We start from the raw sequence: 109,774 nt of genomic DNA, 5'->3' as shown, positions 1-109,774 counted from the left end.
GGTCCGCGCAGGACCACACCGTCCGCCTCGACGAGACGTGGGTTCACCACATGGCCGACGTGGCGGATGTCCTCGTCGTCCGGGCAGTCGTATACGAAGACGCTGAGGGACTCGCCGACTTGGTTGGCGGCGAGGCCGACGCCCTGGGCGGCGTACATCGTCGCGAACATGTCCTCGACGAGACGGGCGAGTTGGGGACCGAAGTCGGTGACTTCCGCGCACTTCGCGTGCAGGACGGGGTCGCCGAGCAGGGTGATGGGCCGGACGCGCCCTCGGGAGCCCGGGATGGAGCCGTGTCGCATGGCCGCAAGGGTACGGTCCTGGGAGGCGCGCGAATGTCGCGCGGGCACCGTAGAGGTGCCGCGATTCGGGCACGTGAGTGGATCTCGATAGGCTGAGGCCCACACGATGCCGGGGGCAGAGGCGCGGCGCGTACGCAAGGAGGATCGGACACGATGTCAGGCAACTCGGACCCGCTGACGCCGCGGGCCAAGCTGGCCGTGACGGCGGGCAAGGCGGCCGCGGCCGTCTCGCGGGCCGCCGGACGCGGAAGCGGATCGGTGATCGGCGGCCGGGTGGCACTCAAGCTCGACCCCGACCTGCTCGCACGGCTCGCCACACACCTGGACGTCATCCTGGTGTCGGCCACCAACGGCAAGACCACCACGACCCGGCTGATCGCGGAGGCGCTGCGCGCCGCGGGACCGGTCGTGTCCAACGCGCTGGGCGCCAACATGCCCGCCGGTATCACCTCTGCGCTCGCCGGGGGTTCGGACGCCAAGTACGCGGTCATCGAGGTCGACGAGAAGTACCTCTCCGGTGTCGCGCGCGACACCGACCCCAAGTGCATCGCGCTGCTCAACCTCTCCCGCGACCAGCTCGACCGTGCCGCCGAGACGCGGATGATGGCCGAGCACTGGCGCGAGGGCCTGGCCGGTTCCAAGGCCGTCGTGATCGCCAACGCCGACGACCCGCTGGTCGTGTGGGCCGCCTCCTCCTCGCCCAACGTGGTGTGGGTCGCCGCCGGTCAGATGTGGAAGGACGACGCCTGGTCCTGCCCGTCCTGCGGCGGTGTGATGCAGCGCCCCGGTGACGACTGGTTCTGCGGCGAGTGCGGCTTCCGCCGTCCGACGCCGAGCTGGGCGCTCTCCGGCGACCACGTCCTCGACCCGCACGGCTCCGCCTGGCCGATCCACCTCCAGCTGCCTGGCCGCGCCAACAAGGCGAACGCCGCCTCCTCGGCCGCCGTCGCCGCCGTCTTCGGCGTGCCACCGCAGGTCGCCCTGGAACGCATGTACCAGGTGCAGGCGGTGGCCGGGCGCTACGACGTGGTGCAGTTCATGCAGCGCGACCTGCGTCTGCTGCTCGCCAAGAACCCCGCAGGCTGGCTGGAGACGTTCTCGCTGATCGACCCGCCGCCGACCCCGGTCATCCTGTCGGTGAACGCGCGCGGCGCCGACGGCACCGACACCTCCTGGCTGTGGGACGTCGACTACACCCAGCTCACCGGGCACCCGATCTTCGTTCTCGGCGACCGCAAACTGGACCTCGCGGTGCGCCTGGAGGTGGCGAACCAGCAGTTCCAGGTCTGCGAGACCCTCGACCAGGCCGTGCAGCTGGCGCCGCCCGGACGCATCGAGGTCGTCGCGAACTACACCGCTTTCCAGGACCTGAGGCGTCGTGTCGGCAACTGAGCCACGAAGGACGAAGAAGATGAGTGACAACAGCCTGCGTCTCGTGTGGATCTACCCGGACCTGCTGAGCACCTACGGCGACCAGGGCAACGCCCTCGTCGTGGAGCGCCGGGCCCGCCAGCGGGGCCTCGACGTGGCCCGTCTCGACGTACGCAGCGACCAGCCGATCCCCACCTCCGGCGACATCTACCTGATCGGCGGCGGTGAGGACCGGCCGCAGCGGCTCGCGGCGGAGCGGCTGCGCCGTGACGGCGGTCTGCACCGCGCGGTCGGCAACGGCGCGATCGTCTTCTCGGTGTGTGCCGGCTACCAGATCCTCGGCCACGAGTTCATCAACGACCTCGGGCAGCGCGAGCCGGGCCTCGGTCTGCTCGACGTGACCTCCGTGCGCGGCGAGGGCGAGCGGTGCGTCGGTGACGTGCTGGGCGACATCGACCCGCGCCTGGGCCTGCCCCCGCTGACGGGCTTCGAGAATCACCAGGGCATCACCCATCTCGGCCCCACCGCGCGCCCGTTCGCGAACGTGCGGCTCGGCAAGGGCAACGGCACGGGCGACGGCACCGAGGGCGCGTACAACGACACCGTCTTCGGTACGTACATGCACGGGCCCGTGCTCGCCCGCAACCCGCAGATCGCGGACCTGCTGCTGAAGCTGGCGCTGGACGTGAACGCACTGCCGCCGATCGACGACCGCTGGTACGAGGCGCTGCGCAGCGAGCGCATCGCGTCGGCCCAGCAGCCCGCCTGACCGTCGTACACCTCCTGTCCGACCTGCCGTAACCAGCCCGTCTGACGGCCCTTCCGCACAGGTGAGCGGGGTCGTCCAGCAGGCGGACGCACAGTGCTGCCCCGCCCCCTCCTGCCGTTAGGGTGGCGGGGTCCAGCCGGACAGCGTGGTCCGGTTCCCGGCCCACGTTGAGAAGGTATTTCGGGCTATGCGCATTGGTGTCCTCACGTCCGGCGGCGACTGCCCCGGTCTGAACGCCGTCATCCGGTCCGTCGTGCACCGTGCCGTCGTCGACCACGGCGACGAGGTCATCGGCTTCCGGGACGGCTGGAAAGGCCTCCTGGAGTGCGACTACCTCAAGCTCGACCTCGACGCGGTCAGTGGAATCCTGGCTCGCGGCGGCACCATGCTCGGCTCCTCCCGGGTCCAGCCCGCGCATCTGCGTGACGGCGTGGAGCGGGCCAGGGGCCATGTCGAGGAGCTCGGCCTCGACGCGATCATCCCGATCGGCGGCGAGGGCACCCTCAAGGCGGCCCGCCTCCTCTCGGACAGCGGCCTGCCGATCGTCGGCGTGCCGAAGACCATCGACAACGACATCGCCGTCACGGACGTGACCTTCGGCTTCGACACGGCCGTCGGCGTCGCGACCGAGGCCCTTGACCGGCTGAAGACCACGGCCGAGTCCCACCAGCGGGTGCTGATCGTGGAGGTCATGGGCCGCCACACCGGCTGGATCGCGCTGCACTCCGGCATGGCGGCGGGCGCCCACGCCATCGTCGTACCGGAACGCCCCTTCGACATCGAGGAGTTGGCCGCCAAGGTCGGCGAACGCTTCGAGGCGGGCAAGCGGTTCGCCATCGTCGTGGCCGCGGAGGGGGCGAAGCCCCGCGAGGGCACGATGGAGTACGACGAGGGCGGCAAGGACGTCTACGGGCACGAGCGGTTCGCGGGCATCGCCCGCCAGCTCTCCCTGGAGCTGGAGGAGCGCCTCGGCAAGGAGGCCCGGCCGGTGATCCTCGGCCACGTCCAGCGGGGCGGTACGCCGACGGCGTACGACCGTGTCCTCGCCACGCGGTTCGGCTGGCATGCCGTGGAGGCCGCGCACCGGGGTGACTTCGGCAAGATGACGGCGCTGCGGGGGACCGACATCGTGATGGTGTCGCTCGCGGAGGCCGTGGAGACGCTGAAGACGGTTCCGGACGAGCGGTACGCCGAAGCGGAGTGCGTGCTCTAAGGATTCTGGCGGCCGCGGGTTCGTCGTGGCTTGTCGCGCAGTTCCCCGCGCCCCTAAAGGGGCGCCCCGGTCACTGTCGGCTGCGGAGGCAGTTCTACTCTGGTCCGGACAGACTGCGCACAACCAGTACGAAACAGGAGCCGGCGGATGGATCACAGCGGGCACGGCACGACCATGGATCTGCCGCCGTTCACGCTGGGGCGGGGGCTCGAGTGGTCCGCGGACCCGTTCTTCCTCGTCGCCTGCCTGGTGGGGCTCGCGCTGTACGGCTGGGGGGTCGTGCGGCTGACGCGGCGCGGCGACAAGTGGTCGGTGGGCCGCACCATCTCCTTCGTCATCGGTGTGCTGACCGTGATGCTCGTGATGTGTACCAGGCTGAACGACTACGGCATGGTCATGTTCAGCGTGCACATGGTGCAGCACATGGTGATCAGCATGCTGTCGCCCATCCTGATCCTGCTCGGGGCGCCGATCACGCTGGCGCTGCGCGCGCTGCCGGTCGCGTCGAAGCGTGGCGCCAAGGGGCCCCGTGAGCTGCTGCTGATGTTCCTGCACAGCCGGTACATGCGGATCATCACGCACCCCGCGTTCACGATCCCGCTGTTCATCGCGAGCCTCTACGGGCTGTACTTCTCACCGATCTTCGACTTCCTGATGGGCTCCAAGGTGGGGCACATCACGATGATGTGCCACTTCCTCGCCGTCGGCCTAGTCTTCTTCTGGCCGATCATGGGCGTGGACCCGGGGCCGCAGCGGCCCGGCTATCTGATCCGGATGCTGGAGCTGTTCGCGGGCATGCCGTTCCACGCCTTCTTCGGCATCGCGCTGATGATGGCGTCCGGGCCGATGGTCGAGACGTACAAGAACCCGCCCGCCTCGCTCGGCATCGACGCGCTCGCCGACCAGAACGCGGCGGGCGGCATCGCCTGGGCGTTCAGCGAGATCCCCTCCGTCCTCGTACTGCTCGCGCTGCTCTTCCAGTGGTACGCCTCCGAGAGCAGGCAGGCCCGCCGCACGGACCGGGCCGCGGACCGCGACGGCGACAAGGAACTCGAGGCGTACAACGCCTATCTGGCCTCACTCAACGCACGTAGTCGCTGAATTCCCTACCGATCCTTTCAGTTCTTCCCGTCGCTGAATTCCCTTCTTTTTTCAGCTTGCGTGAAACGCATTTCTATTCAGTAGCATGGGGGCGAAGCCTCGCGTCCGGTCTCTTGTCCGGCCCGCGAGGTCCACGGGGGAAACCGCAGGGGGAGCGGGCATGACATTTCGCGTGTCCATGCAAAGGGCCGGATTAACGGCGGCCCACAGGATCGCTTTACTGCTGGTCGGCGTGCTGATGGTCAGCGGATGCAGCAAATCCGAACAGTTGTCCGTGGTGCGGGCCATTGCCGCCGGGATATCGCAGGCCAATCCCTTCTTCTCGGAGGACGGCAGCCTCGGCAAGGACATGAGCCTCCCCGAGGCCCGCCCGAGCGGCGGCATACAGGCGAGCAACAGCCCTGGGCTGTACGGCGGCGCGACCGGCGGAGACGACGGCGGGGACGACGGCGCGACGGGCGGGGACGACGGTTCGTCGGGGCAGGGTGATGACGATGGGGCCACCGGTGAATTCGGCGGCTCGACGAAACCCGGCACCTGCGATGCGGAGAAGCTCAAGAACTTCCTCACCGACAGCAAGAACTCCGCGAAGGCGCAGGAATGGGCGCGGGTGCGGAATATCAGCACGGACGAGATCCCGGGGCATATCGATCAGCTCACACCCGTCGTGCTGCGCCACGACACTCTCGTGACGAATCATGAGTACAAGGACGGCAAGGCCGTCCCCTTCGACGCCTTGCTGCAGACAGGAATCGCGATCCTGGTCGACCCGCAGGGACTGCCCGCGGTGAAGTGCTCCTGCGGTAATCCGCTCCTTCCCTACGAGGGAAACGTCGAGAAGACGTCGGTGCAGTTCAAGGACGGAAACAAGAAGTGGGCCGGCTATCAGCAGGACCGCATCGTGGTCGTCAAGCCGCCGCCCGGAGACCAGCAGATCGAGCGGCTCCAGCTCGTCGACGTCGATGACCCCGACCACGGGATCAACCGCCCGATCGGCACCGAGGGCGAGGCGGACAAGTCCTTCGACACCCACGCGGAACTCAGGGTTCCGGCCGTCACGGGGATGACGTTCGCCGCGGCGGCCCAGCACCTGGTCGACGCGGGCTTGGTGATGACGTACGGCGGCGACTCCCTGCCCGCCGACGACGCCCTCGTCACCGCGTCCCAGCCCACCGAGGGCAGCACCCTCGAGTGGGGCGCGGCCGTGACGCTGTCCGTGCAGGGCGGACCCGACGACAGTGGTGGCGGCACGACCACTCCCCCGGACTCCGGAGGAGCCACCACGGGCCCGGGCGGATCGAGCACCGGGCCCGGGGAGTCCAGCACCGGCCCCGGGGAGTCCAGCAGCGGGTCGGGCGGATCCGACCCCAGTCCCGGTACGACGTCACCGGCGCCTTCCAACGGGTCGTCCGGCCCCTCGTCGCCGGGCGGCGGATCACCGTCCGGCGGCGGCTCCGACTCGCCGGGGACGTCGACGCCGCCGGGGTCGGGATCGGGCGGTGGGACGAGCTCGTTACCCCCGCCGAGCAGTCAGACGCCGCCGAGTACGCCTCCGCCCAGCACGCCGACCAGCGCGTCGGCCGTCCCCACGAAGACGGAGTCCGCCTCGGCCGGCCCGACAGCTACCGGGCCGACGGCGACCGCACCGTCATCGGCCGAGCCGACGTCCGGCAGCGCACCGGCGTCGAGCGCACTGTCCTGACCCGCGTACGAACCAGCGCAGAACCCGGGGAGCGACCGGATGGCACAAGGATCACCACAGTCGGGAGTGGGCCGGATCATCGCCGGCCGGTACGAGCTCACGGACCAGGTGGGCTCCGGCGGGATGGGCCATGTCTGGCTCGCCCACGACCGGCGGCTCGACTGCGACGTCGCGCTCAAGGAGATCAGGTTCCGCTCGGCGCCGGGGGCCGGTGAGGAGCACGAGTCCCGGATCGCACGGGCCCGCGCCGAGGCCCGGCACGCGGCGGTGCTGCGGGGGCACCCGCATGTGGTGACCGTGCACGACGTCCTGGAGCACGAGGGTCTGCCGTGGATCGTGATGGAGTACGTGGCGGGAGCGGAGGACCTGCGCGACCGGCTGGCGCGGCGCGGCCCGCTGGCCCCCGACGAGTGCGCCCGGATCGGCCTCGCGGTCCTGGACGCGCTGACCGCCGGTCATGAACGCGGCATCATGCACCGGGACGTCAAACCCGCCAACATCCTGCTCGCGCCGGACCGCACGGGCGCGCCCGGCTCCAGGGTCCTGCTCACCGACTACGGCATCTCCGTCCAGCCGGACTCCGCCGAGACGCGCTGGACCCTGACGTCCATCCTGGTGGGCACGGCCGGATATCTGGCGCCGGAGCGTGCCACGGGCGGGCCGCCGACCGCGGCGGCCGATCTCTTCTCGCTGGGCTGCACCCTGTACTTCGGTGTGGAGGGCTTCGGTCCGTTCGACCGCGACACCGATCTCGCCGCGGTCACCGCCGTGGTCCTGGAGGAGCCGCCGCCGCCACAGCGGGCCGGGGCCCTGGGGCCCGTCATCGAGGCGCTGCTGACCAAGGATCCCGCGCTGCGGATCTCGGCGGAGGACACGGCGGCGGCGCTCGCCCGGATCATCACGCCCCAGCCGCACCCGAGTACCCAGGTGGACGGAGGGTCGCAACCGCCCTGGGCGGGGCTCGTCACCTCAGACGGGACTCCGGCGAGCCTGCTTCCGCCGGGTGCGACACCACCGGGCCGCAGCTCCGGCGGCCCGGCCCAGGACCAGGGCCTCGCCGCACCCGGCCCCTACACCCCGCCCGCCCACGCCACTCCGTCCCCTGCTCCCTCCCCCACCGCCCACCCCGCATACGCCCCCACGTCCCAGGCACCCGCCGCCCCGGCCGCGTACGGCTCACGGCCGGGCCAGGTCTTCGGCCCACCGCCGCCCAGCAACCCGAGCACCCCGCAGCCCGGTCACGGCTACGGCCCGCCCTGGTCCGGAGGCCCGCCCACTCCGGTATCCGGCCCCTCGGGCAGGCGTCGCCGCAAACGCCCCCTCCTGCTGCAAGGCCTTGCGGCGCTGCTCCTCGCGCTGGGACTCGCCGCGGGCGGGGTCTGGTACGCCATGGCGAACAAGCCCGTGAAACCGTACGGCGGCACGGTCGGACTCTCCGAACCGCTCCGGAAGGGCGACTGCGTCCGGGGCGATCCGCCGCCCTCCTCCGTGGCCGGGGTGCCTCCGCTCACGCTCGATCCGAGCTGCAAGGACATGGTCCCGGACGGGCAGGTGATGGCGCTGTACAAGACCGCCTCGTACGAGGAGGCGAGCAAGCGGGGAGCGGCCCGGTGCGAGGAGCTGACGGAGGAGACCGCGGGGAAACTCGCGTGGAACGTACGGAGCATGGCGGTGGTGCCCACGCGCGAGGGCTTCGACGCCACCGGCGGCAATGTCGCCTGCCTGCTGGTCGGGAAGCACGGGCCGGTGTACGGCCCGCTGGGCGAGCTGCGCCCGTACGGGATGACCTTCGAGGACGCGACCCAGATACAGCGGGAGGACTGCCTCGGCCATGTGGACGGGGACGCGCGTGCGAACACGCACTACGACCTGGTCGCCTGCGACAAGGAGCACATGGGGCGGGTCGTGCAGATCACGCACCTCAAGAGCGTCTCGCCCGGCCAGGACCCCGACAAAGAGGCGGACAAGCAGTGCGCGAAGGACGCCCCGCCGGAGGAGTTCGACTACAGCTCCGACCAGTACTGGAGTCATGGTCTGCGCAGCACAGGGCTGTGGGCCAAGAAGTACTACCTCGTGGTCTGCGCCGTCGAGCACCTCGACAAGACCCTGATGCGCGGAGGCGAGTAGGCGGCCCGGCCCTGGCGAATCACGCCCTGCCGGGTGAAAATGGGCCCAAGGCCACGGCCCACGTCGCGGACCCGCCCCGAGGAGGGTGCTGAGATGCCCGGTTCGATGCCCGGTTCTACGCCTGGTTCGACGAAGACGATGGGAGTGCTCACCGTGGGCGGGCTCGTCGTCGTGACGGCCTACACGGTGGCGCTCGGCAGCAACGGCTGGCTGTGGTTCGGCTGGGTCGTGCTCGGCCTGATCACGCTGGGGATGGTGGCCTCGCGCAGCACCTGAGGCTCACTGGCGCGGGAGCGGCGCGGCCGAATGTACGCCCGGCTGGTATTTCGGCAGCCGGGCGGTGATCTTCATGCCCGCTCCCACCGCGGTCTCGATGACAAGGCCGTAGTCGTCCCCGTACACCTGGCGCAGCCGGTCGTCGACGTTGGACAGTCCGATGCCGTCCGAGGGGCTGACCTCTCCGGCCAGGATGCGGCGCAGCCGGTCGGGGTCCATGCCTGTGCCGTTGTCCTCGATGACGACGAGTGCCTCGGCGCCCGCGTCCTGCGCGGTGATGCTGATGTGGCTCTTGTCGGTCTTGCCCTCGAGTCCGTGCTTGACGGCGTTCTCCACGAGCGGCTGGAGGCAGAGGAAGGGCAGCGCCACCGGCAGCACCTCGGGCGCGATCTGCAGCGTGACCGAGAGGCGGTCCCCGAAGCGGGCCCTGACCAGCGCCAAGTAGTGGTCGATGGCGTGCAGTTCGTCGGCGAGGGTGGTGAAGTCGCCGTGCCTGCGGAACGAGTAGCGGGTGAAGTCGGCGAATTCCAGGAGCAGTTCGCGGGCGCGCTCGGGGTCAGTGCGGACGAACGAGGCGATCACCGCGAGCGAGTTGAAGATGAAGTGCGGGGATATCTGGGCGCGAAGCGCCTTGATCTCGGCCTCGATCAGGCGGGTACGGGACTGGTCGAGGTCGGCGAGTTCCAGTTGCACCGAGACCCAGCGGGCGACCTCGCCCGCGGCCCGGACCAGGACGGCGGACTCGCGGGGCGCGCAGGCGACGAGCGCTCCGTGTACCCGCTCGTCGACGGTGAGCGGGGCGACGACGGCCCAGCGCAGCGGGCAGTCGGGTTCCTCGCAGGTGAGACGGAAGGCCTCGCCTCGGCCGGTTTCCAGCGGTCCTGCGAGCCGCGCCATGATCTCGGTGCGGTGGTGCTCCCCCACTCCGTCCCAGGCGAGGACGGTCTCCTGGTCGGTCAGGCACAGCGCGTCGGTGCCGAGGAGAGTGCGCAGGCGGCGGGCGGACCGGCCCGCCGTCTCCTCGGTGAGGCCCGCGCGCAGTGGGGGTGCGGCGAGCGAAGCGGTGTGCAGGGTCTGGAAGGTGGCGTGCTCGACGGGGGTGCCGAGCCCCCCGAGGCTCCCGGGCCGCGCGGTGCGCCTGCCGAGCCAGAAACCGGCGGCGAGGAGCGGGAGTACGGCGACGCAGAGCCCCGCGATGAAGCCGCTCATGACGTGACCTCCGTGCGCACGTGTCGCCTCATGACGTGACCTCCGCGAGCGCCTGTCGCCTCATGGCTCGGTCACCGCGCGCGCATGCCACCCCATGACGCGGCCTCCACGCGCCGTGCCACCTCAATACGTGGCCTCCTCGGGCACGTATCACCCCATCACGCGGCCTCCCCCCGCCGTGCCGCCTCATGCCTTGGCCTCCGCCCGCACCTGGCCCCGGGCCAGCTCCTCCGGCAGATGGAAGCGCGCCAGGATCGCCGCGGTGCCCACCGGCACCCGCCCCGGCGTGGCGAGGGACACCACGATCATCGTCACGAACCCGAGCGGCACCGACCAGAGTGCGGGCCAGGCGAGCAGGGCGTGCAGCGGACCGGTGCCCGGAAAGCCCGCCATGGTCGCGCCGACGGCGACGAGGGCGGAGCCGCCGCCGATCAGCATTCCGGCGGCCGCGCCCGGCGGGGTCAGCCGCCGCCACCAGATGCCGAGGACGAGCAGCGGGCAGAACGAGGACGCGGACACGGCGAAGGCGAGCCCGACGGCGTCGGCGACCGGCAGCCCGCCCACGAGCATGCTCGCCGCGGCCGGCACCGCCATGGCGAGCACGGTGCCCAGCCTGAAGTGCCGTACTCCGCGCGAGGGCAGCACATCCTGGGTGAGCACGCCGGCCACGGCCATGGTCAGTCCGGACGCGGTCGACAGGAACGCCGCGAAGGCCCCGCCCGCGACCAGCGCGCCCAGGAGGTCGCCGCCGACTCCGCCGATCATCCGGTCGGGCAGCAGCAGTACGGCGGCGTCCGCCTGCCCGGTGAGGGTGAGCTCGGGGGCGTAGAGCCTGCCCAGCGCGCCGTAGACGGGCGGGAGGAGGTAGAAGGCGCCGATCAGGCCGAGTACGGCGACCGTGGTGCGGCGGGCGGCGACGCCGTGCGGGCTGGTGTAGAAGCGGACGACCACGTGGGGCAGTCCCATCGTGCCGAGGAAGGTGGCGAGGATCAGTCCGTACGTGGCATACAGGGGGCGTTCCTCGCGGCCCGAGGCCAGCGAGGTGGACATGCCGCCATTGCTGCCGCGGTCGGCCGCCGGGACCGGGTCACCCTTGGTGAAGGTCAGCCGGGTGCCGCGCTGGATGTGGTGGACGCCTGCCGGGAGTTCGACCCGCTCGTCCTCGTACCGTCGACCGTCGACGGTACCCGTCGCGGTGACGCCCAGCGGCTGGGAGAGCTTCAGGTCGAGGCTGTCGTCGACGCGGACGACGCTCTGCTCGCGGAAGGCGGCGGGTTCGTCGAAGGCGTCGCGCGGGGCGCCGTCGCTCTGCCAGGCGAGGACCAGGAAGAGCGCGGGGACCAGCAGGGCGGTGAGTTTGAGCCAGTACTGGAAGGCCTGCACGAAGGTGATGCTGCGCATGCCGCCCGCGGCGACGGTGGCGACCACGACGACCGCTACGAGCACCCCGCCGAACCAGTCGGGCGCGTCTGTCAGCACGGCCAACGTCAGTCCCGCGCCCTGCAGTTGGGGCAGCAGATACAGCCAGCCGACACCGACGACGAAGGCACCGGCGAGGCGCCGCACGGCCTGTGAGCCGAGCCGGGCTTCCGCGAAGTCGGGCAGGGTGTACGCGCCGGAGCGGCGTAGCGGGGCGGCGACGAACAGAAGCAGGACGAGATAGCCGGCCGTGTAGCCGACGGGGTACCAGAGCATGTCGGGGCCCTGGACGAGCACCAGGCCCGCGATGCCCAGGAAGGAAGCGGCGGAGAGGTATTCGCCGCTGATCGCGGCGGCGTTGAGCCGTGGCCCCACGGTGCGCGAGGCGACGTAGAAGTCGGAGGTGGTCCGGGAGATGCGCAGGCCGAACGCGCCGACCAGGACGGTCGCCACGACCACCAGGGCGACCGCGGGGACGGCGTAGTTCTGGTCCACGTTCAGCGGTCCTCGACCAGGCGCACGAAGTCCCTCTCGTTGCGTTCGGCGCGGCGCACGTACCAGCGGGCGAGCAGCACCAGCGGCGGGTACACGCAGAATCCGAGCACGGCCCACTCCAGGGTCGCGCCGTCCGGCATCGCGGCGAACACCAGGGGCAGCGGTCCGACGAGCAGCACCAGGACCGCCAACACCACGAGTGCCACCCGGAGTTGGCTGCGCATGAGCGAGCGGACATAGGTGTGGCCGAGGGTGGTCTGCTCGTCGATCTCGGTCCTGGGCCGGTAGTAGCCGGACGTCCTGCGGGTGCGCCGGGGCACACCGGTGACCGTGACGCGGCGTTCGGTCGGATCCTGCGGCACGCCGCCCCCTCAGCTCGTGGTCCGGCGCAGCAGCAGGTCGCGCAGTTCGCGGGCGTGACGGCGGCTGACCTGGAGTTCGACGGAGTCCACGAGGACGCTCACCGTGCCCGCGTCAAGCCGGAGTTCGCCTATGTGGCGCAGGGCGACGAGATGGCGGCGGTGGATGCGGACGAAGCCCCGGGAGCGCCAGCGCTCTTCGAGGGTGGACAGCGGGATGCGTACGAGGTGGGTGCCCTGGGCGGTGTGCAGACGCGCGTAGTCGCCGTGTGCCTCGACGTGGGTGATGTCCTCGACGGCCACGAAGCGGGTCACCCCGCCGAGCTCGACGGATATGTGGTCCGGGTCGGGTTCGTGCACGGGTATCAGCGGGGCGGCGTCCATGAGCTGGGCGGCCCGGCGTACGGCCTCGGCGAGGCGCTCTCTGCGTACCGGCTTCAGGACGTAGTCGACGGCCTTGAGGTCGAAGGCCTGGACGGCGAAGCCCTCGTGGGCGGTGACGAACACGACGAGCGGCGGCTTGGCGAATCCGGTGAGCAGCCGGGCCAGGTCGAGGCCGTCGAGTCCGGGCATGTTGATGTCGAGGAAGACGACGTCGATCGCCTCCGGGCCGTCCGGGCCGGACTCCAGCGCCCGGTTGATCCGGCGCAGCGCCTCGGTCGCGTCGCTCGCGCCCTCGGCGCCGGCGACCCGGGGATCGGCGTTCAGCAGATACAGGAGTTCCTCGAGGGACGGTTGTTCGTCGTCGACGGCGAGGGCGCGCAGCATGAAGGTGGAGTGTAGGAGGAATTCCCACGTCTGGACATGTGCGGGACGTGGAGGTTGCCGCTGGACGGGCGTGGATGCCGCCGGGGAGCGGCGTGGACGTCGCCGCCGCACGGGCCTGGCGGGTGTCGCTGGATACAGTGCCGCCATGAGCAGCAAGCCCGCGATGTTCGACGACATCGACCGCAAGATCATCACAGCCTTGATGGCGAACGCGCGGACCAGTTTCGCGGAGATCGGCGCGGCGGTCGGGCTCTCGGCCACGGCGGTCAAGCGCCGTGTGGACCGGCTGCGCGAGACCGGCGTGATCACCGGGTTCACGGCCACGGTGAAGCCGGCGGCGCTCGGCTGGCGTACGGAGGCGTACGTGGAGGTGTACTGCGAGGGCGCGGCCCCGCCCCGGCGGATTGCCGAGGTCGTGCGCAACTACCCCGAGATCGCCGCGGCCATGACCGTGACCGGCGGTGCGGACGCGCTGCTGCACGTACGGGCCACCGATGTGGAGCACTTCGAGGAGGTGCTTGAGCGGATCAGGGACGAGCCGTTCATCCGGAAGACGATCAGCTACATGGTGCTGTCCCATCTGCTGCCGGAGGCTCCGGAGGCGGGGGCGACCCACCCCGCCCCGGGTGACGCATCAAACATGCGCTGAGACGTCTGAAGACGCAGCAATCCTGCGCAGACACGCAGCCCTCGTCGCTTGTCGCACGTATCCCCCGTTTCTTACCGTGGAGGCACCGTCAGCCAACACCGCAGGAAGCGGAGGAACCTCTCTGTGCCCGACAGCCGTGTGCAACGCCCCCGGCGTTTTCTCGTCTGCGAACCCAGACACTTCGCCGTGCAGTACGCGATCAATCCCTGGATGCACCCGGACACACCCGTGGACGTGGACCTCGCCCGCGACCAGTGGCAGGCGCTGATCCGCGCCTACCGCACCCACGGCCACACCGTCGACTCCGTCGAGCCGGTCGCCGACCTCCCGGACATGGTGTTCGCGGCGAACTCCGCGCTCGTCCTGGCGGGCCGCGTCTTCGGCTCGTACTTCCATGCCCCCCAGCGCCGCCCCGAGTCCTCGGCGTACGAGACCTGGTTCAAGTCGGCCGGCTTCGACGTCTACCGCCCGGAGTCGGTGTGCGAGGGCGAGGGCGATCTGATCCCCGTGGGCAGGTACGTCCTGGCCGGCACCGGATTCCGTACGACCCGCGAGGCCCATCGCGAGGTGCAGGAGTTCTTCGGCGTCCCTGTGATCAGCCTCCAGCTGGTGGACCCGCTCTTCTACCACCTGGACACCGCGCTGTTCGTGCTCGACGACGAGAACATCTGCTACTACCCGGAGGCGTTCTCGCCCGGCAGCCGCGAGGTGCTCGCGCGGCTCTTCCCGGACGCGGTGCTCGCCACCCGCGAGGACGCCATGGCCTTCGGCCTCAACTCCGTCTCCGACGGCCGGCACGTCTTCGTCTCGCCGGGCGCCGAGGCGCTCGCCGGCCGGCTCGCGGACCACGGTTACGTCCCTGTCCCCGTCGACCTCTCGGAGTTCCACAAGGCCGGCGGCGGAATCAAGTGCTGCACTCAGGAGATCCGCTCATGACCGCTCCCGCGCTCACGCGTACGTCCGAGGAACTGATCCGCGCCGAGGCGCCCGTCCTCGCGCACAACTACCACCCGCTGCCCGTGGTCGTCGCCCGCGCCGAGGGCACCTGGGTCGAGGACGTCGAGGGCCGTCGCTACCTCGACATGCTGGCGGGCTACTCGGCCCTCAACTTCGGTCACCGCAACCCGGTGCTGATCGAGGCCGCGCACCGCCAGCTCGACCGGCTGACGCTCACCTCGCGCGCCTTCCACAACGACCGGCTCGCCCAGTTCGCCCAGTCGCTGGCCGAGTTGACGGGCCTGGACATGGTGCTGCCGATGAACACGGGCGCGGAGGCGGTGGAGAGCGCCGTCAAGGTGGCCCGCAAGTGGGCGTACGAGGTGAAGGGCGTCGCACCCGACCAGGCGACGATCGTCGTGGCCGCCGACAACTTCCACGGCCGTACGACCACCATCGTCAGCTTCTCCACGGACGAGACGGCCCGCGCGGGCTTCGGGCCCTTCACGCCGGGTTTCCGGATCGTCCCGTACAACGACCTCGCCGCGCTCGAAGCGGCCGTCGACGAGACGACTGCGGCCGTGCTGATCGAGCCCATCCAGGGCGAGGCGGGGGTCGTCATCCCGGCCGACGGCTACCTCGCCGGCGTCCGCGAGCTGACCCGCCGCAAGGGCTGCCTGTTCATCGCGGACGAGATCCAGTCGGGTCTGGGCCGCACGGGCACCACCCTCGCCGTCGAGCACGAGGCGGTCGTCCCGGACCTTCTCCTCCTCGGCAAGGCGCTCGGCGGCGGCATCGTGCCGGTCTCCGCGGTGGTCGGGCGCCGTGACGTGCTCGAAGTACTGCGTCCCGGCGAGCACGGCTCGACCTTCGGCGGCAACCCGCTCGCCGCGGCGGTCGGTTCGGCCGTCGTCGAACTCCTTGAGACCGGTGAATTCCAGCGCAGGGCGGCCGAGTTGGGCGTGGTCCTGCGGGACGGTCTGGCCGCGCTCGTGGGCCGGGGTGTCGAGGGCTTCCGCGCGCGCGGACTGTGGGCGGGCGTGGACATCGATCCCGCCATCGGCACGGGCCGCGAGATCAGCGAGGGCCTGATGCGCGAGGGCGTCCTGGTCAAGGACACGCACGGTTCGACGATCCGGCTGGCCCCTCCGCTGACCATCACCGGCGACGAACTGCGGTCGGCTCTCGGGGCGTTGGAGAAAGTTCTGACGCGAGGCGCCTGAAAGCGGCGCCCCGGCCCGGTCGTCGCCCTGACGCAGCACCGGGGTGGGGAACCAGCCGCAGCACGTGCGGCGAGACGCCGTTGGGGCGACACACCGGCCGGTGTGTCGCCCCAGCGGCGTCCCCACCTCGGCCAGCCGAGGCGCCAAGGACATGGCCGGTCCGGCATGATCGGCAGAGGTTCAGCAGGAGGCCGGTAAGGCACCGTTCCAACGGACCACACCTGCCCATACACTGACACCCCACCGCGCGCCGCTGACCTGCTAGAACGCGGCGGTTGAGCCGATCCGCCGGGGCGAGGAGCAACCACATGTTCTACTACGTGCTCAAATACGTGCTTCTGGGTCCGCTGTTGAGACTGGTCTTCCGGCCTCGGATCGAGGGTCTTGAGCACATCCCGTCGTCGGGGGCGGCCATCGTCGCCGGCAACCATCTGTCCTTCTCGGACCACTTCCTGATGCCCGCGATCCTCAAGCGCCGCATCACCTTCCTCGCGAAGGCCGAGTACTTCACGGGCCCCGGCATCAGGGGCCGGCTGATCGCCGCCTTCTTCCGCAGCGCCGGGCAGATCCCGGTGGACCGCTCGGGCAAGGACGCGGGCCAGGCCGCGATCCGCGAGGGGCTCGGCGTCCTGGCCAAGGACGAACTGCTGGGCATCTACCCGGAGGGCACCCGCTCCCACGACGGCCGCCTCTACAAGGGCAAGGTCGGCGTCGCGGTGATGGCGCTGAAGGCCCAGGCACCCGTCATCCCCTGCGCGATGATCGGCACCTTCGAGGCCCAGCCGCCGGGCCGGAAGATCCCGAAGATCCACCCCGTCGCCATCCGCTTCGGCAAGCCCCTCGACTTCTCCCGCTACGCCGGGATGGAGAACGAGAAGGCCATCCTGCGCGCCATCACCGACGAGATCATGTACGCCATCCTCACCCTCTCCGAGCAGGAGTACGTCGACCAGTACGCGGCCGTCGTCAAGGCCGAGGAGGCAGCGGAGCGCGCGGAGAACGCCCGCAAGTTCCCACGGCTGCCGCTGAGTTGAAAGCCCGGCAGCACTAGCCGTACGTCCTGTACATTTTATACGTATGAGACGTGCTGTAGTGATCGGAGCGACAGGGCAGATCGGACGCGCGGCCGTGGGCGCGCTCGCGCGGGACGGCTGGGAGGTGACGGCCGCCTCGCTCGGCGGCGGCCGGGACGGAACCTGGCCGGAGGAAGTGCGCTCCGCGCGGCTCGACCGGGCGGACGACGCGGCGCTGGCCGAGGTGATCGGCGACGGCTGCGACGTGCTCGTCGACATGGTCGCCTACGGGGCGGAACACGCACGGCAGTTGGCAGGGCTCGCCGATCGCGTCGGCTCGGCAGTGGTGATCTCCAGCGTGTCGGTGTACGAGGACGACAAGGGCCGCGGTTTCGACACCCAGTCCGAGCCGGACGGGTTCCCCGAGTACCCGGTGCCGATCCCCGAGAGCCTGCGCACCGTGCGGCCCGGTGACGACACGTACAGCAGCCGAAAGGCCGCGCTGGAGCACGAACTCCTCGCGGCCGCCGACCAGTTGCCGACGACCCTGCTGCGCGCGGGCGCCATCCACGGCCCGTACTGCCGCACACCCCGCGAGCTGTATGTCGTCAAGCGCAACCTCGACAGCCGGCGCAGACGGATCCTCGCGTTCGGCGGCACGAGCCGCTTCCATCCGGCGAGCGTCCACAACATCGCCGAGCTGATCCGCCTGGCTGCCGCGCGGCCGGGGCCGCGTGTCCTCAACGCCTGCGATCCCGAGGCGCCCACGGTGGCCGAGATCTGCGCGGCGATCGACGCCGTGATGGGCGTCGAGACGGAGAGCGTTCTGGTGGACGGCCCGCCGCCCGCTCCGACCGTGGGTGACACCCCGTGGACCGTTCCGGCTCCCATGGTCTGCGACATGTCGGCGGCCGAACGGGAGTTGGGCTACCGCCCGGTGGTGGAGTACGCCGAGTCGCTGCCGGAGACGGTCGCGTCGATCGATCGCCAACTGGCCGGACGGGACTGGCGGGAGGCGTATCCCAAGATGTTCCAGGCGTACGGGGATCTCTTCGACTACGCCGCCGAGGACGCCTGGTCGGCGACATGAGCGAGGGGCGGCCGGAGATCCGGCCGCCCCTGCCTTCATGCGTGGTTACGGCTTGGGCGTGGCGTGCGGCGCGCACGTCACATCGGCCGCGTCCGTCTTCCCGGTGAGCAGGTAGGTGTCCACCCGCGTGTTGATGCACGGGTTGACCAGGCCGGTCACGCCGTGCGAGCCCGCGTCCTTCTCGGTGATCAGGCGGGAGCCCTTGAAACGCTGGTGCAGTTCGACGGCGCCCTCGTACGGGGTGGCGGCGTCATTGGTGGACTGCACGATCAGGACAGCAGGCAGGCCCTTGCCGGTCTTCACGTTGACCGGGGTCTGCTGCTTCGCCGGCCAGGTCGCGCAGGGCAGGTTCAGCCACGCGTTGGCCCAGGTCATGAACGGGTAGTCCTTGTTGAGCCGCGTGTTGTCCCGGTCCCACTTCTTCCAGCTGGTGGGCCACTTGGCGTCGGTGCACTCGACGGCCGTGTAGACGGCGTTGCCGTTCTCCGCGGAGGCGTTGCCCGCGGTGTCCGACAGGTCGGGGGCGGCGGCGTCGACGATCGCCTGCGTGTCACCGGCGACGTACTGGCTGAACACCGTGGCGACCGGCACCCACGAGGAGTCGTAGTACGGGGCGCTCTGGAAGAAGCCGATGAGCTCGGCGGGACCGACGACCCCGCCGATCGGGTTCGCCTTCGCGGTGGCCCGCAGCTTCAGCCACTGGTCCTGCACCTCGGCCCGGGTGTCGCCGAGGTGGAAGGTCGCGTCGTTCTTGGCGACCCAGTCCTCCCAGTCCTTCCAGCGGCCCTCGAACGCGACATCCTGATCGAGGTTGGCCTCGTACCAGATCTTCTCGCGCGACGGGTTGACGACACTGTCGACGACCATGCGCCGGACGTGCGTCGGGTACATCGTGCCGTAGACGGCGCCGATGTACGTGCCGTAGGAGACGCCCAGGAAGTTGAGCTTCCTCTCGCCGAGTGCGGCCCGGATGACGTCCAGGTCGCGCACGGTGTTCGGCGTGGTCATCTGCGGCAGCATGTCGCCGCTGCGCTCGGCGCAGCCGTCCGCGTACTCGGCGGCAAGCTTGCGCTGGGCACGCTTGTCCGCCTCGGAGTCCGGCACGGGGTCGGCCTTGGGCGCCTTCACGAACTCCTGCGGGTCGATGCAGGAGATGGGCGCCGAGTGGCCGACACCGCGCGGGTCGAAGCCCACGAAGTCGTACGCCTTCGCCGTGTTCGCCCAGATCGGGTTCTTGTTGGTCACCCGGGTCGGGAAACGCATGCCGGAGCCGCCGGGGCCGCCCGGGTTGTAGACGAGGGCGCCCTGGCGCTCCGCCTGCGTGCCCGTGTTCCCGATGCGGTCGACGGCGAGCTTGATCTTCTTGCCGTTCGGGTGGGCGTAGTCGAGCGGGACGGTCACCCAGCCGCACTGGATCGGCTTCACGAAGCCCCAGTCGGCCGGACAGTCCTGCCAGTCGATCCCGGCCTTGGCGGCCCGGTCCGCAGCGATCGCCGCTCCGCGGGCCTCGCGGTCCTGCCCGTGGCCTGCGTCGGCGGTGGCCGACGGAGCCGCCACGGCTCCGGCTATCAGGGTCGCCGTGACGAGCGCTCCGGCCGAACCGAGCGCTGTCACCCGTTTCGTCGGTCTGATGCCCCTCAAGTGGGACCTCCCCGTACATCGTTGCGATTGGTACGGGGATCCTTTCGGCTGTGAGGTACCTGAGAACAGATGCCGCGTGGGTTCTTTACTAATCCGATAACCGGTGAGAGCTGCCCCGTTGAGCGGAGACAGCCGCATCACGGGCCTCAGCCGAGCGAACTCAGCGCCTCGTCCAGCACCCGCCGCAGCCGCAGCGCGTCCGACGCCAGCGCGGTCACGAGCACGGCGGGACCGGCGAGCGGCATGAGCGAGGCGTACTCGCCAAGGAGCCGCGCCTGCACCGGTACGTCTGCGAACTCCGGGCGTACGACGAGCAGTTGCCCCAGCGCACGATGCCCTGCCAGGACCGCGGGACCGTCCCAGCCGCCGGGGGCGCCCGGTCCGCAGGACAGCTCCTGATCCAGCAACGGCCGTCCGTCGAGCCGCACAGTGAGACGGCTGCTGAGCCGACCGGGTTCCTCACCCGCTCGACCGAGTACCTGCTCCTCCCGGAAGACCAGCCGGGCTCCCGCCGCCAGCTCGATCCGCGAGGAGACGTACAGATCACTCCCGTTGGCGGAGATCAACTGCTCGGGCAGCCAACGCAGCTCACCCCCGTCGGCCACCTTCAGGCGCACGTCGTAGCGCGACTCGCCCTTGGCCTGCCCCGGCAGGGCGATGGTGGCGGCCGCCGACCCGATGTGCAGCCGGGCCCCGGCCGCGGCCTCCGCCTCCACGGTGAAGTGGTCACCGCCGAGCGGGCCGCTCATCGCGCCGACGAGCATGACCCGCGCCTCGGATCCCACGCCCCGGGTGCGCCGCAGGGCGAGCGGCCCGTCCCCCTCGAGCACCGGCAGGGAGGTACCGCCCCGGCCGTCGTCCCGCGCCCCGATCCGCGCGGTGGCCCGTACCCCCGTCGTCATGCCGTCCACGCGGCGAGCCGCTCCCGCACCCACGCGGCGACGTCCGCGACCCCGCCCTCGGCCCGCAACGACTGGAACACCACAGGCAGTTCGGCCCGCTGCGTCTTCGCGTCGGCCGCCATCCGCCCCAGATCGGACCCGACGTACGGCGCCAGGTCGGTCTTGTTGACCACCAACAGGTCGGCCGTGGTCACCCCGGGCCCGCCCTTGCGCGGAATGTCGTCCCCGCCCGCCACGTCGATCACGAAGATCTGCGCGTCGACCAGCCCCTTGGAGAAGGTCGCGGTCAGGTTGTCGCCCCCGGACTCGACGAGGATGAGGTCCAGCGGCCCGACCTCGTCCTCCAGATCCTCGACCGCTTCGAGGTTGGCGGAGATGTCGTCCCGGATCGCCGTGTGCGGGCAGGCCCCCGTCTCCACTGCAGTGATCCGCTCGGGCGGCAGCACCGCCTCACGCAACAGGAACTCGGCGTCCTCACGCGTGTAAATGTCGTTCGTGACAACGGCAAGGGACAACTCCTCGCGCAGAGCCCGGCAGAGCGCGGCGACGGTCGCGGTCTTGCCCGAGCCGACCGGCCCACCGAGCCCTATACGAAGGGCACGACGGGTGCCATCGGGACGGTGGGCGTCGGCGCTGAGAGCGGAGGGCCCGTCGTGGGAGTGGTCGAGGTGCATGGTGGCGGCTCCAGATGGTGGCTTTTCAGCTCTGGCCAGGGGGTGCTTTTCAGCCTCGGCCAGGGGTAGCGCTCTTCAGCTCCGGCCGGGGAGAGATCTTTCAGCCCGTCCGGCGTTTGAGGACGAGGCCGTTCAGGCCGATACGGGGGTCTGGGGGCGGAGCCCCCAGGAACAAGGGACGGGTAGGGGCGGAGGGGGCGAAAAAACGCTACGACGCGAACAGACGTACAGGCCAGGCCGCATGCGCCTCCGCACCAATCTCCAGCAACGGCGCGGAAGCCGCAGGCAGCGCGTCCACCCCGAAGTCGATCGCAAGGCGAGCAGCGTCGGCAGCAGCCCTCGCCACGAGATCCAGCTCCGGCGCAAGCCGAGCCAACGCCCCGGTGGCATCGAACGGATCCAGACTGAGCAACCGCACCGACGCCGTAGCCGGCCCACTGACCGCCTCGTACACGGAGCAGTACGCGGCATCCTCCGCCCCAAGCCCCGCAGCCCGCGCGGCCAGCCCAAGCACCACCGGCTGATGCGCCCCCTTGGGAAACTCCCGCGCCAGCAAGTCGAGTTCGGCGGAGGGCCACGTCGCCCGAGCCGCCCGCATCAACTGCCGACCAAGACGCCGCGCGGCAACCCGCAACGCGGGCGACGGCGTACGGGCATCCGCGGCCACGTCCAGCGCCACCGGATCGACCCCGATCGCAGCGGCCGCGGCCAGCGAGGCCGACACGAGCCCCGCCGTGTGCAGCCGCCCCCGGCAGAAGTCCTCAAGACTCGCCGCACCCGTGATGCGCCCGGCCTTGACGGCCGCCTCGGCCCCGCCGGAGTGCGCGTGCCCTCCGGCGGGAAAGCGGCCGTCGGCCAGGACGAGAAGCGCTGCCCTGGACATCAGAAGAGGAAGTAACGCTGGGCCATGGGCAGTTCGGCGGCCGGAGTCGCCTCGACCAGCTCCCCGTCGATGTGCACGGCGAAGCTGTCGGGGTCGATCCGGACGTGTGGACGCGCGTCGTTCTCACGCATGTCCGCCTTGGTGACCGCGCGCGTCGACTCGATGGCGACGAAGCGCTTGCCGAGCGAGAGCCGCTCGGGCAGCCCGTCCTCGATGGCGAGCGGGGCGACGAAGTTGAACGAGTTGGACGCCGGCGCCCGCCCGATCGCCCCGAACATCGGCCGCGGCAGCACCGGCTGCGGCGTCGGGATGGACGCGTTGGCGTCGCCCATCTGCGCGTACGCGATCTGCCCGCCCTTGATGACGAGGTGCGGCTTGACCCCGAAGAACGCGGGCTCCCACAGCACGAGGTCGGCGAGCTTGCCGGTCTCGACGGAGCCGACCTCGCGGGCGAGGCCCTGCGCAAGCGCCGGGTTGATCGTGTACTTGGCGACATAGCGACGTACACGGTGGTTGTCCGCACGGCCGTCACCGGGGAGCGCCCCTCGGCGCCGCTTCATCACGTGCGCGGTCTGCCAGGTCCGCATGATGACCTCGCCGACCCGGCCCATGGCCTGGGCGTCCGAGGAGATGATCGAGATGGCGCCGAGGTCGTGCAGGATGTCCTCGGCCCCGATCGTCGACGGCCGGATCCGGGACTCGGCGAAGGCCAGGTCCTCGGGGACCGCCGGGTTCAGGTGGTGGCACACCATCAGCATGTCGAGGTGTTCCTCGGCGGTGTTGACGGTGTAGGGCCGGGTCGGGTTGGTGGAGCTGGGCAGCACGTGCGGTTCGGAGACCACGGTCATGATGTCGGGTGCGTGCCCGCCGCCCGCGCCCTCGGTGTGGTACGCGTGGATGCCGCGTCCGGCGATGGCGGCGAGGGTGTCGCCGACGAAGCCGGACTCATTCAGCGTGTCGGTGTGGATGGCGACCTGGATGCCGGTCCGGTCGGCGACGGTCAGCGCGGCGTCGATGGCGGCGGGCGTGGACCCCCAGTCCTCGTGGATCTTGAGGCCGAGGGCGCCGCCGCGGATCTGGGACATCATGGCGTCGCGCGAGACGGTGTTGCCCTTGCCGAGCAGGCCGAAGTTGAGCGGGTACTCCTCCATCGCCTCCAGCATCCGCGCCAGATGCCAGGGGCCGGGCGTGACCGTCGTCGCCTTCGAGCCCTCGGCAGGACCGGTGCCGCCGCCGATCAGCGTGGTAATTCCGGCGGACAGCGCCTCGTCGGCGATCTGCGGACAGATCAGGTGGACGTGCGCGTCGATGGCACCCGCGGTCAGGATCCGCCCGTTGCCCGCGATGATCTCGGTCTCCGGACCGATGACCAGATCGGGGTGCACGCCGTCCATGGTGTCCGGGTTGCCCGCCTTGCCGATGCCGGTGACCCGGCCGTCGCGCATACCCACATCGGCCTTGATGATCCCCCAGTGGTCGACGATCACCGCGCCCGTGATGACCGTGTCCGGGGTGCCGTCTGCGCGCGTAGCGCGCGCCTGCCCCATGGATTCGCGGATGACCTTGCCACCGCCGAACACCGCCTCGTCACCGGCGAGTCCAGGACCGCCGGAACGATCCTCCTCGATCTCGATCAGCAGGTCGGTGTCGGCGAGCCGGATACGGTCGCCGGTGGTGGGGCCGAACAGGTCGGCGTACGCGGCACGCGAGAGCTCAGGCATCGAGGGCACCTCCGGTCTCCCCGCGCAGTCCGGGCACCACGCGGGCACCGGCGAGCGGAACGAGTTCGACGTCGACGGGGATCCCGGGCTCGAAGCGCACGGCGGTGCCGGCGGCGACGTTGAGCCGCTTGCCGCGCGCGGCGGCACGGTCGAATTCCAGACCGGGATTGGCCTCGGCGAAGTGGTAGTGGGAGCCGACCTGGACGGGCCGGTCGGCGGCGTTGAGGACGGTCAGCCGGGTGACCTCACGGCCTTCGTTGAAGGCGACGGGCCCGTCGGCGAACAGGATCTCTCCGGGAATCATGGCTCTCGCTCCCCCGTCAGACGATCGGATCGTGGACGGTGACGAGCTTGGTGCCGTCCGGGAAGGTCGCCTCGACCTGGACGTCGTGGATCATCTCGGGGATGCCCTCCATGACGTCGTCCCGGTTGAGGATCTTGCGTCCGGAGGACATCAGTTCCGCGACGGTGCGGCCGTCGCGCGCGCCTTCGAGGATGTGCGACGTGATGAGGGCGATGGCCTCGGGGTGGTTCAGTTTCAGCCCGCGGGCCCGCCGCTTCTCGGCCACGTCGGCGGCCACATGAATCAGCAGCCTCTCCTGCTCGTGCGGTGTCAGTTGCACGGCGTCCCACCTCACAGTCCTCGCTCCGGACCGTGCGGGGTCCGGTGGCCGTAGCCACCAAAACCCCTGGTGGCGTGGATGCGCAGGCTAGTTGGACGGAGTTTCAACGACGTTAACCAGCCCTTGATCCACTCATGACCGCGAGCCGGGCTCCCCCATGCTCATCAGACCCCTCAGTCCCTCCCGCAACACCTCGACGGGCACGGCACCGAACAGCGCCATTTGCGCGGCGAACCCCTGAGCCAGGGCGATCATGATCCGGGCGACGCTTTCGGGCGGTACGTCGGCACGCATCATGCCCGCGTCCTGGTAGCCCTCGACCACCTTGACCCAGGCGGCGCGGACCTTGGCGTAGCCCTCGTTGATGACCCTCGACAGGTCCTCGTTGCGCAGGGTCTCGGTCCACACCTGGACCACCAGCCGGGGGAAGACCGACTGCCCCTCGTGCATGAGCCCCGGCTTCATGTTCAGGATGTTGTTCATGACCGATCCCATGAGCACGTCGGGCGGTGGGATCGGGCGCTGCCGGGCTGCCGCCTCGAATGTGTCGCGGATCTCGTCGAGGACCTCGGTGACGATGGCACCGATCAGCTCCTCCTTGCCGCTGAAGTAGCGGTACACGGCTCCCGCGGAGAGGTCGACCTCCTTCAGCACGTCCTGCATCGACGTGGCATGGAACCCGTTGCGGGCGAAGCAGAGGGCCGCGCCGTCGAGGATCTGGCGGCGACGGGCGTCGAGGTGTTCCTGGGATACGCGGGCCATGCCGTTCAACGTAGAACGAACATTCTTTCTTGACAAGGCGGCAGGCTCGCAGGATGGTGGAGGCATCGCTAAAACGAACGATCCTTCTTTTTACTTGCATCGAGGGAGCCCGACCTTGTCCTCCACCTCCGTTCCCCCTTCCGACGTGGCATCACCCCCGCCGCGGCACCGCCGCAACATGGCCGCCGTGGTCGTGCTGGTCCCCGTACTGGTGGCTCTCGCCCTGTGGGCCTTCGCCTGGCCGGCCGCCCGTACCGCGCCCCGCGACCTGCCGCTGGGCGTGGCGGGTTCCGTGTCCGCGACCGCCCCGGTCGAGAAGCAACTCGCCCGGCAGGACGGTGCCTTCGAGATCCACCGCTACGCCGACGAGGCGGCCGCCCGGGAGGCCATCGAGGACCGGAACGTATACGGCGCGATCGTCGTCACCGAGCAGGGCCCCAAGCTGCTCACGGCGTCCGCGGCGAGCCCGCTCGTCGCCCAGCTGCTCCAGCAGGCGGTGGCCGGCCAGGCCCCGGAGGGTACGACCGTGACGACCACCGATGTCGTCCCCGCCCCCGCCGAGGACCCGCGCGGCGCCGCCCTCACCTCGAGCGTGCTCCCGATGGCGCTGGCCGGGGTGGCCGCGGGCGTCGTCGCCACCCTGCTCGGTCTGCGCGGTGTCCGCGCCGTCGGCGCGCTGACCGGAGCGGCCGTCCTCGTCGGCGTGGTGTCCGCCGCGATCGCGCACAGCTGGCTGGGTGTTCTCTCCGGCGACTGGTGGGCCGAGGCCGGCGCGCTGAGCCTGTCGACGCTGGCGGTGAGCGGCGCCGTCGCAGGGCTTGCGGCGCTCGCCGGACGTCCCGGTATCGGACTCGGAGGGTTCCTGATCATCCTGCTCGGCAACCCCTTCTCCGGCGCGTCCTCCGCCCCGGAGATGCTTCCCGAACCGGTCGGCACGATCGGCCAGTGGCTGCCGCCGGGCGCGGGCGCTTCGCTGCTCCGCTCGGTGTCGTTCTTCGACGGCGCCGCCGCGATCGGGCCCGCGCTGACCCTGGCCTGGTGGGCCACGCTCGGCCTGGGAGCGGTACTGCTGGGCGACGCGCTCAAGCGACGCCGGACGACCACCCCCGAGACGGTCACCGCGCGGGAGCCCGCGCTGGTGAACTGACGCGGGGAACCTCGCGGTTGCGCCCACCGTGGGGACGGACGCTCACGCACCTAGCGGGGCAGCGGGGGCGGTGTGCCACGTAGTTGGCACACCGCCCCCGCCCTCTACCTGCCGCTCCACGCCGAACCACCGCACGGCTACGACACGTTGGGTCCCCGGTGCTCCGCCGCGATGCCGAACCTCTGGCGCTCGCGCGGGGCGGGCGCGACCTCGCGGACGGTGGAGTAGGAGCTGACGACCTGCTCCTCCGCGGGGTTCTGGAGTTCCTCGAGGCGTTCCAGGTCGGCGGCGGAGACCAGGGCGACGAGAGGCTTCCCGTGACGCGTCACGACGACGCGCTCACCGCCGTACACCACGCGGTTGATCAGATCGGCGAGCTCAGCCCTGGCTTGCGTCACCGGAATCTCGTAGGCCATGTCATCCAGCTTAGACCGGGCCTGCGACAACCCACTCGGAGCGGACGATCTCATTCAGCTCCGCCGAAAAGGATTCGTCCCTACGATCAAGTCGCCGCCTCCGGGGGAGGCGTGCATGACAATGAGGAGGGGACCTTGTCCGAACTTTCCAGACGTTCACTGCTGGGGTACTCGGGGACCGCGGCGGCGGGAGCCGTGCTTGCCTCCAGTGGGCCGGCACAGGCCACGGCGACTGAAGCAACGGAGACCGCCGACGCCGCGACGGTCACCTTCCCCAGCGGCACGGAGTTCAGCGGCACGGCGCTTCTCCCGGTCGACGACTACGTGGGCCAGATCAGCCTGAGTTTCAGCATCGGGTTCTCCGAAGCTCCGACAGCGAACACCATCACCCCCCTGGAAATAGCGAACGCCCTCAACGAACTGACCGCGTCCCGCGGTTGGCCCGCCATAACGTTCTACGGCACACCCGCCCCGGCCCCCCTCACCTGACCCTCGCCGTACACCGAATCCCCGTGGAGCACCTAGCTCCACGGGGATTTTCGCTGTCAGCGAGCACCCTCCGAAGGCATACGTACGTCCTGTACATTTTTTACAGAAGCGATGCCGAGGAGGCGTAAGCCATGAACCGCCCGTCCGCCCGCCATGTCCTGCCCGAGTTCACCGAACGCTCCAGCGCGGGCCACCGGACCCTGGACCCGTATTCGAAGCTGCTCGACGAGCGGATCGTGTTCCTCGGGACGCCGGTCGACGACACGTCGGCGAACGACGTGATGGCTCAGTTCATGCACCTGGAGTACCTGGCGCCGGACCGGGACATCTCGCTGTACATCAACTCCCCCGGCGGCTCACTCAGCGCGATGACCGCCGTCTACGACACGATGCAGTTCGTCACCTGCGAGGTGGAGACCGTCTGTCTCGGCCAGGCCGCTTCGGCCGCCGCCGTGCTCCTTGCGGGCGGTACGCCGGGCAAGCGGTTCGCGCTGCCGGGTGCCCGCGTGCTGATCCACCAGCCGTCGTTTCCCGAGCCGATCCACGGGCAGGCTTCTGATCTGGCCATCCAGGCCGAGGAGTTGACGCGTACTCGGAGGATGCTGGAGGAGATGCTCGTGCGGCACACAGGCCAGAGTCCGGAGCGGGTCGCCGCGGACATCGAGCGGGACAAGATCCTCGACGCGCCGGCGGCACTGGCGTACGGACTGATCGACGGCATCATCCCGAGCCGCAAGGCTTCCCGCCCCACACCCGGCGCGAGGTGAGCGGCCGATGCTCCCACCCGAACTGCCCCCGCTGCCCGCACTGACGCGCGCGGAAGCCGAGTTGATCGACCGTTACCTGGACGTGGTCGACCTGCTCGGCCGCATCAACCCGGCCCGCCCCGGGGACACCTACCGAGGCCTGAGGGCCGCTCAGGCGCTGGTCGCCAAGGCGACGGCGCTGCGGGACGCCCTCGCGCTGATGCATCAGCGGGGCGAGAGCGAGGTGCACGCCCCGACCCTGGCGCAGGCCCTGCGTGTCCTCGACGGCGAGCGGCGGGCGGCCCGCGTCACCCTGCCGCCTGGTTCCGACAGTTGACGCACCCCTACCCGGGCCACCGCACGCACCGACCCGTCGGAGCGTCCGGCCCGGGTTTCAAACGGACCAGATGGTGTACCCCCGGATGGCGTAGACACCCGTCCTTCCAAGAGCGCGCAGAAGTTGCGCAACGCGCGTAGCGCGGATGCGTACTTGAAGCCCTCCGTCGCTGGTACGGGCGTCGTCGGCCTACTGGACACTCGCTCGAACGGCGGGGTGTCCACCCGAACGGGTGAGTGGTGAGTAACCCCACAAACCGCCGATTCCGCTCGGATTTTCCGACATCAATGCGTGAAGATCCCTTCCGACGACAAGCCCCCGCCACACCGGCGGGGCGGTCCGGGTCGGACGCCGAGTCCTGCCGCCTCCCGGATGACCGGTCGACAGATGTGCATCGGCAGGAGTGGAGGACCCAGCACGACGGGCCGCCGGAGAGATCCGGGCGGTCCTTGGGGTGAAGCCGCAGCACGCGGCCGGGCTACTTCGCCAGCCCGAATCCGACAGGTCATCCTTCACAGGCGGCTGACGAAGGGTTGCGCATGACTGCGCTCAATCGTGTCCCGTCGCTGTGGACGAGGGCCGGTACGGCCTCGGCTCTCACCATCGCCGCCGTGGGCGGCAGCCTCGTGGTCCCAGGCGTCGCATCCGACGCCGAAGCGGCCACCCTGGCGACGAAGGCACTTCAGGTCGCGGCTTCCAAGAAGGGCTCCCCGTACAAGTACGGCGCCGCTGGGCCGCGCCGCTTCGACTGCTCCGGGCTCACGCTCTACTCGTACAAGAAGGCAGGCAAGAAGCTGCCTCGTACGGCCGCGGCGCAGTACAACAAGACCAACCATGTCTCCGCCTCCAAACGCAAGGCCGGAGACCTCGTGTTCTTCCACTCGGGCCGGAGCGTGTACCACGTCGGCATCTACGCCGGGAAGGGAAAGATCTGGCACTCCCCGAAGACCGGGGAGGTAGTGAAGCTCCAGAAGATCTGGACGAAGAGCGTCTGGTACGGACGGGTCAGCTGACCCGTCCGTGGGGGCGACGGCACGCGCCGTCGCCCCCACGGGACGTGCGGCAGGGCGTGAAACACGGTCGAACCGGTTACTCGTCCACCATGGTGGAACAACGTCCCCGCACGGAACGCGACGAGAAACCTCTTGAGCGCGCCGACCGCAATTTCGCCGAGCTCCTCCAGGAGCTGCGGGTCACCCAGACCGGCGTGCAGATCCTCTTCGCCTTTCTCCTGACCCTGGCCTTCACCCAGCGCTTCCCTTCGCTGGACACGGCACAGCGCGCCACGTACGTCACCACCCTCCTGCTCGCGTTCCTGGCCGCCGCCCTGTTCACGGCGCCGGCCGCCCTGCACCGGTCGCTGTTCCAGCAGAACGTCAAACCCGCCATCGTGCGGGTCTCCTCCTGGCTGACCCACGTCGGCCTATACGTGTTGATGCTGGCGTTCACCGGAGCGGTGCTCCTCGTCGTGGACGTGACGCTGGGGCGCGGCGCCGGGATCGCCGCGGGCGCGGGCACTCTGGCCGTCTGCCTGGCGCTGTGGACCGTTCTGCCCCGGCTGGTGGGGCGCTACATCACGTCCACACAGGGTCGAGGAGAGGAATCGGACCCAGCAGCGTGAGTTCGCTGCGCGGCGCCTTCGGACGCGCCGCCGCGCAGCACAACTGGACCGGGTTTCAGGGCTCTTGCGGACCCCCTGCCGTCACCGGCTCGACCGGTGCCGTCCAGGGCAGTTCGATGGAGATGGTCTTGCCGCCTTCGCGAGTGGGCCGGACGGTGAGTCTGCCGCCGCACTCGGCGGTCAGCCAGCGGATGATCACCATGCCGCGTCCGTTGTCCTGCTGGACGGCCGCGGGCAGTCGTTTGGGAAAGCGTGGGTGGCTGTCGGTGACGCCGAGGCGCAGGTGTTCGTCCCGCTCGAGGCGGACGTCCACTCTGAAGGTGGGCGACTGCCCGAAAGTGTGCTGGACGGCGTTGGTGGCTAGTTCGGACACGATCAGGCGTACGGTGTCGGCGACTTCGGAGTCACCCGGCAGGCCCCATTCGGCCAGCACTTCGGCGACGAATTTCCGGGCCGCGGAGACCGAGGCTGGATCGCTCGGCAGAGTGACGGATGCTTCCTGATGGTCTGCCATGGCGCGGTCGTCCCTTTCCCACGGGACCGGGGTCCGACACGGAGCGGATGGTTCGAGTACGGTCCCGGACTGGTGCTTCGCGCCAGACTGCCATTACCTGGCCGGTCACGGGTGCGATCCACCGAGATATGCATATATCTGTCGCTCGAAGCGGTGAACTCTGCGACGGAGGACCGTATTTGGGCGGCTCGGAAGGAGTAAGGAGTACGGCCATGCAGTACGGTCCCGCAGTACGCCGCCGCAAGCTCGGTGCAGAACTGCGTGCTCTGCGCGTAGGTGCGGGTCTCACGAGCGGGGAGGCGGCCCGTCTTCTCGGCTGGCACCAGTCGAAGGTGAGCCGGATCGAGACCGGCACGAGTGGGGTCAAGCCCTCGGACGTGGAGCGGCTCCTGGACGCGTACGCCGTCGAGGAACCCGAGTTACGGGACCTCCTGGTGGTGCTGGCGGGTGCGGAGGGCAACGGGCGGCACCACTGGTGGCACGCCTACCGCGGTGTGCTGCCACCGACGTACCGCGACTTCATCAGTCTGGAGTCGCAGGCCAGCGGAATGCGCACGCTGGAGACGTCCGTGGTGCCGGGGTTGCTGCAGACACCCGAGTACGCCCGTGCGGTGACTCGGGCCGCCGTGGGGGGACTTGAGGACAGCAAGCTCGACGCGCTCGTCGAGGTGCGCCTGGCCCGGCAGGACGTGCTGCGTTCGAATCCACCACTGGAACTGAGCGCGGTCCTGGACGAGGCGGTGCTGCGACGGGACGTGGGCGGCCCGGAGGTCATGGCACGCCAGCTGCACCGCCTGCGGACGGCCGCCACCCTGCCTCAAGTGCGGCTTCAGGTCCTGCCGTTCACCGCCGGGGCTCACATCGGAGTGACCGGGCCTTTCGTTATCTTCTCATTTCCGAGCACATCTGATCTGGATGTGGTTGTTCTCGACCACTTGACGAGTAGCCTCTATCTCGAACGGAAAGAAGACCTTCAGGCCTACAGCGAGGCCTTCAACGCCCTTCAGATCCAAGCCCTTTCGCCCGAGGACTCATTGGATTACATCGCCGGGATAGGTGACGGCGCGTAAGGAGGCACCATGTCTGCACTGCCTCGGTACGTACCTTCCAGTACTTCGCTGCACGACGCGCGCTGGCTGCGCAGCAGCCGGAGTACGGGAATGAACAATTGCGTCGAGACGGCCCGGCCGGGTCCAGGACCCTGGTCCGGACTCGTGGCCGTCCGCGATTCCAAGAACACCGCAGGCCCCGCCCTGCTGTTCGCCCCTGCCACCTGGGAGGGATTTATCGCCGGACTGAGCTGAGCGTCATCGGACTGGACTGAGCATCACCGGGTTGCGCTGATCACCCGCACCGCGTGCTCGATCTGCGCGTCGGTGAGGTCCGCGCGAGCGGTCAGCCTCAGCCGGGAGATGCCGTCGGGCACGGACGGGGGGCGGAAGCAGCCGACGGCGAGTCCCGCCTCGCGGCAGTCGGCGGCCCACCGCACGGCCCGTTCGGGGGACGGCGCGCGCACGGAGACGACGGCGGCGTCCGGTCGTACCGCTTCCAGGCCCTCGGCCGTCAGGCGGCTGTGCAGCGCCGTGGCCACCGCGCGGGCCCGTGCGGCACGCTCCGGTTCGCGGCGCAGCAGCCGCAGCGCCGCGAGGGCCGCGCCCGCCGCCGCAGGCGCGAGACCGGTGTCGAAGATGAACGTGCGCGCCGCGTTGACCAGGTGGTCGATGACCGGAGCGGGACCGAGGACGGCACCGCCCTGGCTGCCCAGCGACTTGGACAGCGTGACCGTGACGACGACGTCCGGGGCGCCCGCGAGTCCCGCAGCGTGCGGAGCGCCCCGGCCGCCGTCGCCGAGGACACCGAGCCCATGGGCGTCGTCGACGACGATCCCGGCGCCGAACTCCCGGCAGGCTGTGGCGAGGCCGGCCAGCGGCGCCGCGTCCCCGTCCACCGAGAACACCGTGTCGGAGACGGCGACGGCGGGCCCCCGGTGGGTGCTGAGCGCCTTGCGTACGGCGTCGGGGTCGGCGTGCGCCACCACCTGTGTGTTGCCCCGGGCCAGCCGGCAGCCGTCGATCAGCGAGGCGTGGTTGCCCGCGTCCGAGACGACGAGGGAGCCGTGCGGCGCGAGCGCGGTGACGGCGGCGAGGTTGGCCGCGTACCCGGAGGAGAAGACGAGCGCGGACTCGAAGCCGCAGAAGCCTGCCAGCTCGCGTTCGAGTTCGCCGTGCAGTTCGGTGGTGCCGGTGACGAGCCGGGAACCGGTGGCTCCGCCGCCCCACGTTCTCGCGGCTGCCGCGGCGGCCTCGGTGATCTCCGGATGGCGGGCGAGACCGAGGTAGTCGTTGCTCGCGAGATCGAGGAGCGGGGAGTCGGCGGGGCGCGGGCGCAGGGTGCGTACGAGTCCGGCCCGGCGGCGCGCCTGCGCCTGCTCGTCGATCCAGCCGAACGCCATGGGTCCTCCAGACCGTAGTTACTAGTGTGGGGCGGGCGGTGCTTGGGCGCACTGGTTTCCGCGGCCGGCGCAAGCACTGGTTTTTGTAGGCAGTGCACAGACCCTAGCGGGCGGCCCAGCCACCCAGGATGTGGCAATACCCACACGTCGAACCGTCTCTCTTGTACAAACTCTCCTTGGCCGCAAGCGGTCGTATACGCCAGGATCGGACCTCATGGACCTGCTGAACACGCTGGTGGACAAGGGGCTTCGGCGCGAGTTGCCGACCCGTGAAGAAGCTCTGGCCGTGCTGGCCACCTCCGACGACGATGTGGTCGACGTGGTGGCCGCGGCCGGAAAGGTGCGACGGCACTGGTTCGGCCGACGGGTGAAACTCAACTATCTCGTCAATCTCAAGTCGGGCCTGTGTCCCGAGGACTGCTCGTACTGCTCGCAGCGGCTGGGGTCGAAGGCCGGGATCCTCAAGTACACCTGGCTCAAGCCTGAGGAGGCTTCCAAGGCAGCGGCGGCGGGCCTGGCCGGGGGCGCCAAGCGGGTCTGCCTGGTGGCCAGCGGACGTGGTCCGACGGACCGTGACGTGGACCGGGTCTCCGACACCATCAAGGCGATCAAGGACGGTAACGAGAACGTCGAGGTGTGCGCCTGCCTCGGCCTGCTCAACGACGGCCAGGCGGAGCGGCTGCGCGAGGCGGGCGCGGACGCGTACAACCACAACCTGAACACGTCCGAGGGGACGTACGGGGACATCACGACCACGCACACGTACGCCGACCGGGTGGACACCGTCCAGAAGGCGCACGCGGCCGGCCTGTCCGCCTGCTCAGGTCTGATCGCCGGCATGGGCGAGAGCGACGAGGACCTGATCGACGTCGTCTTCGCGCTCCGCGCACTCGACCCCGACTCCGTTCCGGTGAACTTCCTGATCCCCTTCGAGGGCACCCCGCTCGCCAAGGAGTGGAATCTGACGCCTCAGCGGTGTCTGCGGATCCTCGCGATGGTCCGGTTCGTCTGCCCGGACGCCGAGGTCCGCATCGCGGGCGGCCGCGAGGTCCATCTCCGCACGATGCAGCCCCTCGCCCTGCACCTCGCCAACTCGATCTTCCTCGGCGACTACCTCACCAGCGAGGGCCAGGCAGGCAAGGCCGACCTGGACATGATCGCGGACGCGGGGTTCGAGGTGGAGGGCGCGGGCGAGGTGACGCTCCCGGAGCACCGGGTGCCGGAGGGCGGGGGCTGCGGCTCGCACGAGGGCGGCGGCGGGTGCGGTTCCGCTTCCACTCCCGTTGCCGCTTCAGGTTCGGCTTCCGTGGAAACGCCTGTTGAGGCTCGTACGGACCTGGTGGCCGTACGCCGCCGGGGTGCCGGAACGGATCTCGCGCCCAATGCCTGACCTGCCCGTGCCCGGGTCCATGCGCGAGCTGCTCGATCTCGACCAGCGGCATGTGTGGCATCCGTACGGGCCTATGCCCGGTCGGCAGGAACCGCTCGTCGTGGAGTCGGCGAGCGGGGTGCGGCTGCGGATGGCGGACGGTTCGGGCGAGCTGGTCGACGGCATGTCGTCCTGGTGGTCGGCCATTCACGGCTACAACCACCCGGTGCTCAACGACGCGGTGCGCGGCCAGCTGGAACGCATGAGCCATGTCATGTTCGGCGGGCTCACCCACGAGCCCGCCGTACGGCTGGCGAAGCGTCTTGTCGACATCTCACCCGAGGGTCTTGAGCACGTCTTCCTCGCCGACTCCGGTTCGGTCTCGGTCGAGGTCGCCGTCAAGATGTGCCTCCAGCACTGGCGCTCGCTCGGCCGCCCCGCCAAGCAGCGCCTGCTGACCTGGCGCGGCGGGTACCACGGGGACACCTGGCAGCCGATGTCGGTGTGCGACCCCGAGGGCGGGATGCACGAGCTGTGGCAGGGCGTGCTGCCGCGGCAGATCTTCGCGGACGCACCGCCCGACGGGTACGAGGAGTCGTACGCGGATCAGCTGCGCTCGCTCATCGAGCGGCACGCCGATGAACTGGCCGCGGTGATCGTCGAGCCGGTGGTGCAGGGCGCGGGCGGGATGCGCTTCCACTCCCCCGCGTATCTGCGGGTGCTGCGCGAGGCGTGCGACGCGCACGACGTGCTGCTCGTCTTCGACGAGATCGCGACCGGCTTCGGGCGCACGGGCACGCTGTTCGCGGCGGAGCACGCGGGCGTGACGCCCGACGTGATGTGCGTCGGCAAGGCGCTGACCGGCGGCTATATGACGATGGCGGCGACGCTGTGTACCTCGCGGGTCGCCGACGGGATCTCGCGGGGCGAGGTCCCGGTGCTCGCCCACGGGCCCACTTTCATGGGCAATCCGCTGGCGGCCGCCGTCGCCTGCGCCTCGATCGACCTGCTGCTCGGGCAGGACTGGCGGACCGAGGTGAAGCGGATCGAGGCGGGGCTGCGGGAGGGCCTGGAGCCCGCCCTTGAGCTGCCTGGCGTCCGGGACGTACGTGTCCTGGGGGCGATCGGCGTCGTCCAGCTCGACCACGAGGTGGACATGCGGGCGGCGACACGAGCCGCCGTGCGCGAGGGGGTCTGGCTGCGGCCCTTCCGCGACCTCGTCTACACGATGCCGCCGTACGTGACCGGTGACGCGGACCTGGTACGGATCACGCGCGCCGTGTGCGCTGCGGCACGGGAAGGGTGACATGGAGATCCTGGTGATCACGGGGACGGGCACGGAGGTCGGCAAGACGATCGCCACGGCCGCCGTCGCCGCCACGGCCCTCGCGGCCGGGCGGTCCGTGGCCGTGCTCAAGCCCGCGCAGACCGGCGTACGTCCGGACGAGCGCGGCGACGCCGACGAGGTGGCCCGGCTCGCGGGCGCCGTGACCACGCTCGAACTCGCCCGGTATCCCGAGCCGTTGGCGCCCGCTACGGCGGCTCGGCGGGCCTCTCTCGCACCGGTACGGCCCCACGAGGTGGCGGAGGCGGCGGCCAAGCTGGCCACCGAGCACGATGTGGTCCTCGTCGAGGGGGCGGGCGGGCTGCTCGTCCGGTTCGACGACGAGGGCGGAACACTGGCGGACGCGGCACGGCTGTTGAACGCGCCGGTGCTGGTGGTCGCTCCGGCAGGCCTGGGCACCCTGAACACGACAGAACTGACGGCACGTGAACTACGCGCCGGGGGCCTGGACTTCGCCGGAGTCCTCATCGGAAGCTGGCCCAACAAGCCCGACCTGGCATCCCGTTGCAACCTCGCGGACCTTCCGGTGGTGGCGGGGGCTCCGCTGCTCGGGGCGGTGCCGGAGGGCTCGGGTGTACTTGATCCCGCCGACTTCCGTGCAGGGGCCCCGAGTTGGCTGGCACCAAGGCTGGGCGGAAGCTGGGACGCCGCCACTTTCAACGCCGGGTACGCCCCCTAAGGGGCGCGGGGAACTGCGCGACCAGCCACGACGAGCCCGCAGCCAACGAACCACACCAGTCACCCCTCCCCCAGCATCCGCACCAGCTCGATCCGCGACCGGATGCCCAACCGGGCGAAGACACCGCGCAGATGGTGATCGATCGTGCGCGGGCTGAGCAGCAGCCGAGCCGCGATCTCCCGGTTGGTGGCCCCCTCCGCAGCCATGCGGGCCACCATCAACTGCTGAGCGGTGAGGCGAGCGGCGAGATCGTCGACTCCCCGCGCGGGTGAGGCAGGTTCCCCCAGGACGCGGAGCTCGGCACGAGCTTGCGCAGCGCACTTCGGCGACCCGAAGTGCTCGAACGCTTCGAGCGCACTGTGCAGCCGGTCACGCGCTTCCGTGCGGCGCCGCAACCGCCGTAGCGCACCGCCGAACAGCAGCTCCGTGCGGGCGCGTTCGAAGTCACGGGTGCCGGAGGCGTGCAGGTCCAGGGCGGTGCGGTAGTGCTCGACGGCTTCGGGGCCGGAGGCGAGGAGGGCGTGGCAGCGGGCGCTGAGGGCCAGATCGTCGGCGCTGCGGATCGTGCGCGCCCAGCGGTCGTAGTCGGCGTGGGCGGCCCGGGCGACGCGGGTGTCGCCACTGCGGACGGCCGCCTCGACGTAGAGCGGGGTGGCGAGGTGGCGGATGGCGCGGTGCCCGTGCCCGGGGCCGAATCCGGCCAGGGCACGCAGCCGGGCCGCGGAGGCGGCGAAGCGGCCGGCGCCGAGGTCCAGGAAGGCGAGCGCAAACAGGGCCAGCGCGGCGGGGAGTCCGAGCCCGCGGGCCAGGGCGTAGGTACGGGCGGCCTCGGCGCGCTCGAGGCACACCTCCTCGTCACCGGTGAGGGCGGCGAACATGGCCAGGGCGGCCTGGAGATGGCAGGCCCCGTTGTCCTGCCCTGTGGCGTACGCCTGGCGCAGGGCGTCGAGGGTGTCGGCCTCCGCGGCTCGGGTGCGGCCGGTCCAGAACTCGGCGTACACCCTGAACTCCATCGCCTGCGGCACGGTCACGGTCTCGCCCCTGGCGCGGGCCGAGGCGGCGGCCCGCACGGTGGCGGAGGCCGCTCGCGTGTGGTCGCCGAGCATCAGCGCCGCGATCCCGGCGTGGATGAGGAGAGTGGGGTCGCCACCGGGTCCGCACCGCCCGGCCGCCGCCTCGAGCACGTCCCGCGCATCCTCGTAGCGCCCCTCGAAGGCGGCGGCCAGCCCGCCCAGCGTGCCGGGCGGCACAATCCCGAGCCGGTCGGCAACCGCCGCCGCCTCCCGGCACCGCCGCAGGTCGCCGGTGTAGATGGCGGCTTCGGTGACGCGGGCGAGCAGGTGGACGGCGGCGCCGGTCTCCGGGCGAGCCGAGGCCGCCTGCGACTCACCGACGGTGACCGGACCGGCAGTGCCCCGGGCACCGGCACCGCGATCGACCGTGCCGTCGGCACCCCGCGCGCCCCCCGCGCAGCGAACCGCCGCCGTGAGCAGCGCGTCGAACGCGTCGGTGGCGTTGCCCGCACGCAGGGCCAGGAGGCCGCTGAGGGCGTCGTCGGGGGTGGCCGCGGCGAGGCGGCGGGCGCGGTCGGTGTCGCCGGAGTGCCAGGCGTCGGTGGCGGCGCGGGCGAGCAGGAGTGCGCGGTCGTGCGGGTCGGGTGCGAGTGCGGCGGCGCGTTCCACGAGGGCGCAGGCGAGGGCGTGTTCGCCCGTGTCGCGTGCCCGGTCCGCGGCCACTCGGAGCCGCGCCGCCAGCCTGCGGCTGGGGCCGAGCGCGGCGGCGCCGTGGTGCCAGGCGCGGCGCGGCTCCTCACCCTCACCGCGCAGGACGCGCGCAAGGAGCTGGTGGACCTCGCGCCGGTCCGACGGGCGGACCGTCTCGTACGCGGCGATCCGGGTCCACGGGTCCCGGAAGACGATCCCGTCGGCGGTGGCATGGGCGAGCCCGGCCGCCTCGGCGGCGTCGAGAGGCCGGGTGTCGATCCCGGCCGCGGTGACGGCGCGCAGGTAGGCGTGGGTGGCCACCGGGTGCTGGTCGGCCGCCGCGAGGAGCAGCAGGAAGCGGGTGCTGTCGGGCAGGGCGCGGACTTCCTGGCGGTACGCGCGTAGAAGTACGGGCGGCTGGGCCGGCAGCGGGTCGAGGCCGGTCAGTTGACGCTCGGTCAGTACCGAGGCGAGTTCCGTGGCCGCGCGCCGGTCGCCGTGCGCGGCGCGCAGCACCCGTACGCGTACGCCTTCGGAAAGCGAGAGGCCCAGCCCGGACTGTGGGGGAAGTCCGGGCTGTGCTGGGTCGGCGCGCTGCCACGCGTGTGTGAGCGGCGGTGGCGAAGCGGGCGGGATAGGTGGGGGGTTCACCGGAGTCACCACATGAATGACGTTACTGGCGAGTTAACTGGCAAGTAAAGACCGGCGATTACACCGATGCGGCGCGCGTAGACCCCGGCTGACACTCCTGAAAACCCCACCCGTCTCAGGAGGCACCATGCAGCCCCGCATGCGTCGCGTCGCCACGTTCTTCTCCGCCGTGGCCGCAGCGCTCCTTCTGTCGCTCTCCCTCTCCGCGGTTCCCGCTCACGCCGCCACCCACAACCCCGTGATCTTCGTGCACGGGCTGAGCAGTTCGGCGAGCAGCTGGGACGACTGGATCGCCGACTTCAAGGCCGACGGCTACACCTCTTCCGAGCTGTACGCCTGGTCGTACAGCTGGAGCCAGTCGAACGCCACCACCGCCCAGCAGCTCTCCGCCAAGATCCAGAGCGTGCTCTCGGCCACCGGCGCGTCCAAGGTGGACCTGGTCGCCCACTCCATGGGCCCGCTCAGTTCGCGCTACTACCTCAAGAACCTCTCGGGAACCTCGTACGTGGACGACTTCGTGTCGGTCGCCGGGGTGAACCACGGGACCACGACCGCCAGTTGGTGCACCTGGCTCTACACCTCCTGCGCGGAGATGTACACCGGCAGTTCGTTCCTGACGTCCCTCAACTCCGGTGACGAGACACCGGGCAGCGTGTCCTACGCCAGCTACTGGTCCAACTGCGACGACCTCCTCACCCCGGACACCACCGCGATCCTCAGTGGTGCCACGAACGTCGAGGTCGGCTGCGTCTCACACACCGACATGAACAACGACTACGGCGTCTACACCCAGGTGCGCGACTTCATCGCCTGACCGCCGGAGCCCGCTGTGTGGCCCCGGCGCGACCGGGACCACGCAGCGGGGGTGCGACGGACCCGTACGGGGGACAATCGCGGTAAGGCCCGTCCTCCCGGGAGGTCCGTCATGCCGCTCCGTTCCGCCAGCTCCGGCAAGGTGTCGCGGGACACCGTGCACCATCCCCTCTTCGCCCGCTACTACGCCCGTATCAGCGTGGCCGCCGAGACCAGGATGGGCATGGGCGGCGTACGCGACCGGCTGCTCGCCGGGCTTTCGGGGCGGGTCATCGAGATCGGCGCGGGCAACGGACTGAACTTCGCGCACTATCCGAGCACCGTCTCCGAGGTCGTCGCCATCGAACCCGAGCGGCTGCTGCGGCAGTTGGCGGTCGAGGCGGCCCTGCGCTCCGAGGTGCCCGTCGACGTGGTGCCGGGCGCGGCGGAGGCACTGCCGGTCAAGAGCGAGGCCTTCGACGGGGCGGTGGTCTCGCTGGTGCTGTGCAGTGTGCGCGACGCGCCGCGAGCCCTGGCCGAACTGCGGCGCGTACTGCGGCCCGGGGGCACCCTGCGGTTCTTCGAGCACGGCACGGGCGGCGGGCGCGCGATGACGTACACCCAGCGCGGCCTGGACCGCACGGTGTGGCCGCGGCTCAACGGCGGCTGCCATCTGGCCCGCGACCCGATCGCCGCGCTGCGGGACGCCGGGTTCGAACTGGGCCCGTACAGGCGCATGTTGATGCCCGAGAAGGGGCCGCGGCTGCCCACCTCGTACTGCGTCCTCGGCACCGCCCGCCGCCCCGCCGTCAGGGAGAACGAAGCCTCATAGGCTCCACTGGCGCAGCTCCTGCGTGATGTCGTGGACGGTCGCGTCACCGGCCTTCACCAGGCGGGCGAGTTCGCGTACCTGCTCGGGCGAGGTGACGACCTTGAGGCCGCTGGCGACGAGATAGCCGTACGCGACGGCCGAGGCGAACATCGCGTTGGAGCGTTCGAGTGCCGGTACGTGCAGGAGGAGCTGGAGCAGCGCGGCGGCGCGGGCGTGCGGGCTGTCGTATACGGGAATGCCGAATATCTCTGCCTCGTGCCGGCTCACGGCGGCGACGAGGGCTCCCCAGTCGGTGATCTGGGGGTCTCCGGGCGTCTTCTGTTCGGCGATCATGAGGAGCCAGGCAAGGTCGACTCTGAGACTGCTCAAGGGATCAACGACGACCTTCGCGCGCGCCTTCTCGGTCCGAACCGAATTCCTCGGCGAAGACGCTCTCGTACTGCTTCATGAAATCGGCGGCGGCGTCGACGAAGGTGTGGCCGACTTCCCCGGTGTCCTGTCTGACCAGCTCTTCGATGTAGCGGTTCACGCTCATCCCTCGCTCCAGGGCTTTTTCGCGGGCGGCCCGGGCCGTGCCCTCGTCCACCCGCACGTTCAGCTGAGTCTTCGCCATACCTCGAAGCTAGCGCCGAACCGCTAGCACCGGCAAGGGGGCATCCGTGCGCCTGAGGGTGGAGATTGCCCCTTACACGGGAATCAGGGGCACGACCTGGGGCGGAGAGGGCCTGGCACCTCGGGGGGATACCGAGTGTGCCCGGGATCACACTAGGCTCGGCCGCGACAAGGGAGTCGGGACGTCCATCACTGAGGAGGCGGCCTTGTCCACACCTGCTGCGGAGCACGTCGTCGGCCGGGCGGAGGCCGAGGGGACGGCCGCTCGCGCCCGCGGCCTGACCAAGGCGTACGGATCGGGCGAGACGGCCGTGCTGGCCCTCGACTCGGTCGATGTCGACATCTCGCGTGGCCGCTTCACCGCGGTCATGGGTCCCTCGGGCTCCGGGAAATCCACGCTCATGCACTGCCTGGCGGGACTCGACACCGTTTCGGCCGGACAGGTGTGGCTCGGCGACACCGAGATCACCGGGCTGAAGGACCGCGAGCTGACCCGGCTGCGGCGTGACCGGATCGGCTTCATGTTCCAGTCGTTCAACCTGATCCCGACGCTGAACGCGGCCGAGAACATCACCCTGCCCATGGACATCGCAGGCCAGAAGCCCGACCAGAAGTGGCTGGACCAGGTCATCGACACGCTCGGTCTGCGGGACCGGCTCAAGCACCGCCCCTCCCAGCTGTCGGGCGGGCAGCAGCAGCGCGTGGCCTGCGCCCGGGCGCTCGCCTCCCGACCCGAGCTGATCTTCGCGGACGAGCCGACCGGCAACCTCGACTCCCGCGCGGGGCTCGAAGTCCTCGGCTTCCTGCGCGAGGCGGTCGACGAACTGGGCCAGACCGTCGTCATGGTCACGCACGATCCGAGCGCCGCCGCCCACTCCGACCTGGTGCTCTTCCTCGGGGACGGGCGGATCGTGGACGAGATGGAGCGGCCGACGGCGGACGCGGTGCTGGAGCGGATGCGCCGCTTCACGGGGGGACACGGACACCAGCAGGCCCCCGGTTTCGACGGTGCCGCAACCCCTGACGTCGACGCTGGTGCCAAAGCCCCGGACGGCGACGCTCGTGCCACAACCCCTGACGGCGAGGTCCGTGCCGTAAGCACCGACGGCGACTCCCGCGACGTAACCCTCGACAAGGACTGAGGCGGTCGTGCTCAAGGCGACACTGCGGAGTTTTCTCGCGCACAAGGGGCGGCTGCTCCTGTCGGCGCTGGCCGTCGTGCTGTCCGTGGCGTTCGTCGCGGGCAGCCTCATCTTCTCGGACACGGTCACCCGCACCTTCGACCGGCTCTTCGCGTCCACCTCCGCCGATGTGACGGTGGGCCCCAAGGACGATCTCAACTCGCAGATCCCGTCCGGAGCCGCCGAGACCGTGCCGGCCTCGCTGGCCACCCGTATCGCGGGGATCGACGGGGTCGAGTCCACCCACGCGGACGCGTCCGTCGAGAACATCACGGTCGTCGACAGCGAGAACGAGTCGGTCGGGCCGACCACGGGCGCGCCCACCATCGCCACCGACTGGTACCTCACCGACCGCAGCCCCGTGAAGCTGACCTCCGGCCACGCGCCGGAAGGGGCCAGCGAGGCGCTGCTCGACGCGGACACCGCCAAGAGCAAGGACGTGGGCATCGGCGACACCCTGACCGTGCTCGCACAGCCGGGCACGTTCAAGGTGAAGATCGTCGGCATCGCCACCTTCACCACCACCAACCCCGGTGCCGCGCTGGTGTTCCTCGACAGCCGGACCGCGCCGGACCAGCTGCTCGGGTCGCCCGAGGCCGCCACCAGCATCTCGGTGAACGCGACCCCCGGTGTCACCGACGACGTACTGAAGCAGCGCATCGCCGCCGAACTCGGCACGACCACCTACGACTTGAAGACTGCCGACGAACAGGCAGAGGACGCCGCCGCCCAACTCGGCGGATTCCTGGACATCATCAAGTACGTCATGCTCGGCTTCGCCGGAATCGCCGTACTCGTCGGCGTCTTCCTGATCGTCAACACCTTCTCGATGCTCATCGCCCAACGCACCCGCGAACTGGGCCTGTTGCGCGCCCTCGGCGCCGACCGGCGTCAGGTGCGCCGGTCGGTGCTGACCGAGGCGCTGCTGCTGGGCCTCGTCGGATCGACCGTGGGCCTGGCGGTGGGAATCGGGCTGGCGGCGGGGCTGATCGAGCTCATGGGCGTGTTCGGCATGAACCTCAAGTCCACCGAGATGGTGATCGGTGTGGCGACTCCCGTCTCGGCGTACGTCGTCGGGGTCGGCGTCACGTTCGTGGCGGCGTATCTCCCGGCGCGGCGCGCTTCGGGCGTCTCCCCCATGGCGGCCCTCGCGGACGCCGAAGTCGCCGGTGTGGGACGGCCGTTGCGGGTGCGCGCGATCGTCGGCTCGGTCGTCGGGGCGGCCGGTGCCGCCGCGCTCGCGGGCTGCGCCGCCTCGTCGAGCACCTCATCGTCCGCCTCCCTGCTGGGACTTGGCATCGTCCTGACGCTCATCGCCACAGTCATCGCGGGTCCGCTGCTGGTGCGGCCGGTGATCCGGGTCCTCGGCGGGGCCTTCCCCGCCCTGTTCGGCTCGGTCGGCCGGATGAGCCAGCGCAACGCCCTGCGCAATCCGCGCCGCACGGGCGCCACCGCGGCCGCCCTGATGGTGGGGCTCGCCCTGGTCGGCGGGATGTCCGTGGCGAGCGCGTCCATGTCCAAGTCCTTCGACGAGCAGATCGACAAGACGCTGGGCGCCGACTTCGTCATCCAGAACAGCAACTTCGTGCCGTTCTCGCAGGAGGTCACCGACAAGGTGCGCCAAACCGAGGGCACCGGGCTCGTGGTCCGCCAGCGGTTCTCGCCGGTCGCGGTGCGGCTGCCGGACGGCAAGAGGATCGAGACGACCGCCACGGCCTACGACCCGCAACTCGACGACGTCGCCCACGTCACGTACACGCAGGGGGACAGTGCGGCGGCGCTCGGCGACGGGAAGATCGCCATGGATGCGGGCTTCGCGAAGGATCATGACGTAACCGTCGGCAGCACGATCCCCGTCGAGTTCCCCGCCGGACGGAACACCGAGCTGACGGTGGGGGCGCTCACCGACCAGGACGGCTCCGACGGGTTCGGGATGCAGGGCGGGCTGTTCTTCGGCTTCGCCACGATCGAGAAGTACGTGCCGGGCGGTCAGGACTCCGCGCTGTACGTGAACGCGGCCTCGGGCACCAGCCCCGACACGCTCCGCTCGAACCTGGACAAGACGCTCGAGCCCTATCCGCAGGTGCAGGTGCGCGACCTGGCCGACTACAAGAAACTGGTCCACGATCAGATCGCCGTGCTGCTCTACCTCGTGTACGCGCTGCTCGGACTCGCGATCGTCATCGCGGTGCTCGGCGTGGTCAACACCCTTGCCCTGTCGGTCGTCGAGCGCACCCGCGAGATCGGACTGCTGCGCGCCATCGGGCTCTCCCGGCGTCAGCTGCGCCGGATGATCCGCCTCGAGTCGGTGGTGATCGCCGTGTTCGGTGCGGTCCTCGGTCTGGCGCTCGGCCTGATCTGGGGTGTCTGTGTGCAGCAGGTGCTCGCGCTTCAGGGCATGAAGGCGTTCGCCGTTCCGTGGACGACGCTCATCGCGGTCGTGGTCGGTGCGGCACTCGTGGGCATCGTGGCGGCACTGCTGCCGGCGTTGCGTGCCTCCCGCATGAATGTCCTGGCGGCGATCGCGCACGAGTGATCTACTCCCGTCAAGTCACCCATGGCTGAGGAGAGTTCATGCCGCGTCCCTTCCGTTTCGGCGTCAGCATGATGAGCCCCGCACCCGCCGACGAGTGGCGCGAAAAGTGCCGCAGGGCCGAACGGCTCGGCTACGACGTGATCCTGGTCCCCGACCACCTCGGCATGCCCGCGCCGTTCCCGGCCCTGGTGGCCGCGGCCGAGGCGACCGAACGGCTCCGCCTCGGCACGTTCGTGCTCAACGCGGGCTTCTGGAATCCCACGCTGCTGGCCCGCGAGGTGGCCACCACGGACGCGCTGACGGGCGGCCGCCTCGAACTCGGCCTCGGCACCGGCTACATACAGGCGGAGCACGACACCGCGGGCCTTCCCTTCGGCTCCCCGCGTGAGCGGGTGGACCATCTCGAGCGCACGGTCGAGGAGTTGGAGCGGCTGCTCGACTCGGCCGGCCTCCCCGGCTCCCGGGTTCCGCTGCTGATCGGAGGCAACGGCGACCGGATGCTGCGGCTCACCGCCGGGCACGCCGACATCGCGGCCTTCTCGGGGGTGCGGTTGGTGCCCGACAGTACGACGGGAAAGCTGGACCCGCTAACGGCGGAGGAGCTGGACGAGCGGGTGGCGGCGTACCAGCGCCTGGCGGTGGACCGGAAGGAACCCGCCGAGCTGAATGTGCTCATCCAGATCGTCGCCGTCACCGACGACCGCGAGGCCGCGGTGCGGGCACTGCACTCCCGCGTGCCCCGTCTGACGCTGGAACAGGTCCTGGCCCTTCCCATCGTGCTGGTCGGCACGGTGGAGCAGATCACCGCGCAGGTGCGGGCACAGCGCGAGCGGTACGGCTTCTCGTACATGACCGTCCTGGAGCCGTACATGGAGGCGTTCGGAGAGGTGATCGAGGCGCTGCGCGGGGAGTGAAAGCGCCGTCCGGATAATGGAATTCCGCGAGGTGCCACAGCTGTGCGTGATGAGATCGCGGCATGACTGAACTGCGGATACGGGCCGCGACGGCCGACGACCTCGACACCGTGCTGGCCTTCTGGAAGGTGGCCGCCGAGGGGACGAGCATCAGCGACGACCGCGACGGCGTGGAGCGGCTGGTCGCCCGCGACCCCGAGGCGCTGATCCTGGCCGAGCGCGACGGCGAAGTGGTCGGCACGGTGATCGCCGGCTTCGACGGCTGGCGGTGCCATCTGTACCGGCTCGCGGTGCATCCCGAGCGGCGGCGGCTGGGGATCGGCTCGGCCTTGCTGGCGGCCGCCGAGGAGAGGTTCGTACGGCTCGGGGGGCGCCGCGGGGACGCAATGGTGCTCCAGCGGAACGAGACCGCTCAACATGCGTGGCGGGCGGCGGGGTACGCACCCGAGGAACACTGGCGCCGTTGGGTGAAGCCTCTCGGCGGCTGAGCTCGCTTTACCGACCCTTTACCATGGCCTGATCAGCTGGCCCTCCGAAAGGTGCGTGAGCGTCCGCCCATGGGCGAGCCTCCCCGACGCCGACGCCGTGGTCCTCACCGCGTCGGCCGACATCGCGCGATCCCCCCGGCCCTGGCCGATCATGGGACGGAGGTGACCCGATGACCGAAGTGCTCCTCCTCCTGGTGGCGATTCTGCTCTCCCTGGCCTGTGGCGCGTTCGTCGCGGCGGAGTTCTCGCTGACCACGGTCGAGCGCAGCGAGCTGGAGCGGGCCGTCGAACGCGGCGAGGTCGGCGCCGCCGGCGCCCTGAAGGCCGTACGGAATCTGACCTTCCAGCTGTCCGGCGCCCAGCTCGGCATCACCGTCACCAACCTGGTGGTCGGCATGCTCTCCGAGGCGTCCATCGCCAAGCTGATCGCGGGCCCGCTCGAGTCGGCCGGCGTCTCCGCTTCCGCGTCCCACTCGGTCGCGCTGGTCATCGGCACCGGCCTGTCGACGGTCTTCCTGATGGTCGTCGGCGAGCTGGTGCCCAAGAACTGGGCGATCTCCTCGCCGCTGGCGGTGGCCAAACGGGTGGCGACTCCGCAGCGCTGGTTCAGCGCCGCGTTCGGTCCGTTCATCACGCATCTCAACAACATGGCGAACCGTGTCGTACGACGCTTCGGCCTCGAACCCGCCGAGGAGCTGGCCTCCGCGCGCGGACCCCAGGAGCTGGTGGCCCTCGCCCGGCACTCCGCCAAGGAGGGTGCCCTGGAGGCGGACACCGCCGAGCTGTTCGTGCGCACGCTCAACCTCGCCGACCTGACCGCGGAGAACGTGATGACCCCGCGCGTCCAGGTCATGGCCCTTGACCTGCAGGCGACCTGCGAGGACGTGGCGAACGCGACCCGGGCGACCGGCCTGTCCCGGTTCCCCGTCTACCGCGGCAATCTCGACTCGGTGGTCGCCGTCGTGCACATCAAGGACGTACTGGCCGTGGCCGCGGAACACCGGGCCCGCACCCCCGTCTCCCAGATCATGCGTGAACCGCTGTTCGTACCGGAGTCGCTGACCGTGGACCGGCTGCTCGACCGGCTGGCCGGCAAGCGCACGATGGCCGTGGTCATCGACGAGTACGGCGGCACCGCCGGGGTCGCCACGCTGGAGGACATCGTCGAGGAGGTCGTCGGCGAGGTACGCGACGAGCACGACCCGCACGAGACCTCCGACCTGGCTCCGGCCGGCACGGACGACGACGGCCGCGCGCTGTACTCGGCCGAGGGGTCCGTCCGCACCGACCAGCTGGCACGGGTCGGGCTCAGGGTGCCCGACGGACCGTACGAGACCCTCGCGGGCCTCGTCGCGACCGAACTGGGCCGCATTCCGGCCCCCGGGGACAGCGTCGAGGTCGTCGGCTGGCGGCTGGACGTGGCGGACGCCTCGGGACGGCGCGCCGCGCGCGTACTGCTGCACGCGCCGCGCACCGAGGAGAAGGAGGGGGAACGATGACCGTCGTACAACTGCTGATCGGCCTCGCGACGCTCGTCGTGAACGCCTTCTTCGTGGGCGCCGAGTTCGCGCTGATCTCGGTGCGCCGCAGCCAGATCGAACCGCACGCCGAGGAGGGCGACCGGCGGGCGCGCAGCGTGCTGTGGGGGTTGGAACATGTGTCCGCGCTCCTTGCGGCAGCGCAGCTGGGCATCACCCTGTGCACACTCGTCCTCGGCATCGTGGCCGAGCCCGCGATCGCGCACCTTCTGGAGCCGGTGTTCCACGCGGTGGGGGTGCCGGAGAGCGCGGGCCACGCGGTCTCGTTCGTGATCGCGCTCGCGCTGGCGACGTATCTGCACATGCTGCTCGGCGAGATGGTGCCGAAGAACATCGCGCTCGCGGAGCCGGTGCGCACCGCGCTGCTGCTCGGCCCGCCCCTTGTGGGCCTCTCCCGGGCACTGCGCCCGGTGATCTTCACGATCAACGCCTTCGCGAACGCGCTGCTCAAGCTCCTCAGGGTCGATGTGAAGAACGAGGTCGCTGCGACCTTCACGGACGACGAACTGGCCCGCCTCGTCAAGGACTCCAGTGCCGCGGGACTCATCGACGCCCGCGCCCAGGAGCGGCTGCACGACGCCCTGGAGCTGGGCCGCCGGCCCGTCCGCGATGTCGTCCTCCCGCTGGAAAGCGTGGTCTACGCGCGCGTGGGCGTCACTCCCGAGCGGCTGGAGCAGCTGTCCGCCGAAACCGGCTTCTCACGCTTCCCCGTCGTGGACGAGGGGCGCCGCATCGTCGGCTATCTGCACGTCAAGGACGCGCTGGACGTGACTCCGCGCGACCTTCCGTTCCAGGTGCGGGACATGCGGCCCATCGCACGCGTCCGCGAGAGCACCCCGCTGGACGACGTGCTCACGGCGATGCGGCGCAGTCGCACCCACCTGGCGGCCGTACTGGGCAGCGACGGCCGGCTCGCCGGTCTGGTGACGATGGAGGACGTGCTTCGGGAACTGTTCGGGCAGCCGGTGTGAGGGTGAGTCCGCGGTGACAGGGACCGGGACACTCGCCTGATCCGACAGCCCAAGCTACCGATGGGTACGTGGGCGGGTTAACATCTTTTTCGCCATGCAGACGAATGCCACTTACACCAGTCTTGTCGCGATCGGCGACTCCTTCACCGAGGGCATGTCGGACCTGTTGCCCGACGGCTCCTACCGGGGCTGGGCCGACCTCCTCGCGGCCCGGATGGCCGCACGGACGCCCGGGTTCCGGTACGCCAACCTCGCGGTGCGCGGGAAGCTGATCGGCCAGATCGTCGATGAGCAGGTGGACGTGGCGGCCGCGATGGCGCCCGACGTGATCACGCTGGTCGGCGGGCTCAACGACACGCTGCGTCCCAAGGTCGACATGGGGCGCGTCCGCGGGCTCCTGGAGGAGGCCGTCGAGCGTCTGGCCCCCGCTTGCGAGCAACTCGTCCTGATGCGCAGCCCGGGCCGCAACGGTCCGGTTTTCGAGCGGTTCCGGCCCCGCGTGGAGGAGCTCTTCACCCACATCGACGACCTCGCGAAGCGGCACGGCGCGCTCGTGGTCGACCTGTACGGAGCGCCCTCGCTCGGCGACCCCCGCATGTGGGACTTCGACCGGCTGCACCTGACGGGTGAGGGGCACCGCCGCGTCGCCGAGGCGGTGTGGCAGACGCTCGGGTACGACCCCGAGGACACGGACTGGCAGACCCCGATGCCGCCCACGGCCTCGCCCGGCTGGATCTCCCGCCGCACCACCGACGCCCGCTTCGCCAGGCAGCACCTGCTGCCCTGGATCGGACGCCGGCTGACGGGACGCTCGTCGGGCGACGGACTCCCGGCGAAACGGCCCGAGCTGCGGCCGTACAAGGGTCCGCTGGCGTAGGCCGCCGCGGCGCCGGATCATCGGGGGCACCTCTCGGGATCCCAACTGGCCGAACGGAGCCGTGCGTGACCGCCACCGTCATCAATCTCAAGGGCCGTATCCACGACTTCGGCCCTCGGCTCGAGAACGCCCCCGCGGACCTCGTCTACGTCGGCCGCCGCTGGACCATGGGCCACTGGGACCTCCCCCAGCACCCGCTGTACAACCCGTTCGCCTACGACACCCCCACCAAGAAGCGCGACGGCACCCGCGCCGAGATCATGGACAAGTACCGGGCGTACCTGCTCGAACGCCCCGACCTGCTCGCCCAGGTGCCCGCACTACGAGGCAAGACCCTGGCCTGCTGGTGCGCCCCCGAGCTGTGCCACGCCGACATCCTGGCCGAGATCGCGGACGGCTCCGCCCCGGCCTCGTAGGTTCCGACGAAGAACCCCGCGGCGCTGGCCTGCAGGAATCGCCAGTAGAATCCGTACACTGTTCTACGTCGTATCAGATATCTGCAGGTCAGAGGCTATTTGCATGACCTCCTGAGAGATCATTTCTCACAATTTCTCACACAGGGGCTTTTCGATCACCCCCGTGGAAGCTGTCCCAAGTGGTCGCCGCGGCCCTCATGTCCTCGACGTCGACCGTGACGTACTTCCGCTTGGTGAAGCTCGCGTTCGTATGCCCGGCCCACGCGGCGAGGACGACATCAGGGACGCCGTTCACCGCGAGGTACGACAGACAGGAGTGCCGCGCGTCGTACAGCCGCACCCGCCGCATATCCAGCTCACTCATGAGCCGGTAGGCGTGCTCGCGCAGGTGCCGCGTGTTGCGCGCCACCCCGAGCTGGTCGACGACGACGTACCCGGAGTCGGTATAGCCCTCCCCCACGGCCAGGCGCTCGCGGGCCTGGACGGAGCGGAACTTCTTCAAGGCCTCCAGCACCGGACCGGGCAGCGGGAGGACGCGTTCCCCCGCCTCGGTCTTGGTGTCCTTCTCCAGCACCTTCGCGTTGCCGATCATCGTGCGGGTGTTGGCGGTCTCCAGCGTGGCCAGTTTCAGGTCGACGTCCGTCCAGCGGATGCCCACGACCTCAGCCGGCCGGAGCCCCATCAGGCTGAGCAGCAGCGGGGCGTACAGGCGGTCGCGCTCGATGCCCGCGATGAACAGCTTTACCTCAACCGCGGTCCACGGCTTGACCTTGGGCCGCTCCCGCTTGTCGGTCTTCTTGTCTGCGAGGCTGACGCGCACGAACTGCGCGGGGCTCTCCGGGATCAACTTGCGTACGGCCGCGCGCTTCAGCGCTTCCCGGAGCCGGGTAAGGACGCCCTCGGCGGTCGACACGGCGAGCCGCGTGCCTGCCTCGCCGCCCCTGCGTCGCCCCTTGGTCACGATGTCGTCGATGCAGTCCTGCACCTGGTCCTCGGTGAGCTCTTGGAGCCGGACGTGCCCGATGCGGTCGCGGACGTGGACCAGGGCGAGCCGGTAGGTGCGGATCGTCGTCTCTTCGACGTCCCGCTTCTTGTACTCCAGCCACTGGTCAAGCCACTCCCCCACGGTGATTTTGTTGGGGAGGATGAGGCTTCCGGATGAGCGTTGGTGCTGGATCCGGCTGCGCTCGGCTTTGACCTCGGTCTTGGTGTCACGCGTGATGGTGATCTGGACCCGCTTGCCGTTCTCGTCGTGGCCGGCGTCGACCACGGCGCGGTAGCGAATCTTGCCGCTCTGAAGCGTGATCTTCTTGATTTCTGCCATGACTCCCCCCGCGACCGGTCACACCTCGTCGTTGACGATGCCGTCCGCGCGCATCAACTTCACCAGAGCAGCCGTCAACTGGCGCGTGATGTGGCCCTGCTTGGCCTGTCGCTCGCCAACGGGAAGATCACCAAGGGCAGCAACGCGTCGGTCGCGCTCCTCCGTGAGGCTGGCGTTCCACATCTGCTCAGAAGCCTTCACCACATCAAGGACCTCGACGCCGTAGCGGTCAGCAAAGGCAACGTCCGCCTCAACAGGGATGCTTCGCCCCTGCCACCGGAAGTGCTCAAGCGCTGCCCGAACGCTCTCGCTGCCCATCACGATCAGCTCGGAGTCCTCGGCAGATAGCCACGCCCGGAGCTCGGCGCGGGTGGCCTTCGCCCAAGACTGCGGATATTCAGAGCGCGGGGTGAGCATCACATCGCCGTCTCCGGCGAAGAAGTCTCGCAGCTTCACCCCAAGGGCGTTTCCGAGCACGACAAGGGCTCCGATGTCTACGGTCTCGCGCCGCTCGCTCTCCAGGTCAGAGATTTGCGTGCGTTTCCAGTTGAGACCGGACCGAGCGAGTTCGGAGGCCAAGGCCCCCTGGGTGACGCGCCTCTCCTGTCGGAGAGCCTTGAGGTTCTCCCCCACGACCTTCCCCACCGTGGGAGGCGCTTCGGACTCATCTGCCATGTCCCGAGCTTGGCACATCACGTGCGTATTCACAACGCGCGGAATTCGAGTTTCGTCCGCAGCTTGACTCGGCAATCCACCTCGTGCACTCTGGCATCAGATCGTCTGCGTAATGAACCAGACATCGAACTTGAAGACTGATCACGCAACCGAGAGGGCTGCCTGATGACGCCGCCGACGCTCGATGAAGTCCGCGAGTGGCCCGCCACGGTCGACCTGACCCGGGCCGCGCTCGCCCTCGGAATCTCCCGAAGCCAGATGTACGCGCTCGTCAAACGCGGCGAGGCACCTGTGAGGGTCCTCGACTACGGCGCCAAGCGCGTCGTAACCGCATCCCTCGTGCGGCTGCTCGAAGCCGCATGAGAACGGCCCCCAGCAGGCGCGCCAACGCCTGTGATCCGGGGGCCGGAAGCACCCGCCATCCAGTCCAGAACAGCCGAACGGCGGCGCGGGCCGAGAACCCGTATGCGCCGCCGTCGAAAGGAGCTTCACGTGAAGCGTACGACCCTCAGCCGACAGACCGCCAGTAGGCCCGCCATCGCGGCCGCCGCGCTCGCGCCTACCGGCCGCCCGCACCCCCTCCTCGTCGCGGACGCGGTCGCGCAGACCTCGAAGGCCGCCGAGGAGTCCGCGGACCGGTACATCGCCGAGCAACACCCGCGCGTGTCCGAGCTGCTGGCCGACGACGGCGCCCGCGAGCACGTCGACCCCGAGCAGCCCCTCACCGCAGCCCAGCGCACCCCCGTCCTCGACTACGGACTCGGCGGCTGGCGGACCGCCCCGGTCGAGACCGAGCAGCGGGACATCGACGACCAGCGCACCGCCGCCGAGAACTCGAAGACGCCGTTCCTCGCCGCAGAGATGGTGGTGACCGACTACCGGCCGCAGGCGTACGGCCGCCAGACAGAGATCTGGCTGAGCTACGGGATCACCACCGGGTCCATCACCCCGGCCAAGGCCCGCGAGGTCCTGGAAGCGATGCGTGACGACTTCCTGCCCAAGCTGGAGGCCCTCGTCGCGCTGGCAGAGGAGACCGCGGCCGGCGACTTCGAGGGTGACCCGGAGATTGCTCGCCTGGACCGCGCGGCGGAGGACGCCCGGATCAAGACCATCAACGAGGCCCGCGCGTGACCTCCCGCACCGGCTACGGCCGTCCCCGCCTGGCAGTCGCCGGGCGGGGCCCGGTCGTACGCGCCGAGCACCGACTCCAACTTGAGATCCGGGACGGCGTCCTCCAGTCCGGATTCCTCAGCGAGTACTACCGCCCTTTCCCGCCCGGAGCGCACGTCGTCATCGACTGCGGCTCGGCCCACGTCATGACGACCGACACCGCCCGATGGATCGGCCTCGGCCTCGCGCACTGCGGGTCAATCACCGTGACCGGCACCGCTGACCGCAGCGAGGGCGGCTACGTCGACATGGGCGTGATCTTCGGACTCGACGCCATCGCCCGCGTGATCCAAAGAGCGACGGCAGATGCAATGGAGCCACGTACGTGAGTGCACTTGACCGCGTTACCGAAGCCCTTGAGCGCCACGGGTGCAACGTGCGCGGAAGCTCAGCACAATGCCCGGCCCACGAGGACCGGGCCCCGTCCCTGTCCATCGGGCAGCGCAAGGACGGCAACGGCGTGGTGCTCAACTGCCACGCCGGTTGCGACCCGCAGGACGTCATCGGCGGGCTCGGCCTCACCATGGGCGACCTCTTCGACGAGCCCTTGGAGAAGCGCGAGCGCCCGCAGGTCGTCGCGCAGTACCCGTACGTCGACGAGCACGGCGAACTGCTGCTCACCGTGAAGCGGCTGGAGCCTGGCTACGACGGTGAGCGCAAGACGTTCCGTCAGTTCGCCGCAGACGGCACGCCGAAGGTGTCCGGCATCCGACGTGTCCTGTACCGCCTGCCCGAGGTGATCGAGCAGGCGAAGGTCGGCGGCATCGTTTTCGTGGTGGAAGGCGAGAAGGACGCCGACAACCTCGTCAACGCTGGCGTCACCGCCACGTGCAACGTTGGAGGCGCCGGGAAGTGGCGCGACGACTACGTGCAGGCCCTGCATGGCGCCTCCGAGGTCGTCGTCATCGCGGACCGCGACGAGCCCGGAAGGAAGCACGCCGAGGCTGTCGCAGCCTCGGTGGAGAAGGCAGGCATCCCTGTACGCGTCCTGGAGCCCGCCAAGGGCAAGGACATCTCTGACCACCTCGCCGCCGGCCTCGGCTCCGAAGACCTCGTGCCGACCGGCGGTGAAGGGGGCACGGAGGCGACGCCGGAAGACGACGAGCCCCTGCGCGAGCCGGACTTGGTCTTCCGCGTCCTGGCCGACATCGCCGCCGACGTCGATAGCCGCCCCCCGCGGCCGTGGCTGTTCAAGCCCGTCATCGTCTCTGGCGACTACGGCGTCATGTCCGCGCAGGACAAGGCCGGCAAGACCTGGGGCATCCTCGACGCTTCCGTCTCTTGCGCCGGAGGGCTCGACTGGCTCGGCATCTTCCCGGCCGGAGACCCTGGTCCGGTCCTGGTCTTCCTCGGCGAGGGCAGCGACTCCAAGATGCTGCGCCGCATCCGGGCCGTTGCGCTGGCCAAGGGCCTCACCAAGGAGCAGGCGGACGCGCTACCGATCATCGCGTGCTTCCGCGCCCCGCAACTGGGCGACGCGCAGCACCGCCACTACGTCCGCCAGGCGGTGGAGCACTACCGGCCCAAGCTGGTCATCATCGACCCCCTGTACCTCGCCGCGGGTGGCGCGAACGGCGCTGACTTGTACGCCATGGGCGTCCTGTTGGGCAGCATCCAGCACATCGTGCAGTCCGTCGGCGCGAGCCTGCTGATCTCCCACCACTGGAACAAGACCGGCGAGGGCAACGGACACAACCGGTCCAGCGGCGTCGGCCCCGGCGCATGGGGCCGCTTCCTGATCTCCGTGGCCGTGCTCAACTCCCGCACGGACAAGGACACGCAGGAGACCACTGTCCGCCTGAAGTGGATGTTCAAGGGCGACGAGATCCCCGAGACCGAGACGACCATCGTCCGCCGCGTCTACGCCGAGGACCCCGAAGACCTCAACAGCCCCATGCACTACAGCATCGAGCAGGTCGACGACGACACGACCGAGGACGACCAGACCCCGCCCGAACTGGTTGGCCTCCGTCCCGCCGCGGTCCGCGTGCTCGACGTGCTCAGGGCCACCTCGCACCCTGTCTCCGTCAAGGGAATCGGCGACCGCCTCGCCGAGAGCAAGGACGGCAAAGGCCCGCTCAAGGCCCGCACTATCCAGGACGCCCTTCGCCAACTGGCCGAGCGGAAGCTCGCCGACGACACCACGCTCCCCGGTACCGGCGCGCTGTGGCTCGCCCTCTCCCCAAGAGAAGCCACAAATGCAGCCTGACCAGCGCGCATATCCCGCATGCGCCCCGTATGCGCGCCGTGCGCCAACCCCATGCGGAGGCGCGCACGCACGCACGTCGTCTTACAGACGTGCGTGTGCGTGCGCTCCGTGGGGCCGCAGTGACGACAGCGACGAACCACCCAGAGATCCCCCCTGAGACCCCCGTCGCATCCGGTTCCGCCGCCCCTCGCGAAATGGGCGCGCGCGAGTACATCGAACCCCCAGCTCAGGAGCACCATGCAACTCCAACTCGCACAACTCCAGTGGATGGAACGCGTCGCCACGGAGGCCCGCAAGCGCGGCTTCACCGTGTTCGTCCAGGACCGCACGAACCTCCGCCAGCACGAGGCGTCGCTCATCCTCACCCGCGGCCCGCGGATCATCCTGGTGTGGCTGCGTACGGGCCGTCGCAAGCCGCTCCCGCAGGTCGACGTCCACCGGCAGGCCGGCCGTGAGGCGCACGGTTTCTGGCCCGCCGACTGGCCGCTGATCCTGCGCGTGCTGCTGCGGGAGCCGGAGCCTGTCGTGGTGTCCCTGGCGAGCCGCACGGGCGTGCAGGACGGGCCCGACGGTGACGACATCGCGTGAGCCAGAGGTTGCTACCCCCGAGATGTCCCCGAGGAGCCGCCCGATGATGGTGGATGAGTGCGCCGCTACAGCCTCAGAGTTGAACGTCGGTGTTGATCAGGCTGGTGTCCCAGTTCTGCGGTGCCGCAGCAGCGATGCGCTCGACCAGCCGCCCGCAGAAGACCGGCACACTGACCAGAGCTTTGTCGGGGGTGCCAGTGTCGACGGCGAAGGCCGTCGTATCGGGGGTGAGCAGCACCGACCGGCCGTTGACCGCAGTGGGTTTCGGCACGCCGTATCCATGCAAAAGGGAGCAGCGCAGTTTGTAGATGATCTCTGCGTCCTCCTTCGGGACGCCGTGAGAAGTGAGCAGGCGCGCCCACCGATTGCCGACCGGGCCAGAGCCGGACAGTGTGTCCAACACGGTCATCGCCAGGCTCAAGCCGATCCACGACCTATTGCCGTCGCCTGCCCCTGTCACAAGATCGCGTCCGTTGGCTTCACGCATATCCCGCAGCGCGAGGACAAGGCTCGGATAGAGGTTGGAGTCGCGCAGCTCGCACCGGAGCATGGACGGGGCGGGATCGCTCCCGCGATCGAGCTGTGTAGTCATGCTGGCACGGTAGTCCGATCAGGATGGCGCGCCAGATGACCCGTCATGATCCCGAATTCGCTGCGCTGCTGCGGCCGGATGGCTCCGTGACCGTCCCGGCCATCATCGCCGCCGGCGGGGTCTACCTGCCTGCCGAGGTCTGCCACCCCCTGTGGCTCGCCCTCCGTGCCCAACTCGCGCAGCACCGCGCCGAGGGCGGCCGCGTCCGGCCCGAAGTCGCCGCCGCCATGGACACCTTGAGGGCCGCCTCTCTCGCCCACATGTCCACACACGGACCAACCTCGCGGACACCTGCGGACATCGAGCGACCCTCGGACCGCGAGCTGATCAGCACAGAACAGCTCGCCGTCCGGCTCCGCGTGAGTGAACGTCACGCACGTCGTCTGGCTGCACAGGCAGGCGTCACCCCGGCCGCGCGCAACGCGTGGCACCCGGACGACGCCCAGTACCTCGTGAACAGCCACAGGAAGGCCGACGGATGCCCGCCACCGAGACCGCCCCACCCGACGCGCACGCCCTGACCGACGCCGAGGTCGACGCCATCGTCACCGACGCACAGACCGAGGCCAACGACGCAGCCAAGGCCGTCAAGACCGCTGAACAGATCCTCCGCGGCGAGATGTTGCCCGTCACCGGCTGGACCCTGGACGACCTCACCCCGGCCCGCTTCGCCGAACTACGCGCCGCCGCTGAACACGCAGCGCTGAAGGTACCGGCCGCCGTCCGCCGCCAGGCCGAGATCCGCGACGCACGCATGCAGGCCCGGCATGCGGAGATCAAGGCCATGATCCGCGCCGAGGCCGCCTCCGACCTCAACGGCGCCCCCGAACTCCTCTCCGCGTACGACGCGTTCGAGGCGTCCGCGCGGGGCCTCGCCGAGGCAGTCGCCGCCCACAACGGCCGCATCGTGAAGTGGGGCCGGCAGATGGGCGCGGCAGGCATCTCGCCCATCCAAGGCGAGGGCCGCGCCCTCGACGCGCTCGCGCACATGGTGGGCGGGGAGAACGTCACGATCGGCCAGAAGGTCTACCGGAAGATGCGCGCCGGAACGCTCCTCGCAGTCGCCCTGCACCGCGTGCTCGCCGCGTACCCGCGCGAGATGCGCCTGTACAACGTCGGCCAGGAGCTGGCACACGACGGAGAAATGCACGACCGGAGCTCCGGCGAGGCCCTGGACGTCCACGCCCTCATCCGGAGGGACGCGTGACGATGACTACGCCCGAAGCGCCTGCGAACCCGTTCGCCACCCATCCCAACGAGGACCCCGACCACCTCGCCGCGCGGCAGTCCCGCATCGACTTCGCCGCGAAGGCCGAGGAGATCCGCAACGCCGCGCACTGGTCCGACTCGTACAAGGCCGAGCAGCTCGCCGAGCTGTACCAGGAGCACGTGCAAGAGGTCGCTGGAGCGTACGAGCGGGTCACCGAGCGCCGGCGCGCCCGCCTCGACTACCTCACCTCGCTGGTGCCGTCCGGGCCGGGCATCCCAGACGACGTCAGCCCCGCTGACCGTGCGGTCCTGATCGCCGCCTTCCGCACCGCGCTCGACACGGCGAAGGCCGCGCCCAGGGAGCAGCGCGGCCGGCTGCTCGCAGAGGCCGCGAGGTACGGCGACACCGCCATGCAGCGCGCGGTACTCCAGCACGCCTCCGACAGCGGTGACGTCCACCTCGTGAACTCCTGGGTGGCCGAGACGCACGGCGTACGCGGCTTCAGCGACGAGAAGCGGCAGCTCACGAGCGCGCTGAACAGCGGGCCTGGCAAGGGTGGTTGGTCTGGCTGGGACTTCAAGGACTTCCACACCCCGCCAGTGCCGCCCGAGGTCGCCCGGGCGGTGTCGCCCTGACCTCTGTGCCCCGGCCTGCCCGCGGCGATGACCGCGGGCAGGCCGCTTAGACGGTGGCGCGGGCCCCGTACCGCTGAGTGGTGTGCTCCAGCAGCGTCAGGCACGCCTTCGCGAGGCGCTCAAGTTCGTCGTCGTTGATCACCATGCCGACCAGATAGCCGTCAGCCGTCGGTATCGCGCTACGCGGCGTCGCGGCACGCAGGTTGGGCCAGAAACGACCGTGAGCGAAGCCCGAGGCCACCCGCCAGGATGCCTGAACGCGCACCGGGTCGAGGCCCGCTTCCTTGGCGGCTGTGGCGATGATCGAGCCTGCCTTGTGGCCTGGTAGCGGGTTCAAGCCGAGGGTGGTCGCAAGCTGCTCGATCTCCTCCTGCCGCTGCTCGCCCGACTTCCCTTGGCCCGTGACGACGTGCTGGACATCCTTCTCGTGCTGGCCGCGGTTACGCATGTCCTCGCGCCACAGGGCCAGGGCGCGAGCACGTCGCTCAGACCGATCCTTGCCCGACAAGAGCCATACGGAGGTGGCGAAGTTCTCCAGGGCGCCGCGCAAGAGGGTCCATGGGCTGTAGGGATCGATCTGCCCTGTCATGGTGACGTTGCGGCTCAGCGCGTCTACGTGGGAAAGGCCGGCGGTGAAGGACGTGCGGATCAGGATGCTGCCGTCACGGGGCTTCAGCGGGGCATCGTCCGTGGCGAGGCTGCTGTGCGGTGCGGGTTCCGGCAGCTGCCGGTAGTGGCCTTCAGCGCGGTAGGGCTCGACTGCCTGGAAGAGAGGGAGGAGGTACGCGACGTCGTCCGGTCGCTTGGTACTTGTTGCCATGAGATGCAGGCTATGACTGGTTCGTGGTGTCACGCTCCTCATTTCTCGATTGTGACTCGATGCCCGTGGTGTCCCGTGTGCGCGTCACGAGGACCTGCCCCCGGTTTGCCTGTTGTCGACCGTGGTCGTACATTCCCGCTCCACCTCGCCCAAGCGGGGTGGGAAGGAAGCGACATGAGCGAGTCGTTCGAGGAACTGGAAGCGCGGTACAGGGCCGCCCTGAACCGAGTGGGCAAGGCGTACCGGGCCCTGCACGAGGCCATGGGCGACCCCACGCCAATTCCCCCCGGGGAGGAGCCCCCGCTCCTGAGCAAGACCGAGCGCGACGCACAAACCGAAGCCATGCAGGCCCTCCAGGAGTACGTCCCCCTGCGAGACCTGTACTGGGCGACCCGATGGGGTCGGGAGGGAAACCCGCCGCAGTCCTGACGACCGTCCAGCAGCGCACGGCACCCTCACGACGAGGGGCCGGGAGCTTCGTCGTGCCAGGCGCGAGTCAGAAGTTTCCCCCGTTCCCTGTGCAGAGGGGCGTAGGGCACTCGTAGGAGACCGTTCCCACGGGATCGACGGTCTCCTCGAACATCCCTGTGGCTTCACGCCACCTCGGCCGTTTTGGGCGGTGGCACTCATCGCATCGTGGGTGTGGGAGGTTACGGACTTCAGAGCGGTGGCAGGACCGCGGGAGGTCTGTCATGGCGTGACCGTCGCACGGAATTCGCGGGTTGTCTGAGGCGCTTCCCCCGGGCGCAGTTCAGCGGCCACGCGGCCACGTTCAGCGCAGTGCGTCGATGGCCTTCACGATCAGGGCGCGCGCGTCCGCGCCGTACACGGCCATGGTCCGCAGTTCCTCGAACGCCTTGAGGTACAGAGCGATCTCCGTGGGCTGGGTGATGTTCACCTGCGCCGACAGCAACTCGACCGAGACGAGGGTGTCGTCGTACATGTGGAACAGTTCCTGCGGCCACAGGACCCGTTCCTGGGTCGCCTTGGGGATGACGCCGAGCGACACCGAGGGCACCGCCCCCGCGGTGAGCAGGTAGCCGAGCTGGGCGGCCATCGCATCATGGTCGCCCAACTGGTGGTACAGCACGCCCTCTTCGATCAACAGGACGAACCGGTGCCCCGGCTCATGGATGATCTGCGAGCGTTCGAGGCGAGCCACGGCGGCCTGTGCCGCGTCATCAGGGATGTCGAGCAGGCGGGCGTTGGCGGACAGCAGGGCGCGCGCGTACCCCTCGGTCTGCAGCAGGCCGGGAACCAGCGTCGGCGAGTAGATCCGGAACAGGCCTGTCGACCGGAACAACTGCACGTAGCTGTCCTGCAGTTGACGCAGGCCGAGGCGAACGCGGCGCCGCCACTCCGTGTACATGGACTCCGCGTTGAGCGATGCGGCGATCAGGTCCGCCGCTCGGTTCGGTGCCTTGCAGGTGGTGCACCAGAGCCGGATATCGGTGGGCGACGGAGGTGTCTTGGCGTTCTCAATGCGGGAGGTCTTGGCGTGGTGCCAGCCGCAGCTGGCGGCCAGCTCGACGACCGTCAGACCGGCGTCCTTGCGGAGGTCGCGCAGTTGACCGGCCACGTTCTCACGTGCGGCCTGGGCCGAGGACGACGGGGAGATGGGCATGAGCTGACCTGTCCGGTGCTTCCTGTCAGTGGATTTCGTACTGGTCGTGCGGGGTGGCGCGGTCCCATACCGCCTCGAAGGCATCCACGCACTGCTTCACGATGCCGGGCTCGGCGCGCAGTTCGAGGGGTGGATCCGCCCAACCGCCGTCTCCGCTGAAGTGGTTGAACAGCACCCGCGCACCATCAAAGATCCACAGGTCGCAGCCGGGCAGCAGCAGGTCGACGGCGAGGCGGCGCGGCAGCCACCGCACCTGCTCGCCGGCGTACACGTTGACGCTCGTCCCGGCGTGCTCGTAGCGGATGTAGTCGGTGACGGGTTCGGACACGATGCGCGCCCGGCGCACGTCGACGCCGCGGGCTTTCGCCCGGGAGATGCGGTCGACCCAGGGTGCCCAGTAGGCGGAGCCCGGATCAGAGTCGCGCCAGTCCGTCTCCTTCCACTGCTGGAAGTCGTCGGCCTCGTCGCCCACGCCGTACACGTCGCGCATTTCAAGGTGGACGGCGGAGTGCTGCGCGGCTTCGAGCAGGTCGTTAAAGCGCAGCTCGCTCTGCGGCATCGCAGGCCTCCCTCAGCAGTGGCACAAGGTGTACGGGGATACGGACGACCGTTTCGTGGGCGGGGATGCCCTGGTCGTGTCCGGGCGCGGTGTTCTCCACGCACTGGGTTCGCGTCTGGTCGTCGGCGGTGTAGCTCTGGAGCACGATGTCGGCGTTCTCCAGGTCGACCCAGGCTGTGGGAGATCCGCTCTGCCCTGTTTCTGGGTCGATGCCGATGAACTGTAAGGCCATGGCTGCCCTCCGCTTGTGGGTTGTGCTCGGATGTGCACCAACATCACTCTGCAGGTGAGGTCTGGTCAAGACCGCGAACCAGCCACGGCCCGACACTGGTGCACCTACGCACATCGGTGCACATTGCTGGCTGTGCTGCACATCACGCTCCTAGCGTCGGGAGACACAACGAAACCCGGCGGCCGCGTGAACGGCCCCGGGCTTGGCCGACTGGTTGGAGTCGACATGCCGGAGCCTACGCAGACTGCGGGCACCGCGAACAGTCCCACTGGATACGGCTGGTGCGCGTGGCACCAGGGGTTCGCGCGGGGCGTGCGGCTCATTGATGTGATCGAGCACAGCTCCGGGCCGGGAACCGCTGGCAACCACTTCGCCTGCCGCCCCTGCCGCGAGGCCTACGACCTGGTCCCGCTCGCCGACCAGCCGATGCCCGGGGCGGGGGTCGACGCGACATGACTGGCCGTGCCTACATGCGCTATCCCCTTGTCATACGGCCCATCGCGGCCCCGGAGTACGAGGCGCTGCTGACTCACTGCACGGGCTGCGACTCGTGCCGGGCGGTCCCGGAGCGCGAGTGCCCGCGGGCCGGGGCCCTGCGCCGCGAGTGGCAGAGCAGGCGCCGCCAGATCGTCCGCGCGGGGAGGTCGCGGTGAGCACCTCTACGCTGCCCCGCCGGCGCGGTCGGATCTCCGGCTACTGCTGGGAAGAACACCCGCGCACGCACGTCCACTGCACCGACCCGGCCGGGCACGCCGGGAAGCACTGGCACCCTTACACCAAGACCAGTTGGTAGACCGCCCGTCCCGTACCCCGCGCCTGGGGGCGGGCGGGAGCGGCCCCCGTGACGGTTACGCGTCTCCCGTCCGGGGGCCGTTCTGTGCGGGCCGAGCAACTACGCGTGGTTGCTAGCCTGCGGTCCAGTCGTCAGAACCGTGAATGATCGCGTCGAGCCGGGACACATCGAGGGCCCCCACGGGTAGCGCCTCGATGAGGGGAGCCTGCTTCGGTCCCCATTCGTAGCTCCCATCTGGTAGTTCTCTACCGCGCTGCAAGGACCCGTTGCCGCTACGCCGCCACCGAAGGTCGGCGGCATCGGTGAAGTCGAGCAGGGTGACCGCGTGACGGGGCCTGGATCGGAAAAGCGCGGAGGGCACAACCGCCACTCGCGTTAGGCGTGGACTCACATGTTCGGTATCTACGCTGAAGACAAGTTGTACGCCGTCGTATGAGGCGACTACATCGCGCAGCGGCTGGCCGCTGCCGTTGTAGACGAGGAAAAACCACTGGCCTTCCACCCCTTGGAGGCGGGATTCACCTCGGCGGAACATCGCCAGTACGCGTGAGGCGTGCCGGAGGGAGTCCCGCTCATCGGCCGTACGTTCCCTTGCATCGAGCGCTCTCTCTCGCTCGGTCAAACGTGCAGCCTGTTGCCGCTGGAGGCGGTACGCGGCGTAGCTCACGCTCAGTGCGCCAAGGGCAACTAGACAGCCTGTAGCGGCCATTGCAACTTCCCACATGTTGCCGATTGTGAGTTCAGCGTCACCGAGCGTCTACTTGCTTGCAAGAACGGGCCCCGCCGCGAGGGGGATTCACGGCGGGGCCCGGTTCGTTGTGGCGCGGTCACTGCTGATGTCCGCAGTCCTTCACCCACCATCCGCAGACCTTGCAGTAGTCGTAGGTCGCGGCGACGAGGTTCAACAGGCGCTCGATCACTTGTCGTTCACCTCCTCACGCGGTGCGTGGTAGGTGCACAGAACCCCGTTCGGGTCGTACGCCGCTTTCGCCTGCGCACGCCTGCGAGCTGCATCAACGTCGTTTCCGGGGGCAACCCCCCTCGGTGGGGGAGTGGCGGACCAATCGGACATCTGCCACGCCGTGACGGCCCACGCGAGGGGCACTAGGTAGATCAAGTGCGGGGCCCTGCCGAGGAGCTGCGCGTAGAAGATCCCCGCGAGGAGCGACAGCACCAGGCGCAGCAGGCCTGCCACGAAGTCGCCGAGCGTCGACACGACGGGCGCGAGGATGTATCCGGCGAGGCCTGCGACGCTGGACGCAAGTCCGAGGCTGATCCCGGCGAGGATGCCGCGGGCGAAGTCCCACCGCAGGCCGCGGATGCTCGAGATAGCCAGCACGACGACCGTGGCCAGGATGATGACCGCGTGGCCGCCCGGGGTGAGGGCGAGGTGCGTGGAGCGGGTGACGTCCGGCGAGGTGCTGCCGACGCCGTAGACGAGGACGACTTCACCGATCTGGTTCGTGCCCCACAGGGACCAGTCGGCGATGGCGCCGATGAGGCCGCCGGCCGAGAGGATGAGCAGCGTGCCGTAGGAGAGGCAGAGCAGGGTCGGGGCGAGGCGGCGCAGGGCCTTGACCGTGAACCGCTTCTTCGGGTGGCTGGTCCACCATCGGCTGAAGTCCCACGCGAACAGGGACAGTCCGACGGTGACGCCCCCGAGGGAGACGAGACCGTACGTAGGGATGTCGAGCGGAGGCATTGCGGTCCTATCGGACGAGCGCCACGCCGAGCGCGGCGAGGGTGAGGATGAACGCGCACGTGCCGGTGATCGCGGGCACGGTGCGGGGGCCGGTGAGCCACAGGCCGAGGAGGCCGAGCAGGGCAGAGAGCCCGAAGAACGCGGCGAGGATCACGAGCCGATGAGCTCGGCTTGGATGCGTTGCGCGCGTGGCTGGCCGATGGAGTACGTATCCCGAAGGGCTCTGATCGAGGGGGCGCGGCCGTCGGCGAGCAGCTGCTCGAAGTCGTCGCGGGCCTTGATGGTGAGGTCGTCCTCGGAGCCGTCGGCGCGCGCGTATCCGGGCGGGAGCGGGAGCGTATCCGGTGTATCCGTGTCCGTATCCGGGGCGGGTACGTCGTTCTCGGCGCGGTCGTGTTCCGCCTGCTCAGTGTCGGGATACACGTCCGGGTACGCCGGGGTACGCGGTAGCTCTTCCAGGCGCAGGAACGGGCCGAGGACGGGCAGCACGGGCGCCTCGACGACCGGTGCGACGGGCGGTGTATCCCGGCGTACCTCGACGGGCGGGTACGCCTCGGATACAGCGGGCACGGCGTCCGTCACAGATGAGGCAGACGGTGCGGTCTCGCTGAGCCGGTGGACCCGCCACAGCACGAGCGGGGCGATCGCCGATACCGCCACGACGAGGGGCACGTTCACGGGCAGCAGGTCGACCTCGACGAGGTGGCTCGCCGCGTTCACCGCGACGAGCACGACGACCACGACGAGGACGTCGCGGTGTGCCCGGAGCGCGGCGATGGCGTAGATGTCGAGCGCGGCCGGCACGCCAGCGGCGACGTACGGGCCGAACCCGCACGCCACGGCGAGCTGGTACTCAGCGGACGCGAGGACGACGAGGACCGCGACCAGGGCAGCCCACAGCAGCGGGTCGCGCTTCACTGGCCACCCCCGGCGAGGATCGTGGCGAGCTGGCTGCCAAGTTCGCGGAGCTGGACGGCGGCCGCGGTGAGGTCGTCGGCGAGCTGCTCGACGCTTTCCGGGGTGTGGGTGCGGGTGAGGTCGGCGACCTCCACATAGAGGCCAACGCTGCGATCGACGGTGGCGAACGGGGCCTGCGTCAGGAACGCCCGGAACACCTCCCGGCCGCCGGGGGCGATGACGTGTTCGGGCCCGTCGTGGCTGATGTCGACCTTGTATCCGGCGCGGGGGTCGGGGTGGCCGGCGCACCAGTCGGGTTCGTCGATCTCCAGGGGCTTGTGGATGAAGATGTTCACCACGGCAGTGCGGTGCTCGTCGGGGTGGGCGGTACGGTCTTCCACGGGTCTGACTCCTTGATCGAGAAGGATTCGGATCAAGGCCTCGGACCGGGCTCTCACACACCGGTCCGAGGCCGCCCCGTCTCACACGCGTCTCACAGACGATGTGTCGCGGGATGGACTCACAGACCACTGACCGTGGATTTCATGGACGACGTAGACGCGTCAGAGGCGCCATATACAGCCGGTATGCTCCGTACACGTGACTGCCGCGCCTGCAAAGCCCCGTATCCCCAACGTCCTCGCCGGACGCTACGCCTCCGCCGAGCTCGCCACGCTCTGGTCGCCCGAGCAGAAGGTGAGGCTGGAGCGTCAGCTCTGGGTCGCCGTGCTGCGGGCTCAGAAGGACCTCGGGATCGAGGTGCCGGACGCCGCGATCGCCGACTACGAGCGGGTGCTCGACCAGGTCGACCTGGCCTCGATCGCCGAGCGCGAGAAGGTCACGCGGCACGACGTGAAGGCGCGGATCGAGGAGTTCAACGACCTCGCCGGGCATGAGCACGTCCACAAGGGCATGACGTCGCGGGACCTCACGGAGAACGTCGAGCAGTTGCAGATCCGGCTCTCGCTGGAGCTGGTGCGGGACCGTAGCGTCGCCGTCCTGGCGCGCCTGGGCAAGCTCGCGGGTGAGTACGGCGAGCTGGTCATGGCCGGCCGCTCGCACAACGTGGCGGCGCAGGCCACCACCCTCGGCAAGCGCTTCGCGACCGCCGCCGACGAGCTGCTCGTGGCGTACGGCCGGGTCGAGGAGCTGCTCGGCCGTTACCCGCTGCGTGGCATCAAGGGTCCGGTCGGCACGGCTCAGGACATGCTCGACCTGCTCGGTGGCGACGCGGCGAAGCTCGCCGACCTTGAGCAGCGGATCGCCCGGCACCTCGGCTTCTCGCAGGCGTTCACCTCCGTCGGCCAGGTCTACCCGCGCTCGCTCGACTACGAGGTGGTGACCGCGCTGGTGCAGCTGGCGGCGGCCCCGTCCTCGACCGCCAAGACGATCCGGCTGATGGCCGGGCACGAGCTGGTGACCGAGGGCTTCAAGCCGGGCCAGGTCGGCTCCTCCGCGATGCCGCACAAGATGAACACCCGCTCCTGCGAGCGCGTCAACGGCCTGATGGTGATCCTGCGCGGCTACGCCTCGATGACCGGTGAGCTGGCGGGCGACCAGTGGAACGAGGGCGACGTGTCGTGCTCGGTCGTACGCCGGGTGGCGCTGCCCGACGCGTTCTTCGCCCTTGACGGCCTGCTGGAGACCTTCCTCACCGTCCTCGACGAGTTCGGCGCGTTCCCGGCCGTCGTGGCGCGTGAGCTGGACCGCTACCTGCCGTTCCTGGCGACGACCAAGGTCCTGATGGGCGCGGTGCGCGCGGGTGTCGGCCGGGAGGTCGCGCACGAGGCCATCAAGGAGAACGCGGTCGCGTCCGCCCTCGCCATGCGCGAGCAGGGCACCGAGCGCAACGAGCTGCTCGACAAGCTCGCCGCGGACGAGCGCATCCCGCTGGACCGCGCACAGCTCGACGAGCTGATGGCCGACAAGCTGTCCTTCACGGGCGCCGCCGCCGACCAGGTCGCCGCGGTGGTCGGCCGTATCGACGAGATCGTTAAGCAGCACCCGGAGGCCGCGGGATACACGCCGGGGGCGATCCTCTGACGCGGCTCACTCCCGCGGACCTGGAGGCCGCCCGCGACCGGCTCGTGCCGGACGTCGTCGCGGACAACGTCGACGGCGGCCTCCGGGTGCTTTTCTGCGGCATCAATCCGGGTCTGATGACGGCCGCCACGGGTCACCACTTCGCGCGTCCCGGCAACCGGTTCTGGCCGGTGCTGCACCTCTCCGGGTTCACGCCGCGGCTGCTGAAGCCTTCGGAGCAGGGCGAGTTGCCGTCGTACGGACTCGGCATCACGAACGTCGTGGCGCGCGCCACGGCTCGTGCCGACGAGCTGTCCGCCGAGGAGTACCGCGAGGGCGGGCGGCTGCTGACCGCCAAGGTGCAGCGGCTGCGGCCGCGTTGGCTGGCCGTGGTGGGCGTGACCGCGTACCGGGCGGCGTTCGGTGAGCGCAAGGCCGTCATCGGTCCGCAGGAGCGGCTGATCGGGGTCAGCAGGGTGTGGGTGCTGCCCAATCCCAGTGGGCTCAACGCGCATTGGACGGCGGCGACGATGGCGGAGGAGTTCGGGCGGTTGCGGACGGCTGCCGCTGAGACGTAACAGGCTGTGCTCCTCGGAGAGTTCCGCGGAGCACAGCCGAACGATCGTGGCGAGTCGGTCAGGCGTCGCGGCGCCGGATGCTCCACGCGCCGGCCGCCAGGGCTGTCGCCGTCCAGGCCGCGGTCACGGCGAGTCCCGTCCAGGCGCCGAGGGCTCCGTCCCACGTCTCGTGGAAGACCACCTGGCCCGCCTTGTCGGGCAGGAAGTCGGCCACGCCGGCCGACGCGGTCCCGACGACGAAGGAGACGATCAGGAGGAACGGGATCAGGATGCTCAGCGTGGCGACGCCGCTGCGCAGGACGGCGGTGAGACCGGCCGCGAACAGGGCCATGAGCATCAGATAGATGCCGCAGCCGACGACTCCGCGCAGTTCCTCGCTCCAGGTCAGCCCGCTCGCCTTCGTCCCCAGAGCCGCCTTGCCCACCACCAGGCTCACAACTCCCGTGCCCAGGCCGACAGTCAGCGCGGGAATGGCGATCGCCACGGCCTTGGCCGCGAACCACCGCAGCCGGTCGGGCACCGCGGCCAACGACACCCGCAGCGCACCGCCCTGGAACTCGGCCGAGACCGCCTGCGCGCCGAACGTGATCGCCGCGATCTGTCCGAAGCTGACGCCGAAGAACGCCGAGAACAGCGGGTCGAAATCCTCGCCTTCGCCGTCGAGCCCGGCGATGGCCGAGAAGAGCGCGGTGGCGAGGAGAACGCCGCACAGTCCTCCGACCAGCGACCGCAGGGTCCGGATCTTGATCCACTCGGCTCGGAGTGCGGGGGCGAACGTCATGGTCAGGCCTCCTGAGGCTGCGTCGGGGACGGCGTGGCGGCGAACTCGGTCTCGGTGGCCGTCAGATCCAGGTAGGCCTGCTCCAACGTGCCTTCCTCCGCCGCGAGTTCGAGGATGGGCACGCCCGAGGCCGAGGTGAGGCGTCCGATGTCCTCCACGCGCGCGTCGAGCACGGTCCAGCGTCCGTCCTCGCCCTCGACGGCCTCGATGCCGTGGTCCTTGAACAGGCCGCCCAGAGCGCCGCCGTCAGTGGTGCGCACCCGTACGCGGGGCTGCACGCGTGCGTCGATGAATCCCCGCATGGGTGTGTCGGCGAGCAGCCGGCCCCGGCCGAGGACGACGAGGTGGTCGGCGAAGGACGCGGTCTCGTTCATGAGGTGGCTGGAGACGAGCACCGTGCGGCCCTCTCGGGCCAGCTCGCGCATCAACTCCCGCATCCAGATGATCCCTTCGGGGTCGAGCCCGTTCGACGGTTCGTCGAGCAGCACCACGGGCGGGTCCCCGAGGAGCGCGCCCGCGACGCCCAGCCGCTGGCGCATCCCCAGGGAGTACGTCTTCACCCGGCGCCGTGCGACGGAAGCAAGCCCCACCTGCTCGAGGACCGCGTCCACGCGGCGCTCCGGGATGCGGTTGCTCGCGGCGAGCGCCCGCAGATGGTTGCGGGCGGTCCGCGATCCGTGCGGGGCCTGCGCGTCGAGCAGGGCGCCGACGTGGCGCAGGGGCTCGTGGATGTCGGCGTAGGCGCGGCCGCCGATGGTGGCGGTGCCGGACGTGGGCCGGTCCAGGCCGAGCACGAGCCGCATGGTGGTGGACTTTCCGGCGCCGTTGGGACCGAGGAAGCCGGTGACGCGGCCGGGGAGGACGCTGAAGGTGAGCTGGTCCACGGCGCGGGTGCTGCCGTACTCCTTGGTGAGGTCTTGGACGTCGATGCTGGTCATGGGCCCAGCCTGGCCGCCGGTGAGGGATCGTCACCTCCCCCGCGGGGGGACACCGTCTCCCCCGCCCGGGGGAAGCCTGTTGTCGGTGCGGCCTGTCACGATGACGCAATGGCCCGTTTTCTGCGCCCGCTGCTCCGGGGGACGACGTACACGCGTTGGTTGCACCTGTGGGTGCCGATGCTGTTCACCAGCGTGTGGCTGTTCATCGACATGTCGAAGCCGTGGGTGCCCGCCGTGCTGCTGGTTCCGCTGGGGCTGATCCCGGCCGTCCGGCGGGGCGAGGGTGTGCAGGCGCAGTTCATGCTGGCGCGGGGCGGCGGGGAGGCGGCGTTCTCGGTCGCTCCAGCGGCCACGTGGCGGGACCGCTGGCGGACCGTGCTCTGGCTGGAAATCCGGTTGGTGAGCGGGTGGGTGGCTTGCGGGCTCTCTGTCTGGTTGCCGCTGATCGCCTTCGATCTCGTCTTCGCGGCGACCGGCCACGACACGACCGACAACCCCTTCGTGCCGCTCTCGCATGCGCACTGGGCCTACGGGCTGCTCTTCCCGTTCCCACTGCTCGCGCTGTACGGCGCGGTCATCGGCCTCGGCGAGCTGATCACGGCGATAGCCCGCCGCCTCCTCGGCCCCTCCGCCGGCGAGCGGCTCGCTGCCCTGGAGGAGCGCACCGATCAGCTCCTGGAGCGCAACCGCATCGCCCGTGAGCTCCACGACTCCATCGGTCACGCGCTGACCGTCGCCGTGGTGCAGGCGGGCGCGGCCCGGGCGGCCGGCGACCCCGCGTTCACCGACCGGGCCCTGGGCGCCATCGAGGACACCGGCCGGGCCGCTCTGGAGGACCTGGAGCGGGTGCTCGGTGTGCTGCGGGAGGCGGAGCGTCCGGTGAGCAGTCGCCCCACCCTGACCGAGGCCGACCGGCTCCTGGAGTCGGCGCGTGCCTCCGGGGCCAAGGTCGACGCCGAGGTGACCGGTCCCGTGGAGACCGTGCCGGGTCCGGTGTCCCGCGAGGGGTACCGCATCCTCCAGGAATCGCTCACCAATGTCCTGCGGCATGCGGGAAGCGTCCCGGCCCGGGTCCGTATCGAGGTCCAGGACGGCGGGCTGGTCCTGGAGGTCCGCAATCCGCTCACCGCGGAGATATCGGGGCCCGGCCGGGGCAGCGGGCTGCGCGGGATACGGGAGCGCGCGGCGCTGCTCGGCGGCCGGGCGCGGACGGGGCCGGACGAGGGTGACTGGCAGGTGCATGTAGAGCTGCCGCTGCGCTGATCTACGCTGGCCGGATGCCGGTCACCGTTCTCCTCGTCGACGACGAACCCCTCGTACGCGCTGGTCTGCGCGCCGTCCTGGAGGCCCAGCCCGACATCGAGGTCGTCGGGGAGGCCGCCGACGGTGCCGCGGTGATCCCGCTGGTACGGCAACTGCGGCCCGACGTCGTCGCCATGGACGTACGAATGCCCCTGATGGACGGCATCGAGGCCACACGCGCGGTGCTGCGGACCGTGGCCGATCCGCCGAAGATCCTGGTGGTGACGACGTTCGAGAACGACGAGTACGTCTACGAGGCGCTGCGGGCGGGCGCCGACGGGTTTCTGCTGAAGCGGGCGCGGCCGGCCGAGATCGTGCACGCGGTGAGGCTCGTCGCCGAGGGCGAGTCTCTGCTGTTCCCCGCTTCCGTACGGCAGTTGGCCGCCGAGTACGGGGACAGCGCGGGGAATCCGGCTGCGCGCGCGGCCATGGATCGGGCGGCCCTGACCGAGCGGGAGGCGGAGGTGCTGCGGCTGATGACGCGGGGGATGTCGAACGCCGAGATCGCCGCTCGGATGATCGTCGGGACCGAGACGGTCAAGTCCCATGTCAGCGCCGTACTGGCGAAGCTGGGGGCCCGGGATCGTACGCAGGCGGTCATCGCGGCGTACGAGTCGGGGTTCGTGGCGCCCGGGTGAGTCCGACCCGTCAGTAGGTAACTGGTCCCCGGCACTCGCCGGGGTCCGCCGCGCCGAGTACGATCCGGCCAACACGCGCACGAGCTGGGAGGACGGACGTTGGGGCAGTTGACCGGCGGGGACCCCTCTCTGCTGCGAAGGATCAATTCCGCGGTGGTGCTGCACGCGCTGCGCACCACGGACTGCGCGACCCTCACCGAGATCACCCGGGTGACCGGATTGTCCCGGCCGACGGTCGAGGGAGTCGTCGAGGGCTTGATGGAAGCCGGGCTCGTGGTCGAGAAGGCGGCCGAGGAGGGCGCTGCCCGGCGCCAGGGCCGTCCGGCACGCAGGTTCCGCTTCCGGGCCGAGGCGGGCCATCTGCTGGGCCTGGAGATCGGCCCGCACCGGGTCGCCGCGCTCCTCTCGGACCTGGACGGCCGGGTGCTCGGCGCCATGTCCAAGGACGTGGAGGAGACGGCGTCGGCGGACGAGCGGCTCGATCGGCTGCGTACGGCGGTCGCCGAGCTGCTGCGCCGGGCGGGCGTCGCCCGGAGCTCCCTGCGCGCGGTGGGCGTCGGCAGCCCCGGAATCGTCGAGGCGGACGGCACCGTACGCCTGGGCACGGCGCTGCCGGAGTGGACGGGCCTGCGTCTCGGCGAGCGGCTGAGCCGTTCCTTCAAGTGCCCGGTGCTGGTCGAGAACGACGCCAACGCGGCGGCGGTCGCCGAGCATTGGAAGGGTGCGGCCACCGAGTCGGACGACGTGGTGTTCGTGCTGGCCGGGCTCAGCCCCGGTGCCGGTTCGCTGATCGGCGGACGGCTGCACCGGGGGTACGGGGGCGCGGCCGGGGAGATCGGCGCGCTGCATCTGCTGGGGCGCGAGGTGACGCCCGAGACGCTGCTGTCGACCACGGGCGAGCCGCTGCACCCGCTCGACGAGCAGGCGGTCGCCGAGGTCTTCGCGTACGCCCGGAGCGGCGACCAGCGGGCCATCGCGGCGGTCGACCGCTTCATCCAGCGTCTCGTCCACGACGTCGCGGCGCTCGTCCTGGCGCTCGACCCCGAGCTGGTCGTCATCGGGGGCTGGGCGGCCGGTCTGGACGGCGTTCTGGAGCCGCTGCGGCGCGAGTTGGCGCGCTACTGCCTGCGCCCGCCGAAGGTGGCGCTCTCCCTCCTGGGCGAGGCCGCCGTGGCGACGGGCGCCCTGCGGCTGGCTCTCGACCATGTCGAGGAGGAGCTGTTCGCGGTGGAGGGAACGGTCACCGCGCGGCGCTGAGCGGAACCGGCGTGCAACGCATGCGAAAACGTCCCGCCCCGGAGTCTTCCGGGGCGGGACGCTCGTACGTTGGGCTGCTGCTCGGTGGCAGACCGCTCGGCTCGCGGCTCAGGAAGCCTTGCGTTCCGGGTCGTGGTGGATCTCCACGCCGCCGGAGTCGCCGAAGGTCAGCCGGCAGGTGTCGGCGCGGTAGGTGGCGACGGAGACCGCCGCGGTGCGTCCCTGCGCGAAGAAGCGGGTCGTGACGACGAGGACGGGCGCTCCCGGAAGCCGGTCGAGCTCCTTGGCGTCGTCCGCACGGGCCGAACCGAGCTCCACGGCGCTGTCCTGACCCTCCAGGTCCAGGCGCTGCAGCTCGCGCAGCACTGCACGCGCGCGTGCCGTGCCCGAGGGCGCGTCGATCGCGGACAGGTCGGGCACCGAGGACGCCGGGATGTAGAGCAGTTCGGCGGCGACCGGCTGGCCGTGCGTCACGCGGGAGCGGCGCACCGTGTGCACCTGCTCGTCGTGGCCCGACTCCAGGATTCCGGCCACCCCCGCGGGCGGGACCGCCACCGTGCAGTCCGCGGGCTGCCAGGCGTCGCCGACCGCGCCCGGCCACGTGTGCTGCTCGGAACCGACGGCCACACCCACGCGCGGCGGGGCGACAGTGGTGCCCACCCCGCGGCGGCGCTGCAGACGGCCTTCCAGTTCGAGCTGTTCCAGAGCCTGGCGGAGCGTGGCCCGGGCGACCCCGAACCGAGCCGCCAGGTCGCGCTCGTTGGGCAGGATCTCGCCCACGGTGAAGTCGGAGTCCAATGCCTCACTGAGCACGGTCTTGAGATGCCAGTACTTAGGCTCCGGCACCGTTTCCAACTGCTGGGTCCCCACCCTGTCCTCCGCAATCGCCGTGGCCCGGCGGCGTTTTAGCGCCCTTGTTTATTAAAGGTTCCTGCACTATCCCTGTGACCATAAGTCCGCCTACACCCTTGGTCAAGACCAATCCTCAATCCCTTACGGATTGCACAGGGGTGCTGCCGCAGAGCGTTCACAGGGCGTTCGTGCTGGGTGATGTTCGTGACACAACGCCGAAAGCCCCCGTCCAGAGGACGGGGGCTTTCGGCGGTCCGCACGGGCCGGGGCGGGTTTCCCCCCGGCTACTCCTCGGCTACTCCTCGGCTACTCCTCGGCTACTCCTTGGCGAGCGACACCAGCTTCTCCGGGTTGCGCATGATGTAGACGCACTGGATGCGGCCGTCCACGACGTCGAACTGGAAGACGCTGTCGGGCTTGTCGCCGGACAGGGCCAGCAGCGCGATGCCGCCGTTGAGTTCCAGGAAGCGGAACGACGGGTCGGCGATGCTCTTGCGGGCCGCACCCTGGAGGAAGCGCGCCACCTTGTCGGCGGACTCGATGACCCGCAGCGGGGCCTGGGACAGCCCGCCGCTGTCGGCGACCAGACGCGCGTCCGGGGCCAGTAGGGACAGCAGCCCTTGCAGGTCACCCTCGGCCGCCGCGGCGAGGAAACGTTCGGTCAGCGCGCGGCGTTCGGCCGGGTCGACCTCGTAGCGCGGGCGCCGTTCGTCCACGTGCTTGCGGGCCCGCCCGGCGAGCTGGCGTACCGCGGGTTCGCCCCGGTCGAGGACGACGGCGATGTCCGCGTACGGGAAACCGAACGCCTCTCTGAGGACGAACACCGCCCGCTCCAGGGGCGAGAGGGACTCCAGGACGACGAGGACGGCGACTGAGACGGAGTCGGCGAGGACGGCCTGCTCCGCGGTGTCGGGGACGGTGTCCCCGAAGTCGGTGACGTACGGCTCGGGAAGCCACTGACCCACGTACGCCTCGTTGCGCGACTGGACTTGGCGCAGCCGGTCGATGGCGAGCCGGGTGGTGACCCGCACCAGGTAGGCGCGCGGTTGGCGCACCTCGGCCCGGTCGGCGCCGGACCAGCGCAGCCACGCTTCCTGGACCACGTCCTCCGCGTCGGCCACCCGCCCGAGCATGCGGTAGGCGACGCCCATCAGGACGGGACGGTGCTCTTCGAAGTCGTCAATCGCGATGTCGGTGGCCACGGTTCCATCCCATCCGACTCGTCACGTCCCTGTCCAGGTGGAATCGGTCGGACTGAACGTACCCGCCTGCGGTTCGCGGCAACCGGGGGCTACCCGTCGGTAGTAGTTGCTGACAAGCTGTCTACGAGACGGTCCGTCAGCCTGTCCGCATGTCCTGCGTGTCCCAGTCGAGGAGCAGCATCATGTCCGCCACAGTCTCCTTCAGCCTCCCCTCTCCGCGCGGCCCCAGGACCGTGACGCTGTCCTACGCGCGCGTGGGCACCGGTGAGCCGCTGCTCCTGCTGCACGGCATCGGCCACCACCGGCAGGCCTGGGACCCGGTCGTCCACCTCCTGGCGGCCGAACGCGACGTCATAGCCGTCGACCTGCCCGGCTTCGGCGAGTCGCCGGCGCTGCCCGAGGGCCTCACGCACGACCTCGAGACGGTGGTGCCCGCGCTCGGCGCGCTGTGCGAGGCGCTGGAGATCGAACGACCGCATGTGGCGGGCAACTCCCTGGGCGGGCTGCTGGCCCTGGAGTTGGGCCGCGAGAAGCTCGTACGGTCCGTCACCGCAATCTCGCCCGCCGGGTTCTGGACGCAGGCCGAACGGCGGTACGCGTTCGGTGTGCTGCTCGCGATGCGGCAGGCCGCGCGGCGCATGCCCGTCCCGCTGGTCGAGCGGCTCTCGCGCACGGCGGCCGGGCGGGCGGTGCTGACGAGCACCATCTACGCCCGCCCCGGCCGCCGTTCACCCGAGGCCGTCGTCGCGGAGACCCTCGCGCTGGCCCGCGCCGAGGGCTTCACGCCGACCCTCCGGGCGGGCGGCTCCGTCCAGTTCACCGACGACGTCCCCGGGCTTCCGGTCACCGTGGCCTGGGGCACCCGGGACCGGCTGCTGGTGCGCCGCCAGGGGATCCGCGCGAAGCACATCATTCCGCGCGCGCGGCTGATCAGGCTGCCCGGCTGCGGGCACGTCCCGATGAACGACGATCCGGCGCTCGTCGCCCGCGTCATTCTCGACGGCAGCCGCTGAGCGACGCCCGGCGCGTGCCAACGCACCGGAACCCAGGGCGACTCCGGCGCCGACCAGCGCGCTCCCGACGGCCTGCGCGGCACCGTACGCGCCCGTGCCGACGAGCGGGGCGGTGGCGGCCGCCGCGACGGGGATGAGGCCGGAGAAGAGCGTGGCGCGTTCCGCGCCGATGCGCCGCATTCCCGTGTACCAGCACACGAAGCCGACGACCGTGACGACCGCCGCCTGCCACAGCAGCGCGGTGGCCTCGGTCGCGTCCGGCATCCGAAGCCAGGCGCCGCCGCCGGTGAGCACACCGGCCACCGCCGACTCGACCGCGGCGATCCCACAGACGGTGACCGTCAGCAGCCGTGGACCGAGCGGCCGCACCAGGGGCACGGCCAGGACCGCGAAGCCCACCTCTCCGACGAGCGCGCACACGGAGTACGCGATCCCCGCGCCGTCCGTACGGCCCCAGCCCTGGACGGTGAAGGCGCCCACCGCGACGAGCAACGACCCGTACAGCACGAGACGTTGGGGCCGGCGGCCCTCCCGGAGAGGGACGATCACGGCCACGAGCACCGGGGCGCAGCCCACGAAGACGCCCGGAACCGCGGGCTCCGCCGTCCGTTCGGCGGCGATCACCGCGATGTTGAAGCCGACCATGCCGACCGCCGCGAGCAGTCCGAGGCGCCCCCACCGGCGCGGCGTGAGCTGCCGCAGCGTGGCGGCGCCGCCCCGGCCGACCAGCGGCAGCAGCAGCAAGCAGGCAAGGCCGTAGCGCAGGAACTGGCCTCCCGCGTACGGGTAGTCGTCCAGGACGCTGTTTGCGGTGAAGGAGGCTCCGACGAGGACACAGGCGAGGGCGGCGAGCAGTGCGCCCCGGGCGGGGGTGACGTTCATGGCAGCGACGCTATGAAGGGACGCGGTCCGGTTTAAGGTCCACTTCCATGACGTCATCGGGGACCAATGCGAAGGGCACACCGGCCGGATCCCCGTCCCCTGGATCCGGGTCATCGGGGTCCGCCCCCTGGGCCGCCGCCTGGGAGCTGCTCCTGCCGGCCGCGTCGGCACCGGCACGCGCGCGTGGCCGCACGCTCCAGGAGGCGCTGCGCGAGTCGGTTCGTTCGGGCCGGCTCGCACCGGGCACCCGGCTGCCCGCCAGCCGCGAACTCGCCGCCGATCTCGGGGTGTCCAGGGGGCTGGTCACGGAGGCGTACGAGCAGCTGACCGCGGAGGGGTATCTGCGCAGCGGCCGGGGTGCCGGGACCTGGGTCGGCGATGCCGTGCGGGCGGCCCGGCCAGGCGTACGTGATCTCGCGCCGCGAGCAGCCGACGCCCGGGCCGACTTCGTTCCCGGGACGCCGGACCTGTCGCTGTTCCCGCGTGCCGCGTGGGCAGCCGCGCAGCGCGGGGTTCTCGCCGAACTCCCCCACCACGCAATGGGCTACCCGGATCCGCGCGGGCTGCCCCGGCTGCGCACCGCCCTCGCCGAGCTTCTCTCCCGGCGCCGTGGTGTGGTCGCCGATCCGGAGCGGATCGTCGTGGTCTCCGGGGTCGCGCAGGCGATGACACTGCTCGGATTCGTGCTCCACGCGCGCGGGGTGCGCGATGTCGGAGTCGAGGACCCCGGCAGCCCCGAGCACGCCTCGCTGTACGCCTCGGCCGGCGTCGGCACCGTACCGCTGCCCCTGGACGAGGAGGGGCTGGCCACCGGACCGCTGGGGGCTTCGGGCGTACGAGCGGTGATGACGACGCCCGCCCATCAGTTCCCGTTGGGGATCGCGTACTCCGCGCGCCGTCGGGCCGAACTCCTCGACTGGGCACGGTCGGTGGACGGCTTGGTGATCGAGGACGACTACGACGGGGATTTCCGCTACGACCGTGCCCCCGTGGGCGCGCTGCAAGGCCTCGACCCGGAGCACGTCGCCTACACGGGGTCGGTCAGCAAGTCCCTCGCTCCGGGGCTGCGGCTGGGCTGGCTGCTCGTGCCCGCGTCACTGGCCGAGGAGGCGGTCGAGCGCAAGCGCACCATGGATCTCGGAAACCCTGTCGTCGACCAGGCACTCCTTGCCCGTTTCATCGAGCGGGGCGACTACGACCGGCAGCTGCGCCGCTGCCAACGCGCCTACCGGGAACGGCGCGACACCCTCGTATCCGCCCTTGAGGAGCACTTTCCCGGCACGGAGGTGTCCGGGATCGCGGCGGGTCTGCACGTCATCGCCGCGCTGCCCGAACGGTACGGGCCACGGGACCACTTCCTCGAACGAGCCACCGCGGCCGGAGTTGCCGTACGTCCGCTGGCGCACTACGGGGAGACGGTCGACGACGGCGTACGGCTGGTGCTGGGGTACGCGCACCTGTCCCCCGCACGGATCCGGGACGGCGTACGGCTGATGGCGGACGCGACGGCACACGAGTGATGACAGGCGGGACGGCATACGGCTGATGACGGAGGACGCCGTCCGCTTCTGTCATACGCGTCGCATGCTCACGGGACATCCGTGAGAAGTCGCACACCGGTTCCCTCGTCCCCGCGGTCCGCTGTTCACTCGTGGTTTCCGTGCCCGCTGCGGCGCACCAGTAGTTGTGGCATTGCCCATTGGCCGAATCCGTCCCTGGAGGCGCATTCATGTCACACCGTCCGCAGCATCCGTTCCCCGGTCGCCGCAGCGTTCTGCGCGGCTCCCTCGCCGCCTCCGCCGCACTGGCCCTGCCCACCGCGCTCGGCGCGGCACCGGCGTTCGCCCTCTCCGGGCGGCCGAAGGCGGGGTGGGGCGTCCAGACCGGAGACGTGACGGCCAACTCCGGACTGGTGTGGGTACGGTCCGACCGCCCGGCCCGCATGATCGTCGAGACGTCCGCGACCGAGTCGTTCCGCAACCCCCGCAGGTGGCAGGGTCCGCTGCTCGGGTCCGACACCGACTTCACGGGGACGACGCGGCTGCGCGGGCTGCCCGCGGGCGAGCAGATCCACTACCGCGTGCTGCTCGCCGACCCCGACGACCCGCGCCGCACGGGCGAACCCGTGACCGGCACCTTCCGTACGACACCGCGCGGGCGGCGCGACGGGGTGCGCTTCCTGTGGTCGGGTGACCTGGCGGGACAGGGCTGGGGCATCAACCCGGACCTCGGCGGCTACCGGATCTACGACGCCATGGCGAAGCTCGACCCGGACTTCTTCCTGTGCAGCGGCGACAACATCTACGCCGACGGCCCGATCACGGCAACGGCGGCGCTCCCCGACGGCAGCACCTGGCGCAACATCACCACCGAGGAGAAGTCCAAGGTCGCCGAGACGCTGGCCGAGTTCCGCGGCAACTTCCGCTACAACCTGCTGGACGAGAACCTGAAGCGCTTCAACGCCCAGGTGCCGTCCATCATCCAGTGGGACGACCACGAGGTGCGCAACAACTGGTACCCCGGTGAGGTGATCGCGGCCTCGGACACCCGCTACACCGAGAAGAACGTCGATGTCCTGGCCGCCCGGGGCCGCCGCGCGTTCAGCGAGTACTTCCCCCTCTCGACGCTGCGACCGGACAACCAGGACGGCCGCGTGTACCGGGTCCTGCGCCAGGGCCCGCTCCTGGACGTGTTCGTGCTCGACATGCGGACCTACCGCAACGTCAACTCCCCCGACACGCAGACCACGGACCCGCAGGGCATTCTCGGCGCCGAGCAACTGGAGTGGCTCAAGCGGGAGTTGTCGCGGTCGCGTGCGGTGTGGAAGGTGATAGCCGCGGACATGCCGCTCGGTCTGGTCGTGCCGGATGCCACCGAGGGGAAGCCGAACATCGAGGCCGTCGCCCAGGGCGACCCGGGCGCGCCGCTCGGGCGCGAGCTGCAGATCGCGGAGCTGCTGCGGTTCGTCAAGCACCGGCGGATCACCGGCACGGTGTGGCTGACGGCCGATGTGCACCACACCTCGGCGCAGCACTACCAGCCGTCGAGGGCCGCGTTCACCGACTTCGAGCCGTTCTGGGAGTTCGTCTCAGGGCCGCTCAACGCCGGCGCCTTCCCGGCGAGCGCGCTGGACAACACCTTCGGTCCTGAGCGGGTTTTCGTGAAGGCGCCGACCGCCTCGAACGTCTCGCCCGCCGGTGGCTACCAGTTCTTCGGCGAGGTCGACATCGACGGCGACAGCGGCGAGCTGACGGTGCGGCTGCGCGAGCAGGACGGCACCGTGCTGTTCACACAGGTGCTTCAGCCCGGGCGGGTGGGGCAGTAGCAGCCGGGGCGCGTGACCAACTCCCGTATTCTCGAACTGCTGGGCCGCGCACCGGAGTCATCCCCCGGTGCGCGGTCTCCTCTCCGCGCAGACGGCCGGACGGCTCGGCTCGTTCAGACGACGGAAGCAAAACAACCGCAAAAAGAACATCAAAAGGTACAGAACGATACTTTACCCATCAGTCACAGACCGTTCGTGATCACGCAACACGGTTCCTTCACAGTGGCTGTATGACTCCAGACATGTCTGATGTGACGCGTGCGAAGCACGGACGCCCCGTTCACCACTGGCGGCGGGACGTCGTCGAACTCGCCGCACTGTTCACGGCCGTTGCGGTCGCGGACGCCGTGGCCAACCTGATCGGGCACGGACCCGACGGCACGGCCCTGCTGATCATCTCGGCCGTCGTCCTGGTCGCCACGGCCGGCTTCCACACATGGTGGGCACGCCGCCACGGTCATGCGCCGCCGGCAGACCATACCGGCGCCCGGCCGCTCGCCGGCGGGCGCCCGGCCGGGACCTCCGAGGAATCCACGGCGGTGCCGGAGTCCCTCGCCGGAGCGACCACGCTGTGGCGGATGCGGACGACGGTGAAGGACGCCCCGGGATCCCTGGCCGCGCTGTGCTCGGCGCTGGCGCAGCAGCGGGTCGACATCCTGAGCCTGCAGACACATCCGCTGGCAGAGGGCACCGTGGACGAGTTCCTGCTGCGCGCGCCCGCAGAGCTGGCGGCTTCCGAGATGACCCGCGCCGTCTCGCTGGCGGGTGGCACGGAGACCTGGACGGAGCGGGCCGACGCCCACGACCTCGTCGACGCGCCGACCCGGGTGCTGGGTCTGGCCACTCGTACGGCGCTGGACGCGGCGGAACTGCCGCTCGCGCTCCGGCAGTTGCTCGGCCGGTGCACCATCCGCTCACTGCCCGCCAAGTCGCCCGGATCCGGTCGCGCGGTGGAAAGCGCTCCCGTCGAGGGGGCGCTCGAAGGAACGGTGATGCGGCTGCGGGCGCCCGAGGGCGGGGTGATCACGGTGGAGCGGCCGTATCTGCCGTTCACGCCGACGGAGTTCGCGCGGGCGCGGGCGCTGGTGGAGCTGGACGCGCGGCTCGGTCCGCGGATCCCGCGCAGTCAGGACGTGCTGACGCTGCCGGAAGGCAACGCCATCAGCCTGCGGCGCGCCGACGTCGGCGACCTCGAGGCCGCCAAGGCGATGCACGAGCGCTGCTCGCCCCGCACGCTGAGCATGCGCTACCACGGTCCTGTCGGCGACGCGGACCGCTACCTCAACCACCTGCTCAGCCCGCGTTTCGGACGCACGCTCGCCGTGCAGACGGCATCGGGGCGCATCGTCGGGCTCGGCCATCTCCTCTGGGACGGCGACGAGACGGAGATCGCGCTCCTCGTCGAGGACGACTGGCAGCGGCGCGGTATCGGCGGCGAACTGCTCGGCCGCCTGGTGACGATGGCCGTCGAGGCGAGCTGCGAGAGCGTGTACGCCGTCACGCAGTCCTCCAACACCGGCATGGTCGCCGCCATGCGCGGCCTCGGCCTTCCCCTCGACTACCAGATCGAGGAAGGCACCCTGGTCATCACGGCCCGTCTGGACGCGACTCCGGTGACGTCACGGCTGCCGTACGACGAGGGGCAGCGTGGGGAGCGGGTCGTGCGGGACTAGCGCTCCGCCAGCGCTCCGCCGGACATGCGGCTCGTTCTGCCGCGGGCCGGTGGGGGCTGGTCGCGCAGTTCCCCGCGCCCCTTGCGGGGCGCGGTTGCGCACCCGACTTCACCGGGCACGTCAGGCCAGGGCCCCGGTCCGCCCCAACGCCCCGTCCAGGTCGGCCCACAGGTCGTCGACGTCCTCCAGCCCCACCGACAGCCGCAGCAGCCGGTCGCCGACCCCGGCGTCGCGCCGGTCCGCCGCGTCCACGACGCGGTGGCTGATGGAGGCCGGATGCTGGATGAGGCTGTCCACGCTGCCGAGGCTCACGGCGGGGGTGATCAGACCGACCCCGGCGATGACGGCGTGCGGGTCGCCGTGCACCTCGAAGGCGATCATGGCGCCGCCGATCCGCGGATAGTGGACGCGGGCGACGCGCGGATCGGCGGCGAGGCGGCGGGCCAGTTCCGCCGCGTTCGAGGACGCGGCCCGGACCCGCACGGGCAAGGTCGACAGACCACGCAGCAGCAGATAACCGGCGAGCGGATGCAGGACACCCCCCGTGGCGAACCGCACTTGGCGCAGCCGCCCGGCGAACTCCTCGTCGCAGGCCACCACCCCGGCCATCACGTCGCCGTGTCCGCCCAGGTACTTGGTGGCACTGTGCAGGACCAGCCGCGCCCCCTGCTCGGCGGGGCGTTGCAGCACCGGCGTGGCAAAGGTGTTGTCGGCGAGCAGGGGAACGGAACCGCAGTCGTACGCGAGGGCCTTCAGGTCGAGTTCGGCGAGCGTCGGGTTGGCCGGGGACTCCACCATCACCAGGCCCGTGTCGGGGCGCAGCGCGTCCGCCACCCCCGCCGGGTCGACCCAGGTCACCTCGGAGCCCAGCAGTCCGGCGGTGAGCAGGTGGTCGCTGCAGCCGTACAGGGGTCGTACGGCGACGACATGGCGCAGGCCGAGCGCGTTCCGTACGAGCAGTACGGCGCTCAGTGCGGCCATGCCGCTGGCGAACGCGACCGCGCTCTCGGTGCCTTCGAGGCGCGCGAGGGCGGTCTCGAAGCGGGCGACGGTCGGGTTGCCGAGCCGGCCGTAGACGGGCGGGCCCTGCGGTTCGGCGCCGTCCGCGGCGAACGCGTCGATGCGGGCGGCCTCGCCGCGGCTGTCGTACGACGGGTAGGTCGTGGACAGGTCGATCGGCGCCGCGTGCAGTCCCTGCCGGGCGAGATCCTCCCGCCCCGCGTGCACGGCCTCGGTGGCGAGCGCGCGGGTACGGCCGGCGCCGTGTCTCGTCGTGTCCGGTTCGCGTATGTCGTAGCTGTCCGGTTCACGTATGTCGTAGCTGACGGAATCCATGCCCACAAGCCTGAACAAGGGCCGGGAAGAGAGCGCCGAACCCCGTGCTACGTTCGCGCCATGGCCGATTCTGTCGTACTCGATCCGGTGGATCTCCATCTGCTGCGGCTTTTGCAGAACGACGCCCGGACGACGTATCGCGATCTCGCGGCGCAGGTAGGTGTCGCGCCCTCGACCTGCCTGGACCGGGTGACCAGGCTGCGCCGTGCGGGAGTCATTCTCGGCCACCAGCTGCGGCTGGACCCGGCGAGGCTGGGGCGGGGCCTGGAAGCCCTGCTGTCCGTGCAGGTCAGACCGCATCGGCGGGAGCTGGTGGGACCGTTCGTGGAGCGCATCAGGGCGTTGCCCGAGTCGCGGACCGTCTTCCATCTCACGGGACCCGACGACTATCTCGTCCATGTCGCGGTCGCCGACATGGCTGATCTGCAGCGGCTGGTTCTCGACGGGTTCACGTCCCGGCGTGAAGTGGCGCGCGTCGAGACCCGGTTGATCTTCCAGCAGTGGGACTGCGGCCCACTGCTGCCACCGCAGCGCGAGGGCTGACGGAAGGGTCACGCCCTGAGCAAATCTTGCTGACGGGGACCGCGTCCCCGTACGAGGATGTCCGCATGCCTGAGACGAAGATCCCGCTGCCCCGCGAGGTCGCCGACGCGTATGTCGACGACCTCATCGCCCTCGACCCGGTCACTGGTACCTACCTCGGCGACAAGGCGAGTGCCGGCAAGCTGCCGGATGCCTCGCCCGCAGGTCAGGCCGCCCTGGCCGACCTGGCGCGCAGGACCCTGGAGCGGCTCGACGAGGCGGAACGGCAGCCGGGCGCGGACAGTGACATCGAGCGTCGCTGCGGTCGGCTGCTGCGCGAGCGGCTCACCGCCGAGCTCGCCGTCCACGACGCCGACGACCATCTGCGCATGGTCGGCAACATGCATTCGCCCGCGCACTCGGTGCGCGAGGTCTTCACACTCACTCCCACGGAGACGGACGAGGACTGGGCGGCGGTCGCGGAGCGGTTGCGCGCGGTTCCGGGCGCGCTGGAGGGCTACCGCGAGTCCCTCGCCCTCGGCCTGGATCGCAAGCTGTACGCGGGCCCCCGCCCCACCGCGACGTTCATCGGGCAGCTCACCGAGTGGTCCGACACCGACGGGCAGGGCCGCGGCTGGTTCGAGGACTTCGTGGCGCCTGGCCCCGAGACGCTGCGCGCGGAGCTGGACACCGCCGCCCGTACCGCGACCGAGGCCCTGGTCTCCCTGCGGGACTGGATGCGCGAGGTGTACGCGCCCGCCATCGAAGGCGCGCCGAACACGGTCGGCCGCGAGCGGTACGCCCGCTGGTCGCGCTACTTCAACGGTACGGATCTCGACCTCGACGAGGCGTACGCGTACGGCTGGGCGGAGTACCACCGCCTCCTCACCGAGATGAAGAGCGAGGCCGAGAAGGTCCTGCCCGGCGCCGAGACCCCCTGGGTGGCGCTCGCGCACCTCGACGAGCACGGCACGCACATCGACGGCGTCGACGAGGTGCAGGCCTGGCTGCAGAATCTGATGGACCAAGCGATCGAGGCGCTGGACGGGACACACTTCGAGCTCGCCGAGCGGGTACGGAAGGTGGAGTCGCACATCGCGCCGCCCGGCAGCGCGGCGGCCCCGTACTACACGGCACCGTCCGAGGACTTCTCACGCCCCGGCCGTACGTGGCTGCCGACGATGGGCCAGACCCGCTTCCCCGTGTACGACCTCGTCTCGACCTGGTACCACGAGGGCGTCCCGGGCCACCACCTCCAGCTCGCGCAGTGGGCGCACGTCGCGGGAGACCTCTCCCGCTACCAGGCCACCGTCGGCGGAGTCAGCGCCAACGCCGAGGGCTGGGCGCTGTACGCGGAGCGGCTCATGGACGAACTCGGCTTCCTCACCGACGCGGAGCAGCGCCTCGGCTATCTCGACGCGCAGATGATGCGTGCGGCCCGCGTCATCGTCGACATCGGCATGCATCTGGAACTGGAGATTCCGGCCGATTCACCGTTCCACCCGGGTGAGCGCTGGACGCCCGAGCTGGCGGAGGAGTTCTTCGGGGCGCACAGCAGCCGTCCCGCCGACTTCGTGGAGAGCGAGCTGACCCGCTACCTCTCGATCCCCGGACAGGCCATCGGCTACAAGCTCGGCGAGCGCGCCTGGCTGCTGGGCCGCGAGAACGCGAAGAAGCGCCACGGAGACGCCTTCGACGCGAAGGCTTGGCACATGGCGGCCCTGTCTCAGGGCTCGCTGGGCCTGGACGACCTGGTGGACGAACTGTCCCAGCTCTGACGCTCACCGACGGCGGCCGGGCTCGGACCGGCGACACGAGTCCGGCCGACGTCGGCATCCGCGCCCCGCGCGGCAGGTGCCCGCGGGGAACGTGAAGTCCCGTGGGTCGTCGCTCAGTTCGGCAGCCGCCGGAGCTGTACGAGGCCCACCCACGTCTCGGGTCCCGGCTCCGCGTACGTCGCGCGCACCGCGTACCGGCCCGGCTCCAGCGCGAGCTTGAGGTGATCCGTCCGCTTCGATTCGCTCCCCGGCCAGGCCGCGTCGAACAGGACCACGGGGCCGGGCACGTTCCAGTGCACCTCCGGCTCCCAGACCGCCGCTTCGAGTGCCGCGGGGACGATGGAGAGCAGTTCGTCCTCGGAGTCGGCTGCACACCACCGTACGAAGGTGCCGTGCTCGGGGAGGAAGGCGGTCGAGGCGGGTTCGTCGCCGAGGACCAGGGCCCTGGTGTCGCCGACGGGCACGAGACCTATGTAGCCGTCCACGTCGCACGCCCGGTCGTAGTCGGAGGACGTCTCGTCGCCGTCCGCGCCCGACCAGAACGGCAGCACGACCTCCGGAATCACTATGAGCGGCCCGCCGCCCGACTCCACCCACTCGACCGCACCTGGTTCCGCGTATCTCGCCATGCGGCAGAAGCTACACGGCGGGGACCCGGTGGAGATCCGGTGTCCCCTCCGCTGTCCGATACGCCACCCTCGACACCCATGACCACCCGAACTCCCTTTCCCTCCGCATGCGTTACCGCGACAGCACAGGACAGGACGGGCCCGGCTCAGCAGCCGCAGTCCGCCGCGTCCAGCGGTGCCGTCAGCGGGTCCGCGGTGCGCTGCTGGCGCCCCTCCCAGGTCTCGAACTCGAAGCCCTCGCGCGCCCAGTACTCGAAGCCGCCGAGCATCTCCTTGACCTGGAAGCCGAGTTCGGCGAGGGCGAGGGCGGCGCGGGTCGCGCCGTTGCAGCCGGGTCCCCAGCAGTACGTGACGACCGGCACCGACTTGTCGAGGAGCTGTTCGGCCTGCTCGGGGATGAGCGCGGTCGGCAGGTGGATCGCGCCGGGGACATGGCCCTGGTCCCAGGACTCGGTCGAGCGGGAGTCGAGGACGACGAAACCGGGGTCGCCGTCGGCGCCGAGGGCGGCGGCGACGTCGGACACGTCGGCGTGGAAGGCGAGGCTCGCGCCGAAGTAGGCGGCGGCAGCTGCCGGAGACGCGGGCGCGACGCCCAGAACGGGGTTCACGGCGGTCGAGGTGCCGGTCACGCCGGCCTCGGTGGTCGCTGTCATGGTGTGGCCTTCCCTCCCTGTCCCGCCTGACCAGTGGCTTCTGCGCACCGGCCGCGCGGGGACCTGCACCCGCCCGCGGGACTTCCTGGCCAGAAATCTATGTCCGGTGACCGCGACCTTGAAGTGGCGATCCACGGCATCACTCTTGATCGGCCGGGGATTTTCCTGCTATCCATCACACATGACCGCGTATTCCCCGGACGCCACCGACTGGCGCATCCTCGATGTCCTGCAGCGCGAGGGCAGGGCCAGTTTCACCGACCTGGCCCGTGCCGTCTCCATGTCCGCGAGCGCGGTCACCGAACGGGTCCGCCGACTGGAGGAGGCGGGTGTGATCCAGGGTTATGCGGCCGTCGTCGACCCGGAGAGCCTGGGCCTGCCGATCCTGGCGTTCGTGCGGCTCAGGTACCCGAACGGCAACTACAAACCCTTCCACGACCTGGTCGAGGTGACGCCCGAGATCCTGGAGGCGCACCACGTCACGGGCGACGACTGCTTCGTCATCAAGGTCACGGCGCGCTCCATGAGCCACCTGGAGGAGGTGTCCGGCAAGATCGGCACCCTGGGCTCCGTGACCACGAGCGTCGTCTACTCCTCGCCGCTCCCCCGCCGCCCGCTGGGCCACTGACTCACATCTGGTCGCCCCGCTGCCTTACGACCGAGCCCGTTCTCCCCTTCACGACCTCCAGTTGGGCGTGGATGCGGCGCCGCAGGTCTGCGACATGGCTGACGATGCCGACGCTGCGGTCCCGCTCGCGCAGTGAGTCGAGTACGTCGAGGACCTCGTCGAGGGTCTGGTCGTCGAGGCTGCCGAAGCCCTCGTCGATGAAGAGCGTGTCGAGCCGCACCCCGCCGGCCTCGTCGGTGACGACGTCCGCGAGGCCGAGGGCGAGTGCGAGGGAGGCGAAGAACGTCTCGCCGCCGGAGAGTGTCGCCGTGTCGCGCTCGCGGCCGGTCCAGGCGTCCACGACATGCAGTCCGAGCCCGCTGCGCCCACGCCCGGCGCGGTCGTCGGAGTGGACGAGGGTGTAGCGCCCCGAGGACATGCGCCGCAGCCGGACGGTCGCGGCGGCGGCGACCTGTTCCAGGCGGGCGGCGAGGACGTAGGACTCCAGGCGCATCTTGCGTTCGTTGTCCGCCGACGTGCCGGCCGCGAGACCGGCCATGCGGGCCACCCGGTCGTACGCCTCACGCAGTGGCGCCAGGCGGCGTGCGGACGCGGTGGCGTGCGCGGACAGCCGGTCGAGCTCACCGCAGCGCCGGGCGGCGGCGTCCTGCGCGGAGGCGGTGTCCCGCAGCCGGCGGGCGGCGGACTCGGCGGCCTGTTCGGCGGTCCACAGGTCGGCGGGCGGCTGCTGGGCGGCGGCCGCCGTGTCGGTCTCGGCGAGGACGGCCCGCACTGCCGCTTCCTCCGACTGCCAGGTGTCGAGCCGCCGTTGGAGCTCCCGGTGGGCCGCGTCGTCGAGCAGTGCGGCAGCGGCTGCCCGCGGTGTGTCGAAGCCTGCGCGGAAGGCAGCGTCGGAGAGTCGCGCGTCGGCGTCCTTGAGCCGCTGCGCGGTGTCGTCGGCCGCGCGCACGGCGTCCGCGGCCTCGGTGAGCAGCGCGACCTGCCGCTCCAGTTGCGCGGCCCGCGCGGCTACGCTGCCGGCCGCGCCCCGCGCCTGTTCCAACTCCTCCTCCAGGGATGCTCTTTCCAGGTCGTTCCGGTCGCGGTGCGAGACCCGGGCGGCGGCGCGGAGTGCGGCCTGCTGCTGGGCGGCCACCCGCCGTTCGTGCTCGAGCCCGGCCTGTGCGAGTCGCTCACGCGCGGTGTGCAGCCCGGATGCGGCGGCGCGCGCCTCGGCGTACTCCCGCTCCAACTCCTCGGCCTGCTCAGCGAGTTGCTCGGTGGGCGCGTCCCCCGCCTCCGCGGTGGCGGCGGCCAGTGCCTCCCGTACGACGCCGAGTCGCCGCTCGGCCTCGGCGCGCTCCTCGTCGGCGCGCTGGTAGGCGGCGAGGGCGTGCTCCTCTGCCTCCCGGTCGACATGCCCGGCGATCTTCCGTGCGGGCGCGGGGTGTTCGGTGCCGCCGCACACGGCGCAGGGTTCGCCGTCGACAAGGCCCGCGGCGAGTTCCGCGGCGATGCCCTGGAGGCGCTGTTCCTTCAGGTCGAGCCAGTGGGCGCGCGCGTTCGTGGCGCGTTCGCGGGAGGCGAGGGCGCGCGCCTGGGTGTCGTCCGTGTCGCGGGCGAACGCGTCGCGCTGGCGGGCGGCCCTGAGCCGGGCCTGCGCGGGGTCGCGCTGCACGGCGAGCTGCTCGGCATGTGTCGCCGCTTCCTGCGCGGACTCGATGCGTGCCTCGTCGGCCGTGCGGGTCGCCTCCCAGGTGGCGAGCCAGTTCTCGGCGTCCTGGAGCACTTCCTCGTCGGCACGCTCCTGGCTGTCCAAGTCGGCGCTCTCGGCGGCGAGTTCGGCCAGTTTCCGTTCGGCGCGGCGTGCCGACTCCAGTCCGCCCAGCTCCTCCGCCGCCTTGCGTGCGGCGGAGGCGAGCCCGGGCGCGCCGGCTCCGGCGAATGTCTCAGGCAGGGCGGCACGCGCGCGTGCTTCCTCGGCCGACGCGCTCCGGTGCTCGGCCTCGGCGGCGTCGCGCAGGTCGAGTGCGGGGGCCACCGCCTCGGCCTTGCGGGCACGCTCCATACGCGTCTGGGCCTCGCGGTGGGCGTCGGCGCGCTCCTCCAGGCGGGCGGCTCGCTCTCTCGCCTCCGCGAACCGGCGCTGCAGCCGGGCCACTTCACGCACGTCGTCGAGTACGCGATCGGCCGCGGCCTGCGCTGATTCGGCGGCCGTCCGGGCGCAGTGGGCGATGGTGAGCCGTTCGCGGGCGGTGCTGCGGGCGATGGCGGCGGCGCTCAGGATGGCGTCGGCGAGACCGGGGTCTCCCGGCGCGAGGCCGGGCAGCTCCATGGCGTCGCCCGCGGCCTGCTGCATACGGTGGGCGTCGGCGAGCAACGCCGTGTCCCCGTCGCGTACTTCGGTCTCGGCCGCGCGCCGCCGCTCGGCAAGACGCTTCTCGACCTCGGCGAAGCGGTGGGTGTCGAAGAGGCGGCCGAGCAGCTTGCCGCGGGCCTCGGCGTCCGCCCGTAGGAAGCGTGCGAAGTCGCCCTGGGGCAGCAGCACGACCTGGCAGAACTGCTCGCGGCTCATGCCGAGCAGCTGGGTGATCTCCTCGCCGATCTCCTGGTGGGAGCGGCTGAGGTCCTTCCAGGAGCCCGCCGACGCGTCGTACTCGCGCAGCCAGCTCTGCGCCTTCTCGGTCGTGGTGCCCGTGCCGCGTCTCTTGGCCCGCTCGAAGGGCGGCTGCCGGGTGATCTCCAACCGCCGTCCGGCGACGGTGAGTTCGAGGCTCACCTCCGTGCGGGTCGCGGGTGTCGCGTGATCGCTGCGCAGCGAACCGCCCTGGCGGGCGCCCGGCACCGCTCCGTACAGTGCGAAGCAGACGGCGTCGAGCACGGATGTCTTGCCCGCGCCCGTCGGCCCGTGCAGCAGGAAGAGCCCGGCGGCCGACAGCTCGTCGAAGTCAACCCGCTGGGCGTCGCCGAAGGGCCCGAACGCGGTGATGTCCAGGCGGTGCAGCCTCATCGGGCGCCCTCCGTGAAGTCCAGCGGCCGTACGTTGTCCGGTGGAAGTGATGTCACCGGGCCACCTCCCGTACAGCCTCGTCGGCGCGGACCGCGTCGAACGCGTCCCGTAGCACCGCCTGTTCGCGTGCGTCGGGTCCGGCGCCGCGCACATGGGCGACGAAGTCCTCCGCGATCTGCTGTTCGCCACGGCCCGCGAGCCGCCGGGCATAGGAGAGGTCTGGGTCCTCCGGCGCTCTCTCCGGGTCGAAGGCGAGGCTGAGTGTGTGCGGGAAGCGCTCGGTCAGCCGGGCCATGGGGTCGGCCGGGCGCACCGGGTCGGTGAGGGTCGCCTCGACCCACGCCTCCTCGTGGCGCGCCAGCTTCGGATCGGCGAGCAGCTCCTCCAGTTGCCCTCGGATCCGGGCGAGCGCCCGAGGGACGGGGCAGTCGATCCGCTCGGCGTCGAGCAGACCCTCGGGGCCCAGGTCCACGAGCCACATGCTCTTGCGGTGGTCGGCCTCAGAGAAGGAGTACGGCAGCGGGGAGCCGGAGTAGCGCACGCGCTCGGTGATGGTCTGGCTGCCGTGCAGATGCCCGAGCGCGGTGTAGTCGACGCCGTCGAAGACCCCGGCGGGCACGGAGGCGACCCCGCCGACCGTGATGTCCCGCTCGCTGTCGCTGGCCTCGCCCCCGGTGACGAAGGCATGGGCGAGGACCACGGAGCGGGTGCCCGGCGCCCGCGCGCCGAGGTCGGCGCGGACCCGGTCCATGGCAGCGGCGAGCACCGCCTCGTGGCCGGGCTTCTCCACCCCGAACTCGTCCTTCACCAGGGCCGGTTCGAGATAGGGCAGTCCGTAGAAGGCCACGTCGCCGTGCGCGTCGGCGATCACCACGGGCGTACCGCAGGCCGAGGCCTCGGTCCGCAGATGAACGCCCGCCCGCCCGATGAGACCCGCGCCGACACCCAGCCGGCGCGCCGAATCATGGTTCCCGGAGATCATCACCGTGGGCACACCGAGGTCGGCCAGCCGGTGCAGGGCGTCGTCGAAGAGTTCGACCGCGGCCAGCGGCGGCACCGCCCGGTCGTACACGTCCCCCGACACGACCACCGCGTCCACCTCGCGCTCACGCACGGTCGCGACGAGGTGGCCGATGAACTCGGACTGGGCGCCGAGCATGTTCACCCGGTGGAACGCCCGGCCGAGATGCCAGTCGGAAGTGTGCAGCAATTTCATGAAATCGTTCTGACCTGCACGTTTACCCCCACCAGGCATCTACAACGAACACAAAGCCAGCCCGGGCTCGCCGCCAACACCCACCACGCTAACGCCTTTGACCTCCCGATCCATCACTGACCTCAAATCACCCAGGCAAATAGCACAATCCACGCGCCGGGCAGCCAGTGGATCACCTCGGCGGACTCTCCGGTAACGTCAGAATATGAGCCATCCGCATCCCGACCTGAAAGCCGCCCCTCCCCTGCCCGAAGGAGGGCTGAGGGTCGTCGCCCTGGGCGGTCTGGGTGAGATCGGCCGCAACATGACCGTCTTCGAGCATGCCGGCAAGCTGCTCATCGTCGACTGCGGCGTGCTGTTCCCCGAAGAGACCCAGCCCGGCGTGGACGTGATCCTGCCGGACTTCACCTCGATCCGTGATCGCCTGGACGACATCGTGGCCGTGGTGCTCACCCACGGCCACGAGGACCACATCGGTGGCGTGCCATATCTGCTGCGAGAGCGCTCCGACATCCCTGTCGTGGGCTCGAAGCTGACACTGGCGTTCCTGGAGGCCAAGCTCAAAGAGCACGGAATCCGGCCGCGCACGGTGCGGGTACGTGAGGGCGACCGCCGCAGTTTCGGCCCCTTCGAGTGCGAATTCATCGCGGTCAACCACTCCATCCCGGACGGTCTCGCGGTCGCGATCCGCACCGGGGCCGGCATGGTGCTGCACACCGGCGACTTCAAGATGGACCAGTTCCCGCTGGACGACCGCATCACCGACCTGCGCGCCTTCGCCCGCCTCGGCGAGGAAGGCGTCGATCTCTTCCTCACCGACTCCACCAACGCCGAGGTCCCTGGCTTCACCACCTCCGAGCGCGACCTGAACCCGGCGATCGAGCAGGTGATGCGTACCGCCCCGCGCCGGGTGATCGTCTCCAGTTTCGCCAGCCATGTGCACCGCATCCAGCAGGTCCTGGACGCCGCGCACCAGCACGGCCGCAAGGTCGCCTTCGTGGGCCGCTCCATGGTCCGCAACATGGGCATCGCCCGCGACCTCGGGTATCTGAAGGTTCCCAGCGGCCTGGTCGTGAGTACCAAGGAAATGGAGAAGCTGCCGGACCACAAGATCACCCTGGTGTGCACCGGATCCCAGGGCGAGCCGATGGCGGCGCTGTCCCGGATGGCCAACCGCGACCATGTGATCCGCATCGGCAAGGGCGACACCGTCCTGCTCGCCAGCTCCCTGATCCCCGGCAACGAGAACGCCATCTACCGGGTGATCAACGGGCTGACCCGGTGGGGAGCCCATGTCGTCCACAAGGGCAACGCCAAGGTGCACGTCTCCGGGCACGCCAGCGCCGGTGAGCTCGTGTACTGCTACAACATCGTCAAGCCCCGCAATGTCATGCCCGTGCACGGCGAATGGCGCCACCTGCGGGCCAACGCCGACCTGGCCATCCGTACGGGGGTCGATCCCGAGCGGGTGGTCATCGCCGAGGACGGCGTCGTCGTCGACCTCGTGGACGGGCGTGCGTCGATCACCGGCAAGGTGCCCGCGGGCAACGTCTACGTGGACGGCATGGAGGTCGGCGGCGCCACCGAGGCGTCCCTGAAGGACCGCGTCACCCTCGCGGAGGAAGGCGTGGTCACCGTGGTGGCGATCGTCGACGCCGACACGGGCGCCCTTGCCGAGACCCCCGACTTCCTGGCCCGCGGGTTCGTCCACGACGACACCACGTTCGAACCGGTCATCCCTGTCATCGAGAAGACTCTGGCGACCGCAGCCCAGGAAGGCGTCGGCGACGCACACCAGCTGGAACAGCTCATCGCCCGTGCCGTGGCGAACTGGGCCTTCCGTACCCACCGCCGCAGGCCCCTCATCATCCCCGTCATCATCGACGCCTGACCGGCGGCCACTTTCCCTCTCCCGTTGCTGCCCTGCCGGCAGGGCAGCAACGGTTTCACGCCTGCACAGAGCGGCGTTCGAGGCACCGGCTTCGGGCACCGGCGGTGCGTCAGAAAGGTAAACGGATGAGCGCGCGTTTCGAGGAGATCGACTGGCGCCCGACCGCGATGGGCGACATCAGCCTGCGACGCCGACGCGACCCGGCGTCGGGCACTGATGTGTACGAGGTGAAGCTCGGCGACGAGTTCTTGATGTCCAGCCTGTTCACAGCCGGCGAGATCGCGCTTGCGGAACTCGGACTGGCGGAACTGCCGGGCACCGAACTGGACGTCGCCGTCGGCGGACTCGGACTCGGGTACACCGCCGAGGCCGTGCTGGACGACCCACGGGTGCGCTCGCTGACCGTGATCGACACACTCGCCGAAGTCATCGACTGGCATCAGCGGGGCCTGGTCCCTCTCGGCGCCCGGCTGACTTCGGACCCCCGCTGCCGCCTGGTTCAGGGCGACTTCTTCGCGATGGCGGCCGATTCGTGCGGTCTGGACCCGAGTGAACCGGGCCGCCGCTTCCACGCCATCCTGCTGGACGTCGACCATTCTCCGCGCCATGTGCTCCACCCGCGCCACGCGGCGCTCTACCAGCCTGCCGGGCTCCGCGCTCTCACCGAGCACCTTCACCCCAACGGGGTCTTCGCCCTGTGGTCGAACGACCCGCCGGACAAACAGTTCGCCTCCGCACTCACGGAGGTCTTCCCGCAATCAGCAGCCCATGTCGTCGACTTCGACAATCCCCTGCAAGGCGGCACCTCGACCAACACCGTCTACGTGGCCAGGACAGAACCGGGCCCGGCGTAGGCAAACGGTGGCGCTGCGGGCGCCGAGCCGTCCGAGGAGTGCTGGGCCCCGTCGAAGCCGATCACGGCCACGTCCTCGGGCGCGCGCTGCCCGAGGTCGACGAAGCGCTCCAGGGGCGGAAGCCCCAGGCGTCGGGCGGCTTCCTGCGCGAAGCCGAGGAGGGCCTCGGTGAGCGGGAGGATCTTCTGCGTGGCCTCCGGCGCCGAGTGACCGTGCCGGACGAGAAGAACGTGGTCGTGGTCGGTGAGCTCCTCATCCAGGCCCTGGACGTAGCCGCGAACGGCACCGGTCCGAACCGAGAAGCGGACCAAAGTCGTGCAACCAACGGATATGGCGCGTGGATGCGTCGTTCCGGCGGCCACGCCCCGGACACATCTGCGCAGGAGTGTCACACAGGCTGCACACACCCTTTCTGAAGCCTCGTTACCTTTACTCGCGGCTCGCTCCCCCGTGCGAAATGAACTCAGGAAGATCGCAGATGGACTACTGCTCCGATTGCCGTCGGCACCTCAACGGCGCCCTGGCGTGCCCCGGCTGCGGCGCCTACGCCCCGAGCATCGCTCCCCTCGCCGACGGAACGCCCGCGACGGTCACAGCAGGGTGGCAGGCCCCGTCCCAGCTGTGGCACAACGCGGAGCCCGACGCCGAGGAATTCGACGAGGCACCGCAGGAGCACCCGTACAACGGCCCGGACTCCCCCTTCCCGACGCCGACGGGCCGGGCGGCACGGCGTCGCCAGCGGGAGCGCTGGAGGAAGACCCAGCGCAGGGCCCTGGTGGCCACCGCGGTCGCCCTGGTCGGCGGCGGCCTGACCGTCTCCTTGACGGACCAGCAGTCCACGGATCGGACGCAGGCTGCATCCGCGCCCGACAGAGAAGCCATGGGGATCGCGGAGGAGCAGGTCACGGAGCCCACTCCGGCCTCGTCGACGCCGACCGAGACGCGCCCATCCCAGCGCACGTCGTCCGCCACGCCCTCCTCCACGGCGACCACGGCGAACACACCGGACGAGCAGTCCGCCGCAGCGCCCCAGGCCACGCCAACGACCCAACAGGCCGGCGGCACGACTCCCCTGGCGACGGCGGCGTCCTCTGCCGAGTCGCAGGCCGACTCCACGGTGTCCGATGCCACGGACACCGCTACCGGGACGACTGCCTCGCCCACGCCCTCGGCCACCGACAGCACCGGCACCTCAAGCACGGACACCTCGTCGGCGACCTCCTCACCGTCCGACTCCTCCTCGCCGTCAGGGCTCTGCCTGCTCGGGCTGGTCTGCATCAGCTGATCCGCGCACCTCGGTGGACCGTATCGTCCACGGGGCCCCACCTCATCGCCGAACGTCAGCCGAGGAACTCGCCCAGGTCGACCTTCAGTTGGTAGTCGGTCAGCAGCTCCGCCGGCGCGCCGAGTTCATGCCGGGTGGCGGACGCTTCACGCCCGCATCGGCGAGGCGCACTCCAGTCGGCCCGGATTGCGGTACGCGCAGGGGGCCTTGGGGACATACGGCTTGTAATCCTGGCGGGGCGGGCAGTCCAGGAACGGCAGGGACAGGCCCAGTTGGTGCGTCAGCAGCGGGCTCACGACGCGCGGGACGACGTACGGGTGCTCTCCGGCAGTGATCCGTACGGTCGAGCGGGTAGATCACTCGATCGTGAGTTCTTCGGCTCTCGCACCCGATGGGACGCGATGCTCGGAAGGACGCTGTGTGCCCAGGGCTATTTGGATGTACGACGGGTGGGGGAGATGGCTTGACGCAAGAAGCGGGACGGCGCGGGGGCTTGGACGGACAGACGCTGTTGGTGGCTGTCGGGCTGGCCGATCTGGCGGTGAGCACGGTGGGTTCGGCCTTGGGGACGGTGCGTGGGCTGCTACGCCGGTCGGACGCCGCGGAGTTGGCGGCGGAGGCCGAGAACGAGCTCGTGGCGCGTGGGCGCCTGGTGCTGGACCGGTACGCGGACGTGCCCCCGGCCCACTTGGAGATCCTCGCCCGGCGCGCCCTGGCTCGGAAGGCCGCCGGTGAAGTCTGACCGGTGGGAGTGGGCCGCGTTCAAGGCCCGCGTGGACGAGGTGCTGTGCCGGTTCGTCGCCCGGGAGGCCGACGAGTTCGCGGCAATCGATCCGATGCTCGGCACGGTGGCCGAGAGGCTGGAGGCGGCGGTCGCGGACGGCAAGCGGCTGCGGGCGGCGTTCTGCTACTGGGGCTGGCGTGCGGTGGGACAACCGGACAGCGACGCGCTGGTGCGGGCGGCGGCCTCCATGGAGCTGGTGCACGCCGCAGCGGTTGTGCACGACGACCTCATCGACGACAGTCCGCTGCGGCATGGGCGACCCACGACCCACGTCGCCCTGCGCGGGGCCGTAGGGGCTCGTCCGGACGCCGATGCCGCCGCGCGGTCGTTGGCGATGCTGGTGGGGGATCTGCTGATGGCGCTGGCCGGGCAGTTGTTCGCCACCAGCGGTCTGCCCGCCGCGTATCTCGCCCGGGCCCGCCCGTTGTGGGCGGTGATGGCCCGTGAGCTCATCGCGGGCGAGTGTCTGGAGATCCTGCGGACCGGAGTCGGCCCGGACACCGAGGCGTCGTTGAAGGTGATCCGGTACAAGACCGCCAAGTACACCGTCGAACAGCCTCTGTTGATCGGTGGTGCGCTGGCCGGGGCGGGCGCGCGGCTGCGCGAGGGCTACTCCGCGTACGGGCTGCCACTGGGCGAGGCGTTCCAGCTCCGGGACGATCTACTCGGGCTGTTCGGAGACCCGGAGCACACCGGCAAGGCCAATGCCGACGATGTGCGCGGTCGCCGACCCACGGCCCTGCTGGCAGAGACTTGGCGTCTCGCCGACGACGCGGAGCGCGAACTGTTGAACTCCCTGCTGGGCCGGGACGACCTGGTCGGGGAGGGGCTGGACGCGGTCCGCGAGGTGATGCGCCGGCTGAGGGCGCCCGACCGCATCGAGGACATGATCGGAGCGCGGGTCGAGGAGGCTCTTGACGCCCTCCATGAGTTGGATCTCCCGGCGCACGCCGCCGGCGGACTGACCGCGCTGGCGCATTCCGCGGCGGTACGCCTGTCCTGACCCTCGCATCGGAGTGGCACGGGCTCGTGTCGTTCCGGTCCGCCGCCCCTCCCGCCTGTCGTGGACGATCCCGAGGAAGACGAGGAACCCTGCCATGACCTACACCGACGCATCGATGGACGCCCTGCGGCAGGCCGGCGACGAACTCGCCGATGCCACCGTCGCCGAGCTTTTCGAACGGGGGGAGGTGGGAAAATTCAACACCCTGATGCGCTACGTCTCCACCGCCGGCGCTCCCCTCCCGGACGGACTGCCCGATGTCGCGCGCGAGTACCTGGAAGCCACCGGCACGCCGCCGGCCTGGGTGGACTGGGCGGAGATGGAGAAGGCCCGGCTGTTCTTCATCGACAACAACGTGCACATCTCCACCGCGCTGTCCTTCGCCGCCATGCCCGCCTGCTACCTCGTCCCGCACGTGGCGAAGCTGCTGTCGGCCACCCATGGCCTGAAGTACCCGTCCAAACGGATGGCGGAGACCGGCCAGTTCACCGTCCATCTGATGCAGCCCGACGCCTTCGAGGCCGGCAGCCGCTTCATCCCCGCCGCCCAGAAGGTCCGCCTCCTGCACGCCTCCATCCGCCACCACCTCACCCGCGAAAACCGCTGGGACGCCGCGACCCACGGAACGCCGATCTGCCAGGAGGACATGATCGGCGGGCAGATGTTCTTCTCCCTGCTCGTCCTGGACAGCCTGCACCGCCTCGGGATTCACATGTCGGCCGAGGGCGCGGAAGCGTACTACTACGCGTGGCGCGTCGTCGGCGCCATGCTGGGCGTCGACCAGGACGCCGTCCCCCGAACTCTCGACGAGGCGCGCGGGTTCCTCGACCTGTACATGGTCCGGCACATGGGGCCCTCCGAGGAGGGCACGCATCTGACCCGGCAGCTGATCGACCTCTACGAGGAGGTGGTGCCCGGCACCTTCTTCGACCCGATCGTCTCCACCCTCATCCGCCACCTCATCGGCGACACCTGCGCCGACTGGCTCCACGTCCCGCGCACATCGTGGGACACCGTCGTCAGGGCCGTACCCCACGTCCTCGGCGTCCTGGAGACCATTGAGGACCGCTCCCCGCTCGGCGCCTGGGCCCTGGACCGCCTCGGCCACCTCACCACGGTCCTCGAGCTGTCATCCCTCACCCGTGGACGCGTCATGCACTACGCGATCCCCGAAACCCTCAAGAAGGACTACGGCATCTCCAGCGCTGCACCCCGCACCCACCGGTGGATCCCGCCGGCCGCCACCGTCTGACGGCCCGCGCGCAGAGACCACGGCTCTTCGAGTGACGCGTGGCCCACAGCCCCGTCCGGGAAGAAGACCTCTCCGGCACACGCTCCACCAACAGCCGCGTCGGACATCACGGGCGGCTACTCCCGTATCGGCCCGTGCGCCCCGCCTACGCGTCCCCGTACGCCTCTCCGCCCAGTTCGAACCCCGCCGTCCCGGCGGTGACATCGGCCAGCCACGCCTTGAAGGACTCGACATCCGCGTCCGGCAGTCCGATCTCCATCGTGACCGCCTCGCCGTAACGCACGTCACGCACCTCGCGCCCGGTGGACCGCAGATCGTTCTGCACCTTGCCCGCCCGCTGGTGGTCGACGGTCACCGTCGCCAGCCGGAACCTGCGGCGCGTGAGGGTCCCCAGGGTGTCCAGGGCCTCGCCGACCGAACCGCCGTACGCCCTGATCAGTCCGCCCGCGCCGAGCTTGACGCCGCCGTAGTAGCGGGTGACGACGGCGACGACGTACCGCATGTCGCGGCGCAGCAGCATCTGGAGCATGGGGACGCCCGCGGTGCCGCCGGGTTCGCCGTCGTCGCTCGCCCGCTGGACGGCGGCGTCGGCTCCGATGACGTACGCGAAGCAGTTGTGGGTGGCGTCGGCGTGCTCCTTGCGGATGCCGGCGATGAAGTCCTGGGCCTCCCGCTCGGTGGCGGCCGGGGCGAGGGCGCACAGGAAACGGGAGCGGTTGACCTCGGTCTCGTGCACGCCCACGCGGGCCACTGTGCGGTACTCGTCCTGCATCACGCCAGCGTATGTGCTGCACGCGCGCATGGAGCACGCCGGATCCGCGCACGGCCGCCCCGGCCGACGTGCGCACAAGGAGGTGGTGGATACTCGCTCGTCGTTGCCCACAAGGCCCAGGCCGGGGAACGGTTCGACCGATGCCGGATCGCCGGCCCTACCGATCGCAGGGAGATCGCAGCATGACCGGCACTCAGGTGGAGAGTTCCGACTCGGACGCGCCCGGCCATCCCGGGCCCTCCGCCGCCACGCCCCGCTGGCGGGCGTGGCTCCTGGAGGGCCTGAGCGAGCGGTCGGCCCGTCACCCGGGCCCGCACGCCACGCCGGACGCCGAGCACCAGGGGCACACCTGGTGGCGCGTGATGTGTCTGACCGGCGTGGACTACTTCTCCACGCTCGGCTACCAGCCGGGTATCGCCGCCCTGGCGGCCGGACTGCTCTCGCCGCTCGCGACGCTCGTGCTGATCGCGCTGACCCTGCTGGGCGCGCTGCCGGTGTACCGCCGTGTCGCGCACGAGAGCCCGCACGGCGAGGGTTCGATCGCGATGCTGGAGCGGCTGCTGCCCTGGTGGTCGGGGAAGATCTTCGTCCTCGTGCTGCTCGGGTTCGCCGCGACCGACTTCATGATCACGATCACGCTGTCGGCTGCGGACGCCTCCGCGCACGTCGTGGAGAATCCTTTCGCTCCGCACTGGATGCACGGCGGGAACGTCTGGATCACCCTCGTCCTGGTCGCCGGTCTGGGTGCGGTCTTCCTGAAGGGCTTCAAGGAGGCCATCGGTATCGCCGTGGTCCTCGTGACGGCGTATCTCGCACTTAATGTCGTCGTTCTGGCCACCTCCGCGTGGGAGGTGCTGAGCAACCCGGTCAAGATCGGCGACTGGACGGACATGATGACGGCCGAGCACTCCTCGCCGCTCGCGATGGTCGGCGTGGCACTGCTCGTCTTCCCGAAGCTGGCACTCGGCATGTCCGGCTTCGAGACGGGCGTGGCGGTGATGCCGCAGGTCAAGGGTGACCCGACGGACACGTACGAGAAGCCGACGGGCCGGATCCGCGACACCCGCAAGCTGCTCACCACGGCCGCCGTGATCATGAGCGGCTTCCTGCTCCTTTCCAGCCTGGCGACGACCATCCTGATCCCGCAGGACGAGTTCGAGAGCGGCGGCTCGGCGAACGGCCGTGCGCTCGCGTTTCTCGCGCACGAGCACCTCGGTGAGGCCTTCGGCACGGTCTACGACATCTCGACCATCGCGATCCTCTGGTTCGCCGGCGCCTCCGCGCTCGCCGGGCTCCTCAACCTCGTACCGCGCTATCTGCCGCGCTACGGCATGGCTCCCGAGTGGAGCCGGGCCGTGCGCCCGCTGGTCCTTGTCTTCATGGCGGCCGCGGTCTTCATCACGCTGTGGTTCAACGCGAACGTCGACGACCAGAGCGGCGCGTACGCGACCGGTGTGCTGGTCCTGATGCTGTCCGCGTCCTTCGCCTCGACGGTCGCCGTGCACCAGCGGGGCCACCGGGGCGCCACGATCGGCTTCGGCGCGATCACCGCGGTCTTCGCGTACACCCTGGTCACCAATGTCATCGAGCGGCCCGACGGCATCAAGATCGCGGGGATCTCCATTCTCGCGATCCTGCTCACCTCGTTCGCGTCCCGGGTGCGTCGCGCCTTCGAACTGCGCGCCGCCGACGTCACGTTCGACGAGGCTGCGGCCCGCTTCATCGACGAGGCCGCGGCGAGCGGGCCGCTCCAGCTGATCGCCAACGAGCCGCAGGAGCACACCACCCGGGAGTACCGCGCCAAGGAGTACAGCCAGCGCGAGCACACCCACATCCCCGACGGGCGTCCGGTGCTGTTCCTGGAGGTCTTCGTGACGGACTCCTCGGACTTCACCGCCGACCTCACCGTGCACGGCGAGGAGAAGCACGGCGTACGCAGGCTGCGCGTCGAGGGCGCCACCGTGCCCAACACCATCGCGGCCGTCCTGATGCAACTGCGCGAGCGCACCGGCGAGGTTCCCAACGCGTACTTCAACTGGACCGAGGGCAACCCGTTGAGCCACCTCGTGCGCTTCCTCGTCTTCGGCGACGGCGAGGTCGCCCCGGTCACCCGCGAGGTGCTCCGCCGCGCCGAGCCGGATCCGGAGCGCAGGCCCCGGATCCACGTGGGCTGAACCTCAGGCCTTCTTCTTGCCTCTCGGCACGGCCATGTCCGTCAACAGGGCTGCGCCTGGGGCGAGTTCCTCCCAGTTGGCGCCGTGCCAGGCGAGGATGGCCACGGCCGAGGTCGGGAACTTCGTCCGTACGTCGTCCAGCGCGCCGTCGAGGCTGTCACCGGCCAGTTCGAGGACCAGCTCCTCCAGGCCGGGGTTGTGCCCGATCAGCAGCAACGTGGCCACCTGATCCGGGACTTCACGGACGGCTTCCAGCAACTCCGGTACGTCGGCCCCGTACAGCCGCCCGTCCAGTCGTACGGGCGGCGGGGTGCCCCACTGCGCGGCGGCCAACTCCCAGGTCTGCCGGGCCCGTACGGCGGTGGAGCACAGCGCGAGGTCCGGCAGGCAGTCCGCTTCGGCGAGGGCGCGTCCGGCGGCCGGGGCGTCGCGGCGGCCGCGCGGTGCGAGGGGCCGCTCGTGGTCGGCCACGCCCACCGGCCAGGCGGACTTGGCGTGCCGCAGGACGACGAGCCTGCGCAGCGGGCCGGCTCCCGCGCGCGTGATCACCGCACCGACCCGATGTCGCGGGTGAGTTCGAGCCCGAGGAGACGGTCCGCGTAGGCGTACGTCTCGAAGCGGGCGCCGTCCGGGATGCCCTCGTCGCTCTCCACGCGCCGCAGCACCTCGAGTACGGCGGGCACGTCGAGGTCGTCCTCCCATGCGGCCCGCAGTTCCTGCCGTACGGCTTCAGGAACGGGTTTGGACGGACGGGTCGCCCAGGTGGCGACCGCCTTCCGCCAGCGCGCGAGAGTCTCCCGGGCGCCTTCGAGATCGGCGGTGGCGAGGTCGACGGGCTCCCGGCGCGGGGTCGCGAGCAGGATCATGCGCAGGAGTGCCGGATCGGCCGTGCCGGTGACCGGGGCGACCTCGATCCGGATGTCGTCCGGTCCGGTGTCGTCCAACGCGGGGTCGCCTTCCGTGACCACGTGCAGAGTCGGGCCCGCGCCGGCCGTACCGGCTTCGGCGCGGCGGATGCCGAGCGCGTCGGCGCGCACCCGGAGTTCCTCGGGTGGGTCGGCCGCGGTGACGGCGGGGGTCCCGCCGATTTCCAGGGCCCGGGCCAGTACGTCGGCGACCAGCAGCACCCGCAGCGCGGATGTGTCGGCCGTCGGCACATGCACCCGTACACGGGCCAGGGCCCGTCGGGCGCGGACGGCATCAGTGGGCTCGCCCGTTCGAACATCGGTGATACGCAGCACAGCGTGAGCCTAGGCGTGCGGGACGTCGCACGCAGGGAGGTGGGACCCATTCCGGACAGCGCCGGGGCGCGGCCGCACCGCACCGAGGGGCCCGGCGGGAATCGCAGGGCGGCCTGGGCCGGCGCCCTGCCTTCAGGGGTTGCGCGGGGTGACCAGCCCGGATTCGTAGGCGAGGACCACGAGTTGGGCCCGGTCGCGGGTGCGGAGTTTGGTCATGGCCCGGTTGATGTGGGTCTTCGCGGTCATCGGGCTGATCACCATGTGCTCGGCGATCTGGCCGTTGGACAGGCCCCGTGCTGCCAGGGCGACCGCTTCGCGTTCGCGGCTCGTCAGCTCCTCCAGGGCGGCACTGGTGGCGGGGAGCGGCTGGGCGACGTACCGGTGGATCAGCTTGCGGGTGATGGACGGGGCGAGCAGAGCGTCGCCGCGGGCGGCCACTCGTACGGCGTGCAGGAGGTCCTCCGGCACTATGTCCTTGACCAGGAACCCGGCGGCACCGGCGCGCAGCGCTTCGAAGACGTACTCGTCCATGCCGTAGTTGGTCAGCATGACGACGTGCACGCCGGCCAGGGCCGGATCCGCGGCGATGCGCCGGGTCGCCTGGATGCCGTCCATGACCGGCATCCGGATGTCGATGAGCGCGACGTCGGGCAGATGCTCCTTGATGAGCGACAACCCCTCCTCGCCATCGGCGGCTTCCGCCACCACCTCGATGTCGTCCTCGAGGTCGAGCAGCGCGCGGAAGCCGCTGCGGATGAGCGGCTGGTCGTCGACCAGCAGGACACGGATCATGATGCTCGTTCCACGGGGAGTTCGGCCTGGACGGTGAACCCGTGCCCGGTGCGCGGCTGCGCGCGCAGCCGGCCGCCCAGGGCGGTGACGCGTTCGCGCATGCCGAGCAGCCCGAGGCCGTGGGCGGGGGCGTCATCGGGGGCGGCCCTGCCGTCGTCGTCCACCTGGACGGACAGCCCGTCGGGCCGGTACTCGATCCGGACCGCCGCGGTGGTGGCACAGGCATGCCGGGCGGTGTTGGTCAGCGCCTCCTGGACTATGCGGTAGGCGGTCCTGCCAACGGCGGCCGGCACGTCCTGCCGGGGCCCTTCGATCGTCAGCGTTGCGTCCAGGCCCATCGAACGGGCGCGCTCCACCAGTATCGGTACGTGCTCGAGGCTCTGCGGCGGGGTGGTGTCGTCGTCGCGCAGGGCCTCCAGAGTCGCGCGCAGTTCCCGGGTCGCCTCCCGTCCGGCCGTCTGGATCGCCAGTAGCGCCTCGGGCACCTGCTCGCCGCGTCTGCGGGCCACGTGGACGGCGACCTCGGACTGCACCTTGATGATCGAAATCTGGTGGGTGAGGGAGTCGTGCAGCTCCCGCGCGATGTGCAGCCGTTCCTCGTCGGCGCGGCGCCGGGCGGTCTCCTCGCGAGTGCGCTCGGCTTCGTCCGCCCGCCGCTCGGCCTGCCGCAGCGCCTCCCCGGCGGCGAAGGCGGCGATCAGCCAGGCGATCTCCAGGACGTTCCGGGCCTGCGCGAACGCCTCGCGCGCCGGACCGTCGCGGAAGACCAGCGCAGTGAGAGGGAGGACGACGAGGAGAGACACGGACGCCGCCACCGTCAGGGCACGGTGCCCGGCCCGCACGGCGCCGTACACCGCGACCAGGTACGGAACGGCGAGCAGCTCGAAACCGGCCGCCTCGTACCCCACCGCGCACAGGCCGGTGACAGCCAGCACGGCAATCGGAGCCCTGCGACGCGCGATCAGCGCCAGACCGCCCGCCGCCAGCAGCACGGCGCCGAACAGCTCGCGCTCCCCGGCCGGTTGCTTCTCGGGCAACCCGGTTCCCAGCAGCAGTGCCGCCACGCCGACGGCGATCACCCAGTCCATGACACCGGCCGGGACACGAAATCGCCCTGTGTCCATGCGCGCACCCTAGCCGGACGCCGCTGCGGGCGAGTCCGGCCCGCGGAGGAGCGGCCGGCTACCGCGCCCGCGGTACCTGCCCGTCTCCTGCCGCGTGCGCGGTAGTCGACTGCCGTGTCGACGGCAGTCCGAAGAGACCGCGCCTGCCGGACGACCGGCCGTGCCGTCGGCAGGCACGCTCAAGGGACAGCGAGACCACGGAACTTGGCACGCAAGAAGGAGGAGAGCGGCGTGAGCGCAACAGATGTCCTGACGGTGGCCGCCGAGGGCGGAGTCATCGGCGACGGGCGGACCGGGGCCAACCTGGCCCTCGGGGTGGGGCTGATCGGCGTGGCCATCGGTTGGCTGGCCCTGACCCGCGTCGCCGGCCGTATCAGCGTCGGCAACGCACGTACCGCCGCCATGTCGGCCATGGCGGCGGGCCTGGTCGGCACGTCACTCGCGGCGCTGCACCTGGCCACCTCAAGTGGTGGCCCCGGCACCGGCAACGGGATGGTGGGAGCCATCGCGGCCATTCCGTTGGGTCTGATCGGCGTGGCCCTGGGCCGGCGCGCTCTCGCCCGCTCCCGGCGCACCGAGCGGACCGCCGACCGCTTCGAGAACGAGCAGGAGTTCGGGTCGACCTCGTAGGCACCGCCGGGCATGCCCTGACGGTCCGCCCGGACATGTGAGTTCGGGGCGCTCGTACGCGGCCTGCGGCTCCAGGTGGTCCGACAGGCCGCCGGAGGACCCGGGGGCGGCTCTCAGCGAGGAACGATGGGGCTACGCTCCGCCGCCGGTCTCGGGTACCGGCTTCCCCGGCGGTGTGAAGGCGGCGAGCACCGTGGCCGTGATGTGGTCGGCGGCACGCTCGGAAGTGAGACGGCCGGCGCGGATCTCGTCCGCCGCACTGTGCATGACCGCGTGCAGGACATTGATCATCCACGCGATCGGCAGGTCCGTCCGGAAGGCCCCCTCGGCGCGGCCGCGGGCGACCAGCGCCTCGACCCGGGCGGCGGGGCCGGCATGCAGTTCACGGATGCGTCCGGCGGAGAGTTCCCGTTGAGCAGCGACGAGCAGCGCCCGCGCCTGGTCCACCAGGTGCCAGCCGGCCTCGACGTACCGCGCCAGGGCGAGCAGCGGGTCACCGGTCAGGTCGACCGCGCCCAGTACCTCGTTGCCCCGGTCGATGGCACGGCTCATCGCCGCGTCGACGACCTCCGCCCGGGAGGCGAAGTGCGCATACATGGAAGGCGCACGGCGACGTGAGGACGCAGCGTCAGTTCGTGATCAGCGGCGACCGAGGAATCACCGCGCTCCGCCCGCTGTTGTCGGGCACAGCAGCCCTTGCATGAATCCCACGGAGGCCAAGCGTGTACGGCGACTCAGCAACGATCCGCAAGATCCTCACCGAGCTCGGCGACACCTGGGCGGTCGTGGGCCTGTCCACGAACCAGCGGCGCGCGGCATACGGCGTCGCCGACGTCCTCCAGCGCTTCGGCAAGCGCATCGTGCCCGTCCACCCGAAGGCCGAGACGGTCCTCGGTGAAAAGGGATACCCCTCTTTGGAAGCGATCCCCTTCCAAGTCGACGTCGTGGACGTCTTCGTCAACAGCGCACTCGCCGGTTCCGTCGCCGACGAAGCCGCCGCCATCGGCGCCAAGGCCGTCTGGTACCAGCTCGACGTCATCGACGAAGCCGCGTACGAGCGCACCCGCGCCGCCGGTCTCGACATGGTCATGGACCGCTGCCCCGCAATCGAGATACCGAGGCTCGGCTGACCGGCCCGGCTCGCGGGATGCAACGACTGCTCCGACTGCAAGGACCCTCAACTGCCGTGAGCCGCGAAACCAGTTGACACCGGTCGCCGCTCCCGGGTCTCCTGCTCCGGTGCCCACTCTTCGTATCGAGCAGCCGGACGACGAGTCCCGTCTCAAGGACTGGCAGTACGTCCACAATGTGATCGTCCCGCCCGCCGCGATGTCCCTCGACGACGCACGGAAGCGCGCCGGGCGCTACCGCCTCGAGGTCGCCTATCTCGGCGATGTCCTCGTGGGCTGTACGACGGTGCGTCCGCCCGCGGAAGACACCGCCACCGCCACGGTGATCGCCCGTGTGCTCGCCGAGCACCGCGGGCAGGGCTTCGGCGAGGAGCTCTACGCACGCGGCCTCGGCCAGGCGCGCGAGCTGGGCGCCGAGGTGATCGAGACGTGCATTCTGGCGTCCAACGAGGACGGACTGCGGTTCGCCGAGAAGCACGGGTTCGTCGAGATCGAGCGGTACTCGCTGCCGGGCGAGACGGTCCAATGGATCGACCTGCGGCTGACCTGAGGGGTCAGTGCCCCTGGTCGAGGAACGCGTTGACGGTCTCCGCGAAACGGCCGGCGTCGTCGAGCCACGGAAAGTGACCCGCGCCCGGCAGCACGACCGTCTCGGCCGCACGGAACAACTCGGCGATCGCGTCCGCGACGCGGGGAAGCGGGCCACTGTCCAGTTCGCCCGCGAGGAGCAGGACCCGCGCGTCCCACCCCGCGACGACGGCCCGGGCCCCGGCCGGGTCGAAGGCAGCAGGGGACGCGTACAGCTCCGCGGCCTCTTCGTTGGACTGCTCGACGTCGCTCGCCGCGTGCGCCTGGGCCGCCGTGTCCCAACGGCCGTAGAAGAACGGGGCGACCGCGTCCCAGTCGGCGTCGGTCCCGGAACCGGCCCAGATCCGTTCGTACGACTCGTTCGCATCCGCGAACCAGGGCTCGGCCTTGCGCAGCGCGGCCGCCTCCCGGCGGTGCTCCTCGGTGAAGTCGACACCCAGGGCGCGCGCACGGGCGGTGACGAGCGTCAGGGTGCGCACGCGCCGCGGATACCGGGCCGCGTAGAGAAGGGCGAGGTCGCCGCCCGCCGAGTGCGCGAGAAGATCGACGCGCTCCAGTCCGAGGTGCGCGCGGAGGGCCTCGACATCGGTGACCTGCCGGTCGCAGCGGTACGTCGCCGGGTCGGCCGGGATGCCGGAGGCGCCGGTGCCCCGCAGGTCGAGCACGATCAGCCGACGGTGCCTCGACAGTCCGCCGAGATCGCCGAGGTAGGCGGAGGCGCGCATCGGGCCACCGGGGACGCAGAGCAACGGCTCACCCTCGCCCATGACGTGATAGGCGAGTTCGGTCCCGTCGGGAGCGGTGAAGGCAGGCATGCCCCCATCCTGACGACCAGTTGACGATCACGGCAAGCGATTGGCCGGCGACAGCGTGACCTGGTCCGATCCGACCGCAAACACACGCTCACCTTTACACCGCCATACGTAGGCTTTGCCTCCGGTTCGCCATGTGTACAGCTGCGATTGCTTCCATCGAGGAATGGACCACATCACGTTCCTCGTGGCGGTCGTCATCGTCACGGCGCTGGCATTCGACTTCACCAATGGGTTCCACGACACGGCGAACGCGATGGCCACGTCCATCGCCACAGGTGCGCTCAAACCGAGAACAGCGGTCCTGATCAGCGGAGTTCTGAACGTCGTCGGGGCCTTCCTCTCCACCGAGGTCGCCAAGACCATCTCCGGCGGCATCGTCGACGACACACTGGTCACACCGGGCATGATCTTCGCGGGGCTGGTCGGAGCGATTCTGTGGAATCTGATGACCTGGCTCGTCGGGCTTCCCTCCAGTTCCTCGCACGCCCTGTTCGGCGGACTGATCGGGGCGGTGTGGGTCGGCGCGGGCGAAAACGGCGTGCACTTCGACATGGTGGTCCAGAAGATCCTGATCCCGGCCGTGGCCTCGCCCCTCGTGGCGGGCATCGCCGCTCTGCTGGCCACCTACCTCGCCTACCGGATCACCGCACGAGCCCGCGAGAAGTCGGTGACCAAGGGGTTCCGCCTCGGCCAGATCGCCTCCGCCTCACTGGTCTCGCTGGCGCACGGCACCAATGACGCCCAGAAGACGATGGGCGTGATCACGCTGACGCTGATCTCGGCGGGGGCGCTGGGCCACGACGCCGGTCCCCCGGTATGGGTGATCGCGTCGGCCGGTCTGGCCATCGGGCTCGGCACCTACCTGGGCGGCTGGCGGATCATCCGCACCATGGGCAAGGGGCTCACCGACATCCAGTCGCCGCAGGGCTTCGCGGCCGAGGCGGCCTCCACGACTGTGATCCTCACCTCCGCCCACCTGGGTTTCGCGCTCTCCACCACGCAGGTCTGCTCGGGCGGCATCCTCGGCGCCGGTCTGGGCAGGCGCCTGGCCGAGGTCCGCTGGGGCACCGCGGGCCGCATGGTGATCGCCTGGCTGGTCACCCTGCCGGCCGCGGCGCTGGTCGGCGGGGTCTCGGCGAGCGTGGTGACGAACGGCGGGACCGTCGGCACCGTGGTGATCGCCCTCGTCGCCCTGGCCGTCGCGGCCGCCATCGTGATCGCCTCGCGCCGCAACCCGGTGAGCGCGAACAACGTCAACGACGCCCACGAGGTCACCATCCGCAGCGCGACGCCGGCCGATGTCGGCGCGGCCGCCTAACCACGGAGATTTCTGGACATGAATGTCGACTGGAGCGCACTCGGCGAGGTTGCCGCGGTGAGCACGGGAATTACCGTCGGAGTGGTCGTCGTCTTCGCCCTCGGCGTGCTGGGCCTCGCCCGGGTCGAGTCCGCGCGCGATGGCGACGGCGGCACCGACACCCTGGGGTTCGCCCAGGCCGGGCTCTGCTTCCTGGCCTGCGCGGCCGTGGTGGCGTACGGAATCTACCTGATCGTGCCGCAGTTCCACTGACACCGGAACTGACGCACGGAACTGTCGCCCGGCACTGAAGCCGGGCACTGGCACCGACACTGACGCACCGGGAGAAGGGAAGGCTGACATGACGCCACTGATGGCGGGGATGCGGGTCGACTACAGCGACCACGACGACCCCGTACTGATCCGCCCTGACGGCAGCCCGGTCGACACCTGGCGGGAGAACTACCCGTACCCGCAGCGCATGGAGCGCAAGGAGTACGACTGGCACAAGCGGCTCCAGCAGATAGAACTGCTGAAGCTGCAGAGCTGGATAAAGGAGTCCGGGCGACGGCTCGTCATCGTCTTCGAGGGACGGGACGCGGCAGGCAAGGGCGGCACGATCAAGCGGTTCACCGAGCACCTCAATCCGCGTGGTGCGCGGGTGGTCGCCCTTGAGAAGCCGACCGAGCGCGAGCGCGGCCAGTGGTACTTCCAGCGGTACGTGGAGCATCTGCCGACCGCGGGCGAGATCGTGATGTTCGACCGGTCCTGGTACAACCGTGCCGGAGTCGAGCGGGTCATGGGCTTCGCCACGGACGACGAGTACCGGCGCTTCATGCGACAGGCGCCCGCTTTCGAGCGGATGCTGGTCGACGACGGCGTGGACCTGATCAAGTTCTGGTTCTCGGTCTCGCAGGGCGAGCAGCGCACACGATTCACGATCCGCCAGGTGGATCCCGTACGGCAGTGGAAGCTCAGCCCGATGGACCTGGCCTCGCTGGACCGCTGGGACGACTACACCGCCGCCAAGGTCGCGATGTTCCGC

The 109,774-nt window shown here is 70.4% G+C and carries 118 protein-coding genes, 1 pseudogene and 1 riboswitch (2 of these 120 cut by a window edge); of the genes and pseudogenes, 70 read left to right on the top strand and 49 right to left on the bottom strand.

The window, feature by feature from the left end; translation table 11 throughout:
• On the bottom strand, window positions 1-302 hold the 5' portion of the coding sequence (gene def, locus OG266_RS39810) for a peptide deformylase (RefSeq protein ID WP_266468530.1). Its footprint begins 238 nt before the window's first position; 302 of the gene's 540 nt are visible here — the first part of the coding sequence; the start codon lies at window positions 300-302; the stop codon falls past the left edge of the window.
• A 153-nt stretch (window positions 303-455) separates the two neighbouring features.
• On the opposite strand from def, the gene OG266_RS39805 reads away from it, so the two are divergent.
• The 7 genes from OG266_RS39805 to OG266_RS39775 all read left to right on the top strand — a co-directional run bounded on the left by OG266_RS39805 (window position 456) and on the right by OG266_RS39775 (window position 8,861).
• Window positions 456-1,694 (top strand): MurT ligase domain-containing protein, encoded by a 1,239-nt coding sequence (locus tag OG266_RS39805; RefSeq protein ID WP_266468526.1) that lies wholly within the window; start codon window positions 456-458, stop codon window positions 1,692-1,694.
• A 19-nt stretch (window positions 1,695-1,713) separates the two neighbouring features.
• Entirely contained in the window at window positions 1,714-2,442 is a 729-nt protein-coding gene (locus OG266_RS39800; RefSeq protein WP_266468522.1) for a type 1 glutamine amidotransferase, read from the top strand.
• 187 nt (window positions 2,443-2,629) lie between these two features.
• Window positions 2,630-3,655 carry a 6-phosphofructokinase gene (locus OG266_RS39795; RefSeq protein WP_266468516.1) on the top strand — a complete coding sequence of 342 codons (1,026 nt, stop codon included), beginning with the start codon at window positions 2,630-2,632 and terminating at the stop codon, window positions 3,653-3,655.
• A gap of 147 nt (window positions 3,656-3,802) precedes the next feature.
• On the top strand, window positions 3,803-4,756 hold the full coding sequence (locus tag OG266_RS39790; RefSeq protein ID WP_371551772.1) for a cytochrome c oxidase assembly protein: 954 nt from the start codon (window positions 3,803-3,805) through the stop codon (window positions 4,754-4,756).
• 160 nt (window positions 4,757-4,916) lie between these two features.
• Window positions 4,917-6,458: a DUF6777 domain-containing protein gene (locus OG266_RS39785; protein ID WP_371551770.1), complete on the top strand. Its 1,542-nt coding sequence runs from the start codon at window positions 4,917-4,919 to the stop codon at window positions 6,456-6,458.
• 39 nt (window positions 6,459-6,497) lie between these two features.
• Complete coding sequence (locus OG266_RS39780) at window positions 6,498-8,585, top strand: protein kinase (RefSeq protein ID WP_371551769.1); 2,088 nt, start codon at window positions 6,498-6,500, stop codon at window positions 8,583-8,585.
• 93 nt (window positions 8,586-8,678) lie between these two features.
• Window positions 8,679-8,861, top strand: a complete 183-nt coding sequence (locus tag OG266_RS39775) for a hypothetical protein (RefSeq protein ID WP_266471043.1) — start codon at window positions 8,679-8,681, stop codon at window positions 8,859-8,861.
• A 3-nt stretch (window positions 8,862-8,864) separates the two neighbouring features.
• Here the strand turns inward: OG266_RS39775 and OG266_RS39770 are convergent, their stop codons facing one another.
• The 4 genes from OG266_RS39770 to OG266_RS39755 all read right to left on the bottom strand — a co-directional run bounded on the left by OG266_RS39770 (window position 8,865) and on the right by OG266_RS39755 (window position 13,111).
• Window positions 8,865-10,070: a sensor histidine kinase gene (locus OG266_RS39770; protein WP_266468502.1), complete on the bottom strand. Its 1,206-nt coding sequence runs from the start codon at window positions 10,068-10,070 to the stop codon at window positions 8,865-8,867.
• Between the two features lie 186 nt (window positions 10,071-10,256).
• Window positions 10,257-11,984 carry a cation acetate symporter gene (locus OG266_RS39765; RefSeq protein WP_266468500.1) on the bottom strand — a complete coding sequence of 576 codons (1,728 nt, stop codon included), beginning with the start codon at window positions 11,982-11,984 and terminating at the stop codon, window positions 10,257-10,259.
• Between the two features lie 2 nt (window positions 11,985-11,986).
• Window positions 11,987-12,346, bottom strand: a complete 360-nt coding sequence (locus OG266_RS39760; RefSeq protein ID WP_329548967.1) for a hypothetical protein — start codon at window positions 12,344-12,346, stop codon at window positions 11,987-11,989.
• A gap of 9 nt (window positions 12,347-12,355) precedes the next feature.
• A complete protein-coding gene (locus OG266_RS39755; protein ID WP_266468494.1) occupies window positions 12,356-13,111 on the bottom strand; it encodes a LytTR family DNA-binding domain-containing protein in 756 nt (251 codons plus the stop codon).
• Window positions 13,112-13,256: 145 nt separating this feature from the next.
• Here OG266_RS39755 and OG266_RS39750 point away from each other — a divergent pair, with 145 nt between their 5' ends.
• The 5 genes from OG266_RS39750 to OG266_RS39730 all read left to right on the top strand — a co-directional run bounded on the left by OG266_RS39750 (window position 13,257) and on the right by OG266_RS39730 (window position 18,022).
• Window positions 13,257-13,760: an Lrp/AsnC family transcriptional regulator gene (locus tag OG266_RS39750; RefSeq protein ID WP_266468490.1), complete on the top strand. Its 504-nt coding sequence runs from the start codon at window positions 13,257-13,259 to the stop codon at window positions 13,758-13,760.
• A 123-nt stretch (window positions 13,761-13,883) separates the two neighbouring features.
• Window positions 13,884-14,696, top strand: coding sequence for a dimethylargininase (gene ddaH / locus OG266_RS39745; protein WP_329548966.1), 813 nt, complete (start codon window positions 13,884-13,886; stop codon window positions 14,694-14,696).
• Window positions 14,693-15,919 carry an ornithine--oxo-acid transaminase gene (gene rocD, locus OG266_RS39740; RefSeq protein ID WP_266468483.1) on the top strand — a complete coding sequence of 409 codons (1,227 nt, stop codon included), beginning with the start codon at window positions 14,693-14,695 and terminating at the stop codon, window positions 15,917-15,919. The genes ddaH and rocD overlap by 4 nt, the downstream gene beginning before the upstream one ends.
• A gap of 308 nt (window positions 15,920-16,227) precedes the next feature.
• Entirely contained in the window at window positions 16,228-16,953 is a 726-nt protein-coding gene (locus OG266_RS39735) for a 1-acyl-sn-glycerol-3-phosphate acyltransferase (RefSeq protein ID WP_266468480.1), read from the top strand.
• Window positions 16,954-16,996: 43 nt separating this feature from the next.
• Window positions 16,997-18,022 carry an NAD-dependent epimerase/dehydratase family protein gene (locus tag OG266_RS39730; protein ID WP_371551764.1) on the top strand — a complete coding sequence of 342 codons (1,026 nt, stop codon included), beginning with the start codon at window positions 16,997-16,999 and terminating at the stop codon, window positions 18,020-18,022.
• 45 nt (window positions 18,023-18,067) lie between these two features.
• On the opposite strand, the gene OG266_RS39725 is transcribed toward OG266_RS39730, so the two are convergent.
• The 8 genes from OG266_RS39725 to OG266_RS39690 all read right to left on the bottom strand — a co-directional run bounded on the left by OG266_RS39725 (window position 18,068) and on the right by OG266_RS39690 (window position 25,228).
• Window positions 18,068-19,663, bottom strand: a complete 1,596-nt coding sequence (locus OG266_RS39725; protein ID WP_371551762.1) for an alpha/beta hydrolase — start codon at window positions 19,661-19,663, stop codon at window positions 18,068-18,070.
• A 146-nt stretch (window positions 19,664-19,809) separates the two neighbouring features.
• Window positions 19,810-20,565: an urease accessory protein UreD gene (locus tag OG266_RS39720; protein WP_371553127.1), complete on the bottom strand. Its 756-nt coding sequence runs from the start codon at window positions 20,563-20,565 to the stop codon at window positions 19,810-19,812.
• The gene (gene ureG, locus OG266_RS39715) at window positions 20,562-21,239 is read right to left on the bottom strand and encodes an urease accessory protein UreG (RefSeq protein ID WP_266468471.1); all 678 of its coding nucleotides are present in this window, start codon (window positions 21,237-21,239) and stop codon (window positions 20,562-20,564) included. Before ureG ends, OG266_RS39720 begins: the two co-directional genes overlap by 4 nt.
• A 208-nt stretch (window positions 21,240-21,447) precedes the next feature.
• Window positions 21,448-22,122, bottom strand: a complete 675-nt coding sequence (locus tag OG266_RS39710) for an urease accessory protein UreF (RefSeq protein ID WP_371551759.1) — start codon at window positions 22,120-22,122, stop codon at window positions 21,448-21,450.
• Window positions 22,122-23,843 carry an urease subunit alpha gene (locus OG266_RS39705; RefSeq protein ID WP_371551757.1) on the bottom strand — a complete coding sequence of 574 codons (1,722 nt, stop codon included), beginning with the start codon at window positions 23,841-23,843 and terminating at the stop codon, window positions 22,122-22,124. Before OG266_RS39705 ends, OG266_RS39710 begins: the two co-directional genes overlap by 1 nt.
• Entirely contained in the window at window positions 23,836-24,147 is a 312-nt protein-coding gene (locus tag OG266_RS39700; protein WP_266468464.1) for an urease subunit beta, read from the bottom strand. The genes OG266_RS39705 and OG266_RS39700 overlap by 8 nt, the downstream gene beginning before the upstream one ends.
• A 16-nt stretch (window positions 24,148-24,163) precedes the next feature.
• Window positions 24,164-24,466 carry an urease subunit gamma gene (locus tag OG266_RS39695; protein ID WP_266468462.1) on the bottom strand — a complete coding sequence of 101 codons (303 nt, stop codon included), beginning with the start codon at window positions 24,464-24,466 and terminating at the stop codon, window positions 24,164-24,166.
• Window positions 24,467-24,598: 132 nt separating this feature from the next.
• Window positions 24,599-25,228 (bottom strand): TetR/AcrR family transcriptional regulator, encoded by a 630-nt coding sequence (locus tag OG266_RS39690; RefSeq protein ID WP_266468461.1) that lies wholly within the window; start codon window positions 25,226-25,228, stop codon window positions 24,599-24,601.
• A gap of 178 nt (window positions 25,229-25,406) precedes the next feature.
• On the opposite strand from OG266_RS39690, the gene OG266_RS39685 reads away from it, so the two are divergent.
• On the top strand, window positions 25,407-26,375 hold the full coding sequence (locus OG266_RS39685) for an ABC transporter permease (RefSeq protein WP_329550317.1): 969 nt from the start codon (window positions 25,407-25,409) through the stop codon (window positions 26,373-26,375).
• A 137-nt stretch (window positions 26,376-26,512) separates the two neighbouring features.
• On the opposite strand, the gene OG266_RS39680 is transcribed toward OG266_RS39685, so the two are convergent.
• Window positions 26,513-26,791, bottom strand: coding sequence for a type II toxin-antitoxin system Phd/YefM family antitoxin (locus OG266_RS39680; RefSeq protein WP_266468459.1), 279 nt, complete (start codon window positions 26,789-26,791; stop codon window positions 26,513-26,515).
• Between the two features lie 135 nt (window positions 26,792-26,926).
• Between OG266_RS39680 and OG266_RS39675 the strand changes: the two genes are divergently transcribed.
• The 5 genes from OG266_RS39675 (at window position 26,927) to OG266_RS39655 (ending at window position 29,984) form a co-directional block, all read left to right on the top strand.
• Window positions 26,927-27,280, top strand: a complete 354-nt coding sequence (locus OG266_RS39675; RefSeq protein WP_371551753.1) for a twin-arginine translocation signal domain-containing protein — start codon at window positions 26,927-26,929, stop codon at window positions 27,278-27,280.
• Window positions 27,281-27,411: 131 nt separating this feature from the next.
• Entirely contained in the window at window positions 27,412-28,047 is a 636-nt protein-coding gene (locus OG266_RS39670; RefSeq protein ID WP_371551751.1) for an ATP-dependent Clp protease proteolytic subunit, read from the top strand.
• A 7-nt stretch (window positions 28,048-28,054) separates the two neighbouring features.
• On the top strand, window positions 28,055-28,363 hold the full coding sequence (locus tag OG266_RS39665) for a hypothetical protein (RefSeq protein ID WP_266468448.1): 309 nt from the start codon (window positions 28,055-28,057) through the stop codon (window positions 28,361-28,363).
• A gap of 349 nt (window positions 28,364-28,712) precedes the next feature.
• Window positions 28,713-28,899: riboswitch (cyclic di-AMP (ydaO/yuaA leader) on the top strand.
• Between the two features lie 3 nt (window positions 28,900-28,902).
• Window positions 28,903-29,376 (top strand): C40 family peptidase, encoded by a 474-nt coding sequence (locus OG266_RS39660; RefSeq protein WP_266468446.1) that lies wholly within the window; start codon window positions 28,903-28,905, stop codon window positions 29,374-29,376.
• A gap of 89 nt (window positions 29,377-29,465) precedes the next feature.
• The gene (locus tag OG266_RS39655) at window positions 29,466-29,984 is read left to right on the top strand and encodes a DUF6328 family protein (RefSeq protein ID WP_266468443.1); all 519 of its coding nucleotides are present in this window, start codon (window positions 29,466-29,468) and stop codon (window positions 29,982-29,984) included.
• 55 nt (window positions 29,985-30,039) lie between these two features.
• Here OG266_RS39655 and OG266_RS39650 read toward each other — a convergent pair whose 3' ends face one another.
• On the bottom strand, window positions 30,040-30,498 hold the full coding sequence (locus tag OG266_RS39650) for an ATP-binding protein (RefSeq protein WP_266468440.1): 459 nt from the start codon (window positions 30,496-30,498) through the stop codon (window positions 30,040-30,042).
• Window positions 30,499-30,710: 212 nt separating this feature from the next.
• Here OG266_RS39650 and OG266_RS39645 point away from each other — a divergent pair, with 212 nt between their 5' ends.
• Window positions 30,711-31,568 carry a helix-turn-helix domain-containing protein gene (locus OG266_RS39645; RefSeq protein WP_371551747.1) on the top strand — a complete coding sequence of 286 codons (858 nt, stop codon included), beginning with the start codon at window positions 30,711-30,713 and terminating at the stop codon, window positions 31,566-31,568.
• 9 nt (window positions 31,569-31,577) lie between these two features.
• Window positions 31,578-31,802, top strand: a complete 225-nt coding sequence (locus tag OG266_RS39640; RefSeq protein WP_266468434.1) for a DUF397 domain-containing protein — start codon at window positions 31,578-31,580, stop codon at window positions 31,800-31,802.
• A gap of 23 nt (window positions 31,803-31,825) precedes the next feature.
• Here OG266_RS39640 and OG266_RS39635 read toward each other — a convergent pair whose 3' ends face one another.
• Window positions 31,826-32,950: an 8-amino-7-oxononanoate synthase gene (locus OG266_RS39635; protein ID WP_371551744.1), complete on the bottom strand. Its 1,125-nt coding sequence runs from the start codon at window positions 32,948-32,950 to the stop codon at window positions 31,826-31,828.
• 214 nt (window positions 32,951-33,164) lie between these two features.
• Here OG266_RS39635 and bioB point away from each other — a divergent pair, with 214 nt between their 5' ends.
• Genes bioB through bioD form a run of 3 tightly spaced genes read left to right on the top strand, consistent with a single transcriptional unit; the run spans window position 33,165 to window position 36,343 of the window.
• On the top strand, window positions 33,165-34,340 hold the full coding sequence (bioB, locus tag OG266_RS39630) for a biotin synthase BioB (protein WP_371551742.1): 1,176 nt from the start codon (window positions 33,165-33,167) through the stop codon (window positions 34,338-34,340).
• Complete coding sequence (locus OG266_RS39625) at window positions 34,333-35,625, top strand: adenosylmethionine--8-amino-7-oxononanoate transaminase (protein WP_371551740.1); 1,293 nt, start codon at window positions 34,333-34,335, stop codon at window positions 35,623-35,625. The genes bioB and OG266_RS39625 overlap by 8 nt, the downstream gene beginning before the upstream one ends.
• Before the next feature lies 1 nt (window position 35,626).
• Window positions 35,627-36,343, top strand: coding sequence for a dethiobiotin synthase (gene bioD, locus OG266_RS39620; protein ID WP_371551738.1), 717 nt, complete (start codon window positions 35,627-35,629; stop codon window positions 36,341-36,343).
• 59 nt (window positions 36,344-36,402) lie between these two features.
• Here bioD and OG266_RS39615 read toward each other — a convergent pair whose 3' ends face one another.
• On the bottom strand, window positions 36,403-38,706 hold the full coding sequence (locus OG266_RS39615; protein ID WP_371553125.1) for a LuxR C-terminal-related transcriptional regulator: 2,304 nt from the start codon (window positions 38,704-38,706) through the stop codon (window positions 36,403-36,405).
• Between the two features lie 118 nt (window positions 38,707-38,824).
• On the opposite strand from OG266_RS39615, the gene OG266_RS39610 reads away from it, so the two are divergent.
• Window positions 38,825-39,511 (top strand): triacylglycerol lipase, encoded by a 687-nt coding sequence (locus OG266_RS39610; RefSeq protein ID WP_266468411.1) that lies wholly within the window; start codon window positions 38,825-38,827, stop codon window positions 39,509-39,511.
• Window positions 39,512-39,622: 111 nt separating this feature from the next.
• Window positions 39,623-40,321 carry a class I SAM-dependent methyltransferase gene (locus tag OG266_RS39605; protein WP_371551736.1) on the top strand — a complete coding sequence of 233 codons (699 nt, stop codon included), beginning with the start codon at window positions 39,623-39,625 and terminating at the stop codon, window positions 40,319-40,321.
• On the opposite strand, the gene OG266_RS39600 is transcribed toward OG266_RS39605, so the two are convergent.
• Window positions 40,316-40,690, bottom strand: coding sequence for a fic family toxin-antitoxin system, toxin component (locus OG266_RS39600; protein WP_266468406.1), 375 nt, complete (start codon window positions 40,688-40,690; stop codon window positions 40,316-40,318). The two genes, OG266_RS39605 and OG266_RS39600, sit on opposite strands and share 6 nt — an antisense overlap.
• A 4-nt stretch (window positions 40,691-40,694) precedes the next feature.
• Window positions 40,695-40,934, bottom strand: coding sequence for a toxin-antitoxin system HicB family antitoxin (locus tag OG266_RS39595; protein ID WP_266468403.1), 240 nt, complete (start codon window positions 40,932-40,934; stop codon window positions 40,695-40,697).
• 205 nt (window positions 40,935-41,139) lie between these two features.
• On the opposite strand from OG266_RS39595, the gene OG266_RS39590 reads away from it, so the two are divergent.
• The 8 genes from OG266_RS39590 to OG266_RS39555 all read left to right on the top strand — a co-directional run bounded on the left by OG266_RS39590 (window position 41,140) and on the right by OG266_RS39555 (window position 49,854).
• Complete coding sequence (locus OG266_RS39590) at window positions 41,140-42,075, top strand: ABC transporter ATP-binding protein (protein ID WP_371551733.1); 936 nt, start codon at window positions 41,140-41,142, stop codon at window positions 42,073-42,075.
• Window positions 42,076-42,082: 7 nt separating this feature from the next.
• Entirely contained in the window at window positions 42,083-44,650 is a 2,568-nt protein-coding gene (locus tag OG266_RS39585) for an ABC transporter permease (protein WP_371551731.1), read from the top strand.
• Window positions 44,651-44,688: 38 nt separating this feature from the next.
• Window positions 44,689-45,564: an LLM class F420-dependent oxidoreductase gene (locus OG266_RS39580; RefSeq protein ID WP_371551729.1), complete on the top strand. Its 876-nt coding sequence runs from the start codon at window positions 44,689-44,691 to the stop codon at window positions 45,562-45,564.
• Window positions 45,565-45,626: 62 nt separating this feature from the next.
• A complete protein-coding gene (locus OG266_RS39575) occupies window positions 45,627-46,052 on the top strand; it encodes a GNAT family N-acetyltransferase (protein ID WP_371551727.1) in 426 nt (141 codons plus the stop codon).
• 170 nt (window positions 46,053-46,222) lie between these two features.
• A complete protein-coding gene (locus tag OG266_RS39570) occupies window positions 46,223-47,551 on the top strand; it encodes a hemolysin family protein (RefSeq protein ID WP_371551725.1) in 1,329 nt (442 codons plus the stop codon).
• Window positions 47,548-48,561, top strand: coding sequence for a hemolysin family protein (locus OG266_RS39565; protein WP_371551723.1), 1,014 nt, complete (start codon window positions 47,548-47,550; stop codon window positions 48,559-48,561). The genes OG266_RS39570 and OG266_RS39565 overlap by 4 nt, the downstream gene beginning before the upstream one ends.
• 94 nt (window positions 48,562-48,655) lie before the next feature.
• Window positions 48,656-49,438 carry an SGNH/GDSL hydrolase family protein gene (locus OG266_RS39560; protein ID WP_371551721.1) on the top strand — a complete coding sequence of 261 codons (783 nt, stop codon included), beginning with the start codon at window positions 48,656-48,658 and terminating at the stop codon, window positions 49,436-49,438.
• A gap of 65 nt (window positions 49,439-49,503) precedes the next feature.
• Window positions 49,504-49,854, top strand: a complete 351-nt coding sequence (locus OG266_RS39555) for a DUF4326 domain-containing protein (protein WP_266824292.1) — start codon at window positions 49,504-49,506, stop codon at window positions 49,852-49,854.
• 136 nt (window positions 49,855-49,990) lie between these two features.
• Here OG266_RS39555 and OG266_RS39550 read toward each other — a convergent pair whose 3' ends face one another.
• Together OG266_RS39550 and OG266_RS39545 are read right to left on the bottom strand one after the other, a co-directional pair.
• Window positions 49,991-51,178: a tyrosine-type recombinase/integrase gene (locus OG266_RS39550; RefSeq protein WP_371551718.1), complete on the bottom strand. Its 1,188-nt coding sequence runs from the start codon at window positions 51,176-51,178 to the stop codon at window positions 49,991-49,993.
• 18 nt (window positions 51,179-51,196) lie between these two features.
• A complete protein-coding gene (locus tag OG266_RS39545) occupies window positions 51,197-51,853 on the bottom strand; it encodes a helix-turn-helix domain-containing protein (protein WP_371551716.1) in 657 nt (218 codons plus the stop codon).
• Between the two features lie 165 nt (window positions 51,854-52,018).
• Between OG266_RS39545 and OG266_RS39540 the strand changes: the two genes are divergently transcribed.
• From OG266_RS39540 to OG266_RS39520, 5 genes are all read left to right on the top strand, one after another.
• Entirely contained in the window at window positions 52,019-52,216 is a 198-nt protein-coding gene (locus OG266_RS39540) for a DNA-binding protein (RefSeq protein WP_371551714.1), read from the top strand.
• A 129-nt stretch (window positions 52,217-52,345) separates the two neighbouring features.
• Window positions 52,346-52,984 carry a hypothetical protein gene (locus tag OG266_RS39535; RefSeq protein ID WP_371551712.1) on the top strand — a complete coding sequence of 213 codons (639 nt, stop codon included), beginning with the start codon at window positions 52,346-52,348 and terminating at the stop codon, window positions 52,982-52,984.
• Entirely contained in the window at window positions 52,981-53,352 is a 372-nt protein-coding gene (locus OG266_RS39530) for a hypothetical protein (RefSeq protein WP_371551711.1), read from the top strand. The genes OG266_RS39535 and OG266_RS39530 overlap by 4 nt, the downstream gene beginning before the upstream one ends.
• Window positions 53,349-55,232 carry an AAA family ATPase gene (locus tag OG266_RS39525; protein ID WP_371551709.1) on the top strand — a complete coding sequence of 628 codons (1,884 nt, stop codon included), beginning with the start codon at window positions 53,349-53,351 and terminating at the stop codon, window positions 55,230-55,232. The genes OG266_RS39530 and OG266_RS39525 overlap by 4 nt, the downstream gene beginning before the upstream one ends.
• A 237-nt stretch (window positions 55,233-55,469) precedes the next feature.
• Window positions 55,470-55,820, top strand: coding sequence for a hypothetical protein (locus OG266_RS39520; protein WP_371551707.1), 351 nt, complete (start codon window positions 55,470-55,472; stop codon window positions 55,818-55,820).
• 73 nt (window positions 55,821-55,893) lie between these two features.
• On the opposite strand, the gene OG266_RS39515 is transcribed toward OG266_RS39520, so the two are convergent.
• Window positions 55,894-56,412 (bottom strand): hypothetical protein, encoded by a 519-nt coding sequence (locus OG266_RS39515; protein ID WP_371551705.1) that lies wholly within the window; start codon window positions 56,410-56,412, stop codon window positions 55,894-55,896.
• 35 nt (window positions 56,413-56,447) lie between these two features.
• Between OG266_RS39515 and OG266_RS39510 the strand changes: the two genes are divergently transcribed.
• From OG266_RS39510 to OG266_RS39500, 3 genes are read left to right on the top strand one after another with little or no spacing between them, the layout of a single operon-like run.
• Window positions 56,448-56,933: a hypothetical protein gene (locus OG266_RS39510; protein ID WP_371551703.1), complete on the top strand. Its 486-nt coding sequence runs from the start codon at window positions 56,448-56,450 to the stop codon at window positions 56,931-56,933.
• Window positions 56,891-57,619: a hypothetical protein gene (locus tag OG266_RS39505; RefSeq protein ID WP_371551701.1), complete on the top strand. Its 729-nt coding sequence runs from the start codon at window positions 56,891-56,893 to the stop codon at window positions 57,617-57,619. The genes OG266_RS39510 and OG266_RS39505 overlap by 43 nt, the downstream gene beginning before the upstream one ends.
• A gap of 2 nt (window positions 57,620-57,621) precedes the next feature.
• Window positions 57,622-58,257: a hypothetical protein gene (locus tag OG266_RS39500; protein ID WP_371551700.1), complete on the top strand. Its 636-nt coding sequence runs from the start codon at window positions 57,622-57,624 to the stop codon at window positions 58,255-58,257.
• Between the two features lie 46 nt (window positions 58,258-58,303).
• On the opposite strand, the gene OG266_RS39495 is transcribed toward OG266_RS39500, so the two are convergent.
• Window positions 58,304-59,077 carry a hypothetical protein gene (locus OG266_RS39495; protein WP_371551698.1) on the bottom strand — a complete coding sequence of 258 codons (774 nt, stop codon included), beginning with the start codon at window positions 59,075-59,077 and terminating at the stop codon, window positions 58,304-58,306.
• A 174-nt stretch (window positions 59,078-59,251) separates the two neighbouring features.
• Here OG266_RS39495 and OG266_RS39490 point away from each other — a divergent pair, with 174 nt between their 5' ends.
• Entirely contained in the window at window positions 59,252-59,506 is a 255-nt protein-coding gene (locus OG266_RS39490) for a hypothetical protein (protein WP_371551697.1), read from the top strand.
• 343 nt (window positions 59,507-59,849) lie between these two features.
• On the opposite strand, the gene OG266_RS39485 is transcribed toward OG266_RS39490, so the two are convergent.
• Genes OG266_RS39485 through OG266_RS39475 form a run of 3 tightly spaced genes read right to left on the bottom strand, consistent with a single transcriptional unit; the run spans window position 59,850 to window position 61,492 of the window.
• On the bottom strand, window positions 59,850-60,701 hold the full coding sequence (locus OG266_RS39485; RefSeq protein ID WP_371551695.1) for a helix-turn-helix domain-containing protein: 852 nt from the start codon (window positions 60,699-60,701) through the stop codon (window positions 59,850-59,852).
• Window positions 60,702-60,726: 25 nt separating this feature from the next.
• A complete protein-coding gene (locus OG266_RS39480) occupies window positions 60,727-61,260 on the bottom strand; it encodes a DUF6879 family protein (RefSeq protein ID WP_371551692.1) in 534 nt (177 codons plus the stop codon).
• Window positions 61,235-61,492 carry a hypothetical protein gene (locus OG266_RS39475; protein ID WP_371551690.1) on the bottom strand — a complete coding sequence of 86 codons (258 nt, stop codon included), beginning with the start codon at window positions 61,490-61,492 and terminating at the stop codon, window positions 61,235-61,237. The genes OG266_RS39480 and OG266_RS39475 overlap by 26 nt, the downstream gene beginning before the upstream one ends.
• Before the next feature lie 225 nt (window positions 61,493-61,717).
• Between OG266_RS39475 and OG266_RS39470 the strand changes: the two genes are divergently transcribed.
• Genes OG266_RS39470 through OG266_RS39460 form a run of 3 tightly spaced genes read left to right on the top strand, consistent with a single transcriptional unit; the run spans window position 61,718 to window position 62,285 of the window.
• A complete protein-coding gene (locus tag OG266_RS39470; protein ID WP_371551688.1) occupies window positions 61,718-61,948 on the top strand; it encodes a hypothetical protein in 231 nt (76 codons plus the stop codon).
• Complete coding sequence (locus OG266_RS39465; protein ID WP_371551686.1) at window positions 61,945-62,145, top strand: hypothetical protein; 201 nt, start codon at window positions 61,945-61,947, stop codon at window positions 62,143-62,145. Before OG266_RS39470 ends, OG266_RS39465 begins: the two co-directional genes overlap by 4 nt.
• Entirely contained in the window at window positions 62,142-62,285 is a 144-nt protein-coding gene (locus OG266_RS39460; RefSeq protein ID WP_371551684.1) for a hypothetical protein, read from the top strand. The genes OG266_RS39465 and OG266_RS39460 overlap by 4 nt, the downstream gene beginning before the upstream one ends.
• A 916-nt stretch (window positions 62,286-63,201) precedes the next feature.
• Here OG266_RS39460 and OG266_RS39455 read toward each other — a convergent pair.
• The 4 genes from OG266_RS39455 to OG266_RS39440 are packed head-to-tail and all read right to left on the bottom strand — an operon-like array spanning window position 63,202 to window position 65,285.
• The gene (locus tag OG266_RS39455; RefSeq protein WP_371551682.1) at window positions 63,202-63,987 is read right to left on the bottom strand and encodes a hypothetical protein; all 786 of its coding nucleotides are present in this window, start codon (window positions 63,985-63,987) and stop codon (window positions 63,202-63,204) included.
• 7 nt (window positions 63,988-63,994) lie between these two features.
• The gene (locus OG266_RS39450; protein ID WP_371551680.1) at window positions 63,995-64,141 is read right to left on the bottom strand and encodes a hypothetical protein; all 147 of its coding nucleotides are present in this window, start codon (window positions 64,139-64,141) and stop codon (window positions 63,995-63,997) included.
• Complete coding sequence (locus OG266_RS39445) at window positions 64,138-64,905, bottom strand: hypothetical protein (RefSeq protein WP_371551678.1); 768 nt, start codon at window positions 64,903-64,905, stop codon at window positions 64,138-64,140. The genes OG266_RS39450 and OG266_RS39445 overlap by 4 nt, the downstream gene beginning before the upstream one ends.
• Window positions 64,902-65,285: a hypothetical protein gene (locus OG266_RS39440; protein ID WP_371551676.1), complete on the bottom strand. Its 384-nt coding sequence runs from the start codon at window positions 65,283-65,285 to the stop codon at window positions 64,902-64,904. Before OG266_RS39440 ends, OG266_RS39445 begins: the two co-directional genes overlap by 4 nt.
• Before the next feature lie 199 nt (window positions 65,286-65,484).
• Between OG266_RS39440 and purB the strand changes: the two genes are divergently transcribed.
• Complete coding sequence (gene purB / locus OG266_RS39435) at window positions 65,485-66,927, top strand: adenylosuccinate lyase (RefSeq protein WP_266468382.1); 1,443 nt, start codon at window positions 65,485-65,487, stop codon at window positions 66,925-66,927.
• A 44-nt stretch (window positions 66,928-66,971) separates the two neighbouring features.
• Window positions 66,972-67,484: a G/U mismatch-specific DNA glycosylase gene (mug, locus tag OG266_RS39430; protein ID WP_371551675.1), complete on the top strand. Its 513-nt coding sequence runs from the start codon at window positions 66,972-66,974 to the stop codon at window positions 67,482-67,484.
• Between the two features lie 58 nt (window positions 67,485-67,542).
• On the opposite strand, the gene OG266_RS39425 is transcribed toward mug, so the two are convergent.
• Together OG266_RS39425 and OG266_RS39420 are read right to left on the bottom strand one after the other, a co-directional pair.
• Complete coding sequence (locus OG266_RS39425) at window positions 67,543-68,265, bottom strand: ABC transporter permease (protein ID WP_371551673.1); 723 nt, start codon at window positions 68,263-68,265, stop codon at window positions 67,543-67,545.
• A 2-nt stretch (window positions 68,266-68,267) separates the two neighbouring features.
• Window positions 68,268-69,203 carry an ABC transporter ATP-binding protein gene (locus tag OG266_RS39420; RefSeq protein WP_371551671.1) on the bottom strand — a complete coding sequence of 312 codons (936 nt, stop codon included), beginning with the start codon at window positions 69,201-69,203 and terminating at the stop codon, window positions 68,268-68,270.
• A gap of 108 nt (window positions 69,204-69,311) precedes the next feature.
• On the opposite strand from OG266_RS39420, the gene OG266_RS39415 reads away from it, so the two are divergent.
• The 3 genes from OG266_RS39415 to OG266_RS39405 all read left to right on the top strand — a co-directional run bounded on the left by OG266_RS39415 (window position 69,312) and on the right by OG266_RS39405 (window position 72,400).
• Entirely contained in the window at window positions 69,312-70,466 is a 1,155-nt protein-coding gene (locus OG266_RS39415) for a sensor histidine kinase (RefSeq protein WP_266468371.1), read from the top strand.
• 14 nt (window positions 70,467-70,480) lie between these two features.
• Window positions 70,481-71,143: a response regulator transcription factor gene (locus OG266_RS39410; protein ID WP_326724567.1), complete on the top strand. Its 663-nt coding sequence runs from the start codon at window positions 70,481-70,483 to the stop codon at window positions 71,141-71,143.
• 99 nt (window positions 71,144-71,242) lie between these two features.
• Window positions 71,243-72,400, top strand: coding sequence for an ROK family transcriptional regulator (locus OG266_RS39405; RefSeq protein WP_371551669.1), 1,158 nt, complete (start codon window positions 71,243-71,245; stop codon window positions 72,398-72,400).
• Between the two features lie 108 nt (window positions 72,401-72,508).
• Here the strand turns inward: OG266_RS39405 and OG266_RS39400 are convergent, their stop codons facing one another.
• On the bottom strand, window positions 72,509-73,270 hold the full coding sequence (locus OG266_RS39400) for a GntR family transcriptional regulator (RefSeq protein WP_266468362.1): 762 nt from the start codon (window positions 73,268-73,270) through the stop codon (window positions 72,509-72,511).
• Between the two features lie 299 nt (window positions 73,271-73,569).
• Window positions 73,570-74,454, bottom strand: coding sequence for an RNA polymerase sigma-70 factor (locus OG266_RS39395; RefSeq protein ID WP_329548938.1), 885 nt, complete (start codon window positions 74,452-74,454; stop codon window positions 73,570-73,572).
• A 182-nt stretch (window positions 74,455-74,636) separates the two neighbouring features.
• Between OG266_RS39395 and OG266_RS39390 the strand changes: the two genes are divergently transcribed.
• Window positions 74,637-75,467, top strand: coding sequence for an alpha/beta fold hydrolase (locus OG266_RS39390; protein ID WP_371551666.1), 831 nt, complete (start codon window positions 74,637-74,639; stop codon window positions 75,465-75,467).
• A 477-nt stretch (window positions 75,468-75,944) separates the two neighbouring features.
• Here the strand turns inward: OG266_RS39390 and OG266_RS39385 are convergent.
• Window positions 75,945-76,349: pseudogene (locus OG266_RS39385) on the bottom strand (EamA family transporter); the annotation flags it as partial.
• Window positions 76,350-76,396: 47 nt separating this feature from the next.
• Between OG266_RS39385 and OG266_RS39380 the strand changes: the two are divergent.
• The 3 genes from OG266_RS39380 (at window position 76,397) to OG266_RS39370 (ending at window position 81,347) form a co-directional block, all read left to right on the top strand.
• A complete protein-coding gene (locus OG266_RS39380; RefSeq protein WP_371551665.1) occupies window positions 76,397-77,869 on the top strand; it encodes a PLP-dependent aminotransferase family protein in 1,473 nt (490 codons plus the stop codon).
• Between the two features lie 209 nt (window positions 77,870-78,078).
• Window positions 78,079-79,674 (top strand): alkaline phosphatase, encoded by a 1,596-nt coding sequence (locus OG266_RS39375; protein WP_371551663.1) that lies wholly within the window; start codon window positions 78,079-78,081, stop codon window positions 79,672-79,674.
• Window positions 79,675-79,916: 242 nt separating this feature from the next.
• A complete protein-coding gene (locus OG266_RS39370; protein ID WP_371551661.1) occupies window positions 79,917-81,347 on the top strand; it encodes a GNAT family N-acetyltransferase in 1,431 nt (476 codons plus the stop codon).
• 120 nt (window positions 81,348-81,467) lie between these two features.
• Here OG266_RS39370 and OG266_RS39365 read toward each other — a convergent pair whose 3' ends face one another.
• A complete protein-coding gene (locus tag OG266_RS39365) occupies window positions 81,468-82,682 on the bottom strand; it encodes a PLP-dependent aspartate aminotransferase family protein (RefSeq protein WP_371551659.1) in 1,215 nt (404 codons plus the stop codon).
• 60 nt (window positions 82,683-82,742) lie between these two features.
• Between OG266_RS39365 and OG266_RS39360 the strand changes: the two genes are divergently transcribed.
• Both OG266_RS39360 and OG266_RS39355 read left to right on the top strand, forming a co-directional pair.
• Window positions 82,743-83,225, top strand: a complete 483-nt coding sequence (locus OG266_RS39360) for an Lrp/AsnC family transcriptional regulator (protein ID WP_266468342.1) — start codon at window positions 82,743-82,745, stop codon at window positions 83,223-83,225.
• Window positions 83,226-83,290: 65 nt separating this feature from the next.
• A complete protein-coding gene (locus OG266_RS39355) occupies window positions 83,291-84,982 on the top strand; it encodes a DUF885 domain-containing protein (protein ID WP_371551657.1) in 1,692 nt (563 codons plus the stop codon).
• 113 nt (window positions 84,983-85,095) lie between these two features.
• Here the strand turns inward: OG266_RS39355 and OG266_RS39350 are convergent, their stop codons facing one another.
• The gene (locus tag OG266_RS39350) at window positions 85,096-85,611 is read right to left on the bottom strand and encodes an immunity 21 family protein (RefSeq protein ID WP_371551655.1); all 516 of its coding nucleotides are present in this window, start codon (window positions 85,609-85,611) and stop codon (window positions 85,096-85,098) included.
• A 146-nt stretch (window positions 85,612-85,757) separates the two neighbouring features.
• Complete coding sequence (locus OG266_RS39345; protein WP_371551653.1) at window positions 85,758-86,264, bottom strand: rhodanese-like domain-containing protein; 507 nt, start codon at window positions 86,262-86,264, stop codon at window positions 85,758-85,760.
• Between the two features lie 181 nt (window positions 86,265-86,445).
• Here OG266_RS39345 and OG266_RS39340 point away from each other — a divergent pair, with 181 nt between their 5' ends.
• Window positions 86,446-86,892 (top strand): Lrp/AsnC family transcriptional regulator, encoded by a 447-nt coding sequence (locus tag OG266_RS39340; protein WP_326724556.1) that lies wholly within the window; start codon window positions 86,446-86,448, stop codon window positions 86,890-86,892.
• 1 nt (window position 86,893) lies between these two features.
• Here OG266_RS39340 and OG266_RS39335 read toward each other — a convergent pair whose 3' ends face one another.
• Both OG266_RS39335 and OG266_RS39330 read right to left on the bottom strand, forming a co-directional pair.
• Window positions 86,894-89,881, bottom strand: coding sequence for an AAA family ATPase (locus tag OG266_RS39335; protein WP_371551652.1), 2,988 nt, complete (start codon window positions 89,879-89,881; stop codon window positions 86,894-86,896).
• A 52-nt stretch (window positions 89,882-89,933) separates the two neighbouring features.
• Window positions 89,934-91,097 (bottom strand): exonuclease SbcCD subunit D, encoded by a 1,164-nt coding sequence (locus OG266_RS39330; RefSeq protein ID WP_371551650.1) that lies wholly within the window; start codon window positions 91,095-91,097, stop codon window positions 89,934-89,936.
• Window positions 91,098-91,302: 205 nt separating this feature from the next.
• On the opposite strand from OG266_RS39330, the gene OG266_RS39325 reads away from it, so the two are divergent.
• Both OG266_RS39325 and OG266_RS39320 read left to right on the top strand, forming a co-directional pair.
• Window positions 91,303-92,988 (top strand): ribonuclease J, encoded by a 1,686-nt coding sequence (locus tag OG266_RS39325; RefSeq protein ID WP_371551649.1) that lies wholly within the window; start codon window positions 91,303-91,305, stop codon window positions 92,986-92,988.
• A gap of 125 nt (window positions 92,989-93,113) precedes the next feature.
• The gene (locus OG266_RS39320) at window positions 93,114-93,842 is read left to right on the top strand and encodes a spermidine synthase (RefSeq protein WP_266468319.1); all 729 of its coding nucleotides are present in this window, start codon (window positions 93,114-93,116) and stop codon (window positions 93,840-93,842) included.
• Here the strand turns inward: OG266_RS39320 and OG266_RS39315 are convergent.
• Window positions 93,809-94,204 carry a hypothetical protein gene (locus OG266_RS39315; protein WP_371551647.1) on the bottom strand — a complete coding sequence of 132 codons (396 nt, stop codon included), beginning with the start codon at window positions 94,202-94,204 and terminating at the stop codon, window positions 93,809-93,811. The two genes, OG266_RS39320 and OG266_RS39315, sit on opposite strands and share 34 nt — an antisense overlap.
• Window positions 94,205-94,320: 116 nt before the next feature.
• On the opposite strand from OG266_RS39315, the gene OG266_RS39310 reads away from it, so the two are divergent.
• Complete coding sequence (locus OG266_RS39310; RefSeq protein WP_371551645.1) at window positions 94,321-95,127, top strand: hypothetical protein; 807 nt, start codon at window positions 94,321-94,323, stop codon at window positions 95,125-95,127.
• Window positions 95,128-95,182: 55 nt separating this feature from the next.
• Here the strand turns inward: OG266_RS39310 and OG266_RS39305 are convergent, their stop codons facing one another.
• A complete protein-coding gene (locus OG266_RS39305; protein ID WP_371551643.1) occupies window positions 95,183-95,344 on the bottom strand; it encodes a hypothetical protein in 162 nt (53 codons plus the stop codon).
• A 246-nt stretch (window positions 95,345-95,590) separates the two neighbouring features.
• Here OG266_RS39305 and OG266_RS39300 point away from each other — a divergent pair, with 246 nt between their 5' ends.
• The 3 genes from OG266_RS39300 to OG266_RS39290 all read left to right on the top strand — a co-directional run bounded on the left by OG266_RS39300 (window position 95,591) and on the right by OG266_RS39290 (window position 98,166).
• A complete protein-coding gene (locus OG266_RS39300) occupies window positions 95,591-95,869 on the top strand; it encodes a polyprenyl synthetase (protein ID WP_371551641.1) in 279 nt (92 codons plus the stop codon).
• Window positions 95,859-96,914 (top strand): polyprenyl synthetase family protein, encoded by a 1,056-nt coding sequence (locus OG266_RS39295; protein WP_371551639.1) that lies wholly within the window; start codon window positions 95,859-95,861, stop codon window positions 96,912-96,914. Before OG266_RS39300 ends, OG266_RS39295 begins: the two co-directional genes overlap by 11 nt.
• Before the next feature lie 94 nt (window positions 96,915-97,008).
• Window positions 97,009-98,166, top strand: a complete 1,158-nt coding sequence (locus OG266_RS39290) for an oxygenase MpaB family protein (protein ID WP_371551637.1) — start codon at window positions 97,009-97,011, stop codon at window positions 98,164-98,166.
• A 145-nt stretch (window positions 98,167-98,311) separates the two neighbouring features.
• Here OG266_RS39290 and OG266_RS39285 read toward each other — a convergent pair whose 3' ends face one another.
• The gene (locus tag OG266_RS39285; protein WP_371551635.1) at window positions 98,312-98,938 is read right to left on the bottom strand and encodes a YigZ family protein; all 627 of its coding nucleotides are present in this window, start codon (window positions 98,936-98,938) and stop codon (window positions 98,312-98,314) included.
• Between the two features lie 182 nt (window positions 98,939-99,120).
• Here OG266_RS39285 and OG266_RS39280 point away from each other — a divergent pair, with 182 nt between their 5' ends.
• Window positions 99,121-101,112, top strand: coding sequence for an amino acid transporter (locus tag OG266_RS39280; protein WP_371551633.1), 1,992 nt, complete (start codon window positions 99,121-99,123; stop codon window positions 101,110-101,112).
• Window positions 101,113-101,115: 3 nt separating this feature from the next.
• On the opposite strand, the gene OG266_RS39275 is transcribed toward OG266_RS39280, so the two are convergent.
• The 4 genes from OG266_RS39275 to OG266_RS39260 form a co-directional block, all read right to left on the bottom strand.
• Window positions 101,116-101,661, bottom strand: coding sequence for a histidine phosphatase family protein (locus OG266_RS39275; protein WP_266468294.1), 546 nt, complete (start codon window positions 101,659-101,661; stop codon window positions 101,116-101,118).
• Window positions 101,658-102,353 carry a hypothetical protein gene (locus OG266_RS39270; RefSeq protein WP_371551632.1) on the bottom strand — a complete coding sequence of 232 codons (696 nt, stop codon included), beginning with the start codon at window positions 102,351-102,353 and terminating at the stop codon, window positions 101,658-101,660. The genes OG266_RS39275 and OG266_RS39270 overlap by 4 nt, the downstream gene beginning before the upstream one ends.
• Window positions 102,354-102,485: 132 nt before the next feature.
• Window positions 102,486-103,145, bottom strand: a complete 660-nt coding sequence (locus tag OG266_RS39265) for a response regulator (protein ID WP_371551631.1) — start codon at window positions 103,143-103,145, stop codon at window positions 102,486-102,488.
• Window positions 103,142-104,269 (bottom strand): sensor histidine kinase, encoded by a 1,128-nt coding sequence (locus OG266_RS39260; protein WP_371551629.1) that lies wholly within the window; start codon window positions 104,267-104,269, stop codon window positions 103,142-103,144. Before OG266_RS39260 ends, OG266_RS39265 begins: the two co-directional genes overlap by 4 nt.
• A 231-nt stretch (window positions 104,270-104,500) precedes the next feature.
• Here OG266_RS39260 and OG266_RS39255 point away from each other — a divergent pair, with 231 nt between their 5' ends.
• Window positions 104,501-104,899 carry a DUF6223 family protein gene (locus OG266_RS39255; RefSeq protein WP_371551627.1) on the top strand — a complete coding sequence of 133 codons (399 nt, stop codon included), beginning with the start codon at window positions 104,501-104,503 and terminating at the stop codon, window positions 104,897-104,899.
• A 132-nt stretch (window positions 104,900-105,031) separates the two neighbouring features.
• Here OG266_RS39255 and OG266_RS39250 read toward each other — a convergent pair whose 3' ends face one another.
• Window positions 105,032-105,496, bottom strand: a complete 465-nt coding sequence (locus tag OG266_RS39250) for a TetR/AcrR family transcriptional regulator (RefSeq protein WP_371551626.1) — start codon at window positions 105,494-105,496, stop codon at window positions 105,032-105,034.
• 125 nt (window positions 105,497-105,621) lie between these two features.
• On the opposite strand from OG266_RS39250, the gene OG266_RS39245 reads away from it, so the two are divergent.
• Together OG266_RS39245 and OG266_RS39240 are read left to right on the top strand one after the other, a co-directional pair.
• On the top strand, window positions 105,622-106,029 hold the full coding sequence (locus tag OG266_RS39245; protein ID WP_371551624.1) for a CoA-binding protein: 408 nt from the start codon (window positions 105,622-105,624) through the stop codon (window positions 106,027-106,029).
• A 109-nt stretch (window positions 106,030-106,138) separates the two neighbouring features.
• Window positions 106,139-106,579, top strand: coding sequence for an N-acetyltransferase family protein (locus OG266_RS39240; protein WP_371551622.1), 441 nt, complete (start codon window positions 106,139-106,141; stop codon window positions 106,577-106,579).
• A 4-nt stretch (window positions 106,580-106,583) separates the two neighbouring features.
• On the opposite strand, the gene OG266_RS39235 is transcribed toward OG266_RS39240, so the two are convergent.
• Entirely contained in the window at window positions 106,584-107,432 is an 849-nt protein-coding gene (locus OG266_RS39235; RefSeq protein WP_371551621.1) for an alpha/beta fold hydrolase, read from the bottom strand.
• 163 nt (window positions 107,433-107,595) lie between these two features.
• Between OG266_RS39235 and OG266_RS39230 the strand changes: the two genes are divergently transcribed.
• The 3 genes from OG266_RS39230 to ppk2 form a co-directional block, all read left to right on the top strand.
• Window positions 107,596-108,750, top strand: coding sequence for an inorganic phosphate transporter (locus OG266_RS39230; protein ID WP_266468271.1), 1,155 nt, complete (start codon window positions 107,596-107,598; stop codon window positions 108,748-108,750).
• An 18-nt stretch (window positions 108,751-108,768) separates the two neighbouring features.
• Window positions 108,769-109,002, top strand: a complete 234-nt coding sequence (locus tag OG266_RS39225) for a hypothetical protein (protein ID WP_371551619.1) — start codon at window positions 108,769-108,771, stop codon at window positions 109,000-109,002.
• 88 nt (window positions 109,003-109,090) lie between these two features.
• On the top strand, window positions 109,091-109,774 hold the 5' portion of the coding sequence (ppk2, locus tag OG266_RS39220; RefSeq protein WP_266468267.1) for a polyphosphate kinase 2. 207 nt of this gene lie beyond the right edge of the window; the window shows 684 of its 891 coding nt (coding positions 1-684); its start codon is at window positions 109,091-109,093; its stop codon lies off the right edge, out of view.

Source organism: Streptomyces sp. NBC_00554 (assembly GCF_041431135.1).
Taxonomy (GTDB): domain Bacteria; phylum Actinomycetota; class Actinomycetes; order Streptomycetales; family Streptomycetaceae; genus Streptomyces.
Note: the sequence above shows the minus strand (reverse complement) of the source record. Positions and strands in the feature narration are given on the sequence as shown.

Coding starts and splice junctions, on each gene's coding strand:
- OG266_RS39360 (WP_266468342.1), top strand. CDS start 82,743: ATGGCCGATTCTGTCGTACTCGATCCGGTGGATCTCCATCTGCTGCGG.
- OG266_RS39770 (WP_266468502.1), bottom strand. CDS start 10,070: ATGAGCGGCTTCATCGCGGGGCTCTGCGTCGCCGTACTCCCGCTCCTC.
- OG266_RS39465 (WP_371551686.1), top strand. CDS start 61,945: ATGACTGGCCGTGCCTACATGCGCTATCCCCTTGTCATACGGCCCATC.
- OG266_RS39685 (WP_329550317.1), top strand. CDS start 25,407: ATGGCCGCCGTGGTCGTGCTGGTCCCCGTACTGGTGGCTCTCGCCCTG.
- OG266_RS39455 (WP_371551682.1), bottom strand. CDS start 63,987: ATGCCTCCGCTCGACATCCCTACGTACGGTCTCGTCTCCCTCGGGGGC.
- OG266_RS39560 (WP_371551721.1), top strand. CDS start 48,656: ATGCAGACGAATGCCACTTACACCAGTCTTGTCGCGATCGGCGACTCC.
- OG266_RS39650 (WP_266468440.1), bottom strand. CDS start 30,498: ATGGCAGACCATCAGGAAGCATCCGTCACTCTGCCGAGCGATCCAGCC.
- OG266_RS39640 (WP_266468434.1), top strand. CDS start 31,578: ATGTCTGCACTGCCTCGGTACGTACCTTCCAGTACTTCGCTGCACGAC.
- OG266_RS39670 (WP_371551751.1), top strand. CDS start 27,412: ATGAACCGCCCGTCCGCCCGCCATGTCCTGCCCGAGTTCACCGAACGC.
- OG266_RS39420 (WP_371551671.1), bottom strand. CDS start 69,203: ATGACCAGCATCGACGTCCAAGACCTCACCAAGGAGTACGGCAGCACC.
- bioD (WP_371551738.1), top strand. CDS start 35,627: ATGGAGATCCTGGTGATCACGGGGACGGGCACGGAGGTCGGCAAGACG.
- OG266_RS39250 (WP_371551626.1), bottom strand. CDS start 105,496: ATGTATGCGCACTTCGCCTCCCGGGCGGAGGTCGTCGACGCGGCGATG.
- OG266_RS39325 (WP_371551649.1), top strand. CDS start 91,303: ATGAGCCATCCGCATCCCGACCTGAAAGCCGCCCCTCCCCTGCCCGAA.
- OG266_RS39540 (WP_371551714.1), top strand. CDS start 52,019: ATGACGCCGCCGACGCTCGATGAAGTCCGCGAGTGGCCCGCCACGGTC.
- OG266_RS39380 (WP_371551665.1), top strand. CDS start 76,397: ATGACGTCATCGGGGACCAATGCGAAGGGCACACCGGCCGGATCCCCG.
- OG266_RS39365 (WP_371551659.1), bottom strand. CDS start 82,682: ATGGATTCCGTCAGCTACGACATACGTGAACCGGACAGCTACGACATA.
- OG266_RS39495 (WP_371551698.1), bottom strand. CDS start 59,077: ATGGCAACAAGTACCAAGCGACCGGACGACGTCGCGTACCTCCTCCCT.
- OG266_RS39645 (WP_371551747.1), top strand. CDS start 30,711: ATGCAGTACGGTCCCGCAGTACGCCGCCGCAAGCTCGGTGCAGAACTG.
- OG266_RS39805 (WP_266468526.1), top strand. CDS start 456: ATGTCAGGCAACTCGGACCCGCTGACGCCGCGGGCCAAGCTGGCCGTG.
- OG266_RS39260 (WP_371551629.1), bottom strand. CDS start 104,269: ATGGACACAGGGCGATTTCGTGTCCCGGCCGGTGTCATGGACTGGGTG.
- OG266_RS39625 (WP_371551740.1), top strand. CDS start 34,333: ATGCCTGACCTGCCCGTGCCCGGGTCCATGCGCGAGCTGCTCGATCTC.
- OG266_RS39550 (WP_371551718.1), bottom strand. CDS start 51,178: ATGGCAGAAATCAAGAAGATCACGCTTCAGAGCGGCAAGATTCGCTAC.
- OG266_RS39520 (WP_371551707.1), top strand. CDS start 55,470: ATGCAACTCCAACTCGCACAACTCCAGTGGATGGAACGCGTCGCCACG.
- OG266_RS39415 (WP_266468371.1), top strand. CDS start 69,312: ATGGCCCGTTTTCTGCGCCCGCTGCTCCGGGGGACGACGTACACGCGT.
- OG266_RS39505 (WP_371551701.1), top strand. CDS start 56,891: ATGCCCGCCACCGAGACCGCCCCACCCGACGCGCACGCCCTGACCGAC.
- OG266_RS39470 (WP_371551688.1), top strand. CDS start 61,718: ATGCCGGAGCCTACGCAGACTGCGGGCACCGCGAACAGTCCCACTGGA.
- OG266_RS39735 (WP_266468480.1), top strand. CDS start 16,228: ATGTTCTACTACGTGCTCAAATACGTGCTTCTGGGTCCGCTGTTGAGA.
- OG266_RS39800 (WP_266468522.1), top strand. CDS start 1,714: ATGAGTGACAACAGCCTGCGTCTCGTGTGGATCTACCCGGACCTGCTG.
- OG266_RS39225 (WP_371551619.1), top strand. CDS start 108,769: ATGAATGTCGACTGGAGCGCACTCGGCGAGGTTGCCGCGGTGAGCACG.
- OG266_RS39700 (WP_266468464.1), bottom strand. CDS start 24,147: ATGATTCCCGGAGAGATCCTGTTCGCCGACGGGCCCGTCGCCTTCAAC.
- OG266_RS39375 (WP_371551663.1), top strand. CDS start 78,079: ATGTCACACCGTCCGCAGCATCCGTTCCCCGGTCGCCGCAGCGTTCTG.
- OG266_RS39390 (WP_371551666.1), top strand. CDS start 74,637: ATGTCCGCCACAGTCTCCTTCAGCCTCCCCTCTCCGCGCGGCCCCAGG.
- OG266_RS39720 (WP_371553127.1), bottom strand. CDS start 20,565: ATGACGACGGGGGTACGGGCCACCGCGCGGATCGGGGCGCGGGACGAC.
- OG266_RS39565 (WP_371551723.1), top strand. CDS start 47,548: ATGACCGTCGTACAACTGCTGATCGGCCTCGCGACGCTCGTCGTGAAC.
- OG266_RS39490 (WP_371551697.1), top strand. CDS start 59,252: ATGAGCGAGTCGTTCGAGGAACTGGAAGCGCGGTACAGGGCCGCCCTG.
- OG266_RS39345 (WP_371551653.1), bottom strand. CDS start 86,264: ATGACAGCGACCACCGAGGCCGGCGTGACCGGCACCTCGACCGCCGTG.
- OG266_RS39660 (WP_266468446.1), top strand. CDS start 28,903: ATGACTGCGCTCAATCGTGTCCCGTCGCTGTGGACGAGGGCCGGTACG.
- OG266_RS39595 (WP_266468403.1), bottom strand. CDS start 40,934: ATGGCGAAGACTCAGCTGAACGTGCGGGTGGACGAGGGCACGGCCCGG.
- OG266_RS39330 (WP_371551650.1), bottom strand. CDS start 91,097: ATGAAATTGCTGCACACTTCCGACTGGCATCTCGGCCGGGCGTTCCAC.
- OG266_RS39355 (WP_371551657.1), top strand. CDS start 83,291: ATGCCTGAGACGAAGATCCCGCTGCCCCGCGAGGTCGCCGACGCGTAT.
- OG266_RS39310 (WP_371551645.1), top strand. CDS start 94,321: ATGGACTACTGCTCCGATTGCCGTCGGCACCTCAACGGCGCCCTGGCG.
- OG266_RS39710 (WP_371551759.1), bottom strand. CDS start 22,122: ATGTCCAGGGCAGCGCTTCTCGTCCTGGCCGACGGCCGCTTTCCCGCC.
- OG266_RS39370 (WP_371551661.1), top strand. CDS start 79,917: ATGTCTGATGTGACGCGTGCGAAGCACGGACGCCCCGTTCACCACTGG.
- OG266_RS39510 (WP_371551703.1), top strand. CDS start 56,448: ATGACCCGTCATGATCCCGAATTCGCTGCGCTGCTGCGGCCGGATGGC.
- OG266_RS39730 (WP_371551764.1), top strand. CDS start 16,997: ATGAGACGTGCTGTAGTGATCGGAGCGACAGGGCAGATCGGACGCGCG.
- OG266_RS39515 (WP_371551705.1), bottom strand. CDS start 56,412: ATGACTACACAGCTCGATCGCGGGAGCGATCCCGCCCCGTCCATGCTC.
- OG266_RS39305 (WP_371551643.1), bottom strand. CDS start 95,344: ATGTCCCCAAGGCCCCCTGCGCGTACCGCAATCCGGGCCGACTGGAGT.
- OG266_RS39475 (WP_371551690.1), bottom strand. CDS start 61,492: ATGGCCTTACAGTTCATCGGCATCGACCCAGAAACAGGGCAGAGCGGA.
- OG266_RS39750 (WP_266468490.1), top strand. CDS start 13,257: ATGAGCAGCAAGCCCGCGATGTTCGACGACATCGACCGCAAGATCATC.
- OG266_RS39580 (WP_371551729.1), top strand. CDS start 44,689: ATGCCGCGTCCCTTCCGTTTCGGCGTCAGCATGATGAGCCCCGCACCC.
- OG266_RS39575 (WP_371551727.1), top strand. CDS start 45,627: ATGACTGAACTGCGGATACGGGCCGCGACGGCCGACGACCTCGACACC.
- OG266_RS39410 (WP_326724567.1), top strand. CDS start 70,481: ATGCCGGTCACCGTTCTCCTCGTCGACGACGAACCCCTCGTACGCGCT.
- OG266_RS39780 (WP_371551769.1), top strand. CDS start 6,498: ATGGCACAAGGATCACCACAGTCGGGAGTGGGCCGGATCATCGCCGGC.
- OG266_RS39680 (WP_266468459.1), bottom strand. CDS start 26,791: ATGGCCTACGAGATTCCGGTGACGCAAGCCAGGGCTGAGCTCGCCGAT.
- OG266_RS39795 (WP_266468516.1), top strand. CDS start 2,630: ATGCGCATTGGTGTCCTCACGTCCGGCGGCGACTGCCCCGGTCTGAAC.
- OG266_RS39335 (WP_371551652.1), bottom strand. CDS start 89,881: ATGAGGCTGCACCGCCTGGACATCACCGCGTTCGGGCCCTTCGGCGAC.
- OG266_RS39655 (WP_266468443.1), top strand. CDS start 29,466: ATGGTGGAACAACGTCCCCGCACGGAACGCGACGAGAAACCTCTTGAG.
- OG266_RS39285 (WP_371551635.1), bottom strand. CDS start 98,938: ATGCAGGACGAGTACCGCACAGTGGCCCGCGTGGGCGTGCACGAGACC.
- OG266_RS39425 (WP_371551673.1), bottom strand. CDS start 68,265: ATGACGTTCGCCCCCGCACTCCGAGCCGAGTGGATCAAGATCCGGACC.
- OG266_RS39775 (WP_266471043.1), top strand. CDS start 8,679: ATGCCCGGTTCGATGCCCGGTTCTACGCCTGGTTCGACGAAGACGATG.
- ureG (WP_266468471.1), bottom strand. CDS start 21,239: ATGCACCTCGACCACTCCCACGACGGGCCCTCCGCTCTCAGCGCCGAC.
- OG266_RS39480 (WP_371551692.1), bottom strand. CDS start 61,260: ATGCCGCAGAGCGAGCTGCGCTTTAACGACCTGCTCGAAGCCGCGCAG.
- rocD (WP_266468483.1), top strand. CDS start 14,693: ATGACCGCTCCCGCGCTCACGCGTACGTCCGAGGAACTGATCCGCGCC.
- OG266_RS39755 (WP_266468494.1), bottom strand. CDS start 13,111: ATGCTGCGCGCCCTCGCCGTCGACGACGAACAACCGTCCCTCGAGGAA.
- OG266_RS39635 (WP_371551744.1), bottom strand. CDS start 32,950: ATGGCGTTCGGCTGGATCGACGAGCAGGCGCAGGCGCGCCGCCGGGCC.
- OG266_RS39790 (WP_371551772.1), top strand. CDS start 3,803: ATGGATCACAGCGGGCACGGCACGACCATGGATCTGCCGCCGTTCACG.
- OG266_RS39610 (WP_266468411.1), top strand. CDS start 38,825: ATGCAGCCCCGCATGCGTCGCGTCGCCACGTTCTTCTCCGCCGTGGCC.
- OG266_RS39785 (WP_371551770.1), top strand. CDS start 4,917: ATGACATTTCGCGTGTCCATGCAAAGGGCCGGATTAACGGCGGCCCAC.
- OG266_RS39265 (WP_371551631.1), bottom strand. CDS start 103,145: ATGATCCGTGTCCTGCTGGTCGACGACCAGCCGCTCATCCGCAGCGGC.
- OG266_RS39705 (WP_371551757.1), bottom strand. CDS start 23,843: ATGCCTGAGCTCTCGCGTGCCGCGTACGCCGACCTGTTCGGCCCCACC.
- OG266_RS39340 (WP_326724556.1), top strand. CDS start 86,446: ATGACCGCGTATTCCCCGGACGCCACCGACTGGCGCATCCTCGATGTC.
- OG266_RS39350 (WP_371551655.1), bottom strand. CDS start 85,611: ATGGCGAGATACGCGGAACCAGGTGCGGTCGAGTGGGTGGAGTCGGGC.
- OG266_RS39500 (WP_371551700.1), top strand. CDS start 57,622: ATGACTACGCCCGAAGCGCCTGCGAACCCGTTCGCCACCCATCCCAAC.
- OG266_RS39235 (WP_371551621.1), bottom strand. CDS start 107,432: ATGCCTGCCTTCACCGCTCCCGACGGGACCGAACTCGCCTATCACGTC.
- OG266_RS39485 (WP_371551695.1), bottom strand. CDS start 60,701: ATGCCCATCTCCCCGTCGTCCTCGGCCCAGGCCGCACGTGAGAACGTG.
- bioB (WP_371551742.1), top strand. CDS start 33,165: ATGGACCTGCTGAACACGCTGGTGGACAAGGGGCTTCGGCGCGAGTTG.
- OG266_RS39665 (WP_266468448.1), top strand. CDS start 28,055: ATGCTCCCACCCGAACTGCCCCCGCTGCCCGCACTGACGCGCGCGGAA.
- OG266_RS39690 (WP_266468461.1), bottom strand. CDS start 25,228: ATGGCCCGCGTATCCCAGGAACACCTCGACGCCCGTCGCCGCCAGATC.
- OG266_RS39290 (WP_371551637.1), top strand. CDS start 97,009: ATGACCTACACCGACGCATCGATGGACGCCCTGCGGCAGGCCGGCGAC.
- OG266_RS39545 (WP_371551716.1), bottom strand. CDS start 51,853: ATGGCAGATGAGTCCGAAGCGCCTCCCACGGTGGGGAAGGTCGTGGGG.
- OG266_RS39605 (WP_371551736.1), top strand. CDS start 39,623: ATGCCGCTCCGTTCCGCCAGCTCCGGCAAGGTGTCGCGGGACACCGTG.
- OG266_RS39320 (WP_266468319.1), top strand. CDS start 93,114: ATGAGCGCGCGTTTCGAGGAGATCGACTGGCGCCCGACCGCGATGGGC.
- OG266_RS39570 (WP_371551725.1), top strand. CDS start 46,223: ATGACCGAAGTGCTCCTCCTCCTGGTGGCGATTCTGCTCTCCCTGGCC.
- OG266_RS39280 (WP_371551633.1), top strand. CDS start 99,121: ATGACCGGCACTCAGGTGGAGAGTTCCGACTCGGACGCGCCCGGCCAT.
- OG266_RS39230 (WP_266468271.1), top strand. CDS start 107,596: ATGGACCACATCACGTTCCTCGTGGCGGTCGTCATCGTCACGGCGCTG.